This is a genomic window from Nocardia lijiangensis NBRC 108240, from assembly GCF_001613045.1.
GTDB lineage: Bacteria > Actinomycetota > Actinomycetes > Mycobacteriales > Mycobacteriaceae > Nocardia > Nocardia lijiangensis.
Genome location: NZ_BDBP01000029.1, coordinates 1 through 98,524, shown reverse-complemented (window position 1 = coordinate 98,524; position 98,524 = coordinate 1). Strand labels below are relative to the sequence as shown.

The following is a 98,524-nucleotide window of genomic DNA, read 5'->3' as shown; positions in this document are numbered from 1 at the left end:
ATCCCCTGCCCCTCAGCACACCGGCCCGAACAGAACCGGCACCGATCCCAAGACGGCTGGCAAGCCAGCACCGTCTCCGCCATCCTGCAGAACCCTCGCTACACCGGCTACGCCATCTTCGGCCGCTGGAACAAACACGAAGAACTCCTCGACCCCGACGACGTCGCCGCAGGCCACATCACCCGCCTACGCCGCTCCCCCAACCACCGCATCATCCGATCCAAGAAACCCGCACACCCCGCCATCGTCACCGTCGAAACCTTCACCCAAGCCCAACTCATCCGCCGACGCCGCGCCAGCACCGGCATCGGCGCCCGCGGCCGCCTGGAACGCACAAGGAAACCCTCCCCACGCGAGTACCTGCTGCGCGGATTGCTGCGCTGCGACGTCTGCGGCCGCAAGATGCAGGCCGAAGTGGTCAGCGGGACCGTCTACTACCGCTGCCGCGCCAAAACCCTGGCTCCCGCCAGCCCTGTCCTGGCCGAGCACCCGCCCTCGGTCAACCTGCGCGAGGACCACCTCGTCGCACCGATCGACCGCTGGCTGGCCACCCTGTTCCATCGGACCCATCGCGACCACACCATCGCCAGCCTGCTCACGGCCCAGAACGACAACGACCACGACACACACCGCGCACTGCTGCGCCGCCGTATCGCCGACGCCGACGCCAAGCTCGAACGCCACCTCGCCGCCATCGAAGCAGGAGTCGACCCCCAAGTCCTCGTCGCCGCGATGAACACCGCCCACGCCGAGAAGGCAGCAGCACAGACAGAGCTACAGAACCTGCCCACCATCCCCCGACTGACCGAGACCGAGATACGCCAGCTCATCGACTCCCTCGGCGACATCTCGGCCGTCCTCGCCGCGGGAGCGCGATCCGACAAAGCGGAGCTCTACCGGGCCCTCCACCTCGACATACGGTATCGGCCCCGACAGCAGCTCGCTGCTGTCGGGGCCGACTTTGGGTTTAGCACAGGTGTCCGGAGGGGGACTTGAACCCCCACGCCCGATAAAGGGCACTAGCACCTCAAGCTAGCGCGTCTGCCATTCCGCCACCCGGACCGGTGGTGCTCAGCAAGGTTAACGGATGCGGCGTCTGGGGCCAAATCGCGGTACAAATCGCTGGTCACCGGCGGGTTGCGGGGTTCGGCGGGTGGGTCAGCGCAGCTCTTCGAAGGTGCGCGGGAAGGCGAGGGCGCCGTGGCCGTCGGCGACCTGGCGGTCGATGAGGTTCTTGATCGGGCCGACCAGATCGAGCGCGACTCCGGCGTCGCGGCTGGCGCGCACGATCGCGTCCACCGCGGCCTTGTGGAAGGCCAGGTGTTGCACGTCGGTGGTGTAGTCGCCGGTATCGATGATCCGGCCGTATTCCGGCAGGAGCTGGGCCATCGCCGTGATCCACGCGGTCGCGCGTTCGGCGAACGCACTGGCCGACGCGCCGGTGGAGCGCACCAGTGCCGCGCCGTGCATGAACCCGGCGAACATCGCGTACATGTTCGACAGCAGGGCGAAGTCCCAGGTGGCGGCGAGGCCCGCGTCGTCGCCGAAATAGTGTGCGGCGGCGGCGGATTCGAGCAACTCGCGGTTGTCGTCGAAGACTGTGCGCGACCCGCTGTACAGGATGGCGGCGCCGGGCTGCCCGATCATCGGCGGCACCGCCATGATGCCGCCGTCGAGGTAGTCGATGCCGTGCTGTTCGGCCCACCGGGCCAGCTCGCGCGCTTCCTCGGGTGCGGTGCTGGTCAGGTTGATCAGCTGCTTGCCCGCCAGTCGCTCGGCGACCGGATCGAGCGCGGCGTGCACCGAGGCGTGGTCGAGCAGCACGACCACGATCACCTCGCCTGCCAGTACGGCCTCGTCCACGGTGGCGGCGCCTGCCGCGCCTGCCGCGACGAGGTCGGCGTCCTTGCCGGGGGTCCGGTTCCAGACGGTGGTGGGTCGTCCCGTCTTCAGGAAGGCCGACACCAGGGCCTGGCCCATCGCGCCGAGACCGAGGACCGTCACCGAGGTCTGCTGGATTTCCGCCATCGCGGGGTCAACTCCTTGGGGTTGAAAACGTTGTGGTCAGCGCGCTGGAATCAACAGTGCTCGGGTGGCGTTGCGTCGACAAGTACCTACTATTCAGTCGGGTACTTACCAATACGTGTGTGAGCAGCTAGCGAGGTGCGGCGATGGGCGCAAAGAGATCGGGACCATACTTCTGCGGCATCGACGCGGCCATGGACGTGATCGGCGGCAAGTGGAAGGCGCTGATCCTCTGGGAGCTCGAGGTGAACGGCGTGCGCCGCTTCGGCGAGCTGCGCCGCGGGCTGCCGGGCGTCTCGGAGAAGATGCTCATCCAGCAGCTGCGCGAGCTCGAGGAGGATGGCATCGTCACCCGCGAGATCTTCCCGGAGATCCCGCCGCGCGTGGAATACGAACTCACAGAGCTGGGTTCGGCCCTCAATCGCGCCCTCGAACCGCTCGGCGCCTGGGGTCGCGACCGTATCGATCGCATCGGTGCCGACCGCGTCCATATCCCCGCCTGACCTGCCGATTTGGCAATCGGCCCACCCACCCCTTTATGATCATGATCCGTTGGCGACACCAAGTCGCCACGGACACAACAGAACACACCGGTCCGGGTGGCGGAATGGCAGACGCGCTAGCTTGAGGTGCTAGTGCCCTTTATCGGGCGTGGGGGTTCAAGTCCCCCTTCGGACACTCAATGACACGGTTTCGCGGCAGATATGCCACGGAACCGTGTTTTTTGAATTTTCGGCAGGGGTCCCGGACACAAAGAGCAGCGCGGCACTCAGCACGCGCGGGCGCCATGGCCGCAAGTGACCTGCCGGGATATTCTGGCTGGTGCCCGCCGGGTAGCTCACGAGTCGACAATGGTTGAGATCGATCCGCTCGAGACACAGCGTGATGTTGGTGTTGACGTCGTCACGGAGTTGAACGCTGCCGGTTTCGCACAAGCGGAGGAGATCGGACGGGGCGGGTTCGGGGAGGTGTATCGATGCACCCAGACCGATGTGGACCGCACGGTGGCGGTGAAGGTGCTCACTGGCGAACTCGACGAGAATCGGGAGCGTTTCTTTCGCGAGCAACGCGCGATGGGGCGGCTGACAGGGCACCCGAACATTGTCGACATGCTCGAGGTCGGTGAGACCGCAAGCGGTCGCCCGTACCTGGTGATGCCGTACCACGCTCGCGGCTCGCTCGATGCGCGCATTCGCCGCGACGGCCCGCTACCGCTGCCAGAAGTGCTGCACCTCGGGGTGAAGATCGCGGGTGCGCTGGAAACGGCGCATCGGGCCGAAGTTCTGCACCGCGATATAAAGCCGGGGAACATCCTGCTCACCGACTACGGCGAACCTGCGTTGACGGACTTCGGTATCGCCCACATCACCGGTGGGTTCGAGACAGCGACCGGCACGATCACCGGTTCGCCGGCGTTCATTGCTCCCGAGGTGCTGAGCGGGGAGGCCCCCAGCCGGGCATCGGATGTGTACGCGGTGGGGGCCACATTGTTCTGTGCCCTGACCGGGCATGCGGCTTTCGAGCGTCGCAGCGGTGAGCAGGTGGTCGCGCAGTTCCTGCGGATCACGAAGCAACCGGTCCCTGATCTGCGCGAGAGAGGAATCCCGGGCGACATGTGCGCGGTGATCGAGTCGGCGATGTCGCGCGAGCCGCGGGACCGCCCGACCGCTGCGGCGTTGGGAGAGCAACTGCGGCAGGTAGAGCGCAATCATGGTTTCGCGGTCGACGAGATGGCCCTGCGAACCGATCTGGGAGCTGAGCGTGCATCAGTTGCGACGTCGGCGCCTGCACCTGCACCTGCGACAGGTGTCGGGAACCTGCCGTTGGAACTGACCAGCTTTGTCGATCGGCGGATCCAGGTGGCCGAGGTCAAGAACCTGCTGGTGGGGTCGCGTCTGGCGACGCTGACCGGGATGGGCGGGGTCGGCAAGACCCGGCTCGCACTGCGCGTCGCCCAGAAGGTGAAGGGTGATTTCGCCGATGGCGTGTGGCTGGTCGAGCTGGGTGATCTACGGGATGCGACATTGGTGGTCGACGTCGTGGCCGCCACTCTCGGCTTGCGAACCCGCGATGCGCGACCCGTCCTCGAAGCGCTGGCGGAACTGCTGTCCCCGCGCAGTCTGCTGCTGGTGCTGGACAACTGCGAGCAGGTGATCGATGCGGTCGCGAAACTGACCGAATCGCTGTTGCGGACCTGCTCGCAGTTACGGATTCTGGCGACCAGCCGCGAGGCTCTGAGCGTGGGTGGGGAGTCGGTGTTTGCGGTGCCCCCGTTGGGGATTCCCGAATCGACGAACATGCCGGCGTTGCGAAGAGCGGCCACGTACGACGCTGTGACCTTGTTCGCCGAACGAGCTGCCGCGGCCGTGCCGGGCTTCACGGTAACCGACGACACCAGCCTCGGCGTGGCGCGGATCTGTGCCCGACTGGACGGGTTGCCGTTGGCGATCGAGCTGGCAGCAGCCCGTCTTCGGACGATGTCGCCCGAGCAGATCTTGACCCGGCTGGACGACCGATATGCCCTGCTGACTCGCGGGAGCCGTGATGCCCCGATGCGACAGCAGACCCTGCGATGGTGCATCGGCTGGAGCTATGACCTGTGCACCACGGTCGAGCAGCAACTATGGAACCAGCTGTCGGTGTTCTCGGGCGGTTTCGAGCTCGACGCCGCCGAACAAGCGTGCGGCACCATCTTGACCGAGGCGGAATTGCTCGATGCGCTATCCGCGCTGGTGGACAAGTCGATCCTGATCCGCGAAGAAACAGATGGCACGATCCGCTTCCGGATGCTCGAGACCGTCCAAGAATACGGGAGGCAGAAAGCCGAAAACAGCGGAGACTACCCAGAATACCTTCAGCGCCACCGTGATTGGTGCGAGCAATTGGCTCTCCAAGCAGAAGCGGAATGGATCGGCCCACATCAGCCGCAGTGGGTTGCCCGACTGGAACGTGAGTTGCCGAATCTGCGGAAGGCGCTGGAATTCAGCCTGACCGAGTCGAGCGAGAGCGGGTTGCGGATTGTCGCCGCCCTCTATCCCTTCTGGGTTTTGCGTGAGCGGCTCAGCGAGGGACGTCACTGGTGCGAACGCGTGCTCGCCCATACGACCGGTGTGCAGACCGCCGACCGAGCCAAGGCACTCTACGGTGCCACTGCGATGGCCGCGATGCAGGGTGAGCCAACAGCCACCACAGCCTATGTGGCGCAACTCCAGACCCTGGCCGAGCAGACGGCGGACCCCTGGGTCGGAGCCTTACTTGCGCATTCCGAGGGCACCAAGGCTCTCGCCGAGCAGGACGGTGATCTGGCCCGCGCCTGCAAAAACTTGGCCGACGCGGTAGGAGTATACGAAGCACGCGGCGACCTCATATTGCAGCTGGACGCCCAGTTCTTGCTTGGATGGGCTCATGCACTGCAAGGCCACACGTCGCAGGCCATCTCCTGTCTCGAGAAGACGCTCGCCACTACCGAATCATCCGCAGAATTGTTGGAACGGTCGTGGGCGATGTGGGTAACGGGATTCGCGGAGTGGCGAGGGGGCGAGTCCAACCGGGCCGAGCCATGGTTGAAGGAAGGTCTTCGGTTGGCCGAACTGGTGGCCGATCCGCTCGTCGCCGCGGCCTGTACGGAAACGCTGGCCTGGATCGCCGACGAACGGCACCATGCCCGGCGCGCAGCCGTCTTGATGGGCGCCGCCGACTCGTTGGGCCAGATTGCCTGCAGCTCCGTATTCATGTTTCGCACATTGCTCGTCTATCGTGAGGAATGCGCCCGGAACAGCCGCAAGGCGCTCGGACAGCGGGCATTCGAGGCCGCCTGCCGGGAGGGTGCCGCGATGAGTCTCGATGCCGCGGCGCGCTTCGCGCTCGGCGACGAATCCGAAGCCACGCCGGTCCGTCGTCCGGCGGGGAATCTGACCAAGCGTGAGCGCCAGGTCGCTGATCTCGTCGCTCGAGGTCTGACCAACAAGGCAATCGCCGCCCGGCTGGTGATTTCGCAGCGCACCGCCGAGGGACACGTGGAACATATCCTGACCAAACTGGGATTCACCTCGCGCACCCAGATCGCAGCGTGGGTCGCCAAGCAATCCGAACTCTGAATCTTTCGGCTGCTACACGCATTTCGCCCTACGGTCACGGGCCGAGAAACAATCGTTCGTTCGGCAAGCGGGTTTCGGGCAGGCATTCTTCGGCGGTATGGAGGATCAATTCGATTGCGCACCAGGGCTTTCGCTGCCAATCGCCGATCAGGTTGTGTGCCGCGGCAACAGCGGCTCGATAGTCGAAGGCCGTTCCGCCCAGCCAGATCCGCAAGTGCGCATCACCGTGCGCAGGGAATCCCGCTCCCCCGGCAGGTGTCAGCATTGGACCGGTGCTGTCGAGGGCGCGTCGTCGACGTGCCACACCGACGTCGGCGCATTCAAGAGTGCCCGTTCGAACCCTCGCTCTTCCTGGCTGCCGGCTGTCCTCGGGCTCGTCTCCCGGACCAGTACACGTAGTGGCTGTGGCCGCTTCGCGGACGGAGAGCGCGCATCGTGAACTGCATGCTGCCGATTCTGTGGATTCATGAGTGTCCTCGAGAGGTGATGCCTGACCTGTCCCCTGCAGCCTTCTTTCCGCGAGCACGATCAGCGACCGGAGAACTACCTACGCACATACCTGCTTTTTCTGCCTGCGAAGGTGCTCCCCGACCAGCGGGTCGAGTTCGTCGACGGCCGCGTCGATCACGACTCGCACTTGTTCTCGGGCCAAGCCACGGCCCAGGGCAGCGTGCCGGTTGACCGGCAAATCTTGGGGCGACGCTGCACCGGCACGGCAACCCGAAGCCGCCGAAACAAGGGTCCGCGGCGACCTGTGGCGCATCCGGCCTCCCTGACTGCGGCCGCGCAGGTCGCGGTGCTGGCACGTGCTCGCTGCCGCGGGCGGAAACGGGCAAGCCGCCTCAACCGGGTGTCAACCTGAATGGACGTGACATGCATCACATATAGCTGGCAAACTCACTGGATGCACGACGGGACCGTGGCGCACCTGCGGTTTTCCTGAAGCGGCTTCCGCATTCCTCTATGCATAGTTAACCGACTGTGCGTAAACTGTGACCAAGCTGATATCAAAGACGGCCGGGAAGGTCGGCAGCCATGTAGGCGCTAGGTCGCAACGACCGCACGTCCCGCAAGTTGCCCACGAGGTCGGCGAGCAGAAGTCCGCAACCGACTCGCTCGCGATCTGCAATCTTCCCCTCTCGCCTTCATATCGAAGATCGACCCCCGCGACATCGCGGCGGGCGGAGCAGTAACGAGTCGGTAGCCACGATTGCGTGACGTTGCCGAACGGCTAAGCGTTTCCACAACACCAGAACTGCTGCATCGGCGAGCCTCAGCGGCTCTTGCTTCCCGGGTCCGCGCTACCCGACCACGTCGCCGGAACCCGATCCCCTGTTTTCGAGAATTCGGTCCACAAGATCACTACAACGCACGAAGGAGCTGCAATGCGCAAGACGATCGAAGACGCACTACATCAGGACTTCGCTCGCTGGAGCGAACTGGTCGACCGCGCCGCACACGCGGACAACGAATTCGAAAGAGAGAAACCCGCCTTGGCCGCGGCAGAGCTGGAAATGAAGTGGACCCGCACCGCCACCGAAGTCTGGAGAACACTGCACGACCAATGGTGCGAAAGGATCGGCCGGACGCGAGCAAGTGTGAGGTCCGAATACGCTCTCCTTTGAGCCATATCGCCGAATCGATATGCGCATGTGAACGGTCGAGGGGTCGGGTACAAGCGTCGCCGCACCCATGATGTCGGGCATCCTGACTCCGGTCGATTCCGTGAGATAGACGACCGGCATACCCGAGTGCGCGGCCAGGTCCGTCATGTGCTGCATCTTCTTGTTGCTGACCGGGCTGCTCGAGGCACCCTCGACGGTGAAGTCGTACGACACCACCGCGGCTGGTCATATGCCATGGGACGGGAACTTCACGGCGAGCCAGTCCACTGACCGCGCCTACTGTGAGGTGTGTAGCGGCGGCTTCTGCGGATAGTTGCGCGACCATTCCGCGCTGACCTCGCGCAGTGCGTGGATGAGCTTTCGCGCTGCGGGCGCTGGTTGAGTGTCGGTCCGCCTGATCAGGCAGACGGTCAGCCGAGGTGGGTCCCATTCCGTTGCGGGCGTGGCGATCTCGTCGGCGCCGTAGCCGCGCAGCGCATGCCGAGGGAGCATGGCGATACCCACCTGGGCGGCGACCATGAGCAGGCTGGTTTGCGGGGTGGTCGTCTCGTAGACGATGTCTTGTGCCGGTGGTGAGAACACACGGTCCACCAACTCCCGGAGGGCGTAGCCGTGCGCGGACACCACCCAGGACTGGCCCTCGAGGTCGTCGAGGCTGACGGTTGGTTTGCCGGCCAGCGGATGATGCCGGGACACGCACAGCAGGACTTCATCGAAGATCAGGTCGGTCGAGGTGAGGCCGGCGGAGGAGGCCGGATCGCCGGTACCCACCACCAACCCGAGATCGAGTTCGCCGCTGATCACGCTGTCGCGCACAGCCTGGGAGCCGGATTCCCACACCGAGAAGCGCACGTTGGGAAACGAGTTCCGATAGAGCGGAACCACTCTCGGTAGCAGTATCTGGCTGGCCGTGGCGACCGCACCCAGACGGACGCTGCCGCTGCGCAGCCCGTTGATCAGACCGGCCTCCTCACGAAGGGCACGGTTGGCCTGCAGCACCTGCCGTATGTGCGGGAGCAGAATCCGGGCCTCGGCGCTGGGGAGGACGCCGTTGGCGCGGCGGATCAGCAGGATGACGTTGAGATCCTCCTCGAGGCGCTGGATCTGCTGGCTGAGTGTCGGCTGCCCGACGCCCACCTCCTGGGCCGCCTTGCGCAGTGAACCGTGGCGGATCGCCGCCTCCAGGTATCGCAGCTGTTCCGATCGCATGCCGCGATGGTAGCCGGAGTGATCGACGATGACGATCACGGTGGTAGTCAGTGCCTTCTTCCTTGAATCAGTTACCTGCATCACAGTGTTACGTGACTGCAACGGCCCACCACCCGAGGGCCCTGAATGAAGGGAGACGCGATGCCCCGCGCCACTGAGAGCGCCGCGATGCCATGGCTGGGCCGGGCCGGTGTCGAGACGCCCGAGCTGGTCGTGGTGACGGATGAGCGGCCACTGGCGTCCGACGAGCCTGGCTTCGGGCCACCATGGGTGGTGAAGCCCGACATCGCAGGCAGCGGCAAGGGCCTGGCCGGCCTCGTGCATATCTGCCGGACTCGGGACGAGCTGTCCTCCGCGGTCGTCGCAACGGTTCGAGGTGGCGCGCCCGCGGTGGTGGAGGAGTACGTCGATGGGGAGGAGTGCTACCTCTCCATCGCCCTCGACGAGACCACGCGTGGCGCCATCGTGCGCGCCGATGCCACCGGCGGTGTCGGATTCGACGCACGTCGAGCGGCCGCCGTCACGGTCGGCTTGACGGACGGCCTCGACGACGACACGGTGGCCGCCTTGCTCGACGAGGCGGCTGTCCACGATGCCGGCCTGCGCGGTGCGCTCACCCGTGCGCTGCAGGTCCTGTGGACCGCATTCTGCACCGCGGAGGCCGCCCTCATCGAGGTGAACCCCTTCCGGTGGGACGGTAAACGACTGGTCGCCGTCGGTGTGGCGGTCGAATTCGACCCCCACGGTCATCCGGCCGCACAGGCACTTCGGCCGACACCGCTGGTCGAACCCGAGGCTGCGCTGGACCGCGCCCTCACCCCACGCGAACTGGCGGTGCGCGAGGCCGACGCAGCCGAGCCGAACCGGGCAGGCGTCAAGTTCTTCGAGTTGGACGGCGACGTTGCCTGCATGATCACGGGTGGTGGTGCGGGACTTCTGGGGTTGGACTACCTGACGGACCTCGGCATCCGCCCGGCCTGCTATCTCGACGCGTCGCCAGGTGCCGGTAGTGCGAAGCTGCAGACACTTTTCACTTCCGCACTGTCCGTACCCGGTCTTCGGGGGGTGCTGTTCGGCGGCGCTGTGCTCAGTCTCGCCGATGCGCATGGCGTGGCGCTCGAGTTCATTGCCGCAGCCGACCGGGCCGGATTCGACGCGTCTCGCGTGCCCACTGTCGTCCGGCTGGCCGGACCGAACGAAGCGCAGGCCCACGCAATCCTGAAAGAACGCTTGCCAGGTGTGCTGGTACTCGATCGCGCAGCCTCGCTCGAAGAAGCATGTGACCGACTGCTGACCGCGATGGAACGGTCACCGCATGAACTGGAAGGGCTTGTCCGATGATTCGTCGACTTCTCGAAGATGGTCCTGGGCTTCTCGTACAGGGCATCACCGGTAGGCAGGGCCAGCTGGAGACCCGCTGGATGCTCGATTCCGGTGTCGAGGTGGCAGCGGGCGTCACGCCCGGCAAGGGTGGCTCGGTCGTGCACGGGGTGCCGGTCTTCGACACCGTCGCCGCGGCCGTCGCGGCGACGGGCGCGCAGGTGGCGATGAGCTATGCACCGCCACAGGCCGCGGCCGATGCGGTCGTGGAGGCGGCGCAGGCAGGTCTGGCACTGATCGTGGTCAGCGCGGAGAACGTTCCCCAGCATCGTTGGCTTCGGGCGCTCGAGGTCGCGCGAGCGCACAACTGCCGTGTGATCGGACCGAACTCTCAGGGCGTCGTCGTCCCCGGCGTGGGCAGAATCGGTTGTCCCGGGGGTGACGAACCGTGGCAGCGGTTCGCCGCCGGTTCGGTGGGCATCGTCTCGCGCAGCGGCGGCATGGCCTCCGAACTGGCGATGTTGATGCGGATATGGGGATTGGGCACCAGTGTGCAGATGTCCATCGGAGGCACGCCGACGGTTGGCATCACGCTCACCGAAGGTGTCGAACTCGTCGCGAGTGATCCGAACACCCGCGCGGTGGTGGTCTTCGGTGAACCCTCCAGCAGCCAGGAAGTCGACTTGGCGGGCGCGGTGGCGGACGGACGAATCGAGGTTCCGATCATCGCGATGGTGGCCGGGCGTGCCGGCGACTCCTTGCCGACAGCGCTGCCGTTCGGTCACGCGCCGCGCGACGCCGAGGGTGCGACCGTGGAGGAAAAGTTTGTGGCACTCGCCGACGCGGGCGCCCTCGTGGCCCGCTCGACGTATGACGTCCGCGTGCACCTCGCCGAAGTACTCCCGGCTGCGGCGGTTCGCTGACCTGCATCCCTGACCAGACAGGAAACCTCACCATGACCCAGATCGAACCCCGAGCGGCTTCCCCGGCCCTGACCGTCGGCACCAGCGCCGCGGACAGCACCGGGCGGCCGTGGTTCGAAGCGGAAATGGCCGAACGCCGGAAGTTCGCCTTGGCGATGGGCGGACCCGACAAGGTCGAGCGCCAGCACTCCCGCGGGCGTCTGACAGCGCGCGAACGCATCGAGCGACTCGTCGACACCGGATCATGGCGCGAGATCGGCATGATGACCGGCTCGGCCCGCTACGACGAACACGGGCAGCTGATCTCGGTCGAACCGTCGAATGTCATCTGCGGGCAAGGCACGATCGACGGCCGCGAGGTGATCGTGGTCGCCGAGGACTTCACCGTGCGAGGGGGGTCGTCGGAGGCGACCAACCCCGAGAAATGGCAGTACGTCGAGCGCTTGGCGCTGACCTACCGCTGGCCCGTGGTCCGGCTGGTCGAGACCGCAGGCGGCAGCGTCAACCTTCTCGAGCAGATGTCGGCCACCAAGATTCCCGGATACCCGCACTGGCCGATGGTGGAGCTGTTGGGCACCGTCCCCGTCGTCGGCGTCGCGCTCGGCGCCGCCGCCGGCCTCGGCGCGGTGCGGGTGTGCGCGAGCCACCTGTCGATCATGACCGCCGAGGGGTCCTACCTTTTCGCCGGCGGACCGGCGGTCGTGAAGAAGGCCGTGGGCGAAGACGTCACCAATGCGGAGCTCGGGGGCGCGGGTGTCCATGCGCGCGGATCGGGCGTCGTCGACAACGAGGCCGCCGACGAGTTCGAGGCACTCGAGCACGTTGCCCGCTTCTTGTCCTACCTGCCGTCGAGCGTCCATGAACTTCCCCCGGTGAGGTCCTGCGCCGATCCGGTGTATCGCCGAGACGAGGCCTTGTCCACGACGATCCCGGCAATCAAGCAGTACTCGTACGACATGCGCGAGTTGCTGGCCTCGGTTTTCGACCAGGGCAGCTTGTTCGAGATCGGACGTTATTTCGGACAGTCGCAGATCACGATGCTCGCCCGTCTCGATGGTCATCCCGTGGCGGTCCTCGCGAACGACCCCCAGTGGCTGGGCGGCTCGTTGACTGTCGACTCCGCCGAGAAGATCATCAGGTTCGTCGACATGGCCGATACCTTCCACCTGCCGATGGTGAACCTGATCGACCAGCCAGGCACCTTCGTCGGCAGCGATGCCGAGCACAAGGGCACCCTGCGCAAGGGCGTCAGGGCGTCGATGGCACTCGAGCAGGCGCGTATCCCCTGGCTCTCGCTGTTCGTGCGGCGCGCGTACGGACTGGCCGGCGCCGCCTACGGACCGGTGGGTGGCGGCAGCATCAATCGGCGCCTGGCCTGGCCGACAGCACACTGGGGATCGATCCCCATCGAGGGCGGAGTCGAGGCCGCCTACCGGCGCACACTCGCGGAAAGCGATGATCCGGCCGCGCTCCGCAAGGAGCTGTATGCCCGGTTCCAACCCGTGGAGAACCCGTTCCGAACCGCTGAACGGTTCGGCATCCAGGACATCATCGACCCCCGCGACACCCGTCCGATGCTGTGCGAATGGATACGTCAGGCCTATCGCATCCTGCCCGAACATCTCGGTACGACCGCGCGCACCATGCGGGCCTGACCGTACATCCCATCGCGAAACTCACCGAGGAGTGGACCATGAATCTTCAACACGCAGACGTCCGGCGCATCCTTGAACTGCTGGATACCGCAGAGCACCTCGATTCGCTCGACCTTCGGATCGGAGATGTCGTCCTGCAGGCGCGCAAGCCTGGAGCCGCGCCCCTGAGCGTGCTGCCGGTCGAGGCTCCGGCAGCGACTCCGATCGCAGCGACCCCGGCCGTCGAGACGCGGGTAGCCGCACCGGCAAGTGCCCCGGCTGCCGCCCCGCCTGCCATCGGTAGGCCGGCGCCGGCCGAGATCCCGGACCGGATGATCGCGATCCGGGCGCCGATGCCCGGCACATTCTTCCGCACGCCCGCGCCGGACCAGCCGCCGTTCGTGGAGGAGGGCCAGCAAGTCGATGCGTCCGCGACGCTGTGCCTGGTCGAGGTCATGAAGATGTTCAACTCGATCGCGGCGCCGGCCGCGGGACGGATCCATTCGATCCTCGTCGAGCACGGTCACGCGGTCGAGCAAGACCAGATCCTGATGATCGTCGATCCCACCGAGGCGGAGGGCGCGGCGTGATCGGCGACATCCCTTTTGTTCAGCACGACATCCGGAAGGTGTTCGTCGCCAATCGCGGTGAGATCGCGGTCCGCATCATCCGGGCGTGCCGTTCGCTCGGGATCGACACCGTTCTCGGTGTCTCCGAGGCGGACGTCGAGAGCCTGGCCGCACGGATGGCCGACGAGGTCGTCGTCATCGGCCCGCCCCAGGCGACACGCAGCTACCTCCGGGCGGATCTGCTGGTCCGGGCCGCGAAGCGGACCCGGTGCGACGCGGTGCACCCCGGCTACGGATTCCTGTCCGAACGAGCGTCGTTCGCCCGCGCCTGCGGCGACGCGGGCCTGATCTTCATCGGTCCGACGCCGGAGTCCATCGAGAGCATGGGCGACAAGATCACGGCGGTTGGCTTGGCAGCGAAAGCGGGGGTTCCGTGCGTGCCGGGCTCAGGGGCGGTGTCCGATCCGGACGAGGCATTGACGATCGCCACGCAGATCGGTTTTCCCGTCCTGATCAAGGCCACTGCCGGCGGCGGCGGCCGTGGCATGCGGGTCGTGGAGTCGGCCGAGAAGCTTCCCGAGGCCTTCAGATCCGCATCATCGGAGGCCGAATCGGCCTTCGGCGATCCCACGCTGTACGTCGAGAAGTTCATCGAACGAGCTCGGCACATCGAAATCCAGATCATCGGTGATCAATTCGGCAACATCGTGCATCTGGGTGAACGAGAGTGCTCGACGCAGCGCCGCCATCAGAAGCTGATCGAGGAGGCACCCTCACCGGTGCTCGGGGCCAACGAACGTGCGGCGATGGGGGAAAGCGCTGTCCGCCTCGCGCGGAATGTGGACTACGTCGGTGCGGGCACGGTCGAGTTCGTGGTCGACGACCGCGACAACAGCTACTACTTCCTGGAGATGAACACTCGCATCCAGGTGGAGCATCCCGTCACCGAGATGATCAGTGGACGAGACCTGGTGGCCGAGCAGATCCGAGTCGCATCCGGCCTGCCGCTGTCCTTCACGCAGGACGATATCGTCCTGGACGGCCACGCGATCGAGTGCCGCATCAACGCCGAGGACCCTGACCGCGGGTTCTTTCCCAGTCCCGGGTTGGTCGAGGAATGGGTACCGCCGAGCGGACACGGCGTTCGCGTCGACACCCACTGTCATTCGGGGTACAGGGTCTCGCCGTACTACGACTCGCTTCTGGCGAAGCTCATCGTGCACGCCCCTACTCGGGCCGAGGCGATCGAGAAGATGAGCACCGCGTTGTCCGGGTTGCGGGTCAGCGGTCCGACGACCACCGCGGCGTTCCATCACGCGGTGCTCGCCCACCCGCACTTCCGCGAGGGATCGGTCACCACGAGATGGGTCGAGGACACCTTTCTCCCCTCGCGGGATCAGCACCTCGGCACTCGAATGTCCAGCACAGAGGCGGGAGTATCGGCATGAGCAGTCACCGGCTGACATTCACCGACACGAGCCTTACCGACGGCCAAGCCGTGGTTTGGTCTGGCGCACTGGACAATCGGATGCTCCTCGCCCCGGCCGCAGCGCTGTCGTCCAGCGGGTTGGCGGCAGTCGAGGTGATCGGTCCCGCAGTCCTGGACGAGTGCTTAGCCCGCGACGAGCACCCGTTGCAGCGGGTGGAACTCGCCTCTCGGCACTACGGCTCCGTTCCGCTGCGCGCCACCGTCAACCTGCTGACCGGGCATGGACGACCGGGCGCCGACGTCCTCGGCCCCACGGCGGTCGAGGCCTGGCTGTCGGCGCTGGCCGCGGCGGGTATCCAGCAGGTGGTCCTGCTCGATCCGCTACTGGACCTCGCCCGCCTGAAGGCGGCCTTGGATTCCGCCACCGCCGCGGGACTGACCGCCATTGCCGCCCTGCCCTATTCGGCCGACGACGGTGTGCCGGACGAAATCTACGCGCAGCGAGCGGAATCGCTCGTCACCGCAGGCGCCGCGCGGGTGATGCTCCGGGACGAGAGCGGAGTACTGACACCGGATCGGGCACACACCCTTTTCCCCGCACTGGTGTCGGCCCTCGGCGACACTCCTCTCGATCTGCACACGCGGTGCCACACCGCGCTCGGAACCGTCGTCGCTCTCGAGGCAGGCCGGCTCGGCGTCAGCGGCATCGACACCGCGCTGCCCTCGGTCGCCAACGGTGCCTCCCTGCCATCGCTGCCGTCGTTGATCCGCGTCCTGCACACCGAGCAGCACTTCAAGGATCTGCCCGACATCGACAGCCTGCTGTCCGCCGATGCGATCCTTGCCGAAATCGCCGACCAGGAAGGCTTTCCCGCTGCGGCGCCGTGGCCTTTCGATCTGGCGACCTACGTCCATCAACTGCCGGGTGAGGTGGCAGCCGACGTGCGCAGTGCCGTTCGCGAACGTGGACGCTGGGCAGACCTGCACGAGTTCGCCGAAGAGTGCGCGCTCGTGCGCCGTGAGATGGGCTCGCCGCCGATGGTGGCCCCGTTCGCCCGCGCGATCGCCGAACAAGCGATGTGCCACTTCGATGGCGAGCCGCGATACGAAAGCCTGCGACCAGTGCTGCGCAGGCTCCTGCAAGGGGTGTACGGCACGGTGGACGGTGACCTTCGCACCGACCTCCAGGAACGGGTCGGCCTGGTGCTGTCACCCGACGCCTCCTCGGTGGCGGTCGAAGCCGATCTCGGAACCGATGAGGCGGTACTGCTCGCCTGGGTGGCCGGAGTCACGGTCGCCGCCATCCCGCGGAGGGCGAACGCGGTGCGGCCGTACGAAGCGTTGACACCCTACGAAAGCCTCGCCCGCGGATTGCTCGAGCGTGCTGGCCGCTACGCCACGCTGAGTGTGCAAGCGCCCGGTATCCGCATCCATCTGCAACAGGAAGGGTGAATCCAGTGCTGGCCAACCTTCGGAACCTTGTCGAGGCCGACTACGCGCGCACAGGTCGGCGCCGGACGATCAGCCTGACCGACGGCACGCTCCGGGATGCTCATCAATGCCTGTGGGCGACCCGGATGCGCACCGAACACATGTTGCCCATCGCGGAAAGGATCGAACAAGCAGGTTTCGGTACCGTCGAGGCGCTCGCGATGGTGGGCTTCGACGCTGGAATCCTTTTCCTGCAACAAGATCCGTTCGAGCGGGTGCGTCTGCTGCGTGACCGGATCCCGGCAACTCCCCTCCGTACCGCCATCCGCAGCAATTTGCTGCACGGCTTTTATCCACGTCCGACCGACATCAACGAACTCTTCGTCGAGCGGATGTTCGTCAACGGCATCCGTGACTTCGCGGTCCTCGACTCCCTCCATTGCTGGGACAACGTGGCACCCGCGATCCATACCGCGAAGCGGCTCGGGGCGAAGATCACGATCGCTCTCGTGTTCAACCTCGCCCCTGGCTACGACGATGATTTCTACATCCGGCAGGCCCGCGAGGTCATCGATCGCTTCGACCCGGACACGATCTGCCTCGGCGACGCCGGTGGCAGCCTGACGGTCGAACGCACTCGGACGCTGGTACCGGCACTACGCGCGGCGATCGGCGACACCCGGCTGGAACTGAACACACATTGCTTGACCGGGATGGGTCCGCAGGTCGCGCTCGAGGCGGCGGTGTACGGCGCGGATCAGATACTGACTGCCATCGACCCGTTGGCCAACGGCAACTCGCTGCCAGCGGCGCAGACGACGGCACGGGATCTGCGCGCCTTGGGGTTCCACGTCGATGTCGACGACCGAGCACTCGACGAGGTGGGCGACTACCTGGGCAAGCTCGCCGCGCAGCTGAACTACCCCGTCGGAGTCCCGGCGGAATACGACCCGGCGAATTACCAGACGCAGTACGCAGGCGGCGCCATGACGAATCTGGAGGCGCAGCTGAAGGCGGCCGGAATCGCCGACAAGCTGCCCGCGGTGATCGAGGAGATCGGCCGGGTGCGAGAGGAATTGGGCTCGCCTGTCATGGCGACGCCGTTCCCCGCCATCGTCGCCGCCCAAGCGGTGATGAACGTGCTCAACACCGAGCGCTACAGCGTGGTGCCGGACGAGGTGAAGAAGTACGTGTGCGGATACTTCGGCACGCTGCCGCTACCCGTCGACGACAACGTCAAGGACCTGGTGATGAACAACGGCTCGCGCGATGTTTCCGAGACACCGCCGCAGCTCGACCCGGTCGTGCCGGAACTGCGCAAACGGTACGGGCACCTCTCGCCGGACGAAATGATCCTGCGCTATATGTACGACGACAAGAAGATCGACGCACTCGTTCCGGTCGAGGACACCTTCAGCGTCGAGCAGTCGATCGTGGAGGTGATGGCCGGACTCAGGCGGATGCGGAGCAAGCGGAACGTGCGGCTGGTCGCACCCGGCCTCGAACTGCGAGCCAATGGCTGACGACGTGCTGCGTCCGGAACCACGCCCCACCACCGAGACGGCAGCGTATTGGGATGCAGCCCGCGAGGAGCGGCTGGTGGTCCAGCGTTGCGAGAGTTGCGGGCGTCATCAGTTCTATCCGCGTGCTTTCTGCACAGCGTGCCTGTCCGAGCACCTCGAATGGGTGGACTCGGCGGGAGCGGGGAGCATCTACACCTTCACGATCTGCCGGATTCCGGCCGATCCGTCGATGGTGGACAAGGTTCCCTATGCCGTGGCCCTCATCGACCTCGACGAGGGCGTACGCCTGCTGACCAACATCGTGGACTGCCCGATCGACCGCATCCGCGTCGGCGCCCGCGTCGAAGTCCGCTTCGAACGCGTCAGCAACACCACCGTCCTCCCCCAATTCACCCTGACAGATCTGGACGACCGATGATCACCGACTTCTTCGACGCCGGAGCCGCCCGATACCCGGAGCGCACGTTCCTGCAGTCCGACACACTGCGGCTCAGCTACCGGGACGTCGTGGTCGCCTCGCACGCGATTGCACACGGACTGACCCAGGAAGGACTCGCGAACGGCACCATCGGCATTCTGTCCCCCAATCATCCCGACGGCTTCGTCGCGATGCTCGGGATCCTGCGTGCGGGCGCCACCTACGTACCGCTCAACGCCCGCGACCAGATCGAGGACCTGATCTGGTTCATGCGATTCACGGAAATGTCGGCGCTGGTCTACCACGAGCAGTACCTCCCGCACATAGACCGCATCCGGTCCGAAGTACCCACGCTCACAGCATGTATCGCGCTCGATGAGGGGACAGCGCCCGGGCCCAGTACCGAGGCATGGAAACGAGACCACCGGGGACACACCTGCAACACACGACGCGATATCGACAGCATCGCGCTGATCAAGGCCTCCGGAGGTACCACCGGTCGCCCCAAGGCGATCATGCAGAGCCACCGCTGCCTGCTTGCCGCCTACCGCATCGTCAATCAGTTCACCGCACCGGCGAAGGACCCGGTGCACCTGGTGGTGGCGCCGCTGACCCACGCTGCGGGCGCGACGGCAATGGGACTGTCCGCCTTCGGCACACGCAACGTGATAGCGCCGTCGACCGACCCCGCGGTCATCCTCGAGCTGATCGAGCGGGAGCAGGTGACACACATCTTCCTGCCGCCGACGATGATCTACCGGCTCTTGGCACACCCGGACGCACAGACACGTGACTGTTCCTCCCTCGAGTACGTGATCTACGGCGCCGCACCGATGTCGGTGAACAAGCTCGAGGAAGGCTTGAAACTCTGGGGTCAGGTGTTCGTTCAGTTCTACGGGCAGTCCGAGGCGCCGGGAGTGATCACGTGCCTCACGCGTCAGGATCATTCCCTCGGTGATGCGGCCGTCGGGCATCTCGCGTCGGCCGGTCGGCCGACCGGGGCGTGTGAGGTGGCGCTGATGGACGACGACGGCGGCTTCGTCCCGGCCGGCGAGCGCGGGGAGATCGTGGTCCGGGGTGAGCTGGTCTCTCCCGGGTACCTCAACAATGCCGAGGCCAATGCCGAAGCTCACCGCTTCGGCTGGCACCACACCGGGGACATCGGGGTCTTCGACGAGAGCGGCTACCTCTACGTCGTCGATCGCAGCAAAGACGTTGTGATCTCCGGCGGGTTCAACATCTATCCCAGTGAGATCGAACAGCTGATCTGGTCGCATCCCGGCGTGCAGGACTGCGCGGTCGTCGGCGTGCCCGACGACGACTGGGGCGAGCGGCTCACCGTCGTGGTCGAGCTGAAGCCGGCGTCCGAGGTGACCGCCGAGAGCATCATCGCGATGTGCCGGAACCGGTTCGGCAGCCTGAAGACCCCCAAGCAGGTCGAATTCTGGAAGACGTTGCCGCGCAGTGCGGTCGGCAAGGTTCTCAAGAAGGATGTCCGCGCCAAGATCATCGCCGCATCCCTCGGGACGGACTGACAGATGGCGGACAAGAGCGCTCTTACGGGGCGATACGCCATTGTCGGAGTGGGTGAAGCGGGACTGGGCAGTGCGCCCGCCGGGTCGACGGCGCTGTCGCTGCAATGCCGGGCAGCCCGCCTGGCACTGCTCGAGGCCGGGCTCGGCCTGGCCGACATCGATGGTGTCTTCGCGCACTGGGACGATCGGGCGAACGCCCTGCTCGTTGCCGAGTACCTCGGTATTCACCCTCGATATGTCGACAGCACGGTGGTCGGTGGCCAGTCGAATATCACCCATCTGGTCCATGCGATGGCGGCCATCGAGGCAGGCTTGTGCGAAGTCGCCTTGGTCACCTACGGCAGCACACAGCGTTTGGACAAGAGTCGTGCGCGCAGCGGGGTAGTCCAAGACCCGCGCTCACCTGTGGGTCAGTTCGCGGCGCCGTACGGGATGCTCAATCCGGTCGGGTACTACGCCATGCTGGCCCAGCTGTACTCGAGTCGATATGGCGGCGCGCCAGAGGATCTCGGCCAGGTGGCGCTCGCCGCCCGCCGGTGGGCACAGCTCAATCCGAACGCGGCGCGTCAGGATCCGCTGACCATGGCGGACTACCTCGCGTCACCGCGTATTGCCGACCCGCTACGCAAGCTCGACATCTGCCAGATCAACGACGGCGCCGGTGCCATGATCTTGACCAGCGCCGACCGTGCCCGCGATCTGGCGCAGAAACCGGTGTCGATCAGAGGTTTCGGTGACACCTACCGGCATCACTTGACCCCACTCGGCAACGAGGACTGGCTCGACAACGGCGCGCTGCGCACGATCGCCGATGACGCACTGTCCATGGCGCAGCTCGACCGCCAAGACCTCGACATGGTCCAGATCTACGACGCATTCACCATCAATGTGCTGGTAGCGCTGGAAGCGCTCGGGTTCTGCGAGCCCGGCGGCGCTGGCGCATTCGTCGGCGGCGGACGAATCGCCCCGGGCGGATCGTTCCCGCTGAATACCTCAGGCGGAGGGCTCTCGTTCAACCATTCCGGCCAGTTCGGCATGCAGTTGATGATCGAGGCGGTCCGCCAACTGCGCGGCGAATGCGGCCCGCGTCAGGTCCCCGGCGCACGTACCTGCTTGGTGCAAGCAGGAGGAATGGTCATGTCCGCGCACATGGTCATGGTCCTCGACGCGGCCTGAATTCTCGGCCCGGCCATCGTGGTCTCGCCCGACCAGATATCCCTCCAAGGAGGCCCCATGCAAGAAACAACTATCCCGCCGGGTGCCATGGTGACGGCCAACCTGCTCTCCCGCCTGGACCGACTACCGATGACCAGGACAGCACTGCTGACCACCATCCTCGTGACCGTCATCTGGCTCGCCGAGGGGTTCGAGACCGGGGTGATCGGCCCGATCCTGCTGCTGGTCAAGGAGCCCTGGGGCCTGACAGCCCAGGGCACCGCCCAACTCGGCATCGCCTCCACCACCGGCATCATCGTGGGCGCAGCCCTCGCAGGCCGCCTCATCGACCGCTATGGCCGCAAAGTTGTTCTGCTCTGGGGCGTCACGCTGTTTTCACTGTTCTCCGTGCTGTGCGCAGTGTCGGCGGACGTCGGCTGGATCATGGCGATGCGCGTTCTCGGCGGCCTCGCGCTCGGAGCGGTCTTCCCGATTCCGTACCTGATGCTCTCGGAACTGCTGGGGACCCGATCCCGCGCAAGGATGATCGCCGCGGCGTCCGCAGTGCTCGCGCTGAGCTATCTCGTTCCGCAAGCGGCCGCACTTGCCATGGTCGATCATCTTCCTGTCGAACTGGCCTGGCGCATCATGTTCCTCCTCGGTGGCCTTCCGATCCTGGCGGTGCCGTTCATCCACCGGTATCTGCCCGAAAGCCCGCGTTGGCTGTTGCTCGAGAACCGTGGAGCCGAAGCGCAGGCGCTGGTGGAGCGGATGGAACGCGAAGCAGGCTACGAGCACGACGACGGCCTCCTGGATCCCGGGATCACCGCCATCGTGCAGGCCGAATACGAGGCAGGCACCGACGGAGGCAGCAAGTCTGCGGCCTTGTTTCGTCAGCCGCTCCTCGGCCGTTTCGTTCTGTGCCTGCTTATCTGCGCCGGTGCAAGTGCTGCTACCTATGTGCTCTTGGTATACGCGCCGACGATCTACTCGGACATGGGGATGTCGGACAAGGCAGCACTGGCCACCACCATCGGAATCGTCATTACCGGCGCAGTGGGGGCGATCGCGGTGGGGCAGTTTGCCGAGAGACTCGGCCGTAAGAAGACCTTCCTCCTCTACAGCCTCGGTGCCGGGTTCGGTTTCAGCCTGCTCGCGCTGTCGGACAACACAACGCTCGCAGTCGCTTTCGGACTCACCAGTGCGTTCTTCTGCACGGGTTTGGTGCCCTTCACCAAGCTGTTCACCGCCGAGCAATTCCCCACGCACGCACGAGGAACCGCCGCCGGGTTCGTGGAGTCCGCCACCCGATGCTTCGGTGGAGTTCTCATCGTCGCGTCGATTCCCTTTATTCAGTCGAATCTGGGGACGAGTGCACCGTTCTGGTTGATCTCCGCGATATTCCTGGTGTGCCTCGGACCTGTCATGCTCCGTGCTCGTGAAACCCGCGGTATGAGTATCGATCGGGCGGGAGCGTCCTGAGTTCTGATGTCCCACGGGAGTTCGAGTATTCCGAAGAAAATATTCGACCCATAGTTCAATCTGCGTTGAGAAGTCGTCGCCGCTGAACTTCGTGCTACAACAACTCCCTGGCCGCCTCGACTCAGTTCAGCCGCGCGGCAGGTCAAAGGGCTGACCCACGACATCGTGGCCCTTGCCCAACTCATAGACCGGATCGCGACCGAAGCCGAACGCTCACCCGAAAACAGCCCGGCACGGTCGGTCGAACAGCGAAAGGAGTGCGTCATGCCCCCATGGCGTCTCGGTGGAACAACACATTCACCGGGTCGTCCAAGCCTCCAGCATCTGACCGTACTGAACCAGCATACCTCAGCCCAACTATTAACTAGCACAAGGAAATCAGTGATGAGCACCACCAAAGCTGCCGCCGCAGCGGTTATTGCCGCTGCCGTATTGAGCCTGACCGCCGGAACCGCTTCGGCTGCACCGGCTTCGGGCCCACTCAGCGTCGATGTCGCGCCCGGCGTGAACTACAAGGCTTACAAGGACGGCAACGCCGCGGTCATCACCGTCGACGCCGGGAAGCTCATCGTCGACCAGGGTCAATTCCAAATCCGTTCCAACACCGGTGAAATCCTCGCCGGTGTACCCCTGGAATTCAACGTCGACGACATCGCGTTCCCCATCGACGCCAAAATCGACGGGAACACCGCCACCCTGACCCCCGTGCTCGACATGGACCGCGCACAGTACAAGCCCGCCGCATTGCCGTTCGAACAGCAAGCACCGTGGAAGACGCCCTACGACCGCGAAGTCGCGGCTTGGGCACGCATGAGCCAGACCGTCATCCTCGGCGCCGGAATCGGCGCCATCGTGGGTGCGGTCGGATCCGGCACGATCGGCTGCCTGTTCGGCGGAGCCGCGGGTGCCGCCCTCACCGGTCCCCTCGCGACCCTCTTCGGCGCGGGCCCGCTCGCCGGATGCCTCATCGGCGCCGCCGCGCTCGCCCCCATCGGCGTGGTCGCCGGCTCCATCTTCGTCGGCGCACCGGTCGCCATCGCGGCAGGCATCCAGTACTTCACGACCATCAACGAGCCCTTCCCCGAGCCCAAGAAATAGACGGAAGAACTGATCCGGAGAGAACACTGCTCCGGAGTCACCAACCGTTGATCAGCTGCGCCGCGCCCTACCAGCGCGGCGCAGTCCAATGTCCGCCGCGCGGAGGCAATCGGTCGGTGGGACCGTCACTGCGCTGCCCCTCATGGGCACAAGCCCACCGACAAACCCGAAGTCGCAGTACGCGCTAGAGGATCAACTCCCCCACCGGCACGACGAATACGCACACGACTGCAGGCGAAGCTTCAGCAGGCAGTGTCCAGTCGACATCCGCCGAGGCGCAGGTCGCGAAGGTATCCGGCGTGGCGCGCAATCAGCAGGTTACGTCCACAGCGGCGGCCTGGTGGAACGACACATGCACATGGTCGTAGTGGTTGGCGGTCGGGCTCCCGCGGTTTTCCATATACGACCAACCGCTGCCGTCGTTGTACCGCTGCTGCCAGATCACGTAGCTCACACCGAAACGCTGCCGATTGGCCAGGACGAATTCGGCGATCGCGTCGCCGCGCGCGGAATCGGATGTCATGAGATCGAGCGCCAGGCCGGCGCCGTGGTCACCGTCGTAACGGCCGACGGCGCCGCCGACGTCGGTGACGCCGAACGTCTTCTTGAGCATGTTGCCCACCTGTGCCACATGCGGCCGCGTGCCGACGAGTTCTGTCGAACACGGGAAGGAGGGAGGCGGTGGGGGCAGGTGCTGTTTGGCCATCTTTTCCGACGGGGGTGGTTGCTCGGCTGCGACTGCGGCCGCTGCCGGCGCCGGTCGAGCTGTCGACGGCCCGATGGTCGGTGCCGGGTCCGATTCGACGGCGGACGACGACAGTGAATCGACTGCCGCGGCATGCTGAGCAGCCGGACTCAGTCGGATCGCCACCCACAGCACGACGGCGACAGTCGCCACGAGGCCACACGCAGCCCGAGGAGTGAGCTTCCAGGCTGCTGCGGTCTGTTTTCGATGTTGTCCAGGCATGATGTCGGCCACCAGCTACTGTCGGGAAAATGATCACCGTTACATTACGAAATAGTCGCGAAAATGTCACGCCCGCGCCTGTCTCGCCACCCCCATCCGCGCCTACACGCGGCTGCTAGCTGGCAACTCTTGCGCAGCCCGCCGAACCGTCCGGCGCCACGAGTGGGCAAGGTACCGGTGAAGTCGGACCGGTTCGCCGACCATGCATCGACGCAGGTGGCCGTGTCCGCCAGACCCAGAACGCCTCCTGCGGCCTCGGCGCAATGCGCGTACGCTTATGTTCCTACACGATCAGTAAGGTGTGCCACCGGTTAGCCGGGAGGTGGATGTGCTCAGCACCACCGAGCAGTTCAGCACCGAACGCGCCCCATGCGGGAAGCTGCGGGGCGGGGCTCGCCACCGCGAAGACGACGAAGCGGGCCTGATCATCGATGACCTTCGTTACGACTGCGGCTGCCGCAAGATTCGACACGAATTCCACGACGGCAGCGTTCGGATCAGGACCGTCCGCCATGACGGCAAGGTCCTGATGGACGAGCACAGCGCCGACTTCGAGGCCTGACAACCGACGCCCGGGTGGTGCCACCATGACCGCTTCTCACGATGTCGTGATCATCGGCGGGGGCGGCGCGGGCCTGCGAGCGGCCATCGCCATCGCCGAACACAACCCGCGGTTGAGTATCGCGATCGTTTCCAAGGTCTATCCGATGCGCAGCCACACCGTCTCCGCCGAGGGAGGCGCCGCCGCGGTCGCGGGTCCCGGCGACAGCTTGGACGAGCATGCCTACGACACGGTCTCCGGCAGCGATTGGCTCTGCGACCAAGACGCCGTAGAGGCCTTCGTCGAGGAAGCACCGCGCGAGCTGCTCCAGCTGGAGCATTGGGGCTGCCCATGGAGCCGCCGACCGGACGGGCGCATCGCGGTACGCGCGTTCGGTGGCATGACGAACAACCGCACCTGGTTCGCAGCTGACAAGACCGGCTTCCATATGCTGCACACCCTGTTCCAGACCGCGCTGTCGTATCGAGACATCGTCAGGTACGACGAGTGGTTCGCCACAACATTGCTCGTCGACGACGGCAAGGTGTGCGGCGTCGTAGCCATCGAACTGGCCACCGGACGCGTCGAAACGATTCTCGCCAGCGCTGTCATCGTGTGCACCGGTGGCTGCGGCCGGGTGTATCCGTTCACCACCAACGCCAACATCAACACCGGCGACGGTATGGCGTTGGCCTACCGAGCGGGCGCGCCGCTCAAGGACATGGAGTTCGTCCAGTACCACCCGACCGGCCTTCCGTTCACGGGCATCCTGATCACCGAGGCAGCGCGCGCGGAGGGTGGCTGGCTGCTCAACAAGGACGGTTATCGCTACCTGCAGGACTACGACCTCGGGACGCCATCACCGGTACCGGTGATGCGAAGTATGGAACTCGGTCCACGCGACCGGCTTTCGCAGGCCTTCGTGCACGAACTCGACAAGGGCCGGACTGTCGGCACACCGTACGGACACGTCGTCCACCTCGACATCCGCCACCTCGGTGCGGATCTCATCGACACGAAACTGCCGTTCGTGCGCGAGCTCTGCACGAAGTACCAGAACATCGACCCGGTCCGGGAGCTGATCCCGGTACGTCCCGTCGTCCACTACATGATGGGCGGCATTCATACCGACATCCACGGCGCGACACCGCTGGAGGGTCTGTATGCCGTCGGCGAGGTCGCCTGCGTCAGTATCAACGGCGCGAACCGGCTCGGGTCGAACTCCTTGCCCGAGTTGCTGGTCTTCGGTGCGCGAGCCGGTCGTGCCGCCGCCGAGTACGCGAGTTCGGCCACGGCCCGCGAGACGTCGGCGGTTCTGGCGCGCGGCCGCGCCGAACAGGACCGGCTGAAACGGAAACTCGCTCGACATGCCGAGGGATCCGAACGCATCGCACCCATCCGCACCGAGATGCAAGAGACGCTGGAGGCCAGTGCCGGGATCTACCGGGACGGCGACTCCCTCGCCAAGGGGGCCGACAAGGTGCGCGAGCTTCGCGAGCGGTTCGGCTGCGCCTGCCTCGATGACCACAGCCGGGCGTTCAACACCGAACTGGTGGCGGTGCTCGAGCTGTCGTGCATGCTCGATGTGGCGGAATGCATCATCACCTGCGCGCTGGCACGGGAGGAATCCCGTGGCGCGCACCAACGGACCGATTTCCCCGCAAGGAACGACGAGCGATTCCTGGCCCATTCGATGATCCATCGGCAGAAGGATGGTTCGGGCCGCGTCTCGTACCTCCCGGTGACGATCACTCGCTGGCCTCCGGGCGAACGCATATATGGGAGGTGAGGGCGATTGTGGACCGGATAACACTGCAAGTCGCGCGCTACCGACCGGATCGAGACGACGAACCGGTTATGCAGCTGTACGAGGTTCCGCTGCGCAAGGAATGGACGGTGCTCGACGGCCTCAACTACATCAAGGACTACCTCGACGGAACGGTGTCGTACCGGTGGTCGTGCCGGATGGGCATCTGCGGTAGCTGCGGCATGACCGTCAACGGTGAGCCACAACTGAGCTGCGCCACTTTCCTGACCGACTACGCGCCGGGGCCGGTGCGGGTCGAGCCATTGCGCAACTTCCCGGTGATCCGGGATCTCGTCATCGAGATCAGCGACTTCATGCACAAGCTGACCGCGGTCAAGCCATGGCTGATCAGGGAGGAACACCGGCCACTCGATGACGGCGAGTACCTGCAAACACCGTCGGAAATGGACGATTACAAGCAATTCAGTATGTGCATCAATTGCATGCTCTGCTACTCGGCATGTCCTGTCTTCGCGCTCGAGCCCGAGTTCATCGGTCCGGCGGCGATCGCGCTGGGGCAACGCTACAACCTCGACTCGCGCGATGAGGGAGCCGCGGATCGGCGGGATGTGCTCTCCTCCGCCGAGGGCGTCTGGTCCTGCACCTTGGTCGGCGAGTGCACCACCGCTTGCCCCAAGGGGGTTGATCCGGCCGGGGCGATCCAACGCTACAAGCTGACCGCGGCCACCCAATCGCTCCGAGATTGGCTGATGCCTTGGCGGGCACGATGACCACGACGACTCGGTTGTATCGAAAGCCGGTCTCCACCTTCTGGTGGATGAGCCGCCGCTCATACCTGATCTTCGCCCTGCGTGAACTCAGCAGCGTGTTCGTCGCCTGGTTCGTGGTGTATCTCCTGCTTCTGGTGAATGCGGTCAGCTCCGGAAGTGAGGAGTATCAGCGGTTTCTGAGCTGGAGCGCCAGCGGGTGGGTCGTTGCACTGAACACGATCGCCCTCCTGTTCGTGCTCCTGCACACGGTCACCTGGTTCGATCTCGCGCCCAAGGCGATGGCGGTGCGGGTACGGAACCGGCGCGTTGCACCGGCCGTGATCGTTGGGCTGCACTACCTGCTGTGGGGTCTGCTGACGGCGATCGTGCTGGTGGTGGTGCTGCGATGACGAACAAGAAATCCCTGGAACCGTTGGCGTGGCTGCTGTTCGGCATCGGCGGAATGGCCGCTGCACTGCTCATACCGGTGCTGCTGTTTCTGTTCGGCCTCGCCTTCCCATTGGACTGGCTGTCCGCGCCGGATCACGCGGACCTGCTTTCGGTGTTGCGCCACCCTGTTACCCGGCTGGTCCTGTTCGGACTCTGTGCGCTGGCGCTATTCCATTGGGCACACCGCTTCCGGTACACACTGGAGCACGGCTTGCGGCTCGGGCAATTCAGTACGTTGATCATCGTGGTCTGCTACGGCGGGGCTGTCCTCGGCTCGGTCACCGCCGCTTACCTCCTGCTGCGCGTCTGATATGACCGCAGTGGGCGCTGTTGTCGATCGGGATCGACGTCGCCCGCTGCTCGCCGCTAGCGCGGCTGAAATCCGTTGCTGGCCAGGGTGAGCAACCTCATTGCCCGTGCGGATCGATTTCCTTTCGCAAGGCGATGAATTCACGCCCGGTCTTCGTGATACGGACCCAGTCGGACAAGTTGTCGCCCTCTTCGGGTATCTGCGTCACTGATTGAACGTCGATGTATCCGATATCTCGCAGATACCGCAGTTCCCTTTCCAATCCCCTGTTCCGCACATAGTGGCCGAAGTTCCCGCCGCCCAGTTTTGCCAGATTCCGCCACATCGGTTCCGACATCGAGGTCAGGAAGGCGCGTGCGACGCGCTCGTTCAAGTCGCTGACCTCGCTTTCGATGTGCTCGAGACATGGTTCCTACCCGTCCTGGGAGAGAATGACGGCGGTGTACGGGCCGAGGCCGATTTCGATGCTGTAGGGCATCTGGTCCATTCCGTGTGGGTCGCTGTTGGCGTCTGCGCTCGGCTGGTTTCCGAAGCTGGGATCGTATCCTTGCCAGTCGCTGTTGAATCGCACTCGCCACTGGCCTTCTCGTGGTACCCCGACCCGGTAGCGGTCGTAGTGGCGGCCGGCCAGGTTGGTCACCACGATGACGCTGTCGCGGGGCCCGCCTTCGGCGAAGCGGTGGAAGGCGAGGATCTTGTCGGTGTTGTTGATGTGGTGCACGTGGACGCCGGGACCGCGCAGGCCTCGCGTGGTGTTGCGCTGATTCCGGCGTAGTGCGATGAGGTCTCGGTAGAGCTGGAGGATTCCACGATGGGTGTCGCGTTTGGTCCAGTCGAGCGGGTCGTCGTCGTGCCAGGAGCCGTCTTCGAGGAATTCCTGGCCTTGGAAGATCATCGGGATACCGGGAGCGGTGAAGACCAATACCGCGCCCAATGTGGAGCGTTTCTTCGCGACGTAGTTGCTGGCGCTACCCGGTGAAATGTCTTCGGGCAGTCGTGATTTGCCGTTGAGCCGGGCGACCTCGTCGTGGGACTCGGTGTAGATGACGCGCTGCAGGGCGGTGTCGTTGTAGCTGTGCTCGACCGCGGCACGGATTGCCTGCATGTCTCGGTCCTCGTCGCGCACCCGGGTCAGGACGCGGCGGATCGGATGGACGAACCCGGCATCCCACTGGCTGTCGAACCCAGCCCCGCCACTGTCGACGCTTTTGGTGAGCCACTCGTTGTTCTGCAGGTCTTCGGCGATGCTGATCTTCCACGGTTGGCGGGTGTCGATTTCGCTGTTGATCTGGCGCAGCAGGCGCCACCCGTCCGGCAAGTCGGTGCCAGGGTCGGCGTTCCCGTCGACATTGCGGATGTAACTGGTTGCGTCCCAACGCAGTCCGTCGAACCGGAACTGCTCCAACCACATCAGGGCGTTGTCTTGCAGGTATCGACGAACCTCGGGACGCCCGTAATCGGGTCGCGTGTGCCCCCACGGTGTGCGGTCTCGCCAGTCGTTGTAGAAGTAGATACCGCCCTTGCCATGCTGATACCAGCCGTCGAAACGCCAGGTGCTCGAGTCCGCCCAACCGAAGTGGTTGTAGACCACATCGCACAGCACCGCCAAGCCGCGGTCATGCGACGCCCGGATCAAGTCCCGCAAGGCCTGCGGCCCGCCGTAGTCGGTCTCGACGGCGAAGATCGAGGACGGGTTGTAGCCCCAGGAGAAGCCTCCGGGAAACTCGGCCGGAGGCAGCAGCTGGATGGCGTTGACACCGAGGTCGACCAGATGATCCAGCCGCTGCGCCACCCGCGCCACGTCGCCTGGACGACCGACCGGCTCGTCGTTGTACGTTCCGATGTGCAGCTCGTAGATCACCAGATCGTCCCAATCCGGCATGCGGAAAGGCACAGAGCCCCAGTCGTAGGCGGGGTCATCGATGATCGAGTCGCCAACCGAACTCGCCATCGCGCGGGCGTACGGATCGCATCGCCAGGCAAGCTCGACACCCTCGTGAACGATCACGTACCGGTAAGCGTCACCGGCATTGGCGCAATCCACCTCGGCCGACCAGACACCCTCCCCCTCGTCGACGAGCGGATGCGCCGACATCGACCACCCGTTGAAACTTCCGGCGACCGCGACACTGTCCGCGTTCGGCGCCCACACCCGAAACGCCACACCCCTGTCATGAGCGATCGAACCCATCTGCGATCGCGACTGCGAAGTAGTCGTCATCGTCGCGCCGCCTTCCTTCCCCTGAGTGCTCGCGTCCGGTCGAGGCAAGGCCGAAGCGTCCGCTCCCAGCCTGCTGAGATACCGCATGCTGTTGCGGATCGCTGGCAACAGCCCGGAGATGCGGTAGCTCACTGGCGCCGACAGCGCAGGTCTCGACCAAAGCGCGATGCGGCGGTCTTGGGTGTGATGGAAGGTTATCGGGCGCCGCTGCAGCCGTAGCGAGTAGTTTGCTACTCGATTTCCGGATCGGTCGCCGACGTTCGGGGCATGATCTCATCGGATCGGATGAAGGAACCAGTCGGCGCGCTATTCAGGTGCGGTGAGCGACGCCAGCGCAGGCCCGTTGCGAACACTACGACGCGGGCGAGGTTCCGAGATCGAAGTGGATGCCGGCGCGAAACACCTTGGTGGCGGGTAGTCCGATCATGTCGCGGAAGGTTTCACTGAAGTGGGACGGGGTGGCGAAGCCTGCGTCGAGGGCGGATCGGGTGAGGTCGTGGCCGCTGACGGCGCCGCGGACGGTGTGGATCATGCGGTTCCACCGCTGATAGCCGCGGAATGTGGTGCCGCACTGCGCGGTGAACAAGCGGAGGAAATGGGTGGTGGACAGGCCCAGGTTCGCGGCGATGTGCTCGGCGCGGAAGGTGTGGGCCGGGTCGCTGCGGATGATGGCGGCGACCCGCTCGATGCGTGGATCGGCGACGGGTGCGGGGCCGGCGATGGCTCGGGCGTAGATGTGGTCCGGATCCACGAGGGGGCCATTGCACAGCTCGACGAGCTCACGCTCTCGCCGGTGAGTGAGGCCGAAAGGACCTGCGGCGGTGGTCATCTCGTCGGCGATGGCGGTGGCGGGCGCGCCCGCGGGATCGACGAACAGCGCCAGAATCCAGCCCCGGGTGGCGACGACGCGCTGCGTCGTGCGGGCGGGGGCGAATGAACTGCCGGTGCGTATCGGCCCCTGTGCGCTGTGCACGACGAGCGGCGCGTCCAAGCCGACACTGAGCATCGCGACCGAGGGGGAATGCGGGTCGACGCCGAGATCCGGCCCGACATAGCCGACGTGACCGGGCCGCACCCACGCCACCGGCGTCCGTGCCGGACCGCAGATTTCCGAAAGCGCGTCGATGGTCACGTTTGCCAGGGTATCGGTAGGCCGCCGGAACACGGCGGCCCAGGAGTCTGGAGGGCAGTCATGCGAGGCAAAGTTCCCCTTGGGGTGCGGATTCTGTCCGCACTCTCGACCGAACCGGATTGGGATTCGATCACCCCGGCCCAGGTCATCGAGGTGCGTGAAGCGCAGCACCGCAAGCGCCGGTCCGCTCTCGGCAGGATCGTCACCGGCAGGCCCGACCCTCGCGCGCTGATCACAACACGCACGCTCGATCTGCCGGGGCGTCGGTTGAGTGCCCGCGTGTACCGGCCTGAAGGGGAAGGCTCGGCGCTGCCGCTGATCGTCGCGTTCCACGGCGGCGGTTTGATTCTCGGCGCACCGGACCAGGACGATTGGCTGCTCAGTCACCTCGCGGCCGAATGTCCGGCCGTGGTCGTCTCGGTCGACTATCGGCTGGCGCCCGAGCACCCCGCGCCCGCACCCGTCGAGGACGCCTATGACTCCGTTGTCCGCATCGTCGAAGACGCCACGGAGTGGGGAATCGATCCCACTCGGATCGCCCTGCTGGGCGCCAGCGCGGGAGCTACCCTCGCGACACTCACCGCGATCAGGGCGGTCGAACTGGGACTGCCGGTGCGCGCCCAGGTGCTGATCAATCCGCAGCTGGATTGGACCGAGCGCGTCTTCGAGTACCCGTCGTTCACCGAGAACGCGGACAGTCCCACCGCGACACCGGCCAATTGCCGGGCGGTGCAGCGCATCGTGCTTCCCGAATCCTTCGACCCTCGCGCGATTTCACCAGTGGACATCGACAACCTCGCGGGACTCGCCCCCGCCCTCATCCAAGCTGTGGGTACGGACCCGCTGGAAGATCACGCACCGGCCTATGCCGATCGGCTGCGAGACGCGGGAGCCGAGGCGACGCTGACCCGCTATCCGGACGCGGTGCACGCCTTCCTGAGTATGCCCGGAGTGGTCCCCGCAGCCCGGCCCGCTCGCGCCGAGATCCTCGCTTTTCTGCGCAGCCACCTGCTGGAGCACTCGGGCAGTGCTGCGCTGGGAGCGACGAAGACGGGGCGGCGATGACCACCACCGATCTTGCCGAGAGGAGGGAGCTTTCCCCGCCGCTCGCAGCTTCCGATTCCGCTGCGGGACAAAGCATTTTCGGGCTCCTGCGCCCCTATCTCGGCAGTTTCGCCGCCTTGGTGGTCCTGCAGGTCATCGGCGCTGTCGCGGGGTTGGCGCCATTGCTGGCGGTTGTCGAGTTGGGGCGAACCCTGTTGTCGCCCGGCCCGATCGACGACGGCCATGTCTGGATCGTCGTGCTCGCGGGCGCGGCAGGCATGCTCGTCCGGTTGCTGTTCACGGCCGGGTCGTCCGGGATCGGGCATCTGCTCGACAGCCGGGTGCAACTGTCGTTCCGCAGGCAACTGGCCGCGCAGCTGGGGCGGGTCCCGATCGGCTGGTTCTCCCGGCGCCGGACCGGTGAGCTGTCGCAGGTGGTGGGCGACGATGTGAGCGCCGTGCACCCGTTCATCGCCCACACCCCCGGCGAGCTGGTCTCCGCTTTCGTGGTGCCGCTGGTGTCGCTGATCTACCTGTTCACCGTCGACTGGCGGCTCACGCTGATCACGCTGATACCGGTGGTGCTGGCAGTAGCGCTGGTCCCGTTGATGATGACCCCGACCCGGCTGCGTGAGCAGGAGGAGTTCGACGCGGCGATGGGACGGGTCGCGAGTTCGGTCATCGAGTTCGTGCAGGGCATCGCGGTGGTCAAGGCGTTCGGCGGGTCCGGGCGCGCCCACCGCGCATTCCGCACGGCCGTGGACGAATTCGTCGGCACCTTCTTCCGGTGGGTGCGCGGTCTCGCCCCGATCGCCGCGGGGATGCAGCTGGTGCTGTCGCCGCCGTTCGTGCTGCTGGTCGTGCTGGTCGGCGGTGCCGCTCTGGTCACGAACGGTTCGCTGCCCCCCGCTGATGTGCTGCCGTTCCTGCTGTTGGGACTGGGCTTGACCGCTCCGGTGGCGGCGCTCGGCCACGGCTTCGACGATATGCAGGCGGCCCGCCGCGCGGTCGGCCGGATCCGGGACGTGCTCGAGGTGCCTGCGCTGCCGGAGCCCGCGCGGCCGGTGGCACCGCAGGGGCACCGAGTGGAATTGCGTGACGTCCGGTTCGGCTACGACGCAGGCCGCGACGTGCTGCGCGGGATCGATCTGGTGCTCGAGCCGGGGACGGTCACCGCGCTCGTGGGTCCGTCGGGAAGCGGAAAGTCCACGTTGGTGCAGCTGTTGCCGCGGTTCTTCGACCCGGCCCACGGTTCGGTCGTCCTGGGCGGTGTCGATCTGCGCGAGCTCGGCAGCCGGGAGCTGTACCGGATGGTCTCGTTCGTCTTCCAGGACGTTCGCCTGCTGCGAGCCTCGGTCGCGGAGAATATCGCGCTGTCGGTGCCGCACGCCGACCTCGACGACGTGGTTCGCGCCGCCCGCTTGGCGAACATCCACGATCGAATTCTCGAGCTGCCGCGCGGATACGATTCGGTGATCGGTGCGGATGCCGGACTGTCCGGTGGTGAGGCGCAACGGATTTCGCTCGCCCGCGCACTGCTCGCCGACACTCCTGTCCTTGTGCTCGACGAGGCGACCGCCTTCGCCGACCCGCAGACCGAACTGGCGGTGCGCCAAGCCCTTTCGACGCTGGCGGGTGATCGGACGATCCTGGTCATCGCCCATCGTCTGGAGACCATCGCAGACGCCGACACCGTCGTGGTGCTGGAGAACGGGTCCATCGTCGAGCGCGGCACACCCGCCGAGCTGCTGGCACGGGGCGGAAAGTTCGCCGCGTACTGGCAATCCCATCGATCGGCGCTCGCCGACGAGGTCGAAACCCGTTCCGGTGCACTGCAAGGAGACGAGTACCGATGATTCGCATACTGCTGCGCGTGCTGGGACCCGAGTACGCCCCTCCGGTGCGCCGCACCGTGGCGCTGATGGCGACGACCGCCGTCGTCGAGGGATTGTCCTACGCACTGCTGGTTCCCGTGCTGCGGGCGCTGTTCGGGAGCACTCCCGCGGATGCCTGGCCCTGGCTGATCGCGTTCGGGGCCGCGGTCGCGGTCTTCGCGGCGCTGCGCTATCTCAGCGACCTGTCCGGTTTCCGTGCCGGAACCACGCTGCTGGAGGGTATGTACCACCGTCTCGGCGATCACCTGGCCCGCCTGCCCCTCGGCTGGTACAGCGCTAGCCGGACCGGGGAAGTGTCCGTCCTGGCCAGTCGCGGTGTTCTGGAGGCGATGAGCGTGATCGCGCATCTGCTGGCGCCGTTCATCTCCGCCGCGCTGACTCCGCTGACGATCGTTGTCGTCATGCTCGCCTTCAACTGGCAGATGGGAGTGGCCGCGGTGCTCGCCGCCCCGCTCGTGGTGGCGGTGCAGGTCTGGACGGGACGGTCGACGGCCGCCGGCGACGCCGAGAGCGCCGAACGCGCACACGAGGCCACCGGGCGGGTCATCGAGTATCTCCAGGCGCAGCCGGTGCTGCGCGCCGGCGGCCGGACAACGGAACGCTTCCGGTTGCTCGACGACTCGCTGCGTGAGCTCGAGCGCGCGTCCCGCCGGTCGACCGTGTCCGCGCTGCCCGGCGTGGTGGGCCTGACGCTGACGGTGCAGGCGATCTTCACCGTGCTGCTGGTCCTGGCCGCCTACCTGGTGCTCGGCGGAAATATCGGCGCGGCAGAGGTTTTGGCGATCCTGGTGCTGACCGCCCGCTGCGCGGATCCGCTGCTGTCGCTGGCCGATATCGGCGGCCAGCTCCGCGTCGCGCGTTCCGTGCTGGTGCGACTCGATGCGCTCTTGCACACCGAGACGCTGCCGGAACCGCGCGAATCGATCCAGCCGCAACGCCACGACCTCGAGTTCGGCTCCGTCACCTTCCGGCACGGCGGCCGCGCGGTGATCGACGACGTGTCACTGGCCGTGCCGCAGGGACAGCGGCTCGCCATCGTCGGACCGTCGGGCGCGGGCAAAAGCACAGTGCTGCAACTGCTCGCGCGGTTCTACGACGCGGACGCGGGCGCGGTGCGTGTGGGCGGCGTGGACGTGCGCGCGATGAGCACCGAGGAGTTGATGGCGCAGATCGCCATTGTCTTCCAGGACGTCTATCTGTTCGACGGAACCATCGAGGAGAACGTGCGCCTCGGCCGTCCCGACGCCAGTGAAACCGACGTTCGGGCGGCGGCGACCGCGGCGCGATTGGACGAGGTGATCGAGCGGCTGCCCGACGGCTGGGCGACGAAGGTCGGCGAGGGTGGCGCACTGCTGTCCGGCGGTGAGCGCCAACGTGTTTCGATCGCACGCGCCCTGCTGAAGAACGCGCCCATCGTGCTGCTGGACGAGATCACCTCCGCACTGGACCCGGTGAACGAGGCGGCCGTCCACGAGGGTATCGAGCGTCTGATGGCGGGCCGGACGGTGGTGATGGTCGCGCATCGGCTGCGGACCGTCCAACGCGCCGATCACATCGTGTTCCTCGACGGCGGCCGCGTCGAGGAAGCGGGCAGCCACGACGAGCTGCTACGTCACGGCGGCCGCTACGCCGACTTCTGGAACCTCTCGTTGACACCGACAGCGGCCGGATGAGCGGCCAACAGGTCCCGCTACTCGAACACAGTCCAGCCGACATGAGAGCAGTCAGCGCATCGTGAACGTCGAATCCGCCCGTCGCCGTATCGATTTCCGGATGAGTCCGAGGGATCTCATCGACATCGGAGTCTTCGGCGCGCTCTACGTCGTGACCGTGGGCATATTCAGCCTGCTCGAGTACCTCAATCCGGTGGCGACACTGGTATCGGTCGCGGCGAGCATCGTCGGGGCGGGTGTGCCTTTCATGCTGTTCCTCACCAGGGTTCGGCATGCCGGCATGGTCACCGTCCTTGCTGTCCTCGTCAGCGGTTTCATGCTGCTCATCGGAGGGCCGCCGATCGGTTTCGTCGTCGGGATCGCGGCGGCGCTGATCGCCGAGGTGCTGCTGTGGGTGGGCCGATACCGTTCACGGCAGTTGAGTGTGCTCGCCTATGCGGTATTCAGCACCTGGTTCGTGGGGCTGTTCCTGCCGCTGTTCTATGCCCGCGACGAATTCCTCTCCAGCCAGTCCATGCAAGAGAAGGGTGCGGACTATACCGAGCAGTTGGACGCACTGCTCTCGCCGGCCGTGCTGCTCACCTTCGCCCTGTCCACGCTGGTATTCGGCCTGATTGGAGGTGTGCTCGGACTTCGGTTGCTGGACAAGCACTTCCGGAAAGCCGGACTCGCGTGAGCGGTATTGTCCCGCAGCCGAGCCGATCCGCACCGAGCGCGATCGTCTCTGCCGCATCGAATGAGGCCGTCCCACGATGGACGCCGGACCCGCGCACTGTGGTGGCGCTGCTGCTAGCCGCGAGCATCACAGTCATGGCGCCCGGAGGAGTGCGATTCGTTCCGGCAGCGCTGACCGCCGGTGTGCTGCTGGCGATCTCCGAGCGCGCTTGGCGGCGCGCGATCGGATTGCCGGTGGCCGCGGGGATCATCGCCGCGGTGGCCTATCTGCTGCCGTCGGTCGCCGCGTGGCCGGTGCTCGGCTTCGCCGGGATCGTCACCGGATACGCACTACGGCTGGTGGCTGTCGGAGGCATAGCCATACACCTGATCCGCACAGTCTCGCCTGCCCGGTTCACCGCTGCGCTGCGGTCGGCGCGGGTGCCGTCTGCGGTCACGGTGTCCGGTGCGGTGATGCTGCGGTTCGTGCCCACCGTCGTCGCCGAGGCGCGGGCGGTGCGTGACGCCATGCAGCTGCGCGGGCTGGGTGGCCGGCGGGCGATGCTGCGGCATCCGATTCGCAGCATCGAATACTTCACGGTGCCGCTCATGGCGTCGAGTCTGTTCGCAGCAGAAGATCTTTCGGCGTCGGCACTGCTGCGCGGGCTGGGCTCGCACACACGGCCGACGTCGATGCATCCGCTGCGGTTCGGTCCCGCCGATGCTTTGGCCGGGGTCATGATCGTGATGCTCGTGACGGTGACGATGCTGTGGAGGTCCGGGCGGTGATTCTGCTGAAGGATGTCCGGTGGACGTATCAGGGCGGCGCCACCCCCGTACTCGACGGATTGGACCTGCACTTCCAGCGCGGTGAGACGGTGGTGGTGTGCGGGCCGAGCGGATCGGGCAAGAGTTCGATGCTGCGGTTGATGAACGGCCTCATCCCGCACCTCCATCCGGGGACCCTCCACGGGGAGGTCCGCGTCGGTGCGGAGCCGATCACCGATCTCGCGCAGGTCGGGCGAGTGACGGGCACGGTACTGCAGCATCCGCGCCGACAGTTCTTCACCGACGCCGTCGATGCCGAATTGGCTTTCGCGCTGGAGAATTTCGGTACACCTCCGCATCGCATCCGCGACCGCGTCGGCTCGGTCATCGCCGACTTCGAGCTCACCGATCTCGTCCACACCCGGTTGCGGGATCTGTCCGGCGGCCAGCAGCAGCGGGTGGCGTGCGCGGCGGCCGTCACCCATGAACCATCCTTGCTGCTGTTCGACGAACCGACCTCCAACCTTTCACCGCAGGGCATCGCAAATCTCACCGCTACGCTGCGCCGGCTCCGAGACCTGGACGTGACTCTCGTCATCGCTGAACACCGGCTGCACTATCTGCGCGGACTCGCCGACCGGATCGTGGTACTCCGGCACAACGGCCGAATCGGAAAGGAGTGGACCAGAGCCGAATTCGCCGGACTGACCGACGAGATGCTGCGCGCCGAGGGATTGCGCGGCCTCGATACACCCGAAAGATTGGTATCGGCAAAAGCTTTCGCTCATGGCCGCAGCATCGGGACCGGTGAACCCTGCCCTGCGATGGAGGACCATGCTGGTGAAAAGGCTTCTGTCACACCAACACCTGGACCGGACGCGGTTTGTGGCGGTGTCCTCCTCCGAGGGATCCGTTGCGCATTCCGCAGACGCCGCGTGCTCGACATCGAGGAAGCACATCTGCCCGCCGGAACCATCACCGCCGTCACCGGCCCCAACGGTGCGGGAAAAAGCACCTTGGCTCGAATCCTCGCCGGGCTGCAACGGCACGCGGGAGAGGTGCTCCTCGACGGCCGCCCGCTGTCCCGCTCGCAGCGGCAGCGCGAATCCGCCATTGTCATGCAGGATGTACAGCGGCAACTGTTCACCGACAGCGTCACCGCCGAACTCCGGCTCGGCACGCGCCCGGCTCACGCGGAACATGCCGCCGCCGTGCTCGCCGATCTCGGCCTGGAGGGATTAGGCCACCGACACCCGCTGTCGCTCGCCGGCGGTGAGCAGCAGCGCCTGGTCGTCGCCACGGCCCGCCTCAGCGGCCGCCGGATCGTCATCTTCGACGAACCCAGCTCCGGTGTCGATCGCCGCCACTTGCAATCGATCACGCGGGCCATGCGCGACATCGCCGCCGACGGCGCGGTGGTCGTCCTCATCAGCCATGACGCCGACCTGCTCGCTCTCGCCGCAGACCAGGAGCTGCCTTTGCGTCCCCTCGGTCGGTAGAGCCGGACCGGCCACGGCAGCAGCGCCGTCGGCGCACTGCCGCGAGACTCATGCTCGACCTCCCAAATGCTCGTCGAGTATGCGAGCGATGATCGGCAGCACGTGTCGCGCGGTCAGTTCGTCATGGGTGACTTCGACGTCGTGGTTGACGACTTCGCCTGTCACGTAGGGCTGCCAGCCGACCGGACCGGAGAGGTCGGAAGTATCGACCGTGGCGCTGAAATACACCATGTCACCGTCGAATACGGGTCGTCGGTATCCCGCTCGGAGCCGCGCCGAGGTGTTGTAGGACCGGGCCACCCGCTCGATGGCGTCTGCGTCGATCAGCGAAAACTCGCCCAACCGTGCACGGATCAGATCGGCGGCCTCCCGGGCGGACGCATCGGCGGGCACATCGTGGATACCGAAGATCGGGCCGAAGGCACTGACGAATGCGCCTGCGGAGAGCTGCTCGATGCTGTCGCCGTCGATGTCGGCGCAATCGGTGTCGAGCAACGCGAGGATGCCGACGGTGTCACCGGCGTTCTCGAGTTTCGTCGCGATCGCATGCGCGATGAGTCCGCCGAACGACCATCCGAGGAGGTGGTAAGGCCCCGCGGGCTGCACGGCGCGGATCTCGCGGATGTACCGATCGGCCAACTCCTCGATCGAGCGTGCCGGTGCTTCGGCACCGCTGAGGTCCGGTGCCTGCAGTCCATAGATCGGCCTGCCCGGGGCCAGCGCATCCGCGAATCCCAGGTAGGCCCACGACACTCCGACCGACGGGTGGACGCAGAACAGCGCGGGTTCGGTGCCGCCGAGCCGGATCGGCAAGACGACGTCGAGCGCCGGCCCGTGGTCGAGCACAGGCAGCTCGTCCGCGGTGTCGGCGGCCGCGGCCAGCGCGGCTACGGTGCGGTGCTCGAACACCTGCAGCGGGCTGCAGCGGACACCCCGCTGCTTTGCCCTCGACACGAGCTGGATGGCGAGGATGCTGTCGCCGCCGAGGGCGAAGAAGGAATCGTCGGCACCGACCTTGTCGAGACCGAGCAACTCCGCGTAGATACCGGCGAGAGTTCCTTCGGTGGGTGTGGAGGGTGCTCGGTACTCGGTCCGCCCGTCCGTGAATTTCGGTGTCGGCAACGCGGCCCGGTCGAGCTTGCCGACCGCCGTGAGCGGGAGCTCATCCAGCACGACGAAGGCGGAGGGGATCATGTACGCGGGCAGGGCATCGGCCGCTACCGCGCGCAGGCGCTCGACGTCGACCTCGATGCCGTCGACGGGCACAATGTACGACACCAGAACGGTCGTCCCCGCCGGTCCGGCGCGGCCGATCGTCACCGCATGGTCGACCAGCTCGTCGCGGGCCAGCACTGTGTCTATCTCGCCGAGCTCGATACGTAAGCCGCGAATCTCGACCTGGAAGTCGCTGCGGCCCAGATACTCCAGCTCGTATGCATCGCCGCGCCCGATGACCCATCGCACCATGTCGCCAGTGCGGTACATCCGCTCACCCGGCTCGCCGCAGGGGTTGGCGACGAACCGTCCCGCGGTCATCCCGAATCGGTTGACATAGCCGCGAGCGAGTGCGGGCCCGGCCAGGTACAGTTCACCGGCGACGCCGACCGGCACCGGACGCAGCCAGGTGTCGAGCACCATACTCGCGGCACCACGGATCGGCCCGCCGATGGTGACCGGCTCGTCCGCGACGAGCTCGTCGCAACAGGTTGCCCAGATGCTGAACTCCGTCGGACCGTACACGTTCACCATGCGCCGCCCGGGCGACCACTGCTCGATCAGTTCCGGTGTCGCGGCCTCGCCCCCGACTGTAAGAACCCGCAAGCGATCGAGGCCTGCGGAATCCATCGTGGCCAGCACCGACGGCGTGACCGCGATGTGAGTGACCCGCTCGGTGCGCAGCAGGCGACCGAGATCGGCGCCACCGCAGACATCCGGTGGCGAGATCACGAGCCTGCCGCCCACACTCAGCGCCGAAAGCAGCTCGAACAGCGACGCGTCGAAGCTCGGTGAGGCTACCTGCAGCACGCCGGCGGTCGGATCCAGAACCAATGAATCCTTCAGGTCCGCAACCATATTCGCCATGCCGCGATGGCTGAGTAGCACCGCCTTCGGTGTGCCGGTGGATCCCGAGGTGTAGATCAGGTAGGCCGCCTGGTCCAGGTCGATGCGACCGCCACGCTCCTCGTCGGTGATCGGCGCGTCGGTGATCTTCTCGACCTGGTGGGTCGTACCGAGCTCGTCGAGCAGCAGCCAGTCGATGGTGCTCGGCAGCGTCTCGCGGGCCGCGGTCACCGTCAGGCCGATCGCCGCCTTCGAGTCGGCGACGATGTGCTCTATCCGCGCGATCGGATTGCGGGGATCCAGCGGCACGAAAGCCGCGCCCGCCTTGGCCACCGCCCACACCGCCACCACCGATTCCAGCGATCGACCGAGGGCAAGCGCGACGCACGTCTCCCGCCGGACACCTCGGCGCAGCAGGACCCGGGCAAGGCAGTTGGACCGGGAGTCGAGTTCGTCGTAGGACATCGTGCGCTCACCCGCGCTCACCGCGATGGCGCTGGGATCGATGTGTGCTCCGGCGCGAAGAATCTCGGGCAGAGTTCGCGGCGGCACCGACTCCGCTCCACGAACTGGCAACAGCTCGGCGCGCTCCGCGTCGTCGCAGTGCTGGAGCTGTGCCACCGGGGCATGTGGGTTGTTCGCGAGCTGGGTCAGCAGACGGACCAAGCGATCCAGCAGCGATTGCGCCGCATCCGGCGCGACCTGGTCGGCCGCGAACTTCAGGGTGATGCGCAGCGTGTTGTGCCCATCGCTGCCGCGAAGTGGAACAACCATGAGGTTCAACGGATACGGCGTCGCGTCGGTGCCCTCGATATCCAGCACACGCACGCCTGCGATGTCCGGCGCTGCGGACAGTGCCTCCCGGTCGATCGGGTAGGACTCGAAAACGGTAAGGGTGTCGAACAATTCGGCCGAACCCACAGCCTTGTGGATCGCAGCGAGCCCGACGTGCTGGTGGTCCATCAGCCGCGCCTGCTCACTCTGCACGCGAGCCAGCAGGTCGCCCACCTTCTCCGCGGGATCGAGCCGCACTCGCACCGGCAGCGTGTTGATGAACAGCCCGACCATTTCCTCGACACCGGTCAGTTCCGGTGGCCTGCCGGACACCGTCGCGCCGAACACCACATCGGTTCGGCCCGTTAGCACGCCGAGCAGCATCGCCCAGCCCGCCTGCACCATCGTGTTCACCGTGGCGCCGGAACCGCGCCCGACCGTTTCCAGCCGGTCGACCGTATCCCCGAACAGGTCGGCGGAAACCATCCCGGCCTCGATCGTCTCGGTCCCGGCCAGTGCCGGGGCAGCCCGTGTCGGTGTATCGATGCCTGCCAGGGATCGCTTCCATGCCGCAGTCGACGCGGCATGCTCCTGCTCGCGCAGCCAGGAAAGAAACTCGCGGTAGGAGTGCGCGGGCGGCAGCGCGGATGCGTCGCCCGCAGTGGCATACAGCGTCAGAAGCTCGCGCACGAGCAGCGCGGTCGACCAACCGTCCAGGACAAGGTGATGATTGGTCAGCACGAAACGGTACCGGTCAGGGGCGCTACGTACGAGCGTGAAACGCACCAGCGGCGGACGGGTCAGCTCGAATCGGGTGCAGGCGTCCCGGGCGATCACCCGGTCGATCTCCCGCTGCCGTTCGTCGGCGTCGGCGATTCCGCTCAGGTCGATCTCCCGCCAGCGGATGCCTGCGTCCGCCGACACCAGTTGGCGGGGCCCGTCGTCGGTTTCCACGAAAGCGACCCGCAGGATGTCGTGCCGTGCCAGCACTGCCTCCGCGGCGGTGCGTAATCGCGCCGCATCGACGGTGCCCGCCAGCGTGAATATCGACTGCACCGTGTAGCCGTCGGTGGTGTCGGGATCGTAGACCGCGTGGAAGAACAGGCCGGACTGCAGTGGTGAAAGTGGCCATACATCAACCAGATTCGGACAGTCGCGCTCCCAGGTATCGATCTGCGGCTGGGTAACCGTGACGAGGTCGAAGTCGCACGGCGTGCGCCCGCCCGCTCCCGCGGTCGTGGCGTGGTCGACCAGGGCCCGCAGTGCGTCCTCCCAGAGGCCCGCGAGTTCTTCGACCTCCGCGGCGTCGAGCAGCCGAGAAGCGTAGGCCCAGGTCGCTTCCAAGCCTGTGCCGGTCAGCGCGGCGTTGACATCGACGACCGCGGCCAACGGCGCTCGGTCGTCCCGTGTTGCCGCGAAGCGTTGCGGCAGCCAGGCTCCGGTTTCGCCGCCGGTCTGCACCCGACCCAGATAATTGAAACTCAGCTGCGGGATCGGCGCGTCCGCGAGCGCATCCGTGGTGTCGGCGTTCAGGTAGCGAAGCATGCCGTAACCGATTCCCTTGTCGGGCACCGCGCGCAGCTGCTGCTTCGTGGTCTTGATCGCGGCGCCCGCCGCGGGGCCGCCGCTGAATGCGTCATCGAGGTCGATGTCGGTCAGATCGATGGCCACCGGATACACCGTGGTGAACCAGCCCATCGTGCGCGCGACATCGGCGCCCGGGAGGATAGCCTCCTCGCGACCATGGCCCTCCAGCGTGAAAAGCCACGACCTTCGACCGCGCCAACGGCTCACCGCCATCGCAAATGCTGTCAGCAACACATCGTCAGCACCGCAATGGAATCGGTCCAGCACCGTGGTGAGTGCCGTGTCTGCAACGTCGGAGGCGATGGTGATATGGCAGGTCGCCGCGGTGGCAGCGACATCGACGGCCGGATCCAAGGTCGCCGTGCCGATCGGCGGATCGGCCGTAGCCAGGATGTGTTGCCAGACCGGTAGTTCGGCACTGCGGTCGACTGCGTGCTCGAACTGTCCACGCGCCCAACGCCGGAACGATGTGCCGACCGGAGCGAGGGAGCCACCCGCGACAACGGTCGCCAGATCCGGCAGCAGGATCCGCCACGAGACGGCGTCGGTCACGAGGTGGTGCAGCACGATCCAGCACAGTGGAGCGGCGGCCGGGCGTTCGATCAGCACGAAGCGCGCGACGATTCCTGCCTCCGGGTCGAGCAGGTCTGCGGCACGCTGCAATTCGCGTTCGTAGGTTTGGTCGCCATCGGGGCGTGCGGTCACGACGTCCACCAGAGTGCTTGCCACGACCGAGCCGAGTCGGGCGACCTGCCATTCCCAGCCGAGGTCGGTGTTTCGCAACGAGCAGCGCAGCAGGTCGTGGTGATCGAGGAGTGCTTGCACGGCGGCGACCAGCCGAGCACCGTCGACGCCGTCCGGAAGTCCGATCAAGACGGCCTGGGCGAACCGGCGCCAGGTTTCTCCTTGGTCCAGCATCGCGCGCACGATCGGTGTGAGTTCGACTGCGCCTACTCCCCCGCCAGCTAGCTCGTGCACCACGTCGGCGCGCGCCTCGGTGGCCACCGCTGCCAGCCCGGCAACAGTTTTGCGTTCGAAGACCTCCCGTGCGGTGAAGCCGATCCCGGCGGTCTTCGCCCTGGAGACCAGTTGAATGGACGAGATGCTGTCGCCGCCGAGCGCGAAGAAGCTCTCCTCGACGCCGACCGAGTCGAGCCCGAGAACCTCGGCGAACAACGCGGCCAGCGCCTCCTCGCGGGGAGTCGAGGGCGGTCGGCTCACGAGCGCGCGGGAAGCGAGATCGGGTTCGGGCAGCGCCGTACGATCGATCTTGCCCAGCGGTGTCAGCGGAACGGTGTCCAGAACCATGACCGCGGCGGGCACCATGTATGCCGGAAGCGATTCGGCAGCAGCCGCTTTCAGTGCCTCTGCACGCACCCCGGCGCCCGGCTTGGGCAATACATAGGACACCAGGGCAGTGGCGCCCGAATCGGTCTCGGTCCCGAGGGTGATCGCGAAGTCGATGTCCGGGTGCCGCTGCAGGACGGCATCGATCTCGCCGAGCTCGACGCGGAAGCCGCGCACCTTCACCTGAAAGTCGTTGCGGCCCTGGTAGTCCAACTCCAACGCCCCGGAGCTCTTGGTCCAGCGCGCCAGGTCCCCGGTGCGGTACATCCGCTCTCCGCACGCGTACGGGTTCGCGACGAATCGGCCCGCGGTGAGGCCCGTGCGCCGGTGGTAGCCGCGCGCCACGCCCGCCCCCGCGAGGTACAGCTCACCGATCGTGCCCGGAGCCACCGGTCGCAACCATGGATCGAGCAGGACTGCGGAGACCCCGCGAACGAGACCACCGATCGTGACCGGCGCAGCCGGTGTCAGCGCATCGCTCAACGTCGCCGTGACGGTCGTTTCGGTGGGCCCGTACCCGTTGAGAACAGCATGGCCGGACCACTTGGCGGCGAGTTCGGCAGGGCAGGCGTCGCCACCGACGATGACCGTGCGCAGTCCGGGCAGTGTGGCCGGGTCGAGGGACCCCACAACTGCGGACGTGGCATCCAGATGGGAAACACGTTGCGCGCGAAGACTGTCTGCCATCTCCTCGCCCGCATACGCCGACGGCGGGACGACTGCGAGCGTCGCGCCGGTGGCGAAGGTCACCAAGATCTCCTCGATCGAGAGGTCGAAGCTCGACGAAACGGCGTGTGCCATGACGGAATCCGAATCGACGCCGAAGGCGTGTGCCGAACTCGCGACCATATTCGCCAAACCCCGATGCGTGACCAGCACGCCTTTGGGCAATCCAGTCGATCCCGAGGTGTAGATGATGTACGCGACATGATCCAGGTGCACCGCGGCACGCCGCACGCTGTCATCGACCGATGCCGCATTCTGCTCGGCGATACGCCGGACGGTCCTCTCATCGTCGAGAACCAGCCAGTTCACCCTGTCCGGCAACAGCCTTCGTGCGCTCGCCACGGTTGTCCCGACGACGATTTCACTGTCGTCGACCATGTGCTCGATCCGGTCGGCGGGGTAGTCCGGGTCGATCGGTACGAAGGCGGCGCCCGTCTTGGCCACCGCGAGCATCCCGAGCACGGAATGGATCGAGCGCGGAATCGATATCGCCACACTGGATTCCGGCCCGGCGCCGAGGGAGATCAACACGCGCGCAAGCCGATTGGTGTATTCGTCGACCTCGCGGTAGCTCAGACAGGTCGCACCACTGCGAACGGCGATCGCGTCGGGGTCGATTTCCGCACCGGCGGAGAGTATTTCGGGCAGCGTTCGCGGTGTGACGCTCGCCGGTCCCCGCGCCGGCGCCAGCTCGGTCAGCTCGTCGTCGGAGACGACAGATACCGTCGATAGCGCCGCGTCCGGTCCGGCGGCGAGAAACTTCCGCAGAAATCGCAGGAATCGGCCGTGGTGGGTGACCAATTCGCTGTCGCCGTACAAGTTCGCATTGCCCTGGAAGTCGATGTGGGTGCTCTCGCCACCCACGCCGGGATACAGGTTGACGTACAGGTCGTCGATCAGCCCGGCGGTCAGCACATGCGCTCGTCCGGTGACCTCGCCGAGCTGAACCTTGGTGTCCAGCATCATCAAGTTCACGGATGGGCCGAATGTCGCGACCTCGTCCATCGGCCAGCCGAGATCGCGGAAGATGTCTTCCTGACGGTAGCGCTGTCGTCGCAGCGCACCGGTCAGCTCGCCCTGCGCGGCGCTGATCATCTCGCCGACGGTCATGGTCGGAGCCAGCCTGAGTCGTATCGGGACGACGTTGGCGATCATGCCGCCGGAGCGCCGCATGCTTGCCGTCGTGCGCGCGGAGACCGGCAGACTCAGCACCACTTCTGGAGCACCGGTCGTCGCGGCGAGATAGGCGCCGAATGCCGCGACCACCGTGGGCGCCACACCAGACGACGCGGCCTTCGCGACCGTCTCCAGCAACTCCGCTGTCTCCCGCGCCAGCACGCCCTCGACGCGCCTCGGGTGCGCATCGATGTCGGCGGTGCGGCCCGCGAGACTCACCGGGTCGGCCATCCCGTCGAGGTGCCGAAGCCAATACTCCCGGTCGGCCGCGAAGCGCTCGGAGCTGCGGTACGCCAGATCGGCGTCGACGATCTTCCTGAGGTCCTCGGCGCGAGCGGCGGGAGGCGGCCTGCCCTGTGCCGCCGCGGTGTAGAGCTCGCCGGTGCGCCGCGCCATGGCCGATACGCCCATGCCGTCGAGCGCGATGTGATGCATCCGCCAGTAGAAGAACCAGCGGTCGTCGGCGATCCGCAGCATGACGGCACAGGCCAGCCGATCGTTCAGCAGATCGAGAGGTGCCGAGTATTCCTCGCGCATCCAGGCGTGCGCAGCGCCCTCCGGATCGCGCTCATCACGGAAGTCGAAGATGCGCGCACTGTCGTCCAGGGTGGTATCGACACACTGCAGTGGAAAGCCGTCGTTTTCGATCAAGCGCAGATAGCCGGTGCCGAACTCGCGCCCGGCCTGACGCGCTGCCGGTGCCAGCTGGTCGAGGTCGATCGCTCCGGGCAGGTCGACGTACTGGGCAAGGGAGATCGGGATATCGCCCGCGATGTGCTGGGCGAACCAAATTCCCCGCTGCGCCGCCGATAGCGGGAACGCGCCATTCGACAGCCCGAAAGACTGTTGGCTTTCGGCGAGCGACTCGATTGCTTGTCGTGTCCCATGAGCCACCATGGCCTCCTGCGGAAACTCAACGATAACTCCGAAGCGCTCGTTGGCGCAGTCCATCAGTAGCCAAACCTCACCTCGGGGGCCAGACAGCGGACCGTCCTGCGGCTGCCACAGTCGCGGCAGTGGTGGCCTGATCTGCAGTGACCGGGATGGTGCGGTCAGCTCACTGATCCTGGCAATGTCCGCGCGGAACAGGTAGCGGACTACTCGGGATGTTTGCGCCGAGGTGGCGAGAATCGATCAGGAGAGTGGACGACCGAATTTGTCGGCATCGAGATATTTGTCTGAAGGTGAATTGTGGTCGATAGGCGTAGTGCACTGATAGTTGCGTGTGACGACTACCAAGATCCCGGTCTGCGAATGCTGCGGGCGCCGACCCGCGATGCGGAAGCCCTTGCCGATGTCTTGCGGAATCCGCTCATCGGGGGCTTCGAAGTGGATATGTCGGTGAACGAGCCTGCCTACGTGGTCAGTGAGAAGGTCGAGGAGTTCTTCGCCGACCGTGGTACGGAAGACCTGCTGCTGCTTCATTTCTCCTGTCACGGTGTCAAGGACGAGGGAGGCGAGTTGTACTTCGCCGCCGCCAATACGAAGCTGCGGCGGCTCGGTGCGACGGGTGTGGCAGCGGACTTCGTCAACCGCCGGATGAACCGGAGCCGATCGCGGCGAATAGTGCTGTTGCTGGACTGCTGCTACGCGGGCGCCTTCGAAAGGGGTATGACGCATCGAGCCGGTGCCGGAATGAACCTCGGGGATCAGCTGGGTGGGCGTGGCCGCGCGGTGATCACCGCTTCGAGCGCGATGGAGTACTCGTTCGAAAGCGGTGAGCTCGCCGATACCGCCGACAGTGGTCCGTCGGTGTTCACCGGAGCGTTGGTCGATGGCCTCGCGACCGGCGAGGCCGATCGAAACCAGGACGGCTTGATCACGCTCGACGAGCTGTACGACTACGTGTACGCCGAAGTGCGGGCTTCCTCTCCGAATCAGACCCCGGGAAAATGGGTGTTCGGCGTCCAAGGCGAGCTGTACATCGCCCGGCGCAGCCAGCGGTTGAGCGAACCGGCGCCCTTGCCGGTCGAACTGTGCCAGTTGATCGACAGTCCACTGCCGAGTGTCCGCGCTGTCGCCGTTCGAGAGCTCGAGAAGCTGCTGCACGGTCGTCACCTCGGTCTGGCGGAGGCCGCTCAGCAGGGACTGCGGAGACTTGCCGACGATGACAGCCGCAGCGTATCGGCCGCAGCCGCGGCCGCGCTCCAGAGCGACATACCGCAACCCGTCCTACCGCTCGCCTCGCCGATCGGCGATCAACCGCGACCACCCTCACAACCGGTGGCCGCGTCCGGCAGACCCCCATCACCGCCCCTTCGAGCGGTCGATGACGCCGATCGCCCGACCCCCGCGGTCGATCCGGCCCGCCGCCCTCCCGTCCCGGCGGTCCAGCGCCCGTCGTCGGCTGGAACTCCGCGAACTCCACGGCCACCTGCGCCGTTCTCGAAGCCGACCCCGGCCGTGAAGCCGCGCCGCGCCGATCCCGTCATTTTGCGGCGCGTCGCGGGCCTCTTGATGGTTGCCGCGGCTGTTCTGATTTCTTGCAACCCCTTCTTTCTGTATTCCACGCATTCTGAGCTCAAGGTGATCGACCACGGACCCCTGGCGGTGTTGCCTGCGCTGGTGCTGGCCGCTCTGGTAGCCGCGGCGGGGGTCGGCATGCTCGGTGCCCATACGGGCCGGGTTGTCGGGTCAGGCATAGCGCTCGGACAGAGTGCCGCGTGGCCGTGGTCGATAGTGAATCTGTGGGAGCCCATGGACGATTGGGAAGTAGCAACGTGGCTGTGGTTCGCCGCTCTGTTGACCTTGGTGCTGGCGGCCGGACTCACGGCGCTCGCAGTTTCGCAAACCGATGGCATACAGCTGCAGTTCGAACTGCCTACGGAGAAACGCTGGTGGACCGTCACATGTCTCAGCGTGCTGACCATCTTCGTATTGCTACTTTTCGAGATTGACGTCGGGGGCTCGCCATGGGCTTCGACCGGTTCGAAACTCATTTCTGCTGCGCCGCTGCTCGCGGTCCCTGTTTGCGCCACGGTCGCTGTGCCGCGCCGGTTCAGGTCCGCCCTGCTTCTCGGCTGGTGCGGCGTAGTCGGAATCGCCGCTTACTACTCGGCTCGTCACGCATACAACGCCGACATGAGCCCGGAGCGAGTCATTATGATCGTCGGCTTCGCGGCGATTTCAGCCGTGCTGCTCGTGACCATCGCATTCCTCGCAGCGTCAGGATTGCGCACCGAGCGAGAGCAGGCATTCTCCGGCGCTCAAGCGTCGGCGTGACGCTGCACGAACGCGGTGACGAGCTGCTTCTCGACCTCCGGCGACGCGTCTTTGAGGTCGAGCCGGTCGTCGCCGATCTGCACGCTGATCTCGACATGCCGCTGGTTGGACCGCCAGCCGCGCAGCGTGTCCAGCAGTTGACGTAGCGCTGCCAGGCCGGGACCGACACCGACGAGGAGCTGTCCTACCAGCGCCGCATCGAGACCACGCGTGCCTTCCGGCGCGTCCCCACCGTGGGCGGGCGTGACATGGCCGACGTCGAGATCCAGCAACTCCGATCGGAGCCGTCGAGTGGTGTCATCGAGTTGCTCGACGTCGAGATCATCGCTGAACACCGTGACGCTGACATCAACAGGGCCGGGCATAGGACCTCCACGATCAGTGCGTAACGCTGCTGGTAGAGATACGGACGCCTTCTTGCGCCGAGTGTAGCCCGGACGCCAGAACCTGCGCGAACGCGTGCATACCCGCCAGCGTGTGCGCGGGCATCATGATGTCGCAGAACGGCAGGGCTGCCGCCATAGCGCCGGTGACAGGCTGAAATCCCGATTCCCCCGCACGGGGATTGAGCCAGATGACGCGCCAGGCCCGGCGCCGGATCCTGGCCATCGCACGAGCGAGGACGTCGGGGGTGTCGCTGTCCCAGCCGTCCGATGCGATGACGACGACGGCACCGCGCAGCGCGCTACCGGACGGAGTCGCGAGCAGCGCGCCGAGGCATCGGCCGATGTGCGTGCCGCCGTAGCGGTCGACCACCTTGTCGTTGGCCCTGGCCACCGCGACATCGGGGGAACGGTGCGCCAGCACCGAGGTCAGCCTGGTCAGCGAGGTGGAGAAGGCGAATACCTCCGGTCTGCCGGGCGAGCGGCGCTGCATCGCCGCCCGCATCAGATGCAGGTAGATCGTCGAGTACGGCTGCATCGAGCGGCTGACGTCGCAGATCATGACGATGCGGCGCGGTCTGCGCCGGGGACGAGTGCGGACCAGCACCGCGGGCTCCCAGCCGGTGCGGCGGGAGATGCGCATCGTCGCCCGGAAGTCGATCCGCTTGCCGTGCGCATGGTTTTCGTAGCGCCTGCTGCTGCGCTGCGGCCAGAGCGCCGACGCCTGCTCCAGCCAGGCGACGACTGTCCGCAGGTCGTCCGGATCGAAGCGGGCGAACGGTTCCTGTTCCCGTGCCACGAACCGGCTCGGCAGCACGTCCGGCAGCGCCGCGCCCTTATCGGTGGGCCGGTCGGTTCCGGTTGCCGATTGCAGTGTCGCCCAAGGGACTTCACCCCCTTGCCGAGGCTGCCCTCGACCGCCCGTGCCCGGCGCCGACGCGCGTTCGGCAGGCAGTCCGTGTGTTCGGCTCGGCGGGTCCACACCCAGCGCAGCGTCGGCGAACACCGTCGCGAAGACCGCGTCGAAGGCGGCGAGATCCTGCATGCGATCGACGAGCGTGAGCCGCATGGCCCAGTAGAGCTCGGTGCGCGACCGCGGCGCCATGCGACGCAAAGCTTCCACGAACAGCGCGGGCCCGCTCGGCGCCACCGCGACGCCACCACGCCGCAGCCGCGCGACCACCGCGACGGCGAATGCGGCCAGATCGACGCCGCGCAGCAGTACAGCTCGCGTCATCGCTTCCCGCGCATCTGCCTGCGTACCAGGATGATTCCGAGCACGAACGCGAGCACGAACGCGATCGCGGGCGCATACTTCTTGATCATCGCGGGCCCGACGAGATCGATGAGGTCGAGCGGCGCGGACTCCGGTTGTTCGACCGATTCCGGCCGCACCTCTCGGCTGTCCGGCCCGGATACCACTGCCGCGGCGGTCGAATCACCCTCCGCGAGTTTCGCTTCCAGGGATGCGACGAATTGACCGATCATCTTCTCGGACACCTGCTGCAGCATCCCGCTGCCGAACTGGGCGAGCTTACCGACGATCTTGAGGTCGGTGTCCACGGTGACCCGGGTCTTGTCGCCGTCCTCGCGCAGCTGTGTGGTGATGGTCGCCGCCGCATTGCCGGATCCGCGCGTATCCCGGCCGCGGCCGTCGATGACAGCGCGATGGTCGTGTTCGTCGCGCTCGACGAAGTGCGCCTTTCCGGTGAATTCGCTGGTCACCGGGCCGACCTTGAGCTTCAGCTTGCCGAGAAAGTCATCGCCCTCCCAGCCGACCATCTGTGCGCCGGGCATGAGCGGGACCACCTGTTCGAGGTCGCTCAGCACCTCCCACGCCTGCTCGACGGGTGCGTTGACCGTGAACTCATTGGCGATCTTCATCGGAGTATCCCTCTCATCCGGTAGCAAGGCCTCGGGTGTATTCGACGAACGCCTCGTGCAAGGTGGCACGGTCGTCGGGTGTCTTCGCCAGTGCGCTCAGCGCGGCGACCGCTTCGGGCGGGGTGAGATCGGCGACGTCGAGCGTCGCCAACGCGGCGATCCAGTCGATGGTCTCGGCGACGCCGGGCGGCTTGTCGAGATCGAGATCGCGGGCGCGGGCGACGAATCGGGTGGCGTGCTCGATCAGCGCGTCGGTTGCGCCGGGCACGGTGCGTCGCACGATCGCCGCCGCACGGGCCGGTTCCGGGTAGTCGATCCAGTGGTAGAGGCAGCGCCGCCGCAGCGCGTCGTGCAAGTCGCGACTGCGGTTGGAGGTCAGCACCGCCAGCGGCGGGTGTTCGGCGACGAAAGTCCCGAGTTCGGGAACTGTCACCGCCGCCTCACCGAGGAATTCGAGCAACAGCGCCTCGAATTCATCGTCGGCACGGTCGATTTCGTCGACCAACAGCACCGGTGGCGTCGGACCGCGATAGCGCACGCAGCGCAGGATCGGGCGGTCGAGCAGGTATGCCTCGGTGAACAGGTCGGCTTCGGTGAGGTCGGCGCCACGCGCCTCGGCGAGCCGGATGCTGAGCAGCTGACGCTGGTAATTCCAGTCGTACAGCGCTTCGCTCACGGTGAGGCCCTCGTAACACTGCAGGCGGATCAGCGGTGCGCCGAGCGCGGTGGCCAGGGTCTTCGCCGCCGTCGTCTTGCCCACTCCCGGTTCGCCTTCCAGCAGCAGCGGCCGGCCCAGCGTGGTGGCCAGATAGAAGGCGGCGGCGGTTCCGGTATCGAGCAGGTAGTCGTCGGCGTCGAATCGCCGGACCACGTCCTCGATATCGTCGAACGGCGACATCATGGCGAGGTCGAGGCGCGCAGGCGCTCGTAGTCGTCCCAGGTGTCCACGTCCAAGGGCACCGGTGCGTCGACGTCGAGTCGCGACACCGCGAAGCGGCCCGACTCGATGACCTTCCATACGGCCTTGTCGCCGTGCAATCGGGCCAATTCGCCGAAGATGCTGCGGCTCAGCCAGAACGGATGCCCGACACCGTCGCGATAGCGGCAGACTGTGATCGCGGCGGTCGTGCCCTCGGCGATCAGCCGGTCGACGGTCGCCGCCGACAGTCCCGGTTGATCACCGAGCATCAGGACGATTCCGGCGGCTCGGGGATGCACCGAGCTCAGGGCCGAACGCAACGACGACGAACAGCCCGAACCGAAGTCGTCGGCCATGACCACCTCTACCCCGGTGAGATCGACCTGCTGGCGCACCGCCTCCGCCGCGCCGCCGAGCGTGACGATGATCTGATCGAAAGCGCAGGATCGCACCACGTCGAGGGTGGCGCCGAGAACCGTCGTATTCCGGTACGGCAGTAGCTGTTTCGCCGTGCCGAGGCGCCGTGAGCTGCCCGCGGCGAGTACGACTCCGGTGATTGTCATGAGCCTGTCTTCATCGCCGCGAAGGAATTGCGGCAGCCGGTGCCGCAGAACCAGTAGTCGACCTCATCGATGGTGAGATGTGGTGTGTCCGGCCCGACCGTCACCGTCATGCCGCACACGGGATCGAGAGCCTCGAATACGACACTCGCCGGGCGGGCCGGGACGGCCAAGCCGCCCTTGCGGATCGCCAGGATCACTTCCGCGACAATCGAGACGGCTATCTCCGCGGACGTCTTGGCGCCGATCGGCAAACCCACGGGGGTGTGTACGCGAGCCCGCTCGGCATCGGTCAATCCGAGTTCGTCGAGAATCGATTCGCCCCGAATCCTGCTGGCCACCAACCCGACATACCCGACATCCGCGTCGAGCGCGACGCGGATCATCTCGGCTTCCGGGCCACCGTGACTGGCGATCACCACCGCCGTCGTATCGGTCGGCGAATCCAGCGAATCGGCTTCGGCAACACCCCGCTGCACCCCGAATCCCACCAGTTCGCACATCACGGCCAAGGCGTCGGCGATAGGCGTCGCGCCGTAGATGTGCACCAGCGGCGCCGGGATCTGCGGCTCGAGGAAGATCTCCAGCGCTCCGCCGGACAGACAGGGATTCACCACCACCGCCGCGCCGGGCGCCTCGGGAAAGTGCAGATCGCCGTCGGGCAGCACACGCAGCAGCACGCTCTCGTTCGATTGCAGGGCACCCAGCGCGGCCTTGCGGACCGAGTTCTGGGCGCATTGGCCGCCGACGAATCCTTCGATCGTCCCGTCCTGCAAGAGGATCGCTTCGTCCCCGGCGTGCGCCGAGGTCGGCTGCTGTGCGCGCACGACGGTCGCGTGCACAAACGGCGTCCGGGAGCCGACCAGCTGCTGTACACGCTCGGCGATCTTCATCGGTGATCCCATCGCTCACATCCACTCAGATGGGCGGTGCGGCCCGCCCCTGCATCGCTTCCCAGACCCGCGACGGTGTCAGCGGCATGTCGGCGTGCCGAACTCCGAACGGCGCCAATGCATCCACCACCGCGTTGACCACCGCAGGCGGCGATCCGACCGTGGCCGATTCGCCGATGCCTTTCGCGCCGATCGGGTGGTGCGGCGACGGGGTGACCGTGTACCCGGTCTCGAAATGCGGAACCTCGAGCGCCGTGGGGATGAGGTAATCCATCAGGGATCCGCCGAGGCAGTTGCCGTCCTCGTCGAAGGCCATGATCTCCATCAGAGCCATGCCGATGCCGTCGGTGAGACCGCCGTGCACCTGGCCCTCGATGATCATCGGATTGATCCGGGTGCCGCAGTCGTCGACAGCCAAGAAGCGCCGGACCTTTACCACGGCCGTCCCCGGGTCGATGTCGACGACGCAGAAGTACGCACCATACGGGTAGGTGAGATTCTCCGGGTTGTAACAGATCTGCGCGTCGAGTCCGCCCTCGATGCCCTCGGGCAGGTCGCCGGTGCCGTGTGCGCGCATCGCGATCTGCTGGATCGTGACGGCCGCGGACGGATCGCCCTTGACGTGGAACGAGCCCTTCTCCCACTCGAGGTCGGCGACGGAGACCTCGAGCATGCCGGACGCGATGATCCGCGCCTTGTCGCGCACCTTCCGCGCCACCAGTGCGGCAGCGGCGCCCGAGACCGGTGTCGACCGGGTGCCGTAGGTGCCGAGACCGAACGGAGTCTGATCGGTGTCGCCGTGCACGACCTCGATGTCGTCCGGTGGAATGCCGAGTTCCTCGGCGACGATCTGGGCGAACGTCGTCTCGTGCCCTTGCCCCTGGGTCTGAACCGATATGCGCACAACGGCCTTGCCGGTCGGATGGACACGCAGCTCGCACCCGTCGGCCATCCCGAGTCCGAGGATGTCCATATCCTTGCGCGGACCCGCGCCGACCGCCTCGGTGAAGAAGGACATCCCGATGCCCATCAACTCGCCGCGGGCGCGCTTGTCCTGCTGTTCTTTTCGCAAGGCGTCGTAGCCGATCATGTCCATCGCCAGGCGCATGGTCTTCTCGTAGTCGCCGGAGTCGTAGACCCAGCCGGTCTTGCTGGTGTACGGGAATTGTTCGGCGCGAAGGAGATTCCGCAACCGCAGCTCGGCCGGATCCATCTTCAGTTCGTAGGCGAGGCAATCCACCAACCGCTCGACGAAGTACACGGCCTCGGTGATCCGGAACGAGCACGCGTAGGCAACGCCGCCGGGTGCCTTGTTCGTGTAGACCGCGGTCATCTTGCAGTAGGCGGCCTCGATGTCGTAGCTACCGGTGAAGACGCCGAAGAAGCCTGCCGGATACTTCAACGGCGCGGCTTGGCCATTGAAGGCGCCGTGATCGGCGAGCACGGTCGACCGGATGGCGAGGATCTTGCCGTCGGCGTCGGCGGCGATCTCGCCGACCATGATGTAGTCGCGGGCGAACCCGGTGCTGGTGAGATTTTCGCTGCGATCCTCCATCCACTTCACCGGTTTGCCCAGCAACAGCGACCCGACGATGGCGCAGACGTATCCCGGATAGATGGGCACCTTGTTGCCGAACCCGCCGCCGATATCGGGTGAGATCACCCGGATCTTGTGCTCGGGAAGTCCAGCCACCAACGCGTAGAGCGTGCGGTGGGCATGCGGCGCCTGGCTCGTCGACCACAGCGTGAGTTTCCCCGTCACGGGATCGAGATCCGCGACGGCGCCGCAGGTCTCCATCGGGGCGGGATGCACTCGCGGATAGACCATCTCCTGCTCGACGACGACGTCGGCGCGCGCGAACACCGCGTCGGTCGCGGCGGAGTCGCCGGTCTCCCATTCGAAGCACTGGTTGTCCCGCTTGCCCTCGAGATCATCGCGGATCACCGGCCTGTCGGGCGCCAGTGCGGTCCGGGCGTCGATCACCGGATCGAGCATCTCGTACTCGACATTGATCAGTTCCAACGCATCACGCGCGGAGTAGCGATCCTCGGCGACGACGAAGGCCACCTCCTGGCCCTGGAACCGGACCTTGTCCGTCGCCAGGACCGCCTGCACATCGTTGGACAGCGTCGGCATCCAGGCCAGTCCCTTCGCCGCGAGATCCGCACCCGTGACGACCGCCTTGACCTTCGGATGTGCCTGTGCCGCAGAAGTATCGACGTTCACGATCCGCGCGTGCGCGAAGGGGGAACGCAGTATCGCCATATGCAGCATGCCGGGCAGCTGCACGTCGTCGACGTAGTTGCCGCGTCCGCGAATGAACCGCGGATCCTCTTTGCGGAGCATCCTGCCGTGACCACACGGCTTGCGGTCGTTGTCGACCCGGTCTTCGGGCCGGGACTCGACGGCGGTCATGATGTGCTCCTCACCGGCGTCGGCGTGGCAGCGGGTTCGGGCTCCGCCGCTTCGCCGCGTTGCTTCGCCGCCGCCCACTGGATCGACCGCACGATGGTGGTGTATCCGGTGCAGCGGCAGATCTGGCCCGAGATCGCCTCACGGATGGTCTGCTCGTCGGGATTCGGGTTGCGGTCGAGCAGTGCGCGGGCGGTGATCATCATTCCGGGCGTGCAGAATCCGCACTGCAACCCGTGACACTGCATGAAGCCTTCCTGCACGGGATCGAGCTGGCCGTCCACCTCGAGTCCCTCGACGGTGCGCACCGAACGACCGCCTGCCATCACGGCCAGCATCGTGCACGACTTCACCGGTTCCCCGTCGACCTCGACCACGCAGGTTCCGCAGTTGCTGGTGTCGCAGCCCCAGTGGGTTCCGGTGAGCCGCAACTGATCTCGCAGGAAATGCACAAGCAAGGTGCGTGGCTCGACTTCCGCGGTCACCGGCTCGCCATTGACGGTCATGGTTACCTGCATGGCTAATTCCCTTTCAGGGCAGATTCGTTCAGTACGCGCTCGACCGAGGTGCGCAGCGCGCGAATCGTCAGTTCGGACGCGAGATGGAGCTTGTAGTCCGCACTGCCGCGCGCATCGGAGACAGGTGAGCACGCTGCGCTCGCCCGGCGGCCTGCCTCGGCGAAGACTTCTTCGGTGGGCTGCTCACCGATGAGCGCGTCCGCCGCCGCGGCTAGCGCCGCCGGATCGGGGTTGACCGCCGTCAGACCGATCCGTGCGGCCGCGATCGTCCCGCCGTGCAGTGTCACGGTCGCGCCTGCCGCCGCGATCGCCCAGTCGCCGACCCGGCGCTCCACCTTCGCGTAGGCACTCGAGGTCCGGTGTCGCACGGGAATTCGGATCTCGATCAGGAGTTCGTTTCGCGACATGGCGGTTTCGTACGGACCGACCAGGAAGTCGTCCATCGCGATCTCCCGTTCGCCGGACGGTCCGCGCACAAGACAGGTGGCGCCGAGGACCGTGCACACCGTCGTGAGATCCTCGGCGGGATCGGCCTGGCACAGCGAGCCCCCGATCGTGCCGCGGTTGCGCACGACCGGATCGGCGATCACGCGCTCGGCGTCACGAAAGATCGGGCACACCGCGGCGAGGCGGTCTGATTCGAGCAGGTTCCGATGCCGGACCATCGCACCGATGCGCACCAGGGTCGGATCGGTGACGATGTAGCCCAGCTCGACCGAAAGGTCGTTGATGTCGATGAGATATTCCGGATTGGCCAGCCGCAGCTTCATCATCGGCAGCAGGCTGTGCCCGCCCGCGATGATGCGCGCCTCCTCCCCCAGCCGGTCCAGTAGTCCGATGGCGTGATCCACGCCCGTCGCGCGTTCGTATTCGAATGGCCCAGGAACTTGCATGTGATCTACCTCACATCAATGGGGAAGAACCTCAGCCTCTGCCCCGTTGACGCGGCCGTCAAGACCGAATTAAGCAATCACTGAATTCGCTGTTCGCGCGCCGCGTGGTGAATCCGGCCGCCGGTCTGAGTCAGCGAGCGGCCGTGCCCGCCCCAGCGCCGAGCGATGATCTCGGCCGCGATCGACACCGCCGTCTCTTCGGGTGTCCGGCCGCCGAGATCCAGCCCGATCGGGCTGGCGAGCCGGGCGAGTTGCTCGTCGGTGAGGCCGGCCTGGCGCAGCCGGGACAGGCGCTCGTCGTGTGTGCGGCGCGACCCCATGGCGCCGACATAGCCGATCTCCGGCGCGCGCAGAGCCACCTCGAGCAGCGGAACGTCGAACTTGGGATCGTGGGTCAGCACGCAGACGACGGTCTGCGAATCCACCGCGCCTTCCGCGATCTGCGCGGCCAGGTAGCGGTGCGGCCAGTCGACGACGACCTCGTCGGCGGTCGGGAACCGGGCGGAGGTCGCGAAGACCGGCCGCGCGTCGCACACCGTCACCCGGTACCCGAGGAACGATCCCTGCTGCGCGACGGCGGCGGCGAAATCGATCGCCCCGAACACCAACATCCGCGGCTGCCTGGCATGGCTGACGACGAAAACCGCCATGCCCTCGCCGCGACGCTGCCCGTCCGGACCGTAGGACAGCACTTCGCTGCGGCCTGCCGCGAGCAGCCCGCGCGCGTCATCGGTCACCGCATCGTCGGTGCGCGCCGACCCCAGGGTGCCGTGCGCGGTGCCCGGCCGGATCAGCAGCCGTCGCCCTACCCGGGCGGCGTCGGGGTGCTCGATGACGGTCGCGATCGCCACCGGCCGGTCGGCGGCGATGTCCGCGGCGACCTCGCCGAGTTCCGGAAACGTCTCCCGCGAGATCGCCTCGACGAAGATGTCGATGATGCCGCCGCAGGTGAGACCGACGGCGAATGCGTCGTCGTCGGAGAAGCCGAACCGCTCCAGCACCGGACGACCGGTCCGGATGACGTCGGTGGCGAGTTCGTAGACCGCGCCTTCGACGCAGCCACCGGACACCGAACCGCCGACCTTTCCGTCCGGGGCGACGACCATGGCCGCGCCAGGCGGTCGTGGCGCTGAACGGAAGGTTCGCACGACTGTCGCGACCCCGGCCGTGCCCCCGGCGTTCCAGGTTGTCATCAGATCCGTGAGCACGTCCTGCATCGTGCGTCCTCCGGGCGCAATGCGGCGGTAGGCGCCGCGTCCACCTCCAAACTAGACTCGGATTGTGACGCCCGCCCAGCTTCGGGCCTACTCGACCGTGGTGCGGCTCGGCTCCGTCCACGCGGCGGCCAGAGAGCTGGGGATGTCGGATGCCGGTGTCTCGATGCACATCGCCCAGCTGCGCAAGGAGCTCGACGACCCGCTGTTCACCCGCGTGGCGGCCGGTCTGGCCTTCACGCCCGGCGGGCTGCGCCTGGCCAGCCGCGCGATCGAAATTCTCGGACTACAGCGCCAGACCGCCATCGAGGTGAGCGAGGCGGCGCGCGGCAGGCGGATGCTCCACATCGCCGCGTCGAGCGCGTTCGCCGAACATGCCGCACCCGGCCTCATCGATCTGTTCGCGGCCCGGGCGAAGGATCTGTCTGTCGAGCTGAGCGTGCATCCCACCAGCCAATTCCGCAGTCTGATCGAGACCCGTGCGGTGGACATCGCGCTGGGGCCGGGGCCGGACGGCGCCGACACGACCATCGCCGCCCGGCCGTTCCTGAAGTATCAGATCATTTCGGTCGCGCGGCCCGACAGCCCGCTGGCGGACACCGCACCACATCCGGCGTTGCTGCGCGAGCAACAGTGGATGCTGGGTCCCAGCGCGGGCAGTATCGACGGGCACATCGCGACGATGCTGCGCGAGCTGGCCGTTCCTGAATCGCACCAGCGGATCTTCCAGAGCGACGCCGCCGCGCTCGAAGAGATCCGCCGCGTCGGAGGCATCACCCTGATGATCGGCTTCGCCGTCTCCTCCGACCTCGCGGCCGGTCGGTTGATCCACGTCAAGGGACCCGGGCTGCAGGTATCCGACGAGTGGTGCGCCACCACCTTGCCGCCCGATTCCCGCCAGCCCGCGGTATCGGAACTGCTGCGGTTCATCACCACCCCGCGCTGCATCCAGGCGATGATCCGCGGGTCCGGGGTGGGGGTTACGCGGTTCCGCCCGAAAGTGCATGTGACGCTGTGGAGTTGAGCGCGGGGAGCAGTGCGGTGCCGGTCCCCCTCGCAGCGCAACCTGATCCACCGTTACCAGGACTACCGCACGCGACGCTTCCTCGCGCACGAACGCACCTGGTCCAAGTCGTTGCCCGGATGGCGAACCAGGAGCCGTCGCCGGACGCTGGTGGTGGCTTTGGCGCTGACGTTCACGTTCATGTTCGCCGTCAGCGTGCTCTGCGCCTTCGGCGTGTCGAGGGCGCCGCTTTTGTGGCTGCCCGCCTGCCTCGCGTTCTTCCCGCTGTGGACAACGCTTCAGATCGTTTCCGGACGTCGCGGCGATGCACCGGAGGCCGTCCTGGACGAGTTCGAGATCGCCCAGCGGGACAGCGCACGCTCCATCGGCCTGACCGTCACCCAGAACCTGATGATGATCCCGGTCATCTACTTGATCCTCGGTGCGGTGCTCACCGAAGGAGCCGACGAAAACATGGCCTACGCAGGCGGATTGATGACATTGGTCATGCTGCTCGTCGGCGGCTGCACACCAGCCATGATCCTCGGCTGGACCCAGCCCGACCCACTGCCCGAGGACTAGGGGACGCGGCGAAGTACGCCTGACGCGGAGTCGCGTCGCTATGCCGGCTCGTGGACGCCCTTCTCGTCCGGATTGGTCGACACCGCTGTCCGCGCGACTGATTCGGTCGAATCGCTCTGTGTCACAGTGCTATTCGTCGCCGCAGAGTGCTTCGTCGTCTCGTAGTTCTCCACGTCGAACCTCCGCAGCATCCGCCGGAACCGGAAGCTGAAGTCCGGCCACAGTGTGGGGTTGTTGCCGTGCCGGTCCAGGAACCAGCTGCTGCAGCCGCCGGTGAGCCACACGCTGCGGGCCATCTTCTGCTGCACGCCGCGGTTGTACTCGTCCTGCACGTCCTTGCGGATGTCGAATGTCCGCAGGCCCTGCTCGTCCATCGTCGCGAGAGCGTCGACGACATAGGCGATCTGGGATTCGATCACGTAGATCAGCGAGGTGTAGTTCAGCCCGGAGTTGGCGCCGAGCATGGTGAAGGCGTTCGGGAAACCGGCGACGGTCGTGCCCTTGTATGCCTGCAGTCCGTCGGTTTCGAACTCCTCGGACAGGGTGAGGCCGTCCCGGCCAGTGAACATGCCGTAGGTCGGCGAATCGGCGACATGGAAGCCGGTGCACAGCACGATGGCGTCGACCTCGCGCTCGGTGCCATCGATCGACACGATCGAGTTCCCGCGGATCTCCTCGATGCCGTCGGTGACGAGTTCGACATTGTCGCGCGTGAGCGCCGGGTAGAACCGATTCGAGACCAGCAGGCGCTTGCAGCCCGCGCGGAAGTTGGGTGTGAGCCGCTTGCGCAGCGCCGGATCGCGGACCTCGAGCCACAACTTCACGCGCGCGATCAGCTCGAGCAGCACGGCCGTCGCCGGGTACTTGGCCTGGCTGATCACGAACAGCTCGCGGTTCGCGTAGATCAGCCCGCGGATCAATCGCTGAAGTCCCGGAACGTGTTTGAAGGCGAATCGTTCCGGTGCCAGGTACGCCCGAGTGAGATGCGGGAACACCCATGCCGCCGTGCGCTGGTACACGTCGAGCTGCGCGACCTGCGGCGCGATGGACGGCACGATCTGCACGGCCGAGGCGCCCGTGCCGATGACGGCGACCCGCTTACCCGACAGATCGGCATCGTGGTCCCACTGCGCCGAATGGAAGATCTCGCCCTCGAAGGTGTGAATTCCCTTGATATCCGGCAGGTTCGGCTCGGCGAGCACCCCTGCCGCGGAGACGACGATGTCGGCGGTGAACGCGCCGCGCGTGGTCTCGACCTCCCAGCGGGCGTCCGCGTCGTTCCACCGGGCGCTCGTCATCGCGCAGTCGAAGATGTGCTTGTCGCGCACTCCGTACCGGTCGGCGATGCCCTGGATGTACCGCTGGATCTCCGGCTGTGGTGAGAACGACCGCGACCACTCCGGGTTCAGCGCGAACGAATACGAGTACAGCTGCGACGGAACATCGCAGCCCGCACCCGGATACGTGTTGACCCGCCAGGTGCCGCCCACGTCGTCGCCGCGCTCGATGACCAGGAAATCGGTGTACCCCTGCTGGCTCAGCCGAACGGCGGTGCCGAGTCCGGAAAGCCCGCTACCGATGATGAGGACTCGCGTGTGCCGCGGGGTCGTGTCGCGGCCGTGCCCATTGGTGATGCTCTGACTCATGCCGGACCTCATCGGGATTCGTAGATGCGCTTGTGGCCGGAGATCGCGGACAGCCGGAACGGGCGACCGGTCTCCTCCGGGATGGCGTGATACATCCCGTCGGTCGGCGATTCGGTTTCGTGCAGGACGCGGTAGTGGTCGTAGCCGAGTGGGGTGCGCGTGGCGATGGCGTCCCGGTTGGCGTCGGTGCGCAGGTGCTCACGGTAGCCGGGTTGCACGGTGCCGCTGAAGAATTCGGCGACACTGCCCGATCCGTAGCTGATGAAGGCCAACGGCAGACCGGTCAGGTCGTCGGCGTGGTCGAGGAGTGACGCCAGACCGAGGTAGAGCGACGCGGTGTAGCTGTTGCCGACCGTGCGGTTGTAGATGGTCGTGTCGTGAATCGCGGCGTCGATCTCCGCCGCTTCCGGGGTGTGCCCCTGGCTTTCCAGGAGGTGGCGATGCGCCTTGAACGCCATCTTGGTGAACGGCTGGTGGTAGCAGAACGCGGCGAACTCGGTGAGGTCACGGCCGCCGTTGCGCCGGTAGTCGGTCCAGGCTTCCTGGGTGGCCTTCTGGTAGGCGTTGACCGAGGTCTTGCCGTCGACCATGGCGGCGGTGCGGTAGTTCGGGCGCCAGAAGTCCATGATGTCGGCGCTGTAGATCCCGGAGTGCGGTTCCAGTTGCAGGATCGCCGGATTCGCGCTGATGAGCATCGCGACCGCGGCGGCGCCCTGGGTCGGTTCGCCGGGGGTGTCGAGTTCGTATTTGGCGATGTCGGCGGCGATGACCAGCACGCGCTGCGACGGGTCGCGGGCGATGAGCCCGGCGGCGAATTGCAGTCCGGCCGTGCCGCCGTAGCAGGCCTGCTTGAGCTCGACGACGCGGGCGGTGTTCGGGAGGCCGATCAGCGGGTGCAGATAGAGGCCCGCCGCTTTGGACTGGTCGACGCCGCTTTCGGTGGCCAGCAGCACGGTGCGGATGTTGTCGACGCCGTGGCGGTCGAGGATGGGCTTGGCGGCGGCCGCGGCGATGGTGACGATGTCCTCGTCGGCGGCGGCGACGCTCATCTTCTCCTGGCCGATGCCGAGGTAGAACTTGTCGGGATCCACGCCGAGGCGCTCGGCGAGCACCGCGTGGTCGAGCGCGTAGTGGGTGGTGGCGAAGGAAAGGTCGTGAATTCCTACCGGTGTAGTGGTCATGGCTGTACTCCGTTGCTTACGGTGGACCGTTCGAATTGGGTATGGGCGCGCATCAATTCGCCGCTGTTGGTCTGTGCCGCCATCAGGGAAAGCTCGCCGCACAGCACGGTGGCCGCGGCGATGACCGCGAGCCGCCGGGCGTTGTCGCCGGGATCGCGATCCGCGCGGCAACCCAGGCGGGTCAGGTTCTCGTCGACAAAGCTCTGATGCTTGCCGTTGCCCACTGTTCCGACAATGAGATTCGGCAGTGTGCACGAGAAATAGAGGTCCCCGGAGCGGTCTTCGGCGTGGGTGATGCCCTGGGACCCTTCCACGATGTTCGCGGCGTCCTGTCCGGTGGCCAGGTAGAAGGCCAGCAGCATGTTGGCGTAATGCGCGTTGGCGGAACGGATTCCGCCCGCCAGCAGGGTGCCGATGAGATTCTTGCGGATGTTCAGCTCCACCACCTGGCGGGCGGTGGTGTGCAGCCGCTGCTCGACCACTTCGCGGGGGATGAGCAGTTCGGTGACGACGTTCTTGCCACGGCCGAGGATCCCGTTGACCGCGGTCGCCTTCTTGTCCGTGCAGTAGTTTCCGGAGATCGAGACATACCGCAGGCCGGCGAACGCGGCCAGGATGTGGTTCATCAGGTGGTCGCAGGCGAGGGTGACCATATTGTGGCCGGAGGCGTCGCCGGTGGTGAATTCGAAGCGCAGGAACAGCAGGTTCCCGGTGATCTGGTGGTGCAGGTCGATGAGGTGGGCGAACCGGCTGCTGCCCGCGGCTACCTCCTGTAGTTGCGGGAAACGCTCTCTGAGCTGTGTGACGGTGACGTGGGCGGTGTAGGCGTCGTCGGCCTCGAGCAGGATCGAGCGGGTCATGCGGTCGTCGACGAGGGTGGCCACCACGCCCTTTTCGGTCAACGTGGATATCCGCGCGCCGCGACCGACCGAGGGCCACAGCGGCGATTCGTAGGTGGCCAGGGGGACGTCGACACTGTCGTCGACGGTGTTGCCCGTAATACGCAGGGGGCCGACCCACCGCAGCGGCACCGCCGCAAAAGACATGTCGTTCATGGGTGGCTCCTTCTTCCCGATTCGTTCCACCAGGGGCTCCGGTGGGCATAGGCGGCCGCGTCGATACCGCGCAGCCGGCAAAACGTGTCCACTGCGCCGGTGATCAGCAGGTCGCTACCGGCCAGGTCCGCGGGTGTGGGTGCGCCGAGCACGGTGAGGATTTGCCGCAGCTGATCGAGCCACGTGCGAATCGTCTCGACCAAGGCCTCGGTGCCGTGGCTGACGAGCGTCTCGAGGAAACGGCCCGCGACGCCGGTGGCGTTGGCGCCCAACGCCAATGCGCGTGCCATATCGAGTGGCGACCGGATGCCGCCGGAGGCGAACAGATCGATGCCGGTGACACCCGCGCAATCCAGGAGGCAGGTGGGCGTGGACTGGCCCCAGTTCTCCAGGAAGGAGAAGTCGGCGGTGGGGCGCCGATCGTTTTCGATGCGCGCGAAATTGGTGCCACCGCGGCCGCCGACATCGGCCACCGCCACGCCCGCGTCGCGCAACCAGGTGACGGTGGGCCTGCTGAGACCGAACCCGACCTCTTTGACGATCACCGGCACCGGCGTGTTGGCGGTGATGCGCTCGATCTGCTGGGGCCAGGACCCGAAAGACCGATCCCCCTCGGGCATCACGATCTCCTGGACCGCGTTGAGGTGGATCTGCAGGGCGTCGGCTTCCAGCAGATCGATCGCTCGGCGTATCTCGTCCAGCGTCGCGGTGGCGTTGACGTTCGCCATGACGAAGCCGTGCGGATTCTCCTGGCGCAGCACCCGGAAGGTGCCGGCGACCGAGGGGTCGCGGAAGTAGGCGCTCATCGAGCCGGATGCGATGGGGATTCCCGTCTCGCGGGCGGCGATGGCCAACTGCCGGTTGATCTCTCCGGTGTGCGGGCTGCCTCCGGTCATGCCGTTGACGAAAAGCGGTGTGTCCCAGCGCTTACCGGCGACGTCGACGGCCAGCGACACATCGTCGCCGTCGATGCCGGCGAGGGCGTGGTGGACGAAGGCGATCGAGTCGAAATCGTTGGGACCGGGATCGCGCTGCTGGCTCACGGCGTGTCGAACGTGATCGTCTTTGCGGCTGGCAATCATCGGCGATCCTCTTCGAATGGATGTGTCCGCAGCGCCAGCGGCCGGATGCCCGCGGTGATCCAGCGGTGGGTGAGCTCGGTGATCGCCGCGGAACGGGTGCGGTCGATGAGCGCGATGCCGCAGTCGCCGCCGCCCGCGCCGGAGGGTTTGGCCGCGGCGCCGACCGCCGCGCCCGCCGCGCACAGCGCACGCAGCGGGGGCGTCATGATGCCCAGCTGGGCGACCGTATCGAGATCGATGAGAAGTTCTCGGGCACAGTGGATTTCGGTTCGAATGCCGAGCGAGTCGTCGGCTTCCAGCGCGGCGACGAGTCGTTGCACACAGTCGTCGCTGCGCGAGACGAACTCGGCGTGCGCGCCGAGCTGCCGGTAGCTGTCGCGGAGCCCGGCGACCAGTGTCGGTGTCGAGGCGGGCTTTTCGGTCCAGCCGACCTGCATCGCGAGTCCCGTCGGCGTGGGCAGCGGGCGCACCGACAGCCCGGGCCACGGCGCACGAAGGGCGGCGTCCACCCCGCTCTCCCCCACGAGCTCGGATACTTGCTGCCGGTCGGGGGAACTGTAGGCGATCCAGCCGCCCCAGGTGCTCGCCGCCACGTCGCCACCGGAGGCGCGCGGGTTGATCGAAACGGTGGCCAGCATCGCCAATCGGTAGCGGTCCATCGGGCTCAGATCGAGCCGGTAGAACCGACCCAGCGCCGCGACCGTGGCCACCGTGACGGCCGCGCTGGAACCGAGGCCGAGCTTTCTCCCGTCCGCGTCGGCAAGGTCGGTGCTGATGCTCAGCCGATAGGAATGCGCCCCGATGCCGCGCTCGACGAGCAGCCGATCGATGATCGCGGCCGCCGCGAAGACGTAGCTGAAGTTCGGCGGCACAACGCCGTCGGACGGGACCAATCCGTCACCGATGCGCCCGCAGGAGAGCGTCACGCCACCGTCGAGTTCCGAATGCAGCGTGGTGATTTCGTCATCGGCTTCGACCACGGTGGCGGTCGCGTAGCGGTCGACCGCGGTGAGCACCGCGTGGTGTCCGGGCTCGACGACGGCGTACTCGCCGACGATGAACAGTTTCCCCGGAGCGCGACAGGTGATCATCGCGGACCGTCTGTGACGAGCGCCGCGCCGGGGCCGAGATGCGCCAGCTGGATGTCGGCGACGTCGCCTCCCTCCCGCAGGGCGGCGATCACCCGCTGCTCGTCGGCGCGGGCGCACAGCACCTTGACGTTCGGTCCGGCGTCCATGGTGGCGAACGCGGCGATGCCGTTCGCACGCAGCGCCAGTACACGATCCAGCAGCGCGACCGACCGCGGCGACAGGTACCGGACCGATGGTCTGGCCAGGAGCATGCTCGCGTGCATGCCCAAGGCGTTGCGCTCGGCGATCTCCCCGACCGCGGGCAGATCGCGGCGCGCGACCGCCTTGCGCATTTCGTCGAGGTCGATCCTGGACGCGTCGGCCCACGGCAGGTAGAAGGGCGAGGTATCGCAGGTCCGCCGCATCGCCTCGCGGCTCGATATCGCCTTCGCCTCGTCGTCGACGACGGCGACGACCAGCGCCGGATCGAGCGCGTCACCGTCGATCGGTTCCGCGTAGGAACTCACGTCCCCCGCCTCGCCGTCGCCCTCCCCGGCGTGCCACACCGCGAACCCGCCGAAGAGGGAGCGACAGGCCGATCCGGAGCCCCGTCGAGCCAGTCGCGACAGCGCGCGGGCATCCGCGTCGAGTCCGTAGGCGGCGGCCGCGGCGACGGCCAGCGCGGCGAAGCCGCTCGCCGAGGAGGCCAGGCCCGCGCCGGTCGGCCCTGCGTTGCTGGAGACGACGACGGCGTGTTCGTCGCGACCGGCCCGCTCGCGCACCAGATCCAGGAACCGCGCCACCCTGGTGTACGCCTCGCCGACCGCGGGGCGGCCGTTGAGCTCGACGGTGTCGGCCGGTTCCGCACTCACCCGCACCGCGGTGGTGGTCGGGTAGATATCGAGGGTCATCGACAGGCTTCCCGTGACGGGAAGGAGGTACGACTCGTCGCGCTTGCCCCAGTACTTCACCAAGGCGATGTTCGGATGCGCGACGGCGATCGCCGCGTCGATCGCGTTGTCGCCGAGTAGCTCCGCGAGCGGATCGGCCAGCTCTGCTCCAGATGTGAATGTCATTGGTGTGTCTCGAACTCCGGTATCGAGGGGAATCGGGTATCGGTCATGGTTGTGCGCCTCGGGTCGGCACGATCCAGGTCCGCACGGCGCCTGCCCGGTGCAGCGCCGCGCGCACCGTCGCGGCGCTGTCGCCGGTCTCGGTGAGCGCGAGGACGCAGCCGCCGAGGCCACCGCCGGTGAGTTTCGCGCCGTACGCGCCCGCGTCGGATGCCGCCGTGACGAGGGTGTCGATCTCGGGCGTGCTGACGCCGAGTTCGGTCAGTAGTCTTTGGAATTCGAGCAGCGTCGCGCCCAGCGGCTCGGCGTGACCGGCCGCCAGATCCGCCGTGGCCGACTCGATCAGGTTCGCCGCGCGTTCCAGCAACCGTTGCGCCGCCCGTCGATCGGCCTCCAGCTTGCGGCGGACGGCGGTGACCGCATGCTGCGTGGCGCCCGCTGTCCCGGTATCGGCGATCACCAGCGCGGCGTCCAGGCCGACGCTCAGTCCGCGCGCCGCACCCGCCTGGAACCAGATCGGTCCCGACGCCACCGCGGCGCTGGCGTCCACGCCGCTGGCGCGGCCGTGCGCGAACTGTTCACCGCACTGCACCAATTCGTAGAGCGCGTCGGAGCCGACGGTCCGGCCATAGAGCTCGGCGACCGCCCGCACCGCGGCCGCGGCACACGCGGCACTGGATCCCAGGCCACGGGCGGGCGGGATCTCACAGTCGAGCACCACCTCGACCGCCTCGCTCGCCAGCCCCCACCGCCGCAACGCCTCCTCGACCGCGACGTGCGCCCCGGACAGCGCGTTCTCCGGGGTGACGACGTTGCCCGCGGTGAATCGAAACGGCTCTCCCACAACAGAATCGACCTGATCCACAGCCTCTCGCGTCCGGCGAGCGACCGCGCGCGCCGAGAGCGTGGGCAAGGGAAACGCGACGGCGGGCGTGCCGTGCACCACCGTGTGCTCGCCGAGCAGAATCGCCTTACCGTGGGCGCGACCGGTGCCGTGCCCGCCCTCGGCGGTTGCTCTGCTGCCCTCGCGAACGCGACCGCTGTTCACGTCGATTCATCTCCCAACTCGAGCGGGGCCCATCGGCGAGTCCCCGGACGGGGACCCGCCGATGGCGGACGGTGCACAGCCGCCGGCCACGTCGACGTGCGGCGACAGTGGCAACGACCTGTGCGATGGTGCGAAAGCCGTTCAGACCGCGCGGAAATCGGCCCTCACAGCGGCTGATCCGAACGGCGGAAAAGGACTTGGCGCAGACGCGCCCGCGCCGAGGGACCCAGCGGCGACGGGAAGAATGCCGGGACCTGCTCGGCATAGGCGCGGTAGGCCGTCCCGAAGCGAGCGACGAGGTCGCGCTCCTCCAGGAAGGTGCCGAGCAGGATGTAGCCGGTCAACCCGACCGCCCACAGCAGATGCCCGGCTGTCATGTCGGCGGCGCACCAGAACGACAGCAGCAGGCCGGTCATCAACGGATGCCGCACCAGGCGGTAGGGCCCGTGCACCTGCAGACGATCCATGGTCGCGTCCGGCACCTGGATCACATAGTGGCGGTAGGCCTGACTGATGCCGAGCAGGTGAAAGTGGTTGAGCAGCAACGTGGCCGCATAGACCAGCACGAAGCCGAGCCAGAATCCGGCGTCGAGCGCGGTCCCGACGACGCCGTCCGCCGACCAGACCTGCTGGGGCAGCGGCTGCCAGGCCAGGCACATCACCCACACGACCAGGCACACCATCACGATGTAGACGGTGCGCTCCAGGGCTTCGGGCACCCAGCGGGTGATGAACGCCTTGAACGCGGGCCGCGACATGCCCGAGTGCTGCAATCCGAACAGCGCGAGCAGCAGCACGTCGATGGCGATGGCCGGACCGGTCGCCAGGTGCGGTCCCTCGTCGACGGTCTTCGGCAGCCACCAGCCTCCGGCGAACAACAGCATCAGGGGCACGGTCACCCCCGCGACGCCGTAGACGCCGAAGGCCAGCAGGAACGGGACGAGCCGGCGGCGGTCCGTCAGCGCGCCCCGAACCTGTTGCTGCGTGGTGGTCAGATCCATGCGAACCAGGGCAGGAACCGCAGGCGGACCGTGCCCTCCTCCATCCGCTTGTCCAGCTTGGCCTTCCACCGCTCGCCGTAGGGCGCGTTGAGGAAGCCGCCGGGCCGGGCCAGGCGCCACGACGACTGGATCGTCATCCAGTAGGGCACGATGACGGCAGCGTCGACCTGCCGCATGAAGTCGAGCTTGTCGGGGATCTGGGACCAGTGCACGCCCGGGTAACGGTGGTGCACGCTGTGGTAGCCCTGGTTGAAGATGAAGAAGTTCAGCCAGTTACCCGCCGTGTTCAGCGATTTGCTCGGGTCGTCCTCGAACACCCGCGCCGGGGCGTGGGTCAGCCAGGCGAAGTAGCCGGAGTTCACCTGGGTGATGAGGAACGGAAGCGCCCAGAACAGCGCGAACCGTTCGAAGCCCGCGACGAAGAAGATGCCCACCGGCAGCGCCAGAGCCAGCGTGAGATCGAAGACGAACTGGTGGCGCCGCTTGCGCCTGCCCTCGGATGGGTTGGCCGCGAAGATCATTCGCATGGTGTGGTTCTTGACGATGGTGCCGTACCTGATCCAATACCAGACCGCGCCCAGCCCGCGCTCGAGTCCCTCGGTGGAGGTGACGTCGCCCGGTCCGTCGTTGAAGCGGTGATGGTTGAGCACGTGCACCTCGCGCATCTCCGCCGAGGTCAGTGTGGCGGGCAGACAGCACATGATGTCCACGAACCGGTTCAGCCGCCGCGACACGAACAGCGCGCGATGCGTGTGCATGTGCATCACGCCGATGGTGAGCGAGAAGTTCAGCAGGGTCAGCACGAGGATCAGCGGGACCGACAGGTACCAGTTCGTGGCGGCAGGTACGAACAGGCCGAAGGACAGCAGCACGACCCAGGCCAGGATGTGCAGCAGCGGGCCGACATTCGCCGGGTGCTCGAGCTTCAGCACCCGGCGGCTGAACGGCGGTTGGTCGGACGCTGCGGGCGGTGTTCCGTCGCCGGGACGGGTTGGCACGGTGGTCATAGGTGATCTCCTCGGGTGTTGGTGTCGGGGGTTCCTATGCGTGGGTGGGTCGACGCGCTGGTCACGGGTGATCTCCTCCGGCGGTTGTGGTATCGAGGGCGGCGAGTTGGAAGTTCGTGGCGAGCGCCCGCATCGCCTCGGCCCCACGGGGTGGCAGCCGCTCCAAGGCACCGAAGGCCAGATGATCGGCGATCATCATGGTGCGAATGTCGGAGGCCGAAAGTCGGCCCGTCAGTGGCTCTTCCGGCAGCGCACGCACGAGGGCGAAGGTGGTGTCGACGATCAGCGGCACCATCGAGGGCGACAGCGCGCGCGGGTCGATCGCGCCGAGCAACTGCGCCGCGGCGTCGGAACCGGTCCCGAGCTCGGGCGAGGCATCGAGCACCCGGTGGATCGCCTGGTCGGCGCACCGCTGTACCCGCTCGACCATCTTGGTCCAGAAGGCGGGCGACCAGGCGGCCAGCGCGGCCGCACCGACCGGCCGCCGGTAGGGCACCGGGGCTCCGACGGCGGTGCACAGGAAACCGGTCGTCGTGACGGTCATGTACGCCATCGCCGCCTTGGCGCCCGGGCTCGACGTGCGCGGGCCGAGCCGGGCCAGCAGCGCGAACCCGCCCAGCGCCGGTGCCAGCAGCCGCAGCATCACCGCTCGGGTCAGTTCCTCGTGGTCGGCGACACCGTAGAGCGCAAGCTCGCCGTCGCGCAGGTCGTTGGCCGCCTGGGCGATGACGCCGACGCACCCGGTCAGCTCGCGCAAATCGGCCTCGGCACAAGCTTCTTCGGCGACCAGCGAGCACGCGTAGTGCGTCACCCGGCCCAGCACACCCTCGCTGTAGGCGACCCGCGACAGGGGGGAATCGAGGTTGCGGGCCATCACATCGCCGATATCGAGCAGCAGGCGGGCGACCCGTTCCCGTCCCTCGGCGGGCAGCGCCGACACCAGCGACCGGACGTCCGCGCTGCGTTCGGCCAGGACCAGGTCGACGGCTTCGCTGTCGCGAACCGTGACGCGATCCGGCGGTGGCGGCGGGGTGTCGGTGCTGCCGCTGAGGTACTCGGCGGCGGTCCGCACGGCGCTGCCTGCCAGCGGACGGTCGATCAGGTCCTCGTAGGCGTCGAGCACCCGGCAGGCGAGCAGGGCCGCGGTGGCCTCGGCTCGCATGTCCGCGGCGAGGAAGCCGATGGCGATGCCCATGTTCCTGGCCGCCGGGATCAATGCCAGCCGGGCCAGTTCGTCCGGTGAGGCTGCCGCCCGCAGCGCGGCGAGGTCGGGTGCGCGGCGCAGGTTCCACAGGCCGCGGGCGAGGATGCCGAGCCTTCCTCCGGTCATCGGGACACCACCTGGAGTGCTAGGTCGCGCAGGTCGTCCCGCGCGGGGGTGGACGGGAAGACCTCCAGCGCCTCGCATGCCGTCTCGGCGGCGCGGATCGCGGCGTCGTGAGCGGCTTCGGTGGCCCCGCTGCGTACCAGGTCGGCCTGCAAGTCGGCGCTGGAAGTCTCTGCGGAGAGCCACATTTCGCGAGCGTCGGGCCGTATCGCCAGCCATTCGATCACCGGCCAGGTCGGTACACGGCGGTCCAGGTCGCCGCAGGCCTCCTTGCCCAGCGCGGGGTCGCCTTCGACGTCGCGCACGTCGTCCATGATCTGGAAGGCCAGGGAGAACTGCTCGGCGTACTGCATCAAGGCGCGCAGCCGGTCGTGGTCGACACCGCCCGCCGTACCGCCGTATGAGCAGGCCAGCCGAAACAGCGTGCCGGTCTTCGCGCCCGCGACGACCTCGTAGTGCCTGCGCAGCGCGGCATCGTCGACCTCGGGCGCCATCGTCTCCACGAGCTGCCCGGCCGAGAGATCGGAGATGCTGTCCAGATAGGTGACGCCGGGAGCCTCACCGAGGTGCTCACAGACCACCGGGTTGTCCTCCAGTACCCGGGCCAGCACTTGTAATGCGGTGCCCGCCAGATGGAATCCGGCTCGAGCGGCGGTTCGGATGCCGAACAAGGCCGGTACCGAAGGGGAATCGCGCCGCAGCAGGGAACTGTCGCAGATGTCGTCGTGGATCAACGACGATTCGTGCAGCATCTCCATCGCGCAGGCCAGGTCGACGGCGTCGGCTACGGACGCGGACACGGCCGAGGGCAACAGGCGATGGCAGTCGAGCACCAGGCGGGCGCGGACCCGTTTGCCGGGAGCGGCCAGAACGTGGCGATAGATGGCATCGAATGTGCCGTCGGTGACGAGGATTTCGTGCATCCGCTCGGTGACCATCGCCGCGTGGTCGACCGGTGTGACGGCATGGGCCTCGACCCGGTCCGCTGCGGCGACCGCATGTCCTTCCGACGCCGGGGTGGCGACGCGCACGCGGCCGTCCGCGGTGCTCGACCGTCCGGACATGGCCGCCACCAGGCGTCCGTTCTGCTCATGTCCTGACGGTGACGTGGGATTGTCCATTGGCGGTGAGCTCCTTTGTGTCATAACGGAGGAGTCGGGCATGCGGCAGGCCACCACTGGCCTGGCGGAAGTTACATACGAAGTGGCGCACCGACGTGGGCGCTTGTCCTTGTGGGTGCGCAGCGCAGGTGGTGGGCGGTGTCATGCTCGCCTGTGGGATTCGGCGGCGGTACGGACGGAACGCAAGACCTGCAGCTCCGTCCGGCGGGAGTGACGGTCGGCGGCGGGTCCACCATCCAATCGGACATCCTGAGGACTTCGGCTCCGGAACCGAGGTTCAGCGGTAGCCGTGACCGTGAATGTGCTTGTACTACAAGCGAATAGGCGCTCGTGAAGGGTGCGCTGATCGGGACTGTCCGGCTACGCAGCGCAGCGTCCGCCCGTCCGATGCGGAAAACGCCGAGCCGGCAGCTCTCGATACTACCGGCGTCTTTCGAGTATTGCCGTTGCAGCACAGTCGATTTCACGCCGTGATGCGATGATCCGATCGCCTCTGTAGCCAGCACACTGTCCGGATCACCCAGGTGCTCGACCGTCTGCGCGTGCAGCTCGTCACGCACCCGATAGTCGTTCTGCACGGTAATGCTCGACAGCCGCAGCATCCCGTCCATCATTCAGCCAAGCCACCTGTGCAACCAGAGCGTCATCCACCGACATAGCGGAAGAGGCTACCGCACAACAGAACTGAGCGCTTGTTGAGTTTGCAACCAAATTTCGAAGGGCGATCGCGACAGCTCGGCACTGTCTAGCGGTGCCTAGCAATGTGCGGGTTACCTTGTGCTACAAGGTAACCCGGGCGATAGCTGTCGAATCGCGGGCTTGGATGTGCGGATCGTTCACTGGAGTCGGTGAAGCGTCCCGCGACGCGAGGGACTTTCCCTGGCCGGATAGCGCTTGCTGAATCTATAAGCAGGACAGCGTGTTTACTCGTCACATGCGCACTCCGCAGGCTTAGCACTCTGCATCCTCGGGCTGTGTAGACAGTGAGCCAACGCCGACATGCATCCCATGCACGCTGTGTGCCACCGCCAATGTTTGCGAATTTACTTGCAGTACATGATGTTCGAGTACCAAGACACTCGATTGAGTTGGCAATAAACTTCAAAGATCTTGAAAATAAGAAAGTTTCGGTTCGAACTAATTCCGCGTGGCCGTCGCGCTGGGTCACGCCTATCGATAGCGGCATTCGCGTCACCGATGTGTAGGAGTCGAAGGAAGCGTTCGGACGGTTTGCGGCAGACAAGCTCAACCCTGCCGCGGCCGAGATCGGCCCGCCCAACCCCCTGAGATCACCTTCCTTCTGGTTCACAACTATCCGGCCGCACGCTGACGGGCCAGGCGGCCCGCGCTCGGTCACGCGGGCCACCTGGCCTTGCCGCAGCGGAGTTTCCCTCCCGCAACGGCCATCAAGCGGCGTCGAGGGCTGCCGTGATCTTGCGAGCCATCTCGGCCATGGTGGGGCTGGGCTCGCCCTTGTGGCGCCGACCGGCGGCGTCGAGGGCGACGAGGACGGTGCTGCGGAAGTTGTCGGCCTCTGTCGGCGCCTGCTTCCCGAGCAGGCTCATGGCTGCCGTCAGGGCGGGCAGCACCTGGTCGGCGAGTTCCGCAACGGACTTGCCATCCAGCTTCAGGCCCTTCGGCTTGGCGAGCACGTGCCCGACCAGGCCGGTCGCCGACGACAGGGCGATGCTGCCGTCGGTGGCGACCTTGTGGGGCGAGCCACCGGCGGCAGCAGCGGCGGACATCAGCGAGACGGCACCGTACGCGGCGGTCAGCACGGTGATCTTGTCCTGGTCGGTGAGGGTGATGGTCATGTTGCGTGCTCCTTGGAATCTGGCGTCACCTGACAATCGTCACTATACGTAGATGTATACGTATATGCAAGATCGGAGCGTGCGCGTCGATCCCCTGAGATGCGACCGTCCCCGCCGCGCCACCCATTTGTGCCTTGACCGAAGTTCTCGGCCGGGCCGAGGATGACCTGATGACTGGCGTCGGCCGATTGCCCGGGATCTCGACGGCTCGGGAGTATCGGCGCGAATGGCTGCGCAGCGACGTGACCGCCGGACTCGTCCTGACTGCGCTGCTGATCCCCGCGGGCATGGGCTACGCCGAGGCTGCCGGGCTGCCCGCCTACGCGGGGCTGTATGCCACGATCGTGCCGCTGCTGGCCTACGCGGTGGTCGGTCCGTCGAAGATTCTTGTGCTCGGACCTGATTCGTCGTTGGCCCCGCTGATCGCGGCCGCGGTGCTGCCGCTGGCCGTGGCCGGAAACCCGGACAGCGCGCTCGCTCTCGCTGGTGTGCTCGCCGTCCTCGTCGGCGCCATTCTGCTCGTCGGTGGGTTCCTGCGTCTCGGCTTCGTCACGGAGCTGCTGTCCAAGCCCATCCGGCTCGGATATCTGAATGCCATCGCGCTCATCGTCGTTGTCGGGCAGCTACCCAAGCTGCTCGGTTTCTCCGTCGACGCCTCCGGTGTGCTCGCCGAAATCGCGGAGATCGGCCGGTCCGTCTTCGGCAACGACATCGACCCGCTCGCCGCCGCCATCGGTATCGGCTCACTCGTCGTCATCGTGGCCTGCCGTGTGTGGCTCCCGAGGGTGCCCGGGGTCCTGGTCGCGGTCATCGGCGCCATCGCGTTGTCCGCCGCGGCCGGACTCACCGACGACATCGGGATGGTCGGCGCCCTGCCCAGGGGGTTGCCGCTTCCGTCCTTCGGCGGGGTCACCTGGCACGACGTCGGACAGCTCATCGGCCCCGCGGCGGGTATCGCGTTGATCGCGTTCGCCGACAGCGGTGTGCTATCGCGGACCTTCGCCGCCCGGCACGGCGAAGACGTGAACGGCAGCACCGAAATGAAAGCGATCGGTGTGGCCAACGTGGCGGGCGGACTGTTCGGCGGCTTTCCCATCTCCGCGAGCGGTTCGCGGACCCCGGTGGCCGAACAAAGCGGCGCCCATACCCAATTGGCGAGTGTCGTCGGCGCGCTCGCCGTGCTGCTGTTCGTCCTGCTGGCGCCCGGCGTCACCGCGTATCTGCCCGATGCGGCACTGGCGGCCGTGGTGATCGTGGCGGCCACCGCGTTGATCGATGTGCGCGGCATGTTCCAGATGTGGCGGATGAGCACCGTGGAGTTCGCCCTCGCGGTCGCGGCGTTTCTCGGGGTCGCGCTGGTGGGAGTGCTGCAGGGAATTCTCGTCGCGATCGGCCTGTCGTTCGTCGCCGTGGTCGCGCAAGCCTGGCAGCCCTACCGCACCGAACTCGTCCGCACGGACGACCGTCCGGGCTTCCACGATGTGGAACGCCACCCCGACGGGCACCGCATTCCCGGCTTGGTGCTGGTGCGGTTCGACGCTCCCCTCTTCTTCGCCAACGGCCAGATCTTCGACGAGTACGTGCGCTCGGTGGTCGCGAAGGCCCCGCCCCCGGTGGAATGGGTGATCCTCGCCGCCGAGCCGATCACCGGGCTCGACACCACAGCCGTCGACGAACTCGTCGACCTCGACAACTACCTGGAAAGCAAAGGGATTCGACTGGCATTCGCCGAGATGAAAGGCCCGATCAAGGACAAACTCATCCGGTTCGGCGTCCAGGACCGGTTCGACGCGACCCACTTCTACCCCACCGTCGACGCCGCTGTCGACGCGTTCCACCGTCGAACCGCCGCGGACAGTTGACCGGGAACCCGGAGACGAGGCACACCATGAACCACGAACCATCCGCTCGCCCCACCCCCGCTGCCGCCGTGAGTAGTCGGCGGGCCGAACGGTGAGCTGTTCGGGCGCTCCTTCCCGACGCTGGACGGCGCGGGCAGCGTTCGTGTTCGCCACTGTGGCGGCCGCGGTGCCGGTGCTGGTCGCCGGGGTGCTCGGCACACTCGGGCTGCTCATCGTCGGAACCGGCGGCGTCGTCGTCACGGTGGCCGCGCTGTACTGGTTCCTGGCCAGGCGCGGAGTGTTCAGAGGGATAGCGCTGGGAGTTGCGGTGCTCGCGCCGATCGTCGTCGTGGTCGTCTTCGTGCGCGCACAACTGCTGTGGGTGGTCCTGCTCTCGTGCGCGGCGATGCTGCTGGCCATGATCTGCGCACGCGCCGCGCTGCGCGGCGGAAGCATGCCGATACCGGCGACCGAATATCCGGCTCCACCACCGCAACACCCGTTCCTGATCATGAATCCGCACTCCGGCGGCGGAAAGGTCGCGAAATTCGACCTGCGCCGCAAAGCCGAAGAACTCGGCGCCGAAGTTCTTCTGCTCGAAGGCCCCGACACCATCGACGTCGTGGCCGCGGCCCGGCAGGCGGTCGCACGCGGCGCGGACCTGCTCGGGGTCGCGGGCGGCGACGGTACGCAAGCCCTCGTGGCCGGGGTCGCGGCCGAACACCGCCTGCCGTTCCTGGTGATCAGTGCCGGAACGCGCAACCACTTCGCGATGGATCTCGGCCTGGACCGCACCGACCCCGCGTCGTGCCTCGATGCGATCCACGACGGCGTCGAGATCCGTGTCGACCTCGGCACCATCAACGGCAGGCCCTTCGTCAACAATGCCTCGTTCGGTGTCTACGCCGAAGTCGTGCGCAGCCCCGCCTACCGCGACGACAAGACCGCGACGGTCCTGCGACTGCTCCCCGACCTGCTCGCCGGGGACACCGGCGCCCGGCTCACCGCCCGAATCGGCGACACGACAGTCGCCGGACCGCAGGCGATCCTGGTGAGCAACAACCCCTACGGCACCAGCGATCTGGCCGGATTGAGCCGCCGCGACCGGCTCGACCGCGGCGTACTCGGCGTGGTCACGCTCTCGGTCGCGAACACCCGCGAGGCCGTCGGGCTGCTCGGCCGCACCCGCAGTCACGGACTGACGCAACGAACCGCGGTCGAAGTCGTCGTCGACGCCGACACCGCGCAGATCCCCGTCGGAGTCGACGGCGAATCGCTCCTCCTGGACACCCCCGTGCGATGCGTCATCGAACCAAAGGCTTTGCGAGTACGGGTCCCGAAGACACGCCCGGGGATACGCCTCGCCGCACCCGCACTCGACTGGATACGGCTTCGCGACCTCGCGGGTCGCTGAGGAACCGAGATAGGTCGATCGACCGATGTGGCCGGACGGCCCTGCGATCACCATTGGCAGCACGGTCTCGATAAACGCCGATCATCGGAGGTTCGAAAGGCGCACCTGAAACGCCTTGCCTTGCCTGCCAATCCATCTTCCGCGCCGTGGCCGATCGCGCTCCGGCGCAGATTCATCGCACCTGTCGAAGGAAACTCATGTCCCGTCCACTCCGCCGCGGCACGCGTGCCGCAGGCATCCTCCTGGGTGTGGGTGTCCTCGCGCTCAGCACAGTGGGAGGCCCCGCGCTGCAGACAGCGGGCGCCTCCAGCCACCGCGAGGCTCCCCTGGTCGCCGCCGATCCGACGGTGGACAACACCGACGTCTATGCGTTCGCCAGCCCCGACAATCCGGACACCGTGACAATTGTCGCCAACTGGTTCGGGCTGCAGGAACCCAACGGCGGCCCGAACTTCTATCCCTGGGCCACCGACGCCAACTACGACCTCAATATCGACAACGACGGCAACGGGAAGCCCGACATCACCTATCGGGTCACCTTCGCGACCGATGATCGGCGCGGAGGCAGCACCTTCCTGTACAACAACGGTCCGGTCACCGGACTGAACGACGAGAACCTGCTGTTCCGTCAGAACTACACGGTGTCGGTCAGTCACGGCGCGAACGACTGGCGACCGATCGCGCACGGGCAGGCTGCCCCGTCGTTCACCGGTCCGGCCTCGATGCCGGACTACGGTCAGCTGCGCAAGCAGGCGACCGCGAATCTGCCGGGCGGCGGCTCGATCTACGTCGGAGCCGCGGAGGACCCGTTCTTCCTCGACCTGCGCGTGTTCGATCTGCTCTACGGTGGTGACCTGTCCGAGGTCGGCACCGACACCCTCGCCGGGTACAACGTCAACACCGTTGTCCTGCAGGTACCGAAGCGCGACCTCGCCCTGCGCAACGACCCGGCGCGCAACCCGGTGATCGGCGTGTGGAGCGACACCGAGCGCCGCTCCATGCAACTGAGCCCGGGCGCCGCGGCAGCGGTCGGTGAGTTCGTGCAGGTGTCGCGGCTGGGCAACCCGCTCGTGAACGAGGTCGTCGTCCCGGTCGCGCTGAAGGACGCCTTCAACGGGCTGTCGCCGAGCAAGGACGCGACGATTCCCGAGGTCGTCCAGCGGGTCACCGATCCCGAGCTGCCGAAACTGATCGAGGCGCTGTACAAGGTGCCCGCACCCGCGACCCCGCGCAACGATCTGGTGGAAATCTTCCTCACCGGGATCGCGAAGAAGGCGCCGACCCTGGACGGCAGCGCACCGCCCATCCAGGCGGATCTGAACTCGCAGATCCTCAATGCCGACGCGCAGGCCGCGGCGTTCCAGCCGTCGGAAATGCTGCGCCTGAACATGTCGGTGCCGGTGACCGCCGAGCCCAACCGATTGGGTGTCATCGGCGGTGACCTCCAGGGGTTCCCCAACGGCCGACGGCTGAGCGACGACGTGGTCGACATCGCGCTACAGGCCATGGTGGGTGCCGCGCAGACCGGCAAACCGGTCGACGCGCTCGCCGCCGGGGACGCGGTCGATGTCAACGACGTGTCGTTCTCCGACAGCTTCCCGTATGTCGCGCTGCCGTCACCGGGCAAGAGCACGGTCCAGGCAAAGACGACGAACGCGACCACCAACGTGGCCGTCACGGTGCCGCAGGAGGCCGACGACGGCATGCCCCCGGTGCTGCTCGTCGCGGCCGGTGTCGGCGTGGGTGCGGCGGTCGCGGGCGGCGGCTGGCTGTTGATCCGCCGCCGGGCGCGCCGAGCATCGGTGTCCACCCCGCCTCCGAGCTCCTGACATCACGTTCCGGCGGCGGGCCCGATCCGGGCCCGCCGCCGGAACGATCCCCTCTTCTCGCACACGAATATCCCGAAGGACTCGTGATGTCCGAACTTCTTTCCCGCACCCTCCGTAAGCCTCGACTCATCCTGTTCGTTCTGGCCGCCACGATCGCCGCCGCACTGGGAGTGACCGCGGCGCTGCCCGACGACTCCCCGGCAGCGCAGCCCGCCACCACCGACCCCAGCGATCCCAGCGGCCCGTTGGTCGCACAGATCACCCAGGCCCGGCAACAACTCGATCGCGTGCCCGGCAACGCGATCGGCTGGGCCGGTCTCGGCGCCGCCTATGTCGAGCTGGCCCGGGTGACCGGCGATCCCGAGAACTACGGCGAGGCGCAGCGGGCGCTGGATCGATCGCTGGAGCTGAAGCCCGAAGGCAATGCCGAAGCGCTGACCGGGCTCGGTGCGCTCGCCAACGCCCGGCACGACTTCATCCCCGCGCGCCGCTACGCCGAACAAGCCCTCGCGCTGCGACCGGACAGCGCAGACGTCTACGGCGTGCTGATCGATGCGCTGACCCAACTCGGTGAGGCCGACGCCGCGAGCGCGGCCGTGCAGCGGATGCTCGACCTGCGTCCCGGCGTTCCGTCGTTCACCCGCGCCGCCTACGACCTCGAATTGCGCGGTCGCACGGACGAGGCCCGGCAGGCGCTGCAGATGGCGCTGAACGCGGCGAACACCGCCGACCAGATCGCCTTCTGCCGCTACCACCTCGGCGAGCTCGCGTTCCACACCGGCAATCTCGACGAGGCCGAAAGTCATTATCGCTCCGGCCTTCTGGCGAACCCGGCGGACGCGGCGCTGCAACAGGGCATGGCCAAGACATACGCCGCCCGCGGCGATCTCGACCGGGCCATCGCCGAGTACACGGCGCTGACCGTCAGCGCGCCCCTGCCCGAGTACCTGATCGAGTTGGGCGAGCTCTTCGAGGCCGCGGGCAGGCCCGACGAGGCAGCCGCCAAGTATCGGGAGGTCTCCGACCAGTTCCGCCGGCTCGAAGAACAGGGAGCCACCGAGTACGTGGACGCCGCTCAGCTCGCCGCGGAACACGGCGACCCGGTCGAGGCGGTGCGGCTGGCGCAGCTGGAGTTCGGCCGCAGGCAGAGCGTCATCACCTCCGACGTGCTCGCCTGGTCGCTGCACAAGGCGGGGCGCGATGCCGAAGCGATCGTCTACGCCGACCGGGCGGCAGCCCTGGGCTGGCGCAGCGCCACCCTCGCCTACCATCGCGGCATGATCCTCGCGGCGCTGGGCGAGGCCGATCAGGCCGCCGGCGCACTGTCCGAGGCGCTGCGGATCAACCCGTACTTCTCGCCGTTGCACGCTCCCCGAGCCCGACAGGCCCTCGAGGCGCTCGGCGCCCGATGACCCGAGGGGGACACGCCCGCGTCGACCGGTCCGCCGGATCCACTCGGGCGTCACGCGATGCGATTCGGGGCTGAGCCGACCCGCGATACGGTAGGAGGGTGTCCGACTCCTCCCCCCGTCTCGGCACCGGCAGCGGTGATCTACCCGCGGCCATCCGGGTAACCGAAGTGTTGGCGGCGCTGTCGCTGACCACTGACCTGGCGACGGGAGCGCCCTTCGAGAAGGGGCTGGCTACCTGCCTGCTCGCGACCGCACTGGCACAGCGGATCGGTCTGGACCAAGCCGACCGGCGCGTCGTCTTCCATGCCGCCTTGCTCGGCGCGGTCGGGTGCACCAGCCGAGCATCGGAGAACGCCGCGGCGTTCGCCGACGACATAGCTTTCCAGCAGGCGTACCACGTGCTGGACCGCGGCGACGCACCGGTCTTCGCCGCGCAGCTGGAGCAGTTCGGCTCCTGGGCGCCCGGGGATCAGCCGCTGGTGCGGGAGCGGTTCGTCAAGGCGACGCCCACGCAGCGATCCACGGCGGTCCGATCGGTGTGCGAAGTCAGCCGTGCGCTCGGACCGCGGCTCGGCCTGCCGGACGCGGCGGTGGTCGCGCTCACCGAGGTCAAGGAACGCTGGGACGGCCTCGGTGCACCCGAACGCCTTCGGGGAGAAGAGATCTCACTGCCAGGACGCATCGTTCACGTCGCCGAGCAGGCGGTACTCGCGGCGGTGGGCCGGGGACGTCGCGGCGCGGAGGACGAGCTACGGCGCCGCGCGGGCGGGCATCTCGACCCGGAGGTGGTCAACTCGTTCGCCGCGGGCGAGGTGTGGGACTGCCTCGACGTGCCGGACGTACTCGCCGCGGTGATGCACGCCGAGCCCGGGGTTCCGCTGTACATCCGGCCCGCCGAACGGATGGAACTGTGCCTCGCACTCGCCGTCGTCGTCGACCTGAAAGGGCGCTGGCTGCTCGGGCATTCGGCGCACGTGGCCGATCTCGCCTGCGGCGCCGCCGGGTTGTCCGGAATGGGCGCCGCCGATCTCGATACCCTCCGCGCCGCGGCACTGTTGCACGACATCGGCCGAACCGCGGTGTCCTCGGCCATCTGGGATCGCCCAGGACCGCTCGGACTCGGTGACTGGGAACGCGTTCGGCTGCACACGTACTGGACCGACCGGGTGCTGCAACGGTGCCCGGGCCTTGCCGATCTGCGCGAGATCGCGGCGGGCCACCACGAACGTCTCGACGGCAGCGGCTATCACCGCGGCGTCGGTGGCCACGACCTGTCGAGATCGGCCCGAATCCTCGCGGCCGCAGATGTTTTCGCTGCGCTGACCGAGCCGCGACCGCACCGCATCGCCTTTTCTCCCGATGACGCCGCACGGATGCTCCTCGCGGAGGCGACCGCGGGAAGGTTGGACATGACCGCCTGCGCCGCGGTCGTGGAGGCGGCGGGTCTGCGCAAGCCGCGCACGGAATTCCCCTGCGGCCTCACCGAACGCGAGGTCGAAGTGTTGCGGCTCGCCGCCCGCGGGCTGTCGAACCGTCTGATCGCGGAGGAACTGGTGCTGTCCGAGCGCACGGTGGGGCATCACCTCGCACACATCTACGACAAGACCGGCCGCCGCACCCGCGCCGGCGCCGCCGTCTTCGCCATGGAGCACGGCCTGCTACCCGATTGAACAGGCCGCGGCGGCGGCTGCCGCCACGCGGCTCACCTCGACCCGCGCTGACCATGTTCACGCGGACACTCGCCGAGACCGGTCCCGAGGGACTGACGGCGGTGAGCGTTCACCCGGCCGACTTCGAAATCGATATGCCTCAGCTCCGCAGCCATGTGGAAGCGCCGATGGACGACGCCGCCGATCTGCTGGCGATGTACAGCGCCTCCGGCGCCCCGGTCGTCAACGGCGGCTACTACGCGGGCATTCGACCGGCGCGACCGGCTGCGCTGGTGCGCAATTCACGTGCCCGAGCCCGGCTGGCCGCCTGGACCAACCAGCAGTACCCCACCGCTTGACCGCACAAGAAACCGAGAGGCAGCCGACTCCCATGTCCAAACGATCGGCCAACCACGGCCACAAGCCCGGCGAGCGCTGAGATCTTCCACCCCGGACGAAGATCGAGGTCGGGATACCTGAAGCCTCGTGGTGCACAACGCGCCACGAGGCTTCGCTCATGTCTGCCGAACCCCGCAGAGAATGTGTCAAAAGTGCGGGAGCGCCTCGCAAGATTTCGTCAAGGAAACGCCCCGTTCGTCGCGGCCCTCCGTACCCTCACGGAGCCGAAAACGTATGCACCCCCGAGGTAGTCGTGCCGATGATCAGTGTTTCCGAGTTGGACAGGTTGCGCGAGGTGCTCAGCCACCCGCACGTGGTGGAGTTGCTCGATGCTCTCTCGCGTCGGCCTCGAACGGTGGCCGAGCTCAACGACATCGGTGGCGGGTACCGGTCCGTGGTGCGCAGATTGCGGATGCTGGCGGCGCACGGGCTGGTCGCCAGCGACGGTGCGGGAAGCCTGGATCAGCGGTATCCGATGACCGAGACCTTTGCGCTGACCGGGCACGGGCTGCGCACCGTCGCCGTGTTGTCGCACCAGGACACATGGGACGCGCTGTTCGGGGATGCCCTCGGCGCGGAGTGAGTCGAGGGTGGCCACCGGGCCGTAGTGGCGTCGGCAATCATCATGGTTGAGAGCTGAATAGCTGGTAGACGCCGTAAAACGAGATCTCACGGCAATACAAGCAACCGACTAGCATCGTAGGGTGTCACACATTCCGCAGCTCCCGCCGTTCCGCCGTTCCGAGCGGCAGGTTCCGGTGGCGCCGAAGGTCCCGGTGCCCACCGCCCGGGCGATCGTCGATTGCGCGGTCTACATCGACGGGCAGCGGCTCCCCGGCACATTCACCCACTCCGCGGCGCTGGCCGAGGTCCGCGAACGCGGTGCCGGGTTCGTCTGGGTAGGGCTGCACGAACCGGATGAGACGCAGATGGGCGACATCGCGCAGACCTTCGGGCTGCATTCACTGGCGGTCGAAGACGCGGTGAAAGCACATCAACGGCCGAAACTGGAACGCTACGACGACATTCTCGTGACGGTGATGCGCACCGTCGCCTACGTCGAGCACGAACTGCACAGCGTCAGCGAAATCGTGCAGACCGGCGAAATCCTCATTTTCACCGCACCCGACTTCGTCGTCGCGGTCCGCCATGGTGAGCACTCCGGCCTCGCCGGTGTCCGCCGCGATCTCGAGGCTCACCCGCAGCGACTCCAGCTGGGCCCCGGCGCCGTGTTGCACGCGATCGCCGATTTCGTCGTCGACTCCTACATCGAGGTCACCCAGGCGGTCGAGCTCGACGTCGACGTCATGGAAGAGGAGATCTTCACCCCGCGCCGCCGGATCGCCATCGAACCCATCTATCAGCTCAAACGGGAAATCGTCGAACTCCGGCGCGCGGTCAAGCCCCTCGCCGCTCCGCTCCATCAGCTCAGCGAGCCGGAAACGCCGCTGCCCAAGGAAGTTCGCCGCTATCTGCGCGACGTCGCCGACCATCACACCACCGTCGCCGAACGCATCAACGACTTCGACGACTCCCTCAGCGCCCTCATCGGCGCTGCCCTGGCGAAAACGGCCGTGCAGCAGAACACCGATCTGCGCAAGATCTCCGCCTGGGTCGCGATCCTCGCCGTCCCGACCATGATCGCCGGGATCTACGGCATGAACTTCGAACACATGGCCGAACTGCGGCAGGTCTGGGGCTACCCGGCCGTGCTCGCGCTCATGGCCACGCTCTGCGGCACGCTGTGGGTCGTCTTCCGCCGCATCGAATGGCTCTGAACCCGGCGGCCATCCGTTCGGATCCGGCATCCGCGGCCGCGGCCGGTAGCTGATCCCCCGTAGGAACCAGCCGATTTCCGTGCAACGAACTCGCCGCGTGTGGATTCCGAAAGGATTCGTGGTGACGGCGGCGGTAGAGCGTCAACAGTGCTGTCACAGGTCGCCGGATCGGCGTTCAATTCGGTCCCAATATCGCCCGGACATCGAGGATTTGGTGACGCCGCCCGTGACAATCGAAATAGCTATCGCCCTGCTCCTCGGGCTTGCCTTGGCCGTCTACGTCGTGATCACAATCCGGCAGGAGAAGCGCTGATGGCACTCGACACACTCCCTATCGCTCAGCGCCCGAATCCGGAGCCGACCCGCACGAGTCATCGCGTCGCGGCCGGCGTGCTCGAACCACGGCAGCTGATCACGACGCTGCCCGAGGCGCTCCGCAAACTCGACCCGCGCACACTGTGGCGCAACCCGGTGATGTTCGTGACCGAGGTCGGCGCCGTACTCACCACCGCGACGGCCGTGGCCCAGCCCTCGCTGTTCGGGTGGCTGATCGCGGCATGGCTCTGGCTCACCGTGCTGTTCGGCCCCTCCGACCGTTCGCCCGTGCTCACCGTCGCCGATGACACCGACACGATGCCGGCGCAACGGCGACGGGGTCGGCCTCGGCCTTGCGCTGGCCCGCGGACTCGCCGAGGCGATGGGAGCCCGCATCACCCCCGACAGCACGCCCGGCGGCGGACTGACCATGGTCGTCACCGTGCCGAAAGCCGAGCAGTCGTGACCCCGGTCCGCGTCGCCGAGCAGATACCGCTGTAGCGCCAAGACAACGGAAATATTCGGTGCGCGGCTGTCGAGGAATCGCTAATGGCGATGCCCACCATGACGGTTGCCGTGTTGACTGTCAGCTCAGGGCCGCTACTCGTTCAGGGGGCATACGACAATCATGAGTTCCTTCGCTCGAGAGATCTGCCTATCGTCCATCCATGTGTACTGGTCGTCGGCGGACTCCGTCTTCATCGCACTGTCGGACGACCACCCGGACCTGGTCTGCCGCAACCCATGGTCCTCACTGGCCGCGGTCGACGGCCTGCTCGACCTGATCGAGAATCGTCACCGCCACCATCAACCAGCCGACCGCCCAGCAGCCTGACGGGGCCGTAGAGACGGCGCAGAAAACAACGATGTTCGTGTAGTTGCTGCTTCGCGCTCGGGCTCGACCGGTTACCGGCCGTTGCGGGTGCGTGACACGTTGTTCTGATCCGCAGCGGTGGTCGGTGCCGAGTGCGCGGTGGTGGCGATGTGGTGGGCGGCGAGGTAGGCGAAGACGATGGCGGGTCCGATGGTGGCGCCGGGTCCGGCATAGGTGTGGCCCATGACGGGTGTGGCGGTGTTGCCCGCGGCGTAGAGGCCCTCGATGACGGTGTGGTCGGCGCGCAGGACGCGGCTGTGGGTGTCGGTGAGCAGGCCGCCTTTGGTGCCGAGGTCGCCGGGGACCAAGCGGGCGGCGTAGTAGGGGCCGGTGGCCACGGCGCCGAGGTTGGGGTTGGGGTGTTGGCGGGGGTCGCCGTAGTAGCGGTCGTAGGCGCTTTCGCCGCGACCGAAGTCCTCGTCGATGCCGGTGCGGGCGAAGGTGTTGAATCGGGCCACCGTGGCGGTGAGTCGGTCGGCGGGGACGCCGATCTTGTCGGCGAGTTCGCCGATGGTGGCGGCGCGGGTAAGGGCGCCGGTGTCGAACCAGCGTTGGGGCAGGGGTTGTCGTGGGGGCAGGCCTGCGAACAGGTAGCGGTTGCGGTAGCGCTGGTCGAAGATCAGCCAGGCGGGCAGGTTTTCGGCGGGGCCTTCGCCTTGTCCGTGGTCGCCGCCGTACATGCGGTGCACGGCATCGACGTAAGGCAGTGATTCGTTCATGAACCGCACGCCGCGGTCGTTGACGATGAGGCTGCCGGGCAGGTTGCGTTCGGCCAGACAGAACCACGGTTGGCGGGGCAGCGGGATCGACGGCCCCCACCAGGCGTCATTCATGAAACCGGTGGCCGCGCCCACGGCCGCACCGGCGGCGATGCCGTCGCCGGTGTTGGCGGCGGCCCCGACGGTCCAGTCCGCGCTGATGGGTGCGCGCTGGTGCTGCTGGCGTAGGGCGTGGTTGCGTTCGAATCCGCCGCACGCCAGGATCACCCCGGAGCGTGCGGTGATCTGTTGTTCGGTTCCGCCGCGACGCACCCGCGCGCCGGTGACTCGATCGTCGGTGATGGTCAGTTCGAGCAGCGGGGTGTCGAGCAGCAGCGGGATTCCGGCGTCGAGCATCCCTTTGCGCAACATGGCGCTCAGCGCCTGGCCGCGAGCGAGCAGATGCTGGCCCCGGATGCGGGCGGTGAGCCAGCGTGCGGCGATACGGATCGCGCGCCAGGGTGCGCGGGGGTTGCGTAGGCCGAGGTGGATCTGACGGAAATCGGCCTGGGTGAGAACGAAGTTGCGGGGCGCCTTGGAATAGTCGGGTTCGAGGGTGGCCAACTCTCCACCCAGCACTCGGGCGTCGAAGGGGGCGGGTTCGACGGATCGGCCATGGGCGCGCCCGCCTGCGGCTTCGGGGTAGTAGTCGCTGTAGCCGGGCACCCAACGCATCCGAAGCGGGCTGTGGGCGGTGAGGAAGTCGAAAGCTGTTGGACCGTGGTCGATATAGGTGTCGATCTTGTCCTTGTCGACCACCGAACCGATGATCGCGGTCAGATAGGTGCGCGCGGCCTCGAGGTCATCGTCGGGTGCTTCCCCGCGCAGCACGGTGTTGCCCGGAATCCATACCCCACCTCCGGAGCGGGCGGTGGAACCGCCCCAGTGGATGGCCTTTTCGATGACGAGTACGGAGAGTCCGTTGTGGGCAGCGGTGATCGCGGCGGTCATTCCGGCGGCGCCGGAGCCGACCACCAGCACGTCCACGGTGTCGATGTCGCTGTGGTCCTGTCGCATGACTGGTGGAGTTTCCTATCCGTCAAAGTCGTTGAGAGCCGGGTGGATCAGGCTGTGTCAGTTCGCCATCGGGGGTCCTGAACCGCAGCGAGGGCGGCTTCCACGCATACCGGGAGCGACACCGCCGGGTCGTGGCCGCCGCGCAGCCATTGCAGAAGGCCGAACTCCGCGGCCGCGAGCATCAGATGCACCAACAGCCCCGGCGTGGGATCGGTCTCGGGATCGCGTGCCATCCGGTGGGCGACGAGCTCGACCAACCGGGCCCGATGATCGGGCGGGATCAACGCGACACGGTCCAGCAGATGCGGCGCGGTCGTGAACGCCGCCCGCCACTGCTCGAGCTCCTCGACCGCCAACGACGTCGAGCGAGCCAGGATCGCCCCCGCCAACGCCACATCGGCCGGTTCGCTTCCGGGGCGCGCCTCCAACAAACCGGCGATACCGGCACCACCCTCGCGCACTGGCTCCAGCAGCAGATCCTCCTTGCTGCGCACATGCCGAAAATACGTGCTCGGCGAAACCCCCGCCTCCGCCGCGATCTGCTCGGTGGTGACCGCCTCGAACCCCGACCGCGCGAACAACCTGTAGGCCGCCCGCTGAATATCGTCGCGAACCCGACGACGCTGCCGATCACGCAAAGACACCGCCCACCACCCTTCAGATAACCGAACGACGAACCATCAACGAAAGTCTCACTCGAGATGACAGAGTCTGTCAATATGGGCTTCGATGTCATCGAGTTGCGGTTTCGGGCATAGCGTCGGCACGAGCGGACGCGCGATCCACTCGGGATACCGAGCTCGCTGCTGCGCAGAAGGCACCGCAGCGCGCCGAATTCTGCAGCCTGGTCGGCAAATCCGCTGATCCAGCCCGAGTGCTGGCCAGCGCCATCGATGAACTGCACGAGGCCCTCGGCGAGGTCGAGGCGGTGATGGCCGAGGGTGAGGGCCACATCGAGCTGTGAGCGGGCGCGTCAAGCTATGAATTCAGGTCGATGTCGGGGGTCTCGGTGCCCGGCACGCGCCCTTATGGTGGATCGATGGCATCGGTCAAGCAGGTCCAAGTCACCTTCGACTGCGCAGAACCCGAGCGCGTCGCTCGTTTCTGGTGCGAGGTGTTGGGCTACGTGGTACCGCCGCCACCAGAGGGGTTCACTACGTGGGACGATTTCGATCGCTTGCGGCCGCCTCAGCGTCAGGGTTCGTCGTTCGCCTGTGTCGATCCGTCAGGAGTGGGCCCGCGACTGTATTTCCAGCGCGTTCCCGAAGGCAAGGTCGTCAAGAATCGGGTGCATCTCGACGTGCGGGTCGGCACCGGCCTCGTGGGTGAAAAGCGCCTCGCCGCACTCGAAGCCGAGTGCGCACGACTGATCACCCTCGGCGCGGTACGCGTGCGACTGCTGTCCGCCGATGGCCACAACGAGTCGTGCATCGTGATGCAAGACATCGAGGGCAACGAGTTCTGTCTCGACTGATGCCCTCGAATCCCCGGGCATATCGCGCGGTTCTCGGGCAGTCGGATGGCCCAGAACCCGGCAACAGCAACTAGCTGAGGCGGTGCCGGGCGAGAAGGTCGGTGTCGCAGAGGATTTCGTCGATGGGACCGTCCGCCACGATGCGTCCGCTGTCCAGGATCACCGCGCGGTCGCAGATGCGCTGGGCGTAGGGCAGGTCGTGGGTCACCAGGACGAGTGTGGTCGGCAGGGCCAGCAGGATGTCGGCGAGTTCGCGGCGGGCTACCGGGTCGAGGTTGGCGGCCGGTTCGTCGAGGACGAGCACCTCCGGACGGCAAGCCAGTACGGTGGCCAGCGCGGCGCGGCGGCGTTCGCCGAGCGACAGGCGTGTCGGCGAGCGATCGGCGCGATCCGACATTCCGACCGCGGCGAGCGCGAAGCGCACACTCTCGGTGAGACGCTCGCCGCGCATGCCGAAATTGATCGGTCCGAACGCGACATCCTGTTCGACGGTCGGCATGAACAGTTGATCGTCCGGATCTTGGAACACCACACCGACGCGCTGGCGGATGGCCCGAACGGTGTTGCGGTCCAAACGCGTATCGCCGATGTACACCTCGCCGGAGCTCGCGCTGAGCACACCGTTGAGATGGAGCATGAGGGTGGACTTGCCCGCGCCGTTGGGTCCGAGAACCGCGACCCGCTCCCCACCGGCGATGTCGAGATTCAGCCCGTGCAGCGCACCGGTCCCATCCGGATACGCGAAGGCCAGGTCGACGACGCGGACGGCGGACGCCGCCGGCTCGTTCACCGGACGACCCATGCGCCCAGACAGACACACACCGCGGCCAAGGCGGGAACGCAGGCGAGCAAGCGTTGCCCGCGGGTGCCCGAGGGCGTGCCGAAATCCGTCATCGTGCCGGTGAAACCCCGCGAGAGCATCGCCAAGTGAACCCGTTCGCCTCGTTCGTAGGATCGCAGAAACAGGCTGCCGACGCCGCGTGCCGTCGCGCCGATCTGACGTATCGTACGCGGGTCGTCGCCACGCGAGACTCGCGCAAGGCGCATGCGCGCCGCCTCGTCGGCGATGACGTCCACGTAGCGCAGCATCAGCACGACGATCGTGACGATCATGCCGGGCACGCGGAGCCTGCTGAGCCCGGCGGGCAGCTCGCGGACGCTCGTCGTGGCCGCCACTGTCAGCGAAATCCCTACCCCGATGGTTCCTTTCGCAATGATCCCCCAGGCGGCATAGAGACCGGTCGTCGACAGCGACAGCCCGAGCAACGTCGTTCTGGATTCGCCGGCGGCGAACGGCAGCAGAATCGCCAACACGACGAACGGCAATTCGACGAGCAGCCGCGGCGCGATCCACCGCGGCGGGATCTGCGCCACGCGCCAGAGCGCGATCAGTCCGGCCGCGTAGGCAGCGAACGGCCAGAACATCTCCCGCGGCGTTGCGACCACGGCGAAAACCGTGACCGTGGCGCAGGCGATCTTCACTTCGGCCGGTGTCCGATGCACCGGCGAGTTGCCGGGTAGGTACAGCCGGTGGCTGACGGAGGTCACCTACGTGGACTCCTGTTCGGGCGACCGGTCTCGGTTCTCCGAAACACGTGCGGCCTCTGGATGATTCGATCGTCCCGCTCTGATGATGCGCACCACCGCGAAGAGCGCGGCGAAGGCCGCGGCGACGCCGACCACGCCCGCTACGCCGGTCAGCCGGTCGTCACCGCCGATCGTGTAGTCGGCCAGCGGCGAATCCGCCAGTGCGTGATCGCCTGTGTTCTGGGCGATGCACTCACCGTGCAACTCCTCGGCTCCGTCGACCTCGACTATGGTGCAGCCACGCTGCGTCGTCGCATCGAGGCCGTCCGGCTGCGAACTCGCCACATACGACAACAGCCCCGCGACGAGCACCGCGACCGCGGCGAAACCGAACAGGAATCCGTTCATCGACAGAGCAACACGCGACGGCGCCGCCGTCCGGTCGGTGGCACGCAGCAGATACACGAGGTCGGGGCGGGCGTTGACGACGGCGACGACGGTGATCGCGGTGATGATCCCCTCCCCGACACCGATCAGCGTGTGGGTGACCAGCATGTACCAGGCGACCGCGCCGACGGTGGACCCCGCGGCCCCGCCGATCGCGTACTCGACAACGAAACCCATTGCGGCAAGGACGGTTCCGGCCAATGCGGCAACGAAGGCGACGACACCGATCCCGCCCTGCCGCGGCGCGAGAGGCAGTAGCCGGCGCGCAACGAAGTACCCGGCCGCTACCCCGACCAGCGCCATATTCGTGATGTTCGTCCCCAGTGCGGTCAACCCGCCGTCGGCGAACAGCAGTGCCTGCACAACCAGCACGATCGCCACACACAGCGCCCCCACGTAGGGGCCGACCAGGATCGCGGCCAGCGCCCCGCCCAATAGATGTCCGCTCACGCCGGGCAGAATCGGGAAGTTCACCATCTGCACCGCGAAGATGAACGCGGCCACCAGACCTGCCATCGGAGCGGCGCGCTCGTCTAGTTCGGCACGCGCGCGCCATGCTGCGATCCCCAAGCCCGCAACTGCGACGACGGTGAACATCACAGAAGTGGGTGCGTCGATGATGCCATCGCTCATATGCATGGCCGATGTGGTGTAGCTCACCTCCCGATACGATACTCGCAATATATGTACAAGTGGACCGATATGTGAGCATTCGCGATGACTGGCCCCGGCCAAGAGAGAACGGCAGAGTAGAACCGTGCCCGCAAGCCTCCCGCTCGACCCCGAACACGCCCGGCCCCCAGCGCCCGGCCTGGATGTGGCCGGTATCGAACACTGGGCCCGCCGATTCGACCTGCTCTCCGACGTCAATCGGCTCCGTCTGCTGGTGTGCCTGCACCACACCCCCGACCAGAGCGTGACCGACCTCGCCGCCGCCGTCGGGATGACGGCGACCGCCGCGTCACACGCCCTGCGGCTGCTGCGCTACCAGGGCTGGGTCACCGCATCCAAGAGCGGCCGCATCGTGCGCTACCGCCTCGCGGACGAAACCGTCCATCAACTCCTGCACTGGATCGGCGCCCCCCACGCCTCCGAACCGAGCCCGCTCTAGGGGTTCTTCGGGCGCGTGCAACTCGAGCTCGATCGGGCGCCTCGGCTCCTGGGCGGGTAAGTCCCAGGTCGGTGTCGAACACCTGGCGGACGGCCCTCGCGCTGGCCGCTGAGTTCGGTATCGAGCATGGGACCGGGGCAGATACGGAGCAGAGATGCTCATGTGGTCGGTTGGTCGGTGGGTGCCAGGCCGAGGATGCCGGTCAGGTCGCGGAGGCATTCTTCGTAGACCGGTTCGAGGTCGGAGTAGGCGAAGTCGAGCTGGTGCAGGACTTCCATGCACAGCAGGCCGTAGAGCCGGATCCAGCAGGACAGGAACACGTGCGCGGCTGCGGGTGGTAGCTGTTCGCCGATTGTGGCCGAGTAGGTGATCAGCTGTTCGCGTAAGGACGAGGGCAGCTCTGCCGGGTCGGGTACCGGGAACGGGCGTGTCTGCCAGAGCTCGATCGTCAGGTCCAGCAGCACTCGTTCGAACCGCTGGCCGGCCCGGTGGCGTTCGGAATCCGGTTGCCGGTTCAATGGGGTGATCGGGGCGGCGAAGATCCAGCCGAACTCTGCCGGGTGAGTGATCGCCCAGGTGCGCATGGCGCGGCAGACCGCCAGTATGCGCTCGCCGACCGGTGCGCGGGCGCGGGCGTCGCGGACCTGTTCCATGGCGATGGCCAGGTCGTCGAAGAAGTCCGCGGTCACCGCGCCGACCAGCGCGTCGTGGCCGGGGTAGTAGTGATAGAGGGCCGGCCCGCTCATCCCGACCTGCCGGGCTACCGCGTTGATGGTCACCGCGGCCGGCCCCTGCTCGACCAGCAGTGTGCGTACTGCCTCGTGGATTTCCTTCAGGGTGGCCTTGCGTAGCCGCTCGCGCCTTCCGGCGGTCTGTGTTGACATCGTCACCCTTCTGCTGGTTCACCGCACTCGTTGACATTCTAGAGCATCTATGGTGTCTTAATGTCTCTAAATAATTTAGAGGCTCTAAGGAGTGCGCGTGGAACGTTGGTGGTGGGTACTTCTGGCGGTTGTGGTGGTCACGATCGCGGTGTGGTGGCGGCAATCCAGATCCGCTCGGATGCGCGCCTGTGTCGGGTCGGCCTGTGGTCGCGAGGGTCGGCGATGAAGGCGCTCGTCGTGGGCGGCGGCATCGGCGGGCTGGCCGCTGCGGTGGCGTTCCACCAACGTGGCTGGCAGGTAAAGGTGCTCGAACGCGCGCCGGAGATCACCGAAATCGGTGCGGGGCTGTCGATCCAGCCCAACGGGCTGCGCGCCTTGGACACGCTCGGCCTCGGTGACCTCCTGCGCACCGGCGGACCGGCCGGCCCGCCGCAGGGCATCCGAGGCGTCAACGGGGCCTGGTTGATCCGCAACGACATCGAAGAACTCGAACGGCGATTCGGCCCGTGGGCGATCATTCACCGGGCCGCACTGGTGGACATCCTGCGCGCGGCCCTCCCCGCGCATGTCCTGCGACCGGGAACCACCGTGCGGCAGGTCCTGCCCGACGGCGCAGTCCACCACGACGGCGGCACCGCCACCGCGGATCTCGTGATCGGCGCCGACGGCGTGCACAGCGTGACCCGATACTCGCTCTGGCCGCACGCCGCTGGCCCACGCTATTTGGGGTACACCACTTGGCGCCTGCTCACCGCGCCCCACGCCGTCGAGGGCAGTGTCGAAATGTGGGGTAGAGGTGAACGTTTCGGCTACATTCCGATGCCCGACGGCCGTGTCTACTGCTATCTGATGGGTAACGCCCCAGCCGGATCCCGTCTGGGGCTGGATCGACTTCGTGAGCGGTTCGCGCGCTGGCACGATCCCGTCCCAGCCCTACTCGATGCCGCACGCCCAGATGCCGTCCTGCAGCACGACACCCACGAGCTACCGAACCTGCGCACCTACGTCCGCGGGAAAGTCGCGATTCTCGGCGACGCCGCGCACGCCATGGCCCCCAACCTCGGGCAGGGCGCCTGCCAAGCACTCGAGGACGCCGTCACGCTGGCCGCCACCGTGGACACCTTCGGCGTCGACGCGGGACTGCAGGAATACGACCGCCTCCGCAGGCCCCGCACCCAGATGATCGCCCAACTCTCGCGCCGGGTCGGCGCACCCGCGCACTGGAACTCACCACTGGCGACCGCGCTACGCGACACCGTGCTCCCCCTCCTACCCAGCGCACTCTTCGGTCGTTCGATAACGCCCGCCTACTCCTGGACGCTCTGACCTGCCCGAAACACCCGATCCACCCTCTGAGAGACGAGAGGTCCTGCTCGATGCCTTTGCCTCGAATCGTGATCGCCGCAGTAGCGGTGATCACGATGGTCAGCGCCGTACTCGCCGACCTGGTCATTCCCGACCTCGCCGTGCAGCACGCCTTCAACCCGAACTGGCCGCCGCATGCGAAGTTCCACGACGCTCAATACATGGTGATGACGGTGCTCCTCGGCGTCATCGGCCGGACGCTGGCCCTGCGACCGGGCCGGGACGCATACGGCCGGACGCTATGCGCTGCAGCAGTTGTGGCCACCCCGTGGCTCGGGATGACCGGTGCGCTGCTGTTCCCCGATACCGCGACCTACGATCCCGAGTTCGCCGATCGGACTCTTTTCGTTCTCGGCTTGCACGGACAGGTCTTTATGGCGCTGATCCTTCTCACAGCGCTACTCGGCGCGATCGCGGCGTCCTGGCGGCGTGCGGATTCGGCCCGGTACTGACCGATTGCTGTCCCGGTCCCACACTTCATCCGAACGGCGGTGGGTGACGGGTGAACGGCGATCGAGCAGACTGTGGGAATGTCGCACCCGGAGCTGACCGCACAACCTCGGTGGCAACGGACCGGAAAGGCCCACTTCCCGGTCGCGGCGTTCGTCGACGGCTCATGGTGGATCTTGCGGATCAACGGCTTCCCCGATCACCCGCTCTGGACGCTCTTCGTCGACGGGCTGCGCCGTTTCGATATCGATGACACGCCTGCCACGTGGGGCAGACCGGCCGACCCTTCCGTCCCGTCACTGGGCGCCGGGACGGTCGAGGAGATCCTGGCGCCCATCCGCGGCTTCGTCGCCTACGGCAGCGAAATCGGCGAGCCGTGCGACAACCCCTTCTGTTGCGGCTGATGCACATCTGCACGGCGTGCTCGTCGATTCCGGTGTGCGGCGGCGATCAGCCACCGCCGTGATCGGTCCACGCGACAGCGCGCAGCGGGAACGTGCCCATCCCCCGCACCGGTGCGGGCAGTGCGACGAGCCGGGCGCCGGTGTCGGGGACCGCGTCCAGGTTCGTCAGATGCTCGATGATCGGGATACCCGCACCGAGCAGCGTGTGATGACACGGCCGCGTCGGCAGCGAGGTGTCGTCGATATCGAGTGAGTCGATGCCGACCAGCGCCACATTCGCCGCCACCAGCGCCTCCGCGACCTCGCCGACCAGGAACGGATGCCCGGGGCCCAGATACGCCGGCGAACCCCACCGCGCCGACCATCCGGTGTGCACGAGCACCGCCTTGCCCCACAGTCGCGCCGGGTCGCCGAGCACATCCGGTCCCACCGCGCCGGAACCCGCCACGCGGATCATCACGATCCGCACGTTCAACAGACGTTCCAGCGGCAGCTCGGCGATATCGGCGCCCTCGGCATGGAAATGAAAGGGCGCCTCGATATAGGTCCCGGTGTTGCCGACCATATCCACGCGTCCGATGTCGTAGGTCATGTCGACCAGCGGCGACTGCTCCCGCGAAATATCCGTGGTGACACGCGGCCGCGGCAGACCCGGGTAGGTGAGCATGCCGTCCGAGATCGGATGAGAAAGCTCCACGATCGCCTTGCTCATGCTAGGGACGGTACCGGCCGGCAAGGTCGTTGATACCGCCGGAGGTCCGGGCGAAGGCGAACTGCGTCGGGCATTCGGCCTAGAGCCCAAGCGGTAGTCGATACACTTGCCGCGGCGGGTGGGCGTGAGATCCGCTGGTTCTGGCTCAACCATGCTGTCGCAGCTCGGATATCGATACCACCGCTGATCGCGGTCGCGAGTCGTCCGGAGGTCCAGCAGGTAGTGCTGGATTCGCCGAGCAATGTCGAGGTCGTGGCCGGGTTCTGAGAGGAGCCGGGATGTCCTCGCCGCCGGAGACCGTGCCGCTTTCGAGCGACAGCAGATGGGCCGCCCGGCTCGACGACGCGATGCACGAGGCCGTGGCAACGCGGGACCCGGACCTGCGCCGGATGGCGGCTGAGCTGATCCGGCACGGCGGCAAACGGCTTCGCCCGCGGTTGCTCTTCCTCTCCGCGAGCCTCGGCCGTGCCGCCGACGAGCTGCTCGTCGACGCCGCCACCGCAATCGAACTCGTGCACGTCGCGTCGTTGCTGCACGACGATGTGATGGATGGCGCGGCGACCCGACGCGGAGCGCCGAGCGTGAATTCCCGATGGGGCAATACCGATGCGGCGGCCGCCGGAACGCATGTGCTCGCGTGCGCGATGGCCGTGCTCGCGCGGCTGCCGCAGGCCGCGGTGGCAGCCGCGACCGAGGCGGCGTTCACGGTGTGCAGCGGTCAGCTCCGCGAGACCGAGCACGTGTACGACACCGAGCTCGGCGCCGACGAGCATGTCGGGATCCTTCGCAGGAAGACGGCCACGTTGTTCGAGCTGCCGTGCCGTCTCGGTGCGGAGCTGGCCGGCTGCGATCCCGCCCACGTCCGTGCGCTCTCCCGTTTCGGGCGGGAGCTGGGGATCGCGTTCCAGCTCACCGACGACCTCCTCGATCTCGTCGGCGACGCCGCGAGCCTGGGCAAGCCGACCGGCGCCGATCTGCGAGCCGGGGTGTTCTCGCACGCGGTGCTGATCGCGTTGCGACAGCACCCGAATGGACGTCTCGCCGCGCAGCTGCGGCACGAGAATCTCACCGCCGCCGAGGCGGCCGAGGCGGCGGCGCTGGTGCGCGACAGCGGCGCCGTGGACGCGACGCGCGAGCTGG

Annotated in this window: 84 protein-coding genes, 2 tRNA genes and 1 pseudogene; 47 read left to right on the top strand and 40 right to left on the bottom strand. The window is 66.9% G+C overall.

Annotated elements, in window-relative coordinates:
• The coding region (locus NL1_RS36425) for a recombinase family protein (RefSeq protein WP_174553409.1) at positions 1-996 on the top strand (996 nt) is incomplete at its 5' end.
• Here NL1_RS36425 and NL1_RS11850 read toward each other — a convergent pair.
• Positions 978-1,062, bottom strand: a tRNA-Leu gene (locus NL1_RS11850). The genes NL1_RS36425 and NL1_RS11850 overlap by 19 nt on opposite strands.
• A 96-nt stretch (positions 1,063-1,158) precedes the next feature.
• Positions 1,159-2,028: an NAD(P)-dependent oxidoreductase gene (locus tag NL1_RS11845; protein WP_067837901.1), complete on the bottom strand. Its 870-nt coding sequence runs from the start codon at positions 2,026-2,028 to the stop codon at positions 1,159-1,161.
• 143 nt (positions 2,029-2,171) lie between these two features.
• On the opposite strand from NL1_RS11845, the gene NL1_RS11840 reads away from it, so the two are divergent.
• From NL1_RS11840 to NL1_RS11830, 3 genes are all read left to right on the top strand, one after another.
• Positions 2,172-2,528 carry a winged helix-turn-helix transcriptional regulator gene (locus NL1_RS11840; RefSeq protein ID WP_067837896.1) on the top strand — a complete coding sequence of 119 codons (357 nt, stop codon included), beginning with the start codon at positions 2,172-2,174 and terminating at the stop codon, positions 2,526-2,528.
• 90 nt (positions 2,529-2,618) lie between these two features.
• A tRNA-Leu gene (locus NL1_RS11835) sits at positions 2,619-2,703 on the top strand.
• Positions 2,704-2,876: 173 nt separating this feature from the next.
• A complete protein-coding gene (locus tag NL1_RS11830) occupies positions 2,877-6,122 on the top strand; it encodes a protein kinase domain-containing protein (protein WP_067837894.1) in 3,246 nt (1,081 codons plus the stop codon).
• 34 nt (positions 6,123-6,156) lie between these two features.
• Here NL1_RS11830 and NL1_RS11825 read toward each other — a convergent pair whose 3' ends face one another.
• On the bottom strand, positions 6,157-6,336 hold the full coding sequence (locus NL1_RS11825) for a hypothetical protein (protein ID WP_156094810.1): 180 nt from the start codon (positions 6,334-6,336) through the stop codon (positions 6,157-6,159).
• Between the two features lie 1,171 nt (positions 6,337-7,507).
• Between NL1_RS11825 and NL1_RS37475 the strand changes: the two genes are divergently transcribed.
• Positions 7,508-7,747, top strand: coding sequence for a hypothetical protein (locus NL1_RS37475; protein ID WP_067837888.1), 240 nt, complete (start codon positions 7,508-7,510; stop codon positions 7,745-7,747).
• Between the two features lie 276 nt (positions 7,748-8,023).
• Here NL1_RS37475 and NL1_RS11815 read toward each other — a convergent pair whose 3' ends face one another.
• The gene (locus NL1_RS11815) at positions 8,024-8,956 is read right to left on the bottom strand and encodes a LysR family transcriptional regulator (RefSeq protein WP_084510521.1); all 933 of its coding nucleotides are present in this window, start codon (positions 8,954-8,956) and stop codon (positions 8,024-8,026) included.
• A gap of 141 nt (positions 8,957-9,097) precedes the next feature.
• Here NL1_RS11815 and NL1_RS11810 point away from each other — a divergent pair, with 141 nt between their 5' ends.
• The 12 genes from NL1_RS11810 to NL1_RS11755 all read left to right on the top strand — a co-directional run bounded on the left by NL1_RS11810 (position 9,098) and on the right by NL1_RS11755 (position 23,473).
• A complete protein-coding gene (locus NL1_RS11810; protein ID WP_162272720.1) occupies positions 9,098-10,297 on the top strand; it encodes an ATP-grasp domain-containing protein in 1,200 nt (399 codons plus the stop codon).
• Positions 10,294-11,199 carry a CoA-binding protein gene (locus NL1_RS11805; protein ID WP_067837884.1) on the top strand — a complete coding sequence of 302 codons (906 nt, stop codon included), beginning with the start codon at positions 10,294-10,296 and terminating at the stop codon, positions 11,197-11,199. The genes NL1_RS11810 and NL1_RS11805 overlap by 4 nt, the downstream gene beginning before the upstream one ends.
• Positions 11,200-11,231: 32 nt before the next feature.
• The gene (locus NL1_RS11800) at positions 11,232-12,854 is read left to right on the top strand and encodes an acyl-CoA carboxylase subunit beta (protein WP_084510514.1); all 1,623 of its coding nucleotides are present in this window, start codon (positions 11,232-11,234) and stop codon (positions 12,852-12,854) included.
• Positions 12,855-12,892: 38 nt separating this feature from the next.
• Positions 12,893-13,423 carry an acetyl-CoA carboxylase biotin carboxyl carrier protein gene (locus NL1_RS11795; RefSeq protein ID WP_067837880.1) on the top strand — a complete coding sequence of 177 codons (531 nt, stop codon included), beginning with the start codon at positions 12,893-12,895 and terminating at the stop codon, positions 13,421-13,423.
• The gene (accC, locus tag NL1_RS11790) at positions 13,420-14,850 is read left to right on the top strand and encodes an acetyl-CoA carboxylase biotin carboxylase subunit (protein ID WP_245673192.1); all 1,431 of its coding nucleotides are present in this window, start codon (positions 13,420-13,422) and stop codon (positions 14,848-14,850) included. The genes NL1_RS11795 and accC overlap by 4 nt, the downstream gene beginning before the upstream one ends.
• Positions 14,847-16,283, top strand: a complete 1,437-nt coding sequence (locus tag NL1_RS11785; RefSeq protein ID WP_067837871.1) for a hypothetical protein — start codon at positions 14,847-14,849, stop codon at positions 16,281-16,283. Before accC ends, NL1_RS11785 begins: the two co-directional genes overlap by 4 nt.
• Before the next feature lie 5 nt (positions 16,284-16,288).
• Positions 16,289-17,785: a hypothetical protein gene (locus tag NL1_RS11780; protein WP_067837865.1), complete on the top strand. Its 1,497-nt coding sequence runs from the start codon at positions 16,289-16,291 to the stop codon at positions 17,783-17,785.
• Positions 17,778-18,203: a Zn-ribbon domain-containing OB-fold protein gene (locus NL1_RS11775; protein ID WP_067837858.1), complete on the top strand. Its 426-nt coding sequence runs from the start codon at positions 17,778-17,780 to the stop codon at positions 18,201-18,203. The genes NL1_RS11780 and NL1_RS11775 overlap by 8 nt, the downstream gene beginning before the upstream one ends.
• Positions 18,200-19,738: a class I adenylate-forming enzyme family protein gene (locus NL1_RS11770; RefSeq protein ID WP_084510510.1), complete on the top strand. Its 1,539-nt coding sequence runs from the start codon at positions 18,200-18,202 to the stop codon at positions 19,736-19,738. The genes NL1_RS11775 and NL1_RS11770 overlap by 4 nt, the downstream gene beginning before the upstream one ends.
• A 3-nt stretch (positions 19,739-19,741) precedes the next feature.
• Positions 19,742-20,914, top strand: coding sequence for a thiolase C-terminal domain-containing protein (locus NL1_RS11765; RefSeq protein WP_067837854.1), 1,173 nt, complete (start codon positions 19,742-19,744; stop codon positions 20,912-20,914).
• A 90-nt stretch (positions 20,915-21,004) separates the two neighbouring features.
• Positions 21,005-22,375, top strand: coding sequence for an MFS transporter (locus NL1_RS36415; protein ID WP_162272719.1), 1,371 nt, complete (start codon positions 21,005-21,007; stop codon positions 22,373-22,375).
• A gap of 165 nt (positions 22,376-22,540) precedes the next feature.
• Complete coding sequence (locus NL1_RS11755) at positions 22,541-23,473, top strand: DUF8020 domain-containing protein (RefSeq protein WP_307622483.1); 933 nt, start codon at positions 22,541-22,543, stop codon at positions 23,471-23,473.
• Positions 23,474-23,783: 310 nt separating this feature from the next.
• Here the strand turns inward: NL1_RS11755 and NL1_RS40015 are convergent, their stop codons facing one another.
• Positions 23,784-24,371 carry a VldE C-terminal domain-containing protein gene (locus NL1_RS40015; protein WP_307622481.1) on the bottom strand — a complete coding sequence of 196 codons (588 nt, stop codon included), beginning with the start codon at positions 24,369-24,371 and terminating at the stop codon, positions 23,784-23,786.
• A gap of 397 nt (positions 24,372-24,768) precedes the next feature.
• Between NL1_RS40015 and NL1_RS11745 the strand changes: the two genes are divergently transcribed.
• From NL1_RS11745 to frdD, 5 genes are read left to right on the top strand one after another with little or no spacing between them, the layout of a single operon-like run.
• Positions 24,769-25,002 (top strand): hypothetical protein, encoded by a 234-nt coding sequence (locus NL1_RS11745; RefSeq protein WP_245673191.1) that lies wholly within the window; start codon positions 24,769-24,771, stop codon positions 25,000-25,002.
• A gap of 25 nt (positions 25,003-25,027) precedes the next feature.
• Positions 25,028-26,770, top strand: coding sequence for a fumarate reductase (quinol) flavoprotein subunit (frdA, locus tag NL1_RS11740; RefSeq protein ID WP_067837846.1), 1,743 nt, complete (start codon positions 25,028-25,030; stop codon positions 26,768-26,770).
• A gap of 5 nt (positions 26,771-26,775) precedes the next feature.
• The gene (locus tag NL1_RS11735) at positions 26,776-27,519 is read left to right on the top strand and encodes a succinate dehydrogenase/fumarate reductase iron-sulfur subunit (RefSeq protein ID WP_067837949.1); all 744 of its coding nucleotides are present in this window, start codon (positions 26,776-26,778) and stop codon (positions 27,517-27,519) included.
• Positions 27,516-27,908 carry a fumarate reductase subunit C gene (locus tag NL1_RS11730; protein ID WP_067837843.1) on the top strand — a complete coding sequence of 131 codons (393 nt, stop codon included), beginning with the start codon at positions 27,516-27,518 and terminating at the stop codon, positions 27,906-27,908. The genes NL1_RS11735 and NL1_RS11730 overlap by 4 nt, the downstream gene beginning before the upstream one ends.
• A complete protein-coding gene (frdD, locus tag NL1_RS11725) occupies positions 27,905-28,258 on the top strand; it encodes a fumarate reductase subunit FrdD (RefSeq protein ID WP_067837840.1) in 354 nt (117 codons plus the stop codon). Before NL1_RS11730 ends, frdD begins: the two co-directional genes overlap by 4 nt.
• A 97-nt stretch (positions 28,259-28,355) precedes the next feature.
• Here frdD and NL1_RS11720 read toward each other — a convergent pair whose 3' ends face one another.
• From NL1_RS11720 to NL1_RS11710, 3 genes are all read right to left on the bottom strand, one after another.
• The gene (locus NL1_RS11720; protein WP_067837833.1) at positions 28,356-28,631 is read right to left on the bottom strand and encodes a hypothetical protein; all 276 of its coding nucleotides are present in this window, start codon (positions 28,629-28,631) and stop codon (positions 28,356-28,358) included.
• A 39-nt stretch (positions 28,632-28,670) separates the two neighbouring features.
• Positions 28,671-30,449, bottom strand: a complete 1,779-nt coding sequence (locus NL1_RS11715) for an alpha-amylase family glycosyl hydrolase (protein ID WP_156094813.1) — start codon at positions 30,447-30,449, stop codon at positions 28,671-28,673.
• Between the two features lie 382 nt (positions 30,450-30,831).
• Positions 30,832-31,611 (bottom strand): helix-turn-helix domain-containing protein, encoded by a 780-nt coding sequence (locus NL1_RS11710; protein WP_084510508.1) that lies wholly within the window; start codon positions 31,609-31,611, stop codon positions 30,832-30,834.
• A 60-nt stretch (positions 31,612-31,671) separates the two neighbouring features.
• On the opposite strand from NL1_RS11710, the gene NL1_RS11705 reads away from it, so the two are divergent.
• The 6 genes from NL1_RS11705 (at position 31,672) to NL1_RS11680 (ending at position 39,144) form a co-directional block, all read left to right on the top strand.
• A complete protein-coding gene (locus NL1_RS11705; RefSeq protein ID WP_067837825.1) occupies positions 31,672-32,676 on the top strand; it encodes an alpha/beta hydrolase in 1,005 nt (334 codons plus the stop codon).
• Positions 32,673-34,511, top strand: coding sequence for an ABC transporter ATP-binding protein (locus tag NL1_RS11700; RefSeq protein ID WP_067837823.1), 1,839 nt, complete (start codon positions 32,673-32,675; stop codon positions 34,509-34,511). Before NL1_RS11705 ends, NL1_RS11700 begins: the two co-directional genes overlap by 4 nt.
• Entirely contained in the window at positions 34,508-36,223 is a 1,716-nt protein-coding gene (locus NL1_RS11695) for an ABC transporter ATP-binding protein (RefSeq protein ID WP_067837818.1), read from the top strand. Before NL1_RS11700 ends, NL1_RS11695 begins: the two co-directional genes overlap by 4 nt.
• A gap of 100 nt (positions 36,224-36,323) precedes the next feature.
• Positions 36,324-36,899: an MptD family putative ECF transporter S component gene (locus NL1_RS11690; protein ID WP_067837815.1), complete on the top strand. Its 576-nt coding sequence runs from the start codon at positions 36,324-36,326 to the stop codon at positions 36,897-36,899.
• Between the two features lie 98 nt (positions 36,900-36,997).
• Positions 36,998-37,666, top strand: coding sequence for an energy-coupling factor transporter transmembrane component T family protein (locus NL1_RS11685; protein ID WP_281180814.1), 669 nt, complete (start codon positions 36,998-37,000; stop codon positions 37,664-37,666).
• Positions 37,663-39,144: an ABC transporter ATP-binding protein gene (locus NL1_RS11680; protein ID WP_067837938.1), complete on the top strand. Its 1,482-nt coding sequence runs from the start codon at positions 37,663-37,665 to the stop codon at positions 39,142-39,144. The genes NL1_RS11685 and NL1_RS11680 overlap by 4 nt, the downstream gene beginning before the upstream one ends.
• 48 nt (positions 39,145-39,192) lie before the next feature.
• On the opposite strand, the gene NL1_RS11675 is transcribed toward NL1_RS11680, so the two are convergent.
• The gene (locus NL1_RS11675; protein ID WP_245673190.1) at positions 39,193-47,709 is read right to left on the bottom strand and encodes a non-ribosomal peptide synthetase; all 8,517 of its coding nucleotides are present in this window, start codon (positions 47,707-47,709) and stop codon (positions 39,193-39,195) included.
• A 297-nt stretch (positions 47,710-48,006) separates the two neighbouring features.
• Between NL1_RS11675 and NL1_RS11670 the strand changes: the two genes are divergently transcribed.
• The gene (locus tag NL1_RS11670; RefSeq protein ID WP_162272718.1) at positions 48,007-50,037 is read left to right on the top strand and encodes a caspase family protein; all 2,031 of its coding nucleotides are present in this window, start codon (positions 48,007-48,009) and stop codon (positions 50,035-50,037) included.
• On the opposite strand, the gene NL1_RS11665 is transcribed toward NL1_RS11670, so the two are convergent.
• The 10 genes from NL1_RS11665 to NL1_RS11620 form a co-directional block, all read right to left on the bottom strand.
• Positions 50,022-50,402: a hypothetical protein gene (locus tag NL1_RS11665; protein WP_156094808.1), complete on the bottom strand. Its 381-nt coding sequence runs from the start codon at positions 50,400-50,402 to the stop codon at positions 50,022-50,024. The two genes, NL1_RS11670 and NL1_RS11665, sit on opposite strands and share 16 nt — an antisense overlap.
• Before the next feature lie 13 nt (positions 50,403-50,415).
• Positions 50,416-51,657: a vWA domain-containing protein gene (locus NL1_RS11660; RefSeq protein WP_067837808.1), complete on the bottom strand. Its 1,242-nt coding sequence runs from the start codon at positions 51,655-51,657 to the stop codon at positions 50,416-50,418.
• A complete protein-coding gene (locus NL1_RS11655) occupies positions 51,654-52,304 on the bottom strand; it encodes an SRPBCC family protein (protein ID WP_067837805.1) in 651 nt (216 codons plus the stop codon). The genes NL1_RS11660 and NL1_RS11655 overlap by 4 nt, the downstream gene beginning before the upstream one ends.
• Before the next feature lie 13 nt (positions 52,305-52,317).
• Positions 52,318-53,202, bottom strand: coding sequence for an AAA family ATPase (locus NL1_RS11650; protein WP_373862549.1), 885 nt, complete (start codon positions 53,200-53,202; stop codon positions 52,318-52,320).
• A complete protein-coding gene (locus NL1_RS11645; RefSeq protein ID WP_067837801.1) occupies positions 53,202-53,786 on the bottom strand; it encodes a nucleotidyltransferase family protein in 585 nt (194 codons plus the stop codon). The genes NL1_RS11650 and NL1_RS11645 overlap by 1 nt, the downstream gene beginning before the upstream one ends.
• Positions 53,783-54,676 carry an XdhC family protein gene (locus NL1_RS11640; protein ID WP_067837798.1) on the bottom strand — a complete coding sequence of 298 codons (894 nt, stop codon included), beginning with the start codon at positions 54,674-54,676 and terminating at the stop codon, positions 53,783-53,785. The genes NL1_RS11645 and NL1_RS11640 overlap by 4 nt, the downstream gene beginning before the upstream one ends.
• A gap of 25 nt (positions 54,677-54,701) precedes the next feature.
• Positions 54,702-57,092, bottom strand: a complete 2,391-nt coding sequence (locus tag NL1_RS11635; RefSeq protein ID WP_067837796.1) for an aerobic carbon-monoxide dehydrogenase large subunit — start codon at positions 57,090-57,092, stop codon at positions 54,702-54,704.
• On the bottom strand, positions 57,089-57,607 hold the full coding sequence (locus NL1_RS11630) for a (2Fe-2S)-binding protein (protein WP_067837793.1): 519 nt from the start codon (positions 57,605-57,607) through the stop codon (positions 57,089-57,091). The genes NL1_RS11635 and NL1_RS11630 overlap by 4 nt, the downstream gene beginning before the upstream one ends.
• A 2-nt stretch (positions 57,608-57,609) precedes the next feature.
• Entirely contained in the window at positions 57,610-58,500 is an 891-nt protein-coding gene (locus tag NL1_RS11625; RefSeq protein ID WP_067837787.1) for an FAD binding domain-containing protein, read from the bottom strand.
• Between the two features lie 77 nt (positions 58,501-58,577).
• Entirely contained in the window at positions 58,578-59,717 is a 1,140-nt protein-coding gene (locus NL1_RS11620; protein WP_067837781.1) for an XdhC family protein, read from the bottom strand.
• Between the two features lie 64 nt (positions 59,718-59,781).
• On the opposite strand from NL1_RS11620, the gene NL1_RS11615 reads away from it, so the two are divergent.
• Both NL1_RS11615 and NL1_RS11610 read left to right on the top strand, forming a co-directional pair.
• Positions 59,782-60,738 (top strand): LysR family transcriptional regulator, encoded by a 957-nt coding sequence (locus NL1_RS11615; RefSeq protein WP_067837777.1) that lies wholly within the window; start codon positions 59,782-59,784, stop codon positions 60,736-60,738.
• A 12-nt stretch (positions 60,739-60,750) separates the two neighbouring features.
• Complete coding sequence (locus NL1_RS11610; protein WP_067837775.1) at positions 60,751-61,299, top strand: hypothetical protein; 549 nt, start codon at positions 60,751-60,753, stop codon at positions 61,297-61,299.
• A gap of 38 nt (positions 61,300-61,337) precedes the next feature.
• Here the strand turns inward: NL1_RS11610 and NL1_RS11605 are convergent, their stop codons facing one another.
• The 12 genes from NL1_RS11605 to NL1_RS11550 form a co-directional block, all read right to left on the bottom strand.
• Complete coding sequence (locus NL1_RS11605) at positions 61,338-62,945, bottom strand: flavin-containing monooxygenase (RefSeq protein WP_084510505.1); 1,608 nt, start codon at positions 62,943-62,945, stop codon at positions 61,338-61,340.
• An 8-nt stretch (positions 62,946-62,953) separates the two neighbouring features.
• Entirely contained in the window at positions 62,954-64,126 is a 1,173-nt protein-coding gene (locus NL1_RS11600) for a hydroxymethylglutaryl-CoA synthase (RefSeq protein WP_067837769.1), read from the bottom strand.
• The gene (locus NL1_RS11595; protein ID WP_218024391.1) at positions 64,123-65,181 is read right to left on the bottom strand and encodes a hydroxymethylglutaryl-coenzyme A reductase family protein; all 1,059 of its coding nucleotides are present in this window, start codon (positions 65,179-65,181) and stop codon (positions 64,123-64,125) included. Before NL1_RS11595 ends, NL1_RS11600 begins: the two co-directional genes overlap by 4 nt.
• Positions 65,178-66,263, bottom strand: a complete 1,086-nt coding sequence (gene fni / locus NL1_RS11590; RefSeq protein ID WP_067837766.1) for a type 2 isopentenyl-diphosphate Delta-isomerase — start codon at positions 66,261-66,263, stop codon at positions 65,178-65,180. The genes NL1_RS11595 and fni overlap by 4 nt, the downstream gene beginning before the upstream one ends.
• Positions 66,260-67,354 (bottom strand): phosphomevalonate kinase, encoded by a 1,095-nt coding sequence (locus tag NL1_RS11585; protein WP_067837762.1) that lies wholly within the window; start codon positions 67,352-67,354, stop codon positions 66,260-66,262. Before NL1_RS11585 ends, fni begins: the two co-directional genes overlap by 4 nt.
• The gene (gene mvaD / locus NL1_RS11580) at positions 67,351-68,409 is read right to left on the bottom strand and encodes a diphosphomevalonate decarboxylase (RefSeq protein WP_084510504.1); all 1,059 of its coding nucleotides are present in this window, start codon (positions 68,407-68,409) and stop codon (positions 67,351-67,353) included. Before mvaD ends, NL1_RS11585 begins: the two co-directional genes overlap by 4 nt.
• 43 nt (positions 68,410-68,452) lie before the next feature.
• On the bottom strand, positions 68,453-69,454 hold the full coding sequence (gene mvk / locus NL1_RS11575) for a mevalonate kinase (RefSeq protein WP_084510503.1): 1,002 nt from the start codon (positions 69,452-69,454) through the stop codon (positions 68,453-68,455).
• A 164-nt stretch (positions 69,455-69,618) separates the two neighbouring features.
• Positions 69,619-70,455, bottom strand: a complete 837-nt coding sequence (locus NL1_RS11570; protein ID WP_067837759.1) for a methyltransferase family protein — start codon at positions 70,453-70,455, stop codon at positions 69,619-69,621.
• Positions 70,446-71,462: a fatty acid desaturase gene (locus tag NL1_RS11565; protein WP_067837756.1), complete on the bottom strand. Its 1,017-nt coding sequence runs from the start codon at positions 71,460-71,462 to the stop codon at positions 70,446-70,448. Before NL1_RS11565 ends, NL1_RS11570 begins: the two co-directional genes overlap by 10 nt.
• A 61-nt stretch (positions 71,463-71,523) precedes the next feature.
• The gene (locus NL1_RS11560) at positions 71,524-72,792 is read right to left on the bottom strand and encodes a hypothetical protein (protein ID WP_067837753.1); all 1,269 of its coding nucleotides are present in this window, start codon (positions 72,790-72,792) and stop codon (positions 71,524-71,526) included.
• The gene (locus NL1_RS11555) at positions 72,789-73,910 is read right to left on the bottom strand and encodes a polyprenyl synthetase family protein (protein WP_245673189.1); all 1,122 of its coding nucleotides are present in this window, start codon (positions 73,908-73,910) and stop codon (positions 72,789-72,791) included. The genes NL1_RS11560 and NL1_RS11555 overlap by 4 nt, the downstream gene beginning before the upstream one ends.
• Positions 73,911-75,316: 1,406 nt before the next feature.
• Positions 75,317-75,724, bottom strand: coding sequence for a hypothetical protein (locus NL1_RS11550; RefSeq protein WP_067837750.1), 408 nt, complete (start codon positions 75,722-75,724; stop codon positions 75,317-75,319).
• 170 nt (positions 75,725-75,894) lie between these two features.
• On the opposite strand from NL1_RS11550, the gene NL1_RS11545 reads away from it, so the two are divergent.
• From NL1_RS11545 to NL1_RS11510, 8 genes are all read left to right on the top strand, one after another.
• Positions 75,895-77,586: a SulP family inorganic anion transporter gene (locus tag NL1_RS11545; protein WP_067837912.1), complete on the top strand. Its 1,692-nt coding sequence runs from the start codon at positions 75,895-75,897 to the stop codon at positions 77,584-77,586.
• A 142-nt stretch (positions 77,587-77,728) separates the two neighbouring features.
• Positions 77,729-78,979 (top strand): diacylglycerol/lipid kinase family protein, encoded by a 1,251-nt coding sequence (locus NL1_RS11540; protein ID WP_307622462.1) that lies wholly within the window; start codon positions 77,729-77,731, stop codon positions 78,977-78,979.
• 197 nt (positions 78,980-79,176) lie between these two features.
• Positions 79,177-80,808 carry a DUF4331 domain-containing protein gene (locus NL1_RS11535; protein WP_067837744.1) on the top strand — a complete coding sequence of 544 codons (1,632 nt, stop codon included), beginning with the start codon at positions 79,177-79,179 and terminating at the stop codon, positions 80,806-80,808.
• A gap of 86 nt (positions 80,809-80,894) precedes the next feature.
• Complete coding sequence (locus NL1_RS11530; RefSeq protein ID WP_067837742.1) at positions 80,895-82,220, top strand: tetratricopeptide repeat protein; 1,326 nt, start codon at positions 80,895-80,897, stop codon at positions 82,218-82,220.
• Positions 82,221-82,318: 98 nt separating this feature from the next.
• Positions 82,319-83,890 (top strand): HD domain-containing phosphohydrolase, encoded by a 1,572-nt coding sequence (locus NL1_RS39910; RefSeq protein WP_084510501.1) that lies wholly within the window; start codon positions 82,319-82,321, stop codon positions 83,888-83,890.
• Positions 83,891-83,943: 53 nt separating this feature from the next.
• Positions 83,944-84,228: a hypothetical protein gene (locus NL1_RS11520; RefSeq protein ID WP_067837738.1), complete on the top strand. Its 285-nt coding sequence runs from the start codon at positions 83,944-83,946 to the stop codon at positions 84,226-84,228.
• 299 nt (positions 84,229-84,527) lie between these two features.
• The gene (locus tag NL1_RS11515) at positions 84,528-84,851 is read left to right on the top strand and encodes a helix-turn-helix domain-containing protein (protein ID WP_084510500.1); all 324 of its coding nucleotides are present in this window, start codon (positions 84,528-84,530) and stop codon (positions 84,849-84,851) included.
• Positions 84,852-84,981: 130 nt separating this feature from the next.
• Positions 84,982-86,046 (top strand): magnesium and cobalt transport protein CorA, encoded by a 1,065-nt coding sequence (locus tag NL1_RS11510; protein ID WP_067837903.1) that lies wholly within the window; start codon positions 84,982-84,984, stop codon positions 86,044-86,046.
• Positions 86,047-86,417: 371 nt separating this feature from the next.
• On the opposite strand, the gene NL1_RS40010 is transcribed toward NL1_RS11510, so the two are convergent.
• A complete protein-coding gene (locus tag NL1_RS40010) occupies positions 86,418-86,657 on the bottom strand; it encodes a hypothetical protein (protein ID WP_084510499.1) in 240 nt (79 codons plus the stop codon).
• An 8-nt stretch (positions 86,658-86,665) separates the two neighbouring features.
• Here NL1_RS40010 and NL1_RS36405 point away from each other — a divergent pair, with 8 nt between their 5' ends.
• Together NL1_RS36405 and NL1_RS37470 are read left to right on the top strand one after the other, a co-directional pair.
• On the top strand, positions 86,666-86,827 hold the full coding sequence (locus tag NL1_RS36405; RefSeq protein WP_084510498.1) for an ATP-binding protein: 162 nt from the start codon (positions 86,666-86,668) through the stop codon (positions 86,825-86,827).
• Between the two features lie 162 nt (positions 86,828-86,989).
• Complete coding sequence (locus NL1_RS37470; protein WP_156094806.1) at positions 86,990-87,196, top strand: hypothetical protein; 207 nt, start codon at positions 86,990-86,992, stop codon at positions 87,194-87,196.
• 71 nt (positions 87,197-87,267) lie between these two features.
• Here the strand turns inward: NL1_RS37470 and kstD are convergent, their stop codons facing one another.
• Both kstD and NL1_RS11495 read right to left on the bottom strand, forming a co-directional pair.
• Positions 87,268-89,010 (bottom strand): 3-oxosteroid 1-dehydrogenase, encoded by a 1,743-nt coding sequence (kstD, locus tag NL1_RS11500; RefSeq protein ID WP_067837732.1) that lies wholly within the window; start codon positions 89,008-89,010, stop codon positions 87,268-87,270.
• 47 nt (positions 89,011-89,057) lie between these two features.
• Positions 89,058-89,654, bottom strand: a complete 597-nt coding sequence (locus NL1_RS11495) for a TetR/AcrR family transcriptional regulator (RefSeq protein ID WP_067837730.1) — start codon at positions 89,652-89,654, stop codon at positions 89,058-89,060.
• A gap of 395 nt (positions 89,655-90,049) precedes the next feature.
• Here NL1_RS11495 and NL1_RS11490 point away from each other — a divergent pair, with 395 nt between their 5' ends.
• Complete coding sequence (locus NL1_RS11490) at positions 90,050-90,484, top strand: VOC family protein (RefSeq protein WP_067837726.1); 435 nt, start codon at positions 90,050-90,052, stop codon at positions 90,482-90,484.
• Positions 90,485-90,554: 70 nt separating this feature from the next.
• Here the strand turns inward: NL1_RS11490 and NL1_RS11485 are convergent, their stop codons facing one another.
• The 4 genes and pseudogenes from NL1_RS11485 to NL1_RS39370 all read right to left on the bottom strand — a co-directional run.
• Positions 90,555-91,286, bottom strand: a complete 732-nt coding sequence (locus NL1_RS11485) for an energy-coupling factor ABC transporter ATP-binding protein (RefSeq protein WP_067837723.1) — start codon at positions 91,284-91,286, stop codon at positions 90,555-90,557.
• A complete protein-coding gene (cbiQ, locus tag NL1_RS11480) occupies positions 91,271-92,032 on the bottom strand; it encodes a cobalt ECF transporter T component CbiQ (RefSeq protein ID WP_067837720.1) in 762 nt (253 codons plus the stop codon). The genes NL1_RS11485 and cbiQ overlap by 16 nt, the downstream gene beginning before the upstream one ends.
• Positions 92,033-92,419: a PDGLE domain-containing protein gene (locus tag NL1_RS39375; RefSeq protein WP_245673194.1), complete on the bottom strand. Its 387-nt coding sequence runs from the start codon at positions 92,417-92,419 to the stop codon at positions 92,033-92,035.
• 30 nt (positions 92,420-92,449) lie between these two features.
• Positions 92,450-93,097 (bottom strand): annotated as a pseudogene (locus NL1_RS39370) (energy-coupling factor ABC transporter permease); the annotation flags it as partial.
• Between the two features lie 118 nt (positions 93,098-93,215).
• Here NL1_RS39370 and NL1_RS11470 point away from each other — a divergent pair.
• Positions 93,216-93,569 carry an ArsR/SmtB family transcription factor gene (locus NL1_RS11470; RefSeq protein WP_067837717.1) on the top strand — a complete coding sequence of 118 codons (354 nt, stop codon included), beginning with the start codon at positions 93,216-93,218 and terminating at the stop codon, positions 93,567-93,569.
• A gap of 158 nt (positions 93,570-93,727) precedes the next feature.
• Here NL1_RS11470 and NL1_RS11465 read toward each other — a convergent pair whose 3' ends face one another.
• Positions 93,728-94,453 carry a TetR/AcrR family transcriptional regulator gene (locus NL1_RS11465; RefSeq protein WP_067837714.1) on the bottom strand — a complete coding sequence of 242 codons (726 nt, stop codon included), beginning with the start codon at positions 94,451-94,453 and terminating at the stop codon, positions 93,728-93,730.
• A gap of 222 nt (positions 94,454-94,675) precedes the next feature.
• Between NL1_RS11465 and NL1_RS11460 the strand changes: the two genes are divergently transcribed.
• The 3 genes from NL1_RS11460 to NL1_RS11450 all read left to right on the top strand — a co-directional run bounded on the left by NL1_RS11460 (position 94,676) and on the right by NL1_RS11450 (position 96,672).
• Entirely contained in the window at positions 94,676-95,779 is a 1,104-nt protein-coding gene (locus NL1_RS11460; protein ID WP_067837711.1) for an FAD-dependent monooxygenase, read from the top strand.
• Between the two features lie 50 nt (positions 95,780-95,829).
• A complete protein-coding gene (locus tag NL1_RS11455; RefSeq protein WP_067837708.1) occupies positions 95,830-96,270 on the top strand; it encodes a DUF6640 family protein in 441 nt (146 codons plus the stop codon).
• Positions 96,271-96,348: 78 nt separating this feature from the next.
• Positions 96,349-96,672 (top strand): hypothetical protein, encoded by a 324-nt coding sequence (locus tag NL1_RS11450; RefSeq protein ID WP_067837704.1) that lies wholly within the window; start codon positions 96,349-96,351, stop codon positions 96,670-96,672.
• Between the two features lie 46 nt (positions 96,673-96,718).
• On the opposite strand, the gene NL1_RS11445 is transcribed toward NL1_RS11450, so the two are convergent.
• Complete coding sequence (locus NL1_RS11445; protein WP_067837702.1) at positions 96,719-97,384, bottom strand: cyclase family protein; 666 nt, start codon at positions 97,382-97,384, stop codon at positions 96,719-96,721.
• A 278-nt stretch (positions 97,385-97,662) separates the two neighbouring features.
• Here NL1_RS11445 and NL1_RS11440 point away from each other — a divergent pair.
• The coding region (locus NL1_RS11440) for a polyprenyl synthetase family protein (protein ID WP_067837698.1) at positions 97,663-98,524 on the top strand (862 nt) is incomplete at its 3' end.

What these genes read in the sequence shown, in the direction of transcription:
- NL1_RS36405 (WP_084510498.1), top strand. Translation starts at nt 86,666, where the DNA reads ATGACACCGACACGATGCCGGCGCAACGGCGACGGGGTCGGCCTCGGC.
- NL1_RS11795 (WP_067837880.1), top strand. Translation starts at nt 12,893, where the DNA reads ATGAATCTTCAACACGCAGACGTCCGGCGCATCCTTGAACTGCTGGAT.
- NL1_RS37470 (WP_156094806.1), top strand. Translation starts at nt 86,990, where the DNA reads ATGAGTTCCTTCGCTCGAGAGATCTGCCTATCGTCCATCCATGTGTAC.
- NL1_RS11565 (WP_067837756.1), bottom strand. Translation starts at nt 71,462, where the DNA reads ATGACCACCGTGCCAACCCGTCCCGGCGACGGAACACCGCCCGCAGCG.
- NL1_RS11655 (WP_067837805.1), bottom strand. Translation starts at nt 52,304, where the DNA reads ATGAAGATCGCCAATGAGTTCACGGTCAACGCACCCGTCGAGCAGGCG.
- NL1_RS11775 (WP_067837858.1), top strand. Translation starts at nt 17,778, where the DNA reads ATGGCTGACGACGTGCTGCGTCCGGAACCACGCCCCACCACCGAGACG.
- mvaD (WP_084510504.1), bottom strand. Translation starts at nt 68,409, where the DNA reads ATGACATTCACATCTGGAGCAGAGCTGGCCGATCCGCTCGCGGAGCTA.
- NL1_RS11810 (WP_162272720.1), top strand. Translation starts at nt 9,098, where the DNA reads ATGCCCCGCGCCACTGAGAGCGCCGCGATGCCATGGCTGGGCCGGGCC.
- NL1_RS37475 (WP_067837888.1), top strand. Translation starts at nt 7,508, where the DNA reads ATGCGCAAGACGATCGAAGACGCACTACATCAGGACTTCGCTCGCTGG.
- NL1_RS11545 (WP_067837912.1), top strand. Translation starts at nt 75,895, where the DNA reads ATGACTGGCGTCGGCCGATTGCCCGGGATCTCGACGGCTCGGGAGTAT.
- NL1_RS11570 (WP_067837759.1), bottom strand. Translation starts at nt 70,455, where the DNA reads ATGGATCTGACCACCACGCAGCAACAGGTTCGGGGCGCGCTGACGGAC.
- NL1_RS11665 (WP_156094808.1), bottom strand. Translation starts at nt 50,402, where the DNA reads ATGCCCGGCCCTGTTGATGTCAGCGTCACGGTGTTCAGCGATGATCTC.
- NL1_RS11660 (WP_067837808.1), bottom strand. Translation starts at nt 51,657, where the DNA reads ATGACGCGAGCTGTACTGCTGCGCGGCGTCGATCTGGCCGCATTCGCC.
- NL1_RS11800 (WP_084510514.1), top strand. Translation starts at nt 11,232, where the DNA reads ATGACCCAGATCGAACCCCGAGCGGCTTCCCCGGCCCTGACCGTCGGC.
- NL1_RS11445 (WP_067837702.1), bottom strand. Translation starts at nt 97,384, where the DNA reads ATGAGCAAGGCGATCGTGGAGCTTTCTCATCCGATCTCGGACGGCATG.
- NL1_RS11460 (WP_067837711.1), top strand. Translation starts at nt 94,676, where the DNA reads ATGAAGGCGCTCGTCGTGGGCGGCGGCATCGGCGGGCTGGCCGCTGCG.
- NL1_RS11705 (WP_067837825.1), top strand. Translation starts at nt 31,672, where the DNA reads ATGCGAGGCAAAGTTCCCCTTGGGGTGCGGATTCTGTCCGCACTCTCG.
- NL1_RS11645 (WP_067837801.1), bottom strand. Translation starts at nt 53,786, where the DNA reads ATGACAATCACCGGAGTCGTACTCGCCGCGGGCAGCTCACGGCGCCTC.
- frdD (WP_067837840.1), top strand. Translation starts at nt 27,905, where the DNA reads ATGACGAACAAGAAATCCCTGGAACCGTTGGCGTGGCTGCTGTTCGGC.
- NL1_RS11785 (WP_067837871.1), top strand. Translation starts at nt 14,847, where the DNA reads ATGAGCAGTCACCGGCTGACATTCACCGACACGAGCCTTACCGACGGC.
- NL1_RS11535 (WP_067837744.1), top strand. Translation starts at nt 79,177, where the DNA reads ATGTCCCGTCCACTCCGCCGCGGCACGCGTGCCGCAGGCATCCTCCTG.
- NL1_RS11530 (WP_067837742.1), top strand. Translation starts at nt 80,895, where the DNA reads ATGTCCGAACTTCTTTCCCGCACCCTCCGTAAGCCTCGACTCATCCTG.
- NL1_RS11455 (WP_067837708.1), top strand. Translation starts at nt 95,830, where the DNA reads ATGCCTTTGCCTCGAATCGTGATCGCCGCAGTAGCGGTGATCACGATG.
- NL1_RS39375 (WP_245673194.1), bottom strand. Translation starts at nt 92,419, where the DNA reads ATGAACGGATTCCTGTTCGGTTTCGCCGCGGTCGCGGTGCTCGTCGCG.
- NL1_RS11650 (WP_373862549.1), bottom strand. Translation starts at nt 53,202, where the DNA reads ATGTCGCCGTTCGACGATATCGAGGACGTGGTCCGGCGATTCGACGCC.
- NL1_RS11485 (WP_067837723.1), bottom strand. Translation starts at nt 91,286, where the DNA reads ATGGGTCGTCCGGTGAACGAGCCGGCGGCGTCCGCCGTCCGCGTCGTC.
- fni (WP_067837766.1), bottom strand. Translation starts at nt 66,263, where the DNA reads ATGATTGCCAGCCGCAAAGACGATCACGTTCGACACGCCGTGAGCCAG.
- NL1_RS11640 (WP_067837798.1), bottom strand. Translation starts at nt 54,676, where the DNA reads ATGAAGATCGCCGAGCGTGTACAGCAGCTGGTCGGCTCCCGGACGCCG.
- NL1_RS11600 (WP_067837769.1), bottom strand. Translation starts at nt 64,126, where the DNA reads ATGACCACTACACCGGTAGGAATTCACGACCTTTCCTTCGCCACCACC.
- kstD (WP_067837732.1), bottom strand. Translation starts at nt 89,010, where the DNA reads ATGCGACAGGACCACAGCGACATCGACACCGTGGACGTGCTGGTGGTC.
- NL1_RS11605 (WP_084510505.1), bottom strand. Translation starts at nt 62,945, where the DNA reads ATGAGTCAGAGCATCACCAATGGGCACGGCCGCGACACGACCCCGCGG.
- frdA (WP_067837846.1), top strand. Translation starts at nt 25,028, where the DNA reads ATGACCGCTTCTCACGATGTCGTGATCATCGGCGGGGGCGGCGCGGGC.
- NL1_RS11635 (WP_067837796.1), bottom strand. Translation starts at nt 57,092, where the DNA reads ATGACCGCCGTCGAGTCCCGGCCCGAAGACCGGGTCGACAACGACCGC.
- NL1_RS11620 (WP_067837781.1), bottom strand. Translation starts at nt 59,717, where the DNA reads ATGCAGGACGTGCTCACGGATCTGATGACAACCTGGAACGCCGGGGGC.
- NL1_RS11630 (WP_067837793.1), bottom strand. Translation starts at nt 57,607, where the DNA reads ATGCAGGTAACCATGACCGTCAATGGCGAGCCGGTGACCGCGGAAGTC.
- NL1_RS11700 (WP_067837823.1), top strand. Translation starts at nt 32,673, where the DNA reads ATGACCACCACCGATCTTGCCGAGAGGAGGGAGCTTTCCCCGCCGCTC.
- NL1_RS11770 (WP_084510510.1), top strand. Translation starts at nt 18,200, where the DNA reads ATGATCACCGACTTCTTCGACGCCGGAGCCGCCCGATACCCGGAGCGC.
- NL1_RS11765 (WP_067837854.1), top strand. Translation starts at nt 19,742, where the DNA reads ATGGCGGACAAGAGCGCTCTTACGGGGCGATACGCCATTGTCGGAGTG.
- NL1_RS11550 (WP_067837750.1), bottom strand. Translation starts at nt 75,724, where the DNA reads ATGACCATCACCCTCACCGACCAGGACAAGATCACCGTGCTGACCGCC.
- NL1_RS11560 (WP_067837753.1), bottom strand. Translation starts at nt 72,792, where the DNA reads ATGACCGGAGGAAGGCTCGGCATCCTCGCCCGCGGCCTGTGGAACCTG.
- NL1_RS11805 (WP_067837884.1), top strand. Translation starts at nt 10,294, where the DNA reads ATGATTCGTCGACTTCTCGAAGATGGTCCTGGGCTTCTCGTACAGGGC.
- NL1_RS11730 (WP_067837843.1), top strand. Translation starts at nt 27,516, where the DNA reads ATGACCACGACGACTCGGTTGTATCGAAAGCCGGTCTCCACCTTCTGG.
- NL1_RS11585 (WP_067837762.1), bottom strand. Translation starts at nt 67,354, where the DNA reads ATGATCACCTGTCGCGCTCCGGGGAAACTGTTCATCGTCGGCGAGTAC.
- NL1_RS11625 (WP_067837787.1), bottom strand. Translation starts at nt 58,500, where the DNA reads ATGCAAGTTCCTGGGCCATTCGAATACGAACGCGCGACGGGCGTGGAT.
- NL1_RS11845 (WP_067837901.1), bottom strand. Translation starts at nt 2,028, where the DNA reads ATGGCGGAAATCCAGCAGACCTCGGTGACGGTCCTCGGTCTCGGCGCG.
- NL1_RS11490 (WP_067837726.1), top strand. Translation starts at nt 90,050, where the DNA reads ATGGCATCGGTCAAGCAGGTCCAAGTCACCTTCGACTGCGCAGAACCC.
- NL1_RS11815 (WP_084510521.1), bottom strand. Translation starts at nt 8,956, where the DNA reads ATGCGATCGGAACAGCTGCGATACCTGGAGGCGGCGATCCGCCACGGT.
- NL1_RS11520 (WP_067837738.1), top strand. Translation starts at nt 83,944, where the DNA reads ATGTTCACGCGGACACTCGCCGAGACCGGTCCCGAGGGACTGACGGCG.
- NL1_RS11695 (WP_067837818.1), top strand. Translation starts at nt 34,508, where the DNA reads ATGATTCGCATACTGCTGCGCGTGCTGGGACCCGAGTACGCCCCTCCG.
- NL1_RS11515 (WP_084510500.1), top strand. Translation starts at nt 84,528, where the DNA reads ATGATCAGTGTTTCCGAGTTGGACAGGTTGCGCGAGGTGCTCAGCCAC.
- NL1_RS11595 (WP_218024391.1), bottom strand. Translation starts at nt 65,181, where the DNA reads ATGAACGACATGTCTTTTGCGGCGGTGCCGCTGCGGTGGGTCGGCCCC.
- NL1_RS11830 (WP_067837894.1), top strand. Translation starts at nt 2,877, where the DNA reads ATGGTTGAGATCGATCCGCTCGAGACACAGCGTGATGTTGGTGTTGAC.
- NL1_RS11465 (WP_067837714.1), bottom strand. Translation starts at nt 94,453, where the DNA reads ATGTCAACACAGACCGCCGGAAGGCGCGAGCGGCTACGCAAGGCCACC.
- NL1_RS11555 (WP_245673189.1), bottom strand. Translation starts at nt 73,910, where the DNA reads ATGGACAATCCCACGTCACCGTCAGGACATGAGCAGAACGGACGCCTG.
- NL1_RS11840 (WP_067837896.1), top strand. Translation starts at nt 2,172, where the DNA reads ATGGGCGCAAAGAGATCGGGACCATACTTCTGCGGCATCGACGCGGCC.
- NL1_RS11450 (WP_067837704.1), top strand. Translation starts at nt 96,349, where the DNA reads ATGTCGCACCCGGAGCTGACCGCACAACCTCGGTGGCAACGGACCGGA.
- NL1_RS11690 (WP_067837815.1), top strand. Translation starts at nt 36,324, where the DNA reads ATGAGTCCGAGGGATCTCATCGACATCGGAGTCTTCGGCGCGCTCTAC.
- NL1_RS11715 (WP_156094813.1), bottom strand. Translation starts at nt 30,449, where the DNA reads ATGGGTTCGATCGCTCATGACAGGGGTGTGGCGTTTCGGGTGTGGGCG.